Below are 115,343 nucleotides of genomic sequence, written 5' to 3'. Positions count from 1 at the left end.
GGTGCCCAAGCCATCGCCGTGCGTGCCGACGTCAGCATCGAAGACGAAGTGATCGCTCTGTTTCATCGGGTGGACACCGAACTGGGTCGGGTCACCGCGCTGGTGAACAACGCCGGCACCGTCGGGCAAAAGTCGCGGATCGACGAAATGTCGGAATTCCGCATTCTGAAAATCCTCAAGACCAACGTCCTGGCGCCGATCCTCTGCGCCAAACACGCGATTTTGCGCATGTCGCCCAAACACGGCGGGCAGGGCGGCAGCATCGTCAACGTCTCCTCGGTCGCCTCGCGTTTGGGTTCACCCAACGAGTACGTGGATTACGCCGCGTCCAAGGGGGCGCTGGACACCTTCACCATCGGCCTGTCCAAGGAAGTGGCGGGCGAGGGGATTCGCGTCAATGCGGTGCGTCCGGGTTACATCTACACCGATTTCCATGCATTGAGCGGCGATCCGGACCGGGTCAGCAAACTTGAGTCGGCGATTCCGATGGCCCGCGGTGGGCGGCCGGATGAAGTGGCGGAGGCGATTGTGTGGTTGTTGTCGGATAAGGCGTCGTATGCGACCGGGACTTTCGTCGATCTTGGTGGTGGGCGGTAAAGATCAGAAGCAAGATCAAAAGATCGCAGCCTTCGGCCGCTCCCACGCGCCTGTGGGCGCCGCGATCTTTTACTGTTAAAAGGACCTGACAATCCGCCCCAACGTCTCCATCGCCTTCTCCGAATCCTCGGTCCACGGGCTGCCATAATTCAACCGAATACAATTCCTGAACCGCTGGGTCGGTGAAAAAATCGGCCCCGGTGCAATGCTGATCCCCTGCGCCAATGCCATCTGAAACAACTTCAACGAATCCATCTGCGGTGGCAGTTCCAGCCACAGGAAGTAACCGCCGGCCGGTTGGCTGACGCGGGTCTGGGCCGGGAAGTAGCGGGCGATGGCGGCGAGCATGGCACTTTGCTGTTCTTCCAGGGCGTAACGCAGTTTGCGCAGGTGCCGGTCGTAGCCGCCGTGTTGCAGGTAATCGGCGATGGCGGCCTGGGCGGGCATTGAAGCGCACAGCGAGGTCATGAGTTTCAGCCGTTCGATTTTCTGCGCATAGCGCCCGGCGGCGACCCAGCCGATGCGGTAGCCGGGGGCCAGGCTCTTGGCGAACGAACCGCAATGCATCACCAGCCCTTCGGTGTCGAACGCCTTGGCCGGTTTCGGCGCCTGTTGGCCGTAATAGAGCTCGGCGTAGACGTCATCCTCGATCAGCGGCACCTGATGGCTGCGCAACAACTCCACCAGTTCCTGTTTCTTCGCCTCGGGCATGGTCGCGCCCATGGGGTTCTGGAAACTGGTCATGCACCAACAGGCCTTGATCGGGTGCCGTTCCAGGGTCTGGGCGAGTACGCCGAGGTCGATGCCGTCTCGCGGGTGGACGGGGATTTCCACGGCTTTGAGCTTCAGCCGTTCCAGCACTTGCAGGCTGGCGTAAAACGCCGGGGCTTCGATGGCCACCAGATCGCCAGGCTCGGTGACGGCTTGCAGGCACAGGTTCAGCGCTTCCAGCGCACCGTTGGTGATCAGCAGTTCTTCCATCGGCAGCATCAGCCCGCCGACCATGTAGCGCAGGGCGATTTGCCGACGCAGTTGCGGGTTGCCCGGCGACATGTCGGTGACCACCATGCGCGGGTCCATCTCCCGGGAAGCACTGGCCAGCGAGCGGGACAAACGCTGCAGCGGGAACAGCGTGGGGCTGGGGAAGGCCGAGCCGAAGGGCACGGTGGTGGGGTCCTTGATCGAGTCCAGCACTGAGAACACCAGTTCGCTGACGTCGACTTCGGTGGACTCGTTGACCTGGCTGCTGATCACCGGCTCCGAGAACGGGCTTGGTGCATGCGCATTGACGAAGTAGCCGGAACGCGGTCGCGCGCGGATCAGGCCGCGACGTTCGAGCAGGTAATATGCCTGGAACACCGTGGACGGGCTGACGCCGTAGGTCTGGCTGGCGTAGCGTACCGACGGCACCCGATGGCCGGGGCCAAGAACGCCGGAGCGGATCAGTTCAGCGATGTCGTCGGCGAATTTTTCGTAGCGTTTCATCGAGTGCCCGGTTTTAAGTTATTCAGTGGGTGCGCTGTTGTGGCGAGGGAGCTTGCTCCCGCTCGGCAGCGTAGCAGTCGTAGATTTTCAGGGGCGCTTCGCACCCCAGCGGGAGCAAGCTCCCTCGCCACAGGGGACCGCATCCGACAAAGGATTGCATCTTAAAGGCTCAGCGGTTCATCGGTGCAACAAAGCGGCTCTTGGCCACGCTATAGATACCCGGCTCATCGCTGTCGACAATCTTGAAACTGATCGTCTGCGAGCTGCTGCTCGGCCGTTCCGTGGTCATCGCCACCGACACCGGTACATCGACGATTTCACCGGGGGCCAGGCTCAGTTCGGTCTTGCCTTGCAACTGGAAGCCGTCGTCGTCGACCAGTGTCAGACGGTACTCCTGACGTTGCTGGGTCTTGTTGATGACCTTCAGGCTGTAGATGTTTTCGATCTGGCCTTCGCTGTTCTCGCGGAACAGGCCACGGTCCTTGCTCACGTCCAGCGACACCATCGGCCGCTCCACCAAGGCCAGAGCGAAGGCGCCGATCATCACCAGCAGCACCGCGGTGTAACCGATCAGGCGCGGGCGCAGCAGGTGGGTCTTGCCACCCTGCAATTGATGCTCCGAGGTGTAGCTGATCAGTCCTCGGGCGTAGCCCATTTTGTCCATGATCGAATCGCAGGCGTCGATGCACGCGGCGCAACCGATGCATTCCATCTGCAAGCCATCGCGGATGTCGATGCCGGTCGGGCAAACCTGGACGCACACCTGACAGTCGACGCAATCGCCCAGTCCGACCTCGGCGGGTTTCACTTCACGTTTGCGCGGGCCACGGTTTTCGCCGCGAGCCACGTCGTAGGAAATGGTCAGGGTGTCCTTGTCGAACATCACGCTCTGGAACCGTGCGTATGGACACATGTGCATGCACACGGCTTCACGTAGCCAGCCGGCGTTGATGTAAGTGGCACCGGTGAAAAACAGCACCCAGAACAGGCTGACACCGCCGATTTGCAAAGTCAGCAGCTCTTCGGCCAGGGGCCGGATCGGTGTGAAGTAGCCGACAAAGGTCAGGCCGGTGAGCAGGCTGATCGCCAGCCACAAGGTGTGTTTGGCCGAGCGACGGAGCAGTTTGTTCAGGCCCCAGGGCGCGGCTTGCAGCTTGATCCGCTGGTTGCGCTCGCCTTCGGTGATCTTCTCGCACCACATGAAGATCCAGGTCCAGGAGCTCTGCGGGCAGGTGTAACCGCACCAGACCCGGCCTGCGAACACGGTGATCGCAAACAGACCGAAGGCGGCGATGATCAGCAGCGCCGACAGCAGGATGAAGTCCTGCGGCCAGAAGGTCGCGCCGAAGATGTGGAATTTGCTTTCGGACAGATCCCAGAGCACCGCCTGGCGGCCGCCCCAGTTCAGCCACACCGTGCCGAAGAACAGTAGAAACAGAAACCCCGCGCCGCTCATGCGCAGGGTGCGGAACAGGCCGGTGAAGCTGCGGGTGTGGATCAGGTTGTCACTGGACTTGGCCTTCATCTTTGGACGCGAAGGCTCATTGTTTTTTATAAACGAGGCAGGTTCAACGGTTCGGACGGGGATTCTATCGCTCATGGTCTTTCGCTCATCAGCCTCCATCAGGCCTGAGCACTATGACCAGCGATCTGTTTGCATAACAGACTCAGCTAACGCAAAAAAAAGCGGATCAGATGGGCTGCCCACACCCGCCTGCGACAACTTGATGCACCCGCAAGGGCGGGCTGCAAGTACCTATGTCAGGCGCTGGTGGGTTGTGTTGATGCCGGTCAGTCAAATCACCGAATCACTGTTCGTGGCCTTCAAATGCCGGCGACCGTCCACGGCGCCTGCTACGGTCAATGCGTCGGCTTCTGCTTCGGTGATGTAGAAGCGCTGGCCGTCGAGTTCTACTGCCGACATGGATTTTTCCTCGTCAGTGATTATGGTGATATCAGGGCAAAGGCGAATTTCTTCGCCGTTTTCGGTGATGAAGAAGCAGGTCTGGTTGTCGATGCGCACGGTCATGGAGGAGGCCTTTTTGCGGATTCGTTAAGTGTTAGGGCGCATTTGCCGGTGATTGTTCTGTGCAACCGATAGATGGCGTGAGTCGTGCTTAAGTTGGTTGACCCGTGCCCGGGGGATTGATTCCTCGAAGGACCTGGCAAATCCCTCTGAACTTTGCCGGCGCCTGTGGCTCGGAACTTATGTGTGTTCATACCCTTGAGTTCATCTCGGGGCAGATCGCTTCGTGTGAGTGATGACCAGGCACAAGAGCGTCCTTGGGGCGTAAGGAGAGATGCTCGATGACCGCTGAAAAACCCACAGAACTGAGCTACAACCCGCATATACCGCTGTCCCAGGCGTTGCTGCTGCCGCGTATCGTGATCGAAAACACCATGCCGACCCTCGACGGCGGGCAATTTGCCGTTAAAGCCGTGGTCGATCAGGACGTGGTGGTGACCAGCAAAGTGTTTGCCGACGGTCATGACAAACTGGCCGTGCGCATCCGTTGGCGTGCCGAAGGCGACGACACCTGGCAGAGCGAGGTGATGGCCGAGTTGGGCAATAACGGCTGGCAGGGCCAGTTCCGTGTCAAGAAGCAGGGCCGCTATGCGTTCTGTATCGAAGCCTGGATCGATCAGTACGCCAGTTTTTGTTATGAGCTGAAAAAGAAGCACGGGGCCTGCATGTCGGTCAGCCTGGAATTGCAGGAAGGGCGCCTGCACGTCAAGCAGGCAGCGGAACGCAGTGAAGGCCTCCTCAGCGAGCAGCTGGCGGCGTTGCACCATGAGTTGTCCGGTCTGCTCGAAACCGAGCAGGTTGCCTTGTTTCTGCACCAACGCAGCGCGGACTTGATGGCCCAGGCCGATCATCGTCCCTTCGTGAGCCTGAGTCCTGAATTTCCGGTGGACGTGGAGCGGGAGTTGGCGCAGTTCGCCAGTTGGTATGAATTGTTCCCACGCTCGATCACGGATGATCCGGCCCGTCATGGCACCTTTAATGACGTGCATACGCGGCTGGCGATGATTCAGGACATGGGCTTCGACGTGCTGTACTTCACGCCGATCCACCCGATCGGCCGCAGCTATCGCAAAGGCCCGAACAACTCGTTGACCGCCGGCCCCGACGACCCGGGCAGTCCTTACGCCATCGGCAGCGAAGAAGGCGGGCATGAGGCGATTCACTCGGAACTGGGCAGCCGCGAAGACTTTCGCCGGCTCGTCGCGGCGGCCGCCGAACATGGGCTGGAAGTGGCCCTCGACTTTGCGATTCAGTGTTCCCAGGATCACCCTTGGCTCAAAGAGCATCCGGGCTGGTTCAACTGGCGCCCGGACGGCACGATCAAATACGCCGAGAACCCGCCGAAGAAATATCAGGACATCGTCAACGTCGATTTCTATGCCGTGGATGCGATTCCCAGCCTGTGGGTTGAATTGCGGGACATCGTGGTGGGCTGGGTCGAAGAGGGCGTGAAGCTGTTTCGCGTTGATAACCCCCACACCAAACCGTTGCCGTTCTGGCAGTGGTTGATCGCCGATGTGCGGGCGCTGTACCCCGAGGTGATTTTTCTGGCGGAAGCCTTTACCACGCCGGCGATGATGGCGCGCCTGGGTAAGGTCGGTTACTCCCAGAGCTACACCTATTTCACCTGGCGCAACACCAAGACCGAACTGGCGACCTATTTCACCGAACTCAACGAGTCGCCATGGCGTGAATGCTACCGGCCGAATTTTTTCGTCAATACGCCGGACATCAACCCGGCATTCCTGCATGACTCCGGGCGCCCGGGTTTTCTGATTCGCGCGGCGCTTGCGACCATGGGTTCCGGGTTATGGGGCATGTATTCGGGCTTCGAGCTGTGTGAAGCGGCGCCGGTGCCGGGCAAGGAGGAGTACCTCAATTCCGAGAAGTACGAGATCCGCCCGCGGGACTTCAACGCGCCGGGCAACATCATTGCCGAAATCGCCCAGCTCAACCGCATCCGCCGGCAGAACCCGGCGCTGCACACGCATCTGGGCCTGAAGGTCTACAACGCCTGGAACGACAACATTCTGTATTTCGGCAAGCGCAGTGAGGATGGCAGCAATTTCATTCTGGTGGCCGTCAGCCTCGATCCGAATAACGCCCAGGAAGCGAATTTTGAATTGCCGCTGTGGGAAATGGGCCTGCCCGACGATGCCAGCACCCAAGGCGAAGACTTGATGAACGGTCACCGCTGGACCTGGCACGGCAAGTACCAGTTCATGCGGATCGAACCGTGGCATCTGCCGTTCGGGATTTGGCGGATTACCGCTTCTTGACTGTGGCGAGGGGGCTTTTGTGGCGAGGGAGCTTGCTCCCGCTGGGTCGCGCAGCGGCCCCAGACAATATGTCAGTCACACCTCATTTGCAGGTTTTACGACTGCTTCGCAGCCGAGCGGGAGCAAGCTCCCTCGCCACAGGTCCGGCGGTTTTATTCGAATTAAACAGGAGTTACAAATGGCGAAGAAACCCAGGTCAGCCACCTTCATCAAAGACCCGCTCTGGTACAAGGATGCGGTGATCTACCAGGTTCACGTTAAGTCCTTTTTCGACTCCAACAATGACGGGATCGGCGACTTTCCCGGCCTTATCGCCAAGCTCGATTACATTGCCGATTTGGGCGTCAACACCATCTGGCTGTTGCCGTTCTACCCCTCGCCACGACGCGACGATGGCTACGACATCGCCGAGTACCGTGGCGTGCACCCCGACTACGGCACCCTGGCCGATGCCAAGCGTTTCATTGCCGAGGCCCACGAACGCGGCCTGCGGGTGATCACTGAACTGGTCATCAACCACACCTCGGACCAGCACCCGTGGTTCCAGCGCGCGCGCAAGGCCAAGCCCGGCTCGGCGGCCCGCGACTTCTATGTCTGGTCCGATAACGATCAGAAATACGACGGCACCCGCATCATCTTTCTCGACACCGAGAAGTCCAACTGGACCTGGGACCCGGTGGCCGGTCAGTACTTCTGGCACCGCTTCTATTCCCACCAGCCGGACCTGAATTTCGACAACCCGCAAGTGATGAAAGCGGTGCTGTCGGTGATGCGCTACTGGCTCGACATGGGCATCGACGGCCTGCGGCTGGACGCGATCCCGTACCTGATCGAGCGCGACGGCACCAACAACGAAAACCTCCCCGAGACCCACGACGTCCTCAAGCAGATCCGCGCCGAGATCGACGCCAATTACCCCGATCGCATGCTGCTGGCCGAGGCTAATCAGTGGCCGGAAGACACTCAGCTGTATTTTGGTAACACCGACGCCAAAGGCCAGAACGGCGACGAATGCCACATGGCGTTTCACTTCCCGCTGATGCCGCGCATGTACATGGCGCTGGCCCAGGAAGATCGTTTCCCGATTACCGACATTCTGCGCCAGACTCCGGAAATCCCTGCCAACTGCCAGTGGGCGATTTTCCTGCGCAACCACGATGAATTGACCCTGGAAATGGTCACCGACAAGGAGCGCGATTACCTGTGGAATTACTACGCGGCCGACCGTCGGGCGCGGATCAACCTGGGGATTCGCCGGCGTCTGGCGCCGTTGATGGAACGCGATCGTCGTCGCGTGGAGTTGCTCAACAGTCTGTTGCTGTCGATGCCCGGCACGCCGACCCTGTATTACGGCGATGAAATCGGCATGGGTGACAACATCTACCTCGGCGACCGCGACGGTGTGCGCACGCCGATGCAGTGGTCGATCGACCGTAACGGCGGCTTCTCCCGCGCCGACCCGGCCAGTCTGGTGTTGCCGCCGATCATGGACCCGCAGTATGGCTATCTGTCGGTCAACGTCGAAACCCAGGCCGGCGACCCTCATTCATTGTTGAACTGGACCCGGCGCATGCTCGCGATACGCAAGCAGTCCAAGGCCTTCGGTCGCGGCACGCTGAAGATGCTGTCGCCGAGCAATCGCCGGATCCTGGCTTACACCCGTGAATTCACCGGCGCGGACGGCAAGCACGAGATTATTCTGTGCGTGGCCAACGTGTCCCGCAGCGCGCAAGCGGCGGAGCTGGATCTGTCGGCTTATGTCGGCATGGTCCCGGTGGAGATGCTCGGCGGCAATGCGTTCCCGCCGATCGGCCAGTTGAATTTCCTGCTGACGCTGGCGCCTTACGGCTTCTACTGGTTCGGCCTGGCGGCGGAGAACCAGATGCCGAGCTGGCACGTGGAGCCGGCGCAAAGCCTGCCGGACTTCACCACGCTGGTGCTGAAGCAGCGCATGGAAGAGCTGCTCGAAGCGCCGTCTCGGCAGTCACTGGAGCAGGGCATTTTGCCGAGCTGGTTGCAGAATCGCCGCTGGTTCGCCGGCAAGGACGGCACCATCGACAGCGTCAACCTCGCTTACGGCGTGCGCTTCGGCGACCCGCAGCATCCGGTGCTGTTGAGTGAAATCGACGTCACCAGCGCTGGCCAGACCAGCCGCTATCAATTGCCATTCGGCTTTATTTCCGAGGAACAGGTCGGCGCCGCGTTGCCGCAGCAATTGGCGCTGGCCAGGGTCCGTCGCGGTCGCCAGGTCGGCCTGATCACCGACGCCTTCAGCCTCGACAGCTTTGTTCATGCAGTGTTGCAGGGCATGCAGGCCAGTACGGTGTTGCCCTCGGACGGTGGCGAGATCCGTTTCGAGCCTACTGATGAATTGGCCAAACTGGGGCTGAGTGCCGAGTCGCAGGTGCGTTACCTGTCTGCCGAGCAATCCAACAGTTCGGTGGTGATCGGCGCCAGCCTGGTGCTGAAGCTAATTCGCAAGGTCGCGTCAGGGGTGCACCCGGAACTGGAAATGAGCGCGTACCTGACCCATGCCGGTTTCAAAAATATTTCGCCGCTGTTGGGAGCGGTGATTCGTCGCGATGCGGCGGGCGAGGACACGCTGTTGATGATCGCCCAAGGTTACTTGAGCAATCAGGGCGACGCGTGGGAATGGACCCAGAACAACCTCGAACGGGCGCTTCGCGACGAACTCGCCGATGCCGTGTCCGAGCAGGAGCAGCACTACAACGCCCTCGGCGAGCTGAAGGATTTTGCCGGCATGCTCGGCCAGCGCCTGGGGGAGATGCATCAGGTACTGGCGACCCCGAGCGCCAACCCGGACTTTGCCCCACACATCATGAGTCAGAAAGATGCCCTGGCCTCGGCCAAGGACGTGGCGGCGCAGCTGGAGCATGCACTGAAGCTGCTCAAGCAACATCAAACCGAACTGAGCGCGGCGGACCAGACATTGGTCAGCCGCTTGCTGGACAACAAGAAAGCCATCCTCGGACATATCCAGGAGTTGGGCAAAAAGGCCACTGGCGGCTTGCGTATCCGCGTCCATGGTGACTTGCACCTGGGGCAAGTGCTGGTGATCAAGGGTGATGCTTATCTGATCGATTTTGAGGGTGAACCCGCGCGGCCGCTGCATGAGCGCCGTGGCAAACACAGCCCCTATAAAGACGTCAGCGGCGTGTTGCGCTCCTTCGATTATGCCGCGGCGATGGCGATCAACGTGCACAACGTCGATAACACGGCGGATGCTCAGGCAGCGCGTCAAAGGGTTGCCGAGCGTTATTTAAGAGAGGCGCGACAATCATTTGTCGACGCTTATCGGCTGGCGGCAGCTAGTCTTGCTCATGCATGGCAAGATCCTGAAGGCGAGGATGCTGCGCTGGCGTTGTTCGGTCTGGAGAAGGCGGCTTACGAAGTGGCCTATGAGGCTGAAAACCGCCCCACTTGGCTACCGGTGCCGTTGCACGGTTTATATGGATTATTGAGTGGGCTTAAACCCTTTTCCGATCTTGGTGGAGAGTAGTCATGAGTTTCTCGAACAAGGAACAGGGGCACGTTAAAGAGGCGCTGCTGCCCAGGGCGCGGGACATCGACGCATTGGTACGCGCCGAACATCAGGATCCCTTTGCAATTCTCGGCCCGCACGGCGATGGCGCTGGCGGGCAATTCATTCGGGCGTATCTGCCGGATGCCTTGAGTGTGCAAGTGGTGGACAAGGCCTCCGGAGAAGAACTCGGCAGCCTTGAGGCGACCCAGACGCCGGGGTTGTTCGTCGGGCACTTCGAGCGGGCACAGCCTTATCTGCTGCGAACCCGTTGGGCCGGCGGTGAGCAACTCGCCGAAGACCCTTACAGCTTTGGCCCGTTACTCGGCGAGATGGACTTGTACCTGTTCGCCGAGGGCAATCACCGGGATCTGAGCAGTTGCCTCGGTGCGCAACTGAAGACAGTCGATGGCGTGGAGGGTGTGCGCTTCGCCGTGTGGGCGCCGAACGCCAGAAGGGTCTCGGTGGTCGGCGATTTTAACGTCTGGGACGGTCGTCGGCATCCGATGCGCCTGCGCCATCCCACTGGGGTCTGGGAGTTGTTCATCCCGCGCCTGCAAGCGGGGGAGGCCTACAAATACGAAATCCTCGGCGCCCACGGCATTCTGCCGCTCAAGGCCGACCCGGTGGCCCTGGCCACAGCGCTGCCGCCAGACACCGCATCGAAAGTCGCTTCGCCGCTGCAAGTCGACTGGCAGGACCAGGACTGGATGCAGTCGCGGGGCGAGCGTCAGCGAACCAGTGCACCGCTGTCGATCTATGAGTTGCATGCCGGTTCCTGGCAATGCGAGCTGGATGACCTGGGCGAAGTCGCCCGTCAGTACACCTGGCCCGAGTTGGCCGAGCGGCTGATTCCGTACGTCAAAGAGCTGGGTTTCACCCACATCGAACTGATGCCGATCATGGAACATCCATTCGGTGGCTCCTGGGGTTATCAATTGTTGTCGCAGTTTGCCCCGAGCGCCCGTTACGGCTCGCCGGATGAGTTCGCCGCTTTCGTCAACGCGTGTCACCAGGCCGAAATCGGCGTGATCCTTGATTGGGTGCCGGCGCATTTCCCGACCGATGTCCATGGCCTGGCGCAGTTCGACGGCACCGCGCTGTACGAATACGGCAACCCGATGGAGGGCTTTCACCAGGACTGGGACACGCTGATCTACAACCTGGGTCGCACCGAGGTGCACGGCTACATGCTGGCGTCGGCGCTGCACTGGCTCAAGCATTTCCATGTCGATGGACTGCGGGTCGACGCAGTGGCGTCGATGCTGTATCGCGATTACTCGCGCAAGGCTGGCGAGTGGGTGCCCAACCGTCACGGCGGTCGGGAGAATCTGGAGGCCATCGATTTCCTGCGTCATCTCAACGACGTAGTGGCTCTGGAAGCACCGGGGGCACTGGTGATTGCCGAAGAGTCCACGGCGTGGCCGGGTGTCAGCCAGAGCACGCAACAGGGCGGGCTGGGTTTTGCCTATAAGTGGAACATGGGCTGGATGCACGATTCGCTGCATTACATTCAGCAGGATCCGGTGTACCGCGCCCATCATCACAACGAACTGAGTTTCGGCCTGGTGTATGCCTGGTCCGAGCGTTTCATCCTGCCGATTTCCCACGACGAAGTGGTACACGGCAAGCATTCGCTGATCGACAAAATGCCCGGCGACCGTTGGCAGAAGTTTGCCAACCTGCGGGCTTACCTGAGTTTCATGTGGACCCATCCGGGCAAGAAACTGTTGTTCATGGGCTGCGAGTTCGGCCAGTGGCGGGAGTGGAATCACGATCAGCAGCTGGACTGGTACTTGCTGCAATATCCGGAACACCAGGGTGTGCGCAAGCTGGTCGGCGACTTGAATCGGTTGTATCGCGAAGAGCCTGCCCTGCACGATCAGGACGATGTACCGCAGGGCTTCCAGTGGTTGATCGGCGACGACGCGATCAACAGCGTTTATGCCTGGCTACGCTGGAGCAAGGAGGGCAGGCCGGTATTGGTGGTGGCCAACTTCACCCCGGTGCCGCGTCAGTCCTACCGCGTCGGCGTGCCGTTTGCCGGGCGCTGGGTCGAGTTGATCAACAGCGACGCCGACACCTATGCCGGGTCCAATTACGGTAACGGTGGCGGGGTGTTCACCGAGGAAGAACCGAGCCATGGGCAGGCACTTTCCCTGGTGTTGAATTTGCCGCCGTTGGCGGTGTTGATTCTGCGACCGGAGGGTTGATCGAAAAGATCGCCGGCTTCGCCGGCTCCTACAGGATCGGGTCGCCCCAGGTGGGCGGGACAACGTTGAACCGTAGGAGCTGCCGAAGGCTGCGATCTTTTGATTTTTTTTACCAACGCATCCGCACCCCAAGGCTGCCAATCAACCCGTTCAAATCATTTTCAACCACATTGCTGCTGTAGTCGGCGCTGACATACAGGCTGACCGAAGGCGTCACTCTGGCCACCAACCCCAGACCCACGTCTACTGTCGATGAATTGCGACTGCTGCTGATTTTGTCGACCTGATCCAGGCTCACTGTGTTGCCCGTGTACACCGTGTGCCACAAATTGGTCCGCACATAGGGTTCGACCGGCAGGCCGTTGATATCGTAATTGCCTTTCAAGCGTGCACCGACCCGACCGCTCCAGGAGGTCAGGTCGCTGGACGAGGCGTTGCCTGACCCGGCATATGGCGTATCCAGCGTGATGCGTTGATTGATCAACTGCGCCTGGGGTTCAACCACCCAGTTGTCGCCCAGGCCAATCGGGAAACCACCTTCCACCGACACTGTCATCGCGCTGCCTTCGGTGGTTTGTCGCACGCCCTGGTCGTTGCGGCTAAAACCGCTGACCCGGCCGCCGCTGGCCGTCAAGTCGACGTGCCAGCCTTGCGCCCCGGTCAGGCTCCAGTAGGCACCCAGGCTTTGGCCTTGAAGGTTGAGCGTGTCATGGCTGGGGTCGGCGAGGGCGCGGCTGGTCAGCAGGCCGTTGTCGTTGCCCTGGAATTGAGCGGTGCCGCCGATCAGTCCGACCCGCTGGATACTACCGCTGTTGCTTTGCACGGTCAGGAGTGCCGGGCCTTTGAATTCGCTGGCTCCGGGGATCGTGCCCTGGGTCAGATAATCGGTTTGTGCCTGCCGCGACGTCGGGCCATAGGCGTGATCCCAGGCCAAGGGCGCGGCGTCTTCGATCGTCAGGCGTGAGCTGGGTAAGTCTGAGTTGACGCGTAAACGGTCAGGATATGTGGCGACGCCGAAGGGCAAGGTAATTGTCGGTAGTTGCTGGCTGTACCAGGGCGTTGTTTCGTCCTCGGCAGACGACGCTCGCACCTCCATGGATGAGCACAGCAGGAGTGAACCGGAGACGACGCAAAAAGTGAATTTTATCTCTTGTGGGGTGAATGAAGTTCTCATGGAGGTCTACCTTGCAATCGCATGCGTATCTCGCCGTGGCGTCTCTCCTACCCCGAATGAGGGGCGACCGAATGGATTGAGGCAAGGTCCGACCCGCCCGTTTTACGGGTGTCTGGAGGCTTGCCCCTGATGGATTTCCGGGGGTAGTAAGGACTAGCTAAGAAGACCGATGACGCTGCGTCAAGAAAATGGCCGATAAGTGGTACGGCTATTTCAGACTCTGTAAGTGACTGATTATTGGCGCCGATCTAAGTTGTTGTTTGTACGAAAAATCATCCTGAAAGGTGCAATCCAGACGTATTGGGTAGTGGGCTATCGGTTGCGTGACGGATGAACAGTGCAAAATCCATGAGCAAGTCCGTGACGTGATTACTGTCATTTTTTCTGCTTCAGGCTGCAGTTCTTGGCGCCTGTCGCTTGACGGTGTTACAGGCGTACCTCCACTGCCAGCGGCAAATGGTCCGACAGGTGCGTCCAGGGTTTGTAGCCGAGTATGCGCGGCTCATGACTGCTGGCATTGCGCAGGTAGATGCGGTCCAGGCGCAGCAGGGGAAACCGTGCCGGGTACGTTTTCGCCGGGCGGCCGTGGTGGCGTTCGAACGCTTCATGCAGGTAGTCGCGTCGGGCGAGGGTGGCATTGCCTTGCAACTGCCAGTCGTTGAAGTCGCCGGCAATGATGACCGGGGCGTCCTCTGGCAACGATTCGAGTAACAGGCAGAGCAACTGCAGCTGGAGTTGTCGATGGCTTTCCAACAGGCTCAGGTGCACGCAAATGGCATGCACTTCGGCATGGCCCGGCACATCCAGCACACAGTGCAGCAAGCCGCGCCGCTCGGGGCCGGTGATCGAGACATCGAGGTTGCGAAATTCGCGGATCGGGTATTTCGACAGCAGGGCATTGCCGTGATGGCCGTCGGGGTAGACCGCGTTGCGACCGTAAGCGAAATCGCTCCACATGCTGTCGGCCAGGAATTCGTACTGCGAGGTCGGTGGCCAGTCGTTGTAACGGGAAGAATGCCGGTCATGCTCACCGACCACTTCCTGCAGAAACACCAGGTCCGCCGACGTACTGCGTACCGCTTCGCGCAGTTCCGGGAGGATGAAACGTCGGTTGAGGGCGGTGAAACCCTTGTGAGTATTGACCGTCAGTACTCTGAGTCGGCGAATCGCCGGGGGCGTGCTCGATGGCACTGATTCGACGGCTTGGCGTTCGGCATCGTGGGTCACGTTCACTCCTCTGAATCAGGGCTGCTGTATGTATGCGACTGATGCGTGGGCGAGCAGTTCAAACACATTCACCACACCCGTAGCAGCTGTCGAGCACCGCGAGGCAGCGTTCGGTGTGGGCCGCATTCGGACGTAGCCGTCGTGAATCCGGCTGACGCGGTTTGCCTGATGCACCGTAAGTTCCGGTTTTACGACGGCTACGCCGCCGAACGCAGCCTCGCAGGCTCGGCAGCTGCTACGAGCGAGTCCGATCAGACAAACACAATTTCATACGGCAACCGCATGCGTTCCAGAATCACTCGTGGCAGCAGCGGGGCGATGCCGATCGCCGGTTCGCCGTCGAGCTGGCTGGCGTAGGCATAGGTTGCGTGGCTTTTGCGCGCAACAGTCCAGGTGTCGAGGCGTAGCTTGCGCGCGCGATGCCAGGGGATCAGCCCGTGCTCGCGCATCGGCCAGTGCCAGGCCCAGACCGGTATTTCGTTGAGCGTCGCCCCTACCAGGGCGGCAGCCCTGGCGCTGGCACGGCCGACAGCGTCGTGGTCGACGATGCCGTCTTCGCGCCAGGTGGTGAACACCACATCGCCGGGGCGCAGGTAGCGGACGATGAATTGGGTCAATTCAGACTCTCGCTCGGCCAGAGCGTTGTCGGTGAAGCCGCCGCGAATCCACTTCAGGCTGTGCATCGGCAAGCCGAGTCGACGCAAGGCTTCGACACTTTCCTGGGGGCGGAACACGCTCAGGCGCTTTTCCGACCACTGACGCGACCCCGGATGGCTGGCGCTGCCGTCGGTGATCGAGATCAGTTGCAGAGGATGACCAAGGGAGCACAACAGTTGCAGCAGGCCACCGCAAGTCACCACTTCATCGCCGGGATGCGGGGCGATCACCACCGCGCGAGCTCCAGCAGGGACCAGTGTTTCGGTGTTGATGACGGGGATGTTGTCCAGTTGTGGGGCGCTGTTCCAGATCTGCGCAGGCAAGCTGTTTTCGCTGATGGAAACCGGTCTCATAGGCGCTACGTCCTTGTTCTGTCTGGCCCTCAGTCGTGCGCAATGCTTACGGGAGCAAGCCTGGCAGACCCGTGAAGGCGGGTAGATAGCAATGTGCGGCGCTCCGAACCCTGGATTGCCGCGTTCAGAGTATTGCTCATGAAACGCTATTCGTCGCCTCAGCCTTTGGTCTGATGCGTTTTTTTTAACCCAGGCTGTGTCAGGCTTCGCAAAAAGTCACCGAAACCGTCCCTCGGCAGCTGCTACAGATATTATGGTGATCACTCTCACTCTTCTTCCTCATGCTGCAGTTCAAACAACAGCAGCGAACGGCCAGTAACCGAATATTGGCGACCAAATTCAAAGCGTTCCTGGCCCCGAATCGACGGTTGATTGGTATCGATCATGCAAGTCCAGAAACCACCGTCAGGCACTTCCGGCAGCAGGAAGTTGACGATGTCATGGTGCGCGTTGACCACCAGCAGCAGGGTTGCGTCGGCACCCTTGCGGCGAATGCCGGTTTCCTGGGCGCGGCCATCGAGCAGTATGCCCATGCAGCGACCGTGGCCTTCTTCCCATTGCTTATTGGACATTTCGCTGCCGTCCGGGGCCAGCCAGGTCACGTCCTTGACGCCGATGTCCTCGTTGTAATTACCCACCAGGAAGCGTCCGCGCCGAAGGATCGGATAGGCCAGGCGCAACTTGATCAGGCGTTTGACGAACTTGAGCAGCGCCTTGCCGTCTTCGCTCATGTCCCAATTGACCCAACCGATCTCGCTGTCTTGGCAATAAGCATTGTTGTTGCCTTTCTGGGTGCGGGCGAACTCGTCGCCGGCCACCAGCATCGGCGTACCCTGGGACAGCAGCAGCGTGGCGAAGAAGTTGCGCATCTGCCGCAGGCGCAGGGCATTGATCTCGGGATCGTCGGTGGGGCCTTCGACGCCGTGGTTCCACGACAGGTTGTTGTTGCTGCCGTCCTGATTGTTCTCGTCGTTGGCCTCGTTGTGCTTGTCGTTGTACGACACCAGATCGTTGAGGGTGAAGCCGTCATGGGCGGTGACGAAGTTCAGCGAAGCATACGGTCGACGGCCGCGCTGGTTGAACATCTCACCGGAGGCGGTCATGCGGCTGGCGAAGTCGGCGAGCTGGCCGTCGTCACCTTTCCAGAACGCGCGCACGGTGTCGCGGAATTTGTCGTTCCATTCGACCCAGCCCGGCGGGAAGTTCCCGACCTGATAACCGCCGGGGCCACAGTCCCAGGATTCGGAAATCAACTTCACCTGACGCAGCACCGGGTCCTGGCGACAGGCGACGAGGAAGCTGTGCCGTTCGTCGAAGCCGTCATGGTAGCGGCCGAGGATGGTTGCCAGGTCGAAACGGAAACCGTCCACGTGCATTTCCGTGGCCCAGTAACGCAGCGAGTCAGTGACCATTTGCAGCACGCACGGGTGGCTCAGGTCCAGGGTGTTGCCGGTGCCGGAATCGTTGATGTAGTAGCGTTTGTCGTCGGGCCTCAAGCGGTAGTAAGAGGCGTTGTCGATGCCGCGCATGGACAGGGTCGGGCCTTGTTCGTTGCCCTCGGCGGTGTGGTTGTAGACCACGTCGAGGATCACTTCCAGATTGGCGTCGTGCAGGTGCGCGACCATCTCCTTGAACTCGGCGATCTTGCCGCTGGCCAGGTAGCGCGGGTCCGGGGCAAAGAACGCAATGCTGTTGTAACCCCAATAATTGGTCATGCCTTTGTGCAGCAGATGCTGGTCGTTGACGAAGGCATGGATCGGCAGCAACTCCACAGTCGATACGCCGAGCTTGCGGATGTGTTCCAGCACGTCATCGACCATCAACCCGGCGAAGGTGCCGCGCAGGTTCTCGGGAACGGCGGGGTGAAGCATGCTGAAACCGCGTACGTGAGTCTCATAAATGATCGTCTTGTCCCATGGCACGCTGACCCGATGGTCATGGCCCCAGGTGTGGGCCGGGTCGATCACTTTGCACTTGGGCACGAAGGGCGCGCTGTCCCGCTCATCGAAACTGAGGTCGGCGTCGGGGTGGCCGATGGTGAAGCCGAACAACGCTTCGGACCATTTCAATTGGCCGACCAACTGTTTGGCATAGGGGTCGATCAGCAGTTTGTTCGGGTTGAAGCGATGACCGTTGGCCGGGTCGTACGGCCCGTACACGCGATAGCCGTAGATCAGCCCCGGATGGGCGTCGGGCAAGTAGCCGTGGTAGGTCTCGTCGGTGTATTCCGGCAGCTCGATGCGCTCAAGTTCCACTTCACCGGCATCGTCGAAGATGCACAGTTCGACCTTGGTCGCGTTAGCCGAAAACAGCGCGAAATTGACCCCCAGGCCATCCCAGGTCGCGCCTGGCGGGAAGGGCAAGCCTTCACGGATTCGCGAGGCCTCGTGAGGTTCGGGCGCGGTTTTCTTTGGACTGGTCATAGCTGCTCCTGCAACGGTATTTTTCGAGGGCGAATGCGCTCTCGGTGGCGAGCGGGCTCGCCACGAAGTCAATCAGGACAAGACAGTGAAGCGTCAGACCTCGGGTGGTTTACGCGCGGTGCGCGGCTTTTTCACTGTGGTTTTTTCGCCCGGCGGGATCACTGCCGAAGCGGCAGCGGGTTTGGCTTTGGGCTTGGTGCGGGGTTTGGTTTCGAGGCCCTTGGCATTGACCAGCTTGCCGTCGGGCTTGCCGGCCGCGGGCTTGCTTGCGGTTTTGCTGCCGCTCGCTTTGGCTAGTTTGCCGGGCGCCAGGGCTTCGGCCTCGGCGAGTTTGCAGGCCATCTCCCAATGGCGGGTTTCCTGGCCCTCGGGTTTTCCTTCGGATTCCCAGATTTGATAGGCAAATTCGCGAATGCGTTTTTCGTCGGTACTCATCGCAATGCTCCTGAACTGAACTCAAGTTTGGGTAAAGAGATTGACCGGGAAATCCCCCAGCGCGGCGCCGACCATCAGCTCCTTGTGTTTTGTGACTGCGACGCTGGTAAAAAGTCCCTTCAGATTTTCTTCGGTGGCCGTGAACGGCAATTTGATTCGGGTATCGCCCCACAGCGACGCGTCAATCCGGGGGGCGGCACTGTTTTCCAGCAGTCCGGCACAACGTATCGGTACGGCCACGATTGCCCGTTTTCCCTGCCATTCTCGAGCAAACGCCAGTACCCGGTGAGCCTGGCTGCCAATCACTTCAAGGGCTTGGTAAGTGCCTTTTTGAAACAGTTCGGCATGCTCGGCACGCCGGTTCAGCGCCCGGGCGATCAGGGTTTGCTTGATGCGCCCGTCACGCCAGTTCGCCAACAGAGCGGGCAGGTCCAGCGGTAGGTGCATGGCCTGCTGACGGCTGACGTAATCCACCGGCCGGCGGTTATCCGGATCGACCAGCGAGAAGTCCCAGAACTCGTTGCCCTGATAGAGATCCGGCACCCCCGGCACGGTCATTCGCAGCAAGGTTTGCGCCAATCCATTCAGTGCACCCGGGACGGCAATGCATTGAGCGGCTGCCTCGATGGCCGCGCGCAATGGCTGACCTTCGGGGCTTAGCAGCAGGCGTTCGAGAAACCCGTGGGTCGCCTGTTCATATGCCTCGTTTGACGCGCTCCAGCTGCTTTGCAACTTGGCTTCGCGCAGGGCTTTGCGTTGCCACTGCCAGAGGCGTTTGGCGTAGTCCTCGAGCGCAGGTTGATCGTCGCTACACAATTCCAGTGGCCAACTGCCGAGGATTGCTTGATAGAGAATCAGCTCGTCGCCCGCCGAGGGCGCGCCGGGGTCGCTGCGCAGTTCACCCGCGAGGGTTCGCCAGTGCTCGACCTGTTCGGCGTACCAGGCGCTGCGCTCGCTTAACACCGCCAGCCGCGCGCGGGTGTCTTCACCGCGTTTGTGGTCGTGGGTCGCGGTGGCCAGCAGGTTGTCGGGGAATTCGGCGAGGCGATTGGCGCAGGCGGCATGGAAGTCGGCAACCGGGGCGCTGAACTGCTCGGTGTTGTAGCCGACATCGTTGCGCGACAGCAGCACCGCCGAGCGATAAAGCGCGGTGTCTTCCACCGCTTTGGCCGCTGTCGGTGAGGTCAGTTGCTGGAAGCGCACGCACGCATGCTTGAGCAGTTTGCGTGGACGGCCCACCGGGCGCTTGCACCAGGGTTGGCCACCGAGCCAGCCGGCCAGGCAATCGAGCACCGGCCAGTCGGCCTCGCCAAGGGTTTGCCTGGCACCGGCCATGGCCTGCTGGAAAAACACGTCATCCTGGGCCGCACGACCCAACGGGCTGATGTAAGTGCGGTACACCGGGAAGTGCACGATCAGTTCCTGCAAGGCCCGTCGGATCGCGCCGAGGGTCAGGTCCCGGGTCATCAGGTCGTCCCGGGCCACTTGCAACAGGGCATGGGCAACACTTTCGAAATCCCCGGCGAGGGAACCGTTGAGAATCTGCTGGCGCGCCAGTTGTGCTTCCTGGCGGAAATCGGCGGGCCGTTCGCTGTGCCGGCTCCAGAGTTCACCCAAGGTCTGGGTGCCTTCGGGGTCGTGTTGCAGCAGCGACAACTGGTTCATGAATTCGTAACCGGTACTGCCATCGACGCACCAGTCGCGGTGCAGGGTTTCGCCTTCGCCGAGGATCTTTTCGACGTAGATCGGCAGGTGTCGGCCGGGTGCCAGTCGATCAACTCGACGTCGCAGTTTGCGGCAGTAGCCCCGCGGGTCGGCGAGGCCGTCGATGTGGTCGATGCGCAGTCCGTCGACCAGACCTTCGGCCACCAGCTCGAAGATTTTTGCATGGGTCGCTTCGAACACCGCCGGCCGCTCGACGCGCAGGCCGCCCAGTTCATTGATATCGAAAAAGCGCCGCCAGTTGATGTCGTCCGCCGCGGTGCGCCAATTGGCCAGGCGATAACTCTGGCGCTCCAGCAGGTTATGCAGGCGCTGGAAACCGTCGGGAGTGAGCGAGTCGTAAGTGTCGAGGGTGTGCTGGATGGCGTGCAGAATGGCCGGATCACTGGCCAGTTCCCGCAGCTCGGCTTTCAGTGGAATCGCCAGGCTGTACACGTCGGACTGATAACTCAAGGTGTCGAAGCGGTCTGCCAGGGATTTGAGCCGTTCAGCCTGCTTGGCATTCAATTGGTCATTGGCCTTGAGCAGTTCGCCGTAGTCGGTGGGGCATATCGGGAAGTGGTGTTCATAGTGCTCGACATGAAAGGCGCCGCGCCGGGCATCGAAACGCAAGGACAGGGTGCCGTCCTGCAAGGCGATGCCGTAGTCGCTGCCCAGAAAAGGCAGCAGCAACTGGCCTTCCATCAACGGGTCGGGCGAGTGCCACTGAATGTCGAAGAACTCGCCGTAAGGGCTCAGCCGTCCCCATTCCAGCAAGTCGAGCCACCAGGGATTGTCGCCACCGCCGACGGCCATGTGGTTGGAAACGATATCGAGGATCAGCCCCATGTTCTGTTCGCGCAACGCTGCGACCAAACGGCGTAACGCCGCTTCGCCGCCCAGTTCAGGGTTGACCGTGGTCGGGTCTACCACATCGTAGCCGTGCATGGAGCCGGCGCGGGCGGCGAGCAGCGGTGAGGCATAGAGATGGCTGATGCCCAGGCTGGAAAAATACGGCACCAGTGGCACCGCTTGATCCAGGGTGAAGCCTTTATGAAATTGCAGCCGCAGGGTCGCCCGCAGCGGCTGGCTGAGCGGTTGATTCATTGGTCACGCTCGGCCGCCTGAAGTCGCGCGCAGGCGAGCAGTTCCAGGCGGCGGGCGGCGTCCGGATCATCGAGCAGGCTTTCGCTGTCGCCGGGCAATCGGCGGGACCAGTTGGGGTGGGTGTCGGTGGTGCCGGGCAGGTTGGCCTGCTGTTCGATACCCAGGGCATCTTCCAGCGGCAGCAACACCAGCGGCGCGCGGGTATGCCCGAGGAAGCGGATGGCGGCGTCGAGCACCTGATCGGTTTCATGGTGCTCTTCGCGAAAGTTCTGTGGGTCCTGGCTCAGGACCCGGCGCAAGCCTTCGCGCTCGCGTTCGCGATGTTGACGCCATTCAATTTCACCCGTGGCGTCGACCAGGCCCAGGCGTGCGCTCCAGTCGATATCGCGGCCATGCCACCAGCCATTGAGCGTCGGCAGGTCGTGGGTGCTGGTGGTGGCCAGGGCGTTGTCCGGCCAGTCGAGAATCGGTTTGAAGTGTGTGTTGTCCTGTTCGAACAACAGCACGCGCATGCCGAGGATCGAGCGCGCGATGAGTTTTTCGCGCAGGCCATCAGGCACGGTGCCGAGGTCTTCGCCGAGGACGATGGCCTGATGCCGATGGGATTCGAGGGTCAGAAGGCGCAGCAGATCATCCACCGGATAATAAAGGTACGCTCCGTCGCTGGGCGGTGCGTCTTTAGGGATCACCCATAGCCGTTGCAGGCCCATGACGTGATCGATGCGCAGGCCGCCGGCATGGGCGAAATTGGCCCGCAGCATTTCGATGAACGCGCGAAAGCCGTTACGCACCAGACCTTCGGGTGAAAACGCGGAAATCCCCCAGCCCTGGCCAGTGCGGTTGAGGATGTCGGGTGGCGCACCCACGGTCAGCGAGGCGAGTAATTCGTCCTGGCGACTCCAGGCCTGGCTGCCGCCGCCGTCAGCGCCCACCGCCAGGTCGGCGATCAGGCCGATGCCCATGCCAGCACCACGGGCGGCGGTTTGTGCGCGCTCCAGGCTGCGCGCAATCAGCCATTGGCAGAATGCGTAATAGCCGATGCGGGCCGAGTTCTCTTCGGCAAATTGCGCCAGAGCGGCGCTGCGCGGGTTACGCCATTGCTCGGGCCACTCGCGCCAGTCGAGGCTTTCACCGCGCCTTGCACGGGCTTCCTGGATCGCTTCGAAGCGGCAATGATTTTCCAGCGCTTCGCCACCGGCGTGACGGAAGCTGCTGAAGTCGGCATGCAAGGGGTGTGCGCCGTGGGTGAATCCTTCGTACAAGGCTTCCAGCAAGCGATGTTTGGCCTCGGCGGCGGTGGGCCAGTCGATGAGCTGTAAGGTTTCCAGATGCTTGAGTTCGCCAGCCAGGCCCGTGGCGTCGATTGCGGTGCGCAGGGCACGCTCACCGAGAATCGCGCCGGGCGCTGCGTACAGGCTATTGAGAAACAGACGGCTGGACGGCGAGTAAGGGCTGTAGCGCTGGGTGTCGCCGCTGAACATCGCATGCAGCGGGCTGATCGCTAATGCTTCGGCGCCCCGTTCGCCGGCCACCCGGGCCAGATCTTCGAGGGCCTGGGTATCGCCGAAACCGCCATCGCCGGGGCGGCGCAGCGAATACAATTGCACGCTCAGGCCCCAGGCGCGCGGGGTTTGACTGTCAACGGCTTCGCCGACGCTGTAGCAGCGCTCGGGCGCCACCGCCAGGGTGAACGACTGATCGTCGATGCTGACGTGCTGATAACCCACCGGCACCAAACCGGGCAAAACAGCGTTGTCATCGAGCTTGAGGTTGAGCCGCGAGCCGTCTTCGAGATGGATCTCACACGGGGTTTGCGGTGCAAAGTAGTGGGCCAGATCAAGACCGACACCAACGTCGCAGGTCAGCAGCGGCGGCAGGTGCCGGGTTTGCTGTGCCTCCAGCAGTTGCAGCAGGCTGGCGTCGATTTCCTGGGCGGTGCTGGCGGGATGGCCAAGCCCGGCCAGCACTGAACGCAGCACCGCCGGCGTGACTTTTTGTGGACGGCCGTTGGCGTCGATCCAGTCGACGGCCAGGCCGGCTCGGCTGGCCAGTATTTCCAGTTGCGCATCGCTCATGGTCGCTCTCCATCCGGGGGTAGCAAAGGGGCTGCGGCTGTGAGGCTGACGAGCGCGCAATACGGGGCAAGGGTGCCCTGATCCAACAGACCGGCCGAGTGCGGCGGGTATTCGAACAGCAGTGTCGCGTCGGCCTGTGGGGAGTGGACCACGGCTGCGTCGCTGAGGTTCAGGTCAATGCGCAACTGACTGCCATCGCCCAGCCGCCAGCGTGCCGACACCGCGCCCTCGGCCAGTACCTGCGCCCCCAGCGCGTGGGCACCGGGCAGGTGCGGGATGATGTGTTGATGGCGGATTTGCAGCAGTCGACGATACAGCTCATGAATGGCCGGTTGCCGGGTGGTGGTCAGCTTCGGCCGCGACGCTTCGAAAGTCTGCATCGCGTTCGGGTCGGGAATCTGCTCGCGTTTGTGCGGGTCGGCAAAGGCGCTGAAGGCTGCGAATTCATTGCGTCGACCTTCGCGCACCAACTCCGCCAGCTCACCATGGTGGCTGGTGAAAAACAGGAACGGTTGCTCGGCGGCGAACTCATCGCCCATGAACATCAGCGGAATCATCGGCGACAACAGCAGTAACACGGTGGCGGCACAGAGGGCCTCAGGCCGGGCCAGTTGATGCAAGCGCTCACCAAAGGCGCGGTTGCCGATCTGGTCGTGGTTCTGCAAAAAAAGCACGAAGGCCGTCGGCGGCAAGTGACCGCTCGGCTCACCGCGCGGCGTACCGTGGCGGGTGATATGGCCTTGAAACACGAAGCCCTGGCTCAGGCAACGGGCCAGTTGTTCGGTGGGGTTTTGGGCATAGTCGGCGTAATAGGCATCGGTTTCACCGGTAAGCAACACGTGCAGGGCGTTATGACCGTCGTCGTTCCACTGCGCGTCGAAACCTTGCTCCAGCAGGCTGGCCTGGTTGTGCTCGTTTTCCGCCATCAGCCACACATGCCGCGCCGGATTGATATGTTGGCGAACCCGTTGCGCCAGCTCTTGAAGGAAGTCCGGGTCTTCGATGGCATGCACTGCATCCAGGCGCAGGCCGTCGAAGCGGTATTCCAGCAACCACATCAGCGCATTGTCGATAAAGAAGTCACGCACCTCGCGCCGGCGGAAGTCGATGGCTGCGCCCCACGGCGTGTGTTGGTCTTCGCGGAAAAAACCTTTGGCGTAGCGATGCAGGTAATTGCCGTCCGGGCCGAAGTGGTTGTAGACCACGTCGAGAATCACCGCCAGGCCATAGCCGTGGGCCGTATCGATCAGGTGTTTGAGTTGTTCGGGCGAACCGTAGGAGGCCTGCGGTGCGTAAGGCAGAACCCCGTCATAGCCCCAATTGCGCTCGCCGGGAAACTGCGCCAACGGCATCAGTTCGATGGCGGTAATCCCCAACTCGACCAAGCGCGCCAGATGCTGCTCGACCTCGCTGAAACCGCCGAGCGCACCAACATGCAGTTCGTAGATCACCGCTTCGTTCCATGGCCGACCTTGCCAGGCAGTGTGTTGCCAGCGATAGGCGAGGGGATCGACCACCACGCTGGGGCTGTCGATATCGCCCGCCTGGGCGCGGGAGGCCGGGTCCGGCACCTCCAGTTCGCCATCGATGTTGTAGCGGTAGCGGGTACCCGCGGGACAGCGGGTCTTGATCACAAACCAGCCGTCGGCCTGAGGCAGCAGCGGCAGGGATTGTCCGTTTTCCAGTTCAAGACTGACGTAAAACGCATCTGGCGCCCACAAGGCAAAACGCGTGTGTTCAGCGTCCAGCATGATTGCGCCGTGGGGCCAGGTTTCAAGAGTCCGTAACGGCATCGTTGAAAACCTCTTACTGTTTGCCCGATTTACCCAGCGCTTTAGCCACCAGTTGTTCGTAGAGTTCGGCGTAGGGTTCGACCGCCTTGCACCAGTTGAAAGGCGCCGCCATGGCCCGGCAACGCATGGCGTTGAGCAGGCCGGGGAAGGCGAACACCTTGAACGCGCGGCTCAGGGCTTCGCGATAGCTCTCCACGGTGGATTCGTCGAAAAGAAAACCGGTCACGCCGTTTTCAATGGTGTCGGCCAGGCCGCCGGTATTGCGCGCCACCGGCAATGAACCGAAGCGCTGGGCGTACATCTGGCTCAGGCCGCAAGGTTCGTAACGCGAAGGCATCAGCAGGAAATCACTGCCGGCAAACATCCGGCGGGCGTCGGTTTCATTGAAGCCGATGTGCACGCCGATTTGCCCGGGGAAGCGCAACGCCAGCTCACGCATGGCTTGTTCTTCTTCCGGTTCGCCGCGGCCGATAATCGCAATCTGGCCGCCATTGGCGACAATGTATTCGGCCACCGCTTCGGTCAGGTCCAGGCCTTTCTGGTAGACAAGCCGCGAGACCACGGCGAACAGCGGGCCTTCGGAATCATCCAGGCCGAATAACCGGCGAACGTGCGCCGCGTTGACCGCTTTGCCGTCCCAGTCGCCGATGCCGAACGGGTGGAACAGGTGCGGATCGGTGGCTGCGTCCCAGCTTTCATCGATGCCATTGGGAATCCCGCTGAGCAGACCTTGCTGGGTCTTGGCGGCGAGAAAACCGTCGAGGCCGCAGCCGAAGGCCGGTGTGGTGATTTCCTGGGCATAGGTGGCGCTGACGGTGGTGATGTGGCTCGAGTAGGCCATGCCGGCCTTGAGGAACGACATCTTGCCGTAAAACTCCATGCCTTCCTGCTGCAAGGCATGCACGGGAATACCGAGTTCCGGGCATGAGCCGAGGCTGGTGACGCCTTGGTACGCCAGGTTATGGATGGTGAACAGGGTCGGGGTGCGTTGGCCACGCCAGTGCATATAGGCAGGGGCCAGGCCGGCGGGCCAATCGTGTGCATGCACCAGATCCGGGCACCAGTGAATTTGTGCGAGGTTGGCGGCGATATCGGCGGCCGCAAGCCCCAGGCGGGCGAAACGAATATGGTTGTCTGGCCAGTCACGGCCGTTGTTGGCGCCGTAGGGTGAACCTTCGCGCTCGTACAGTTCAGGGCAGATCAACACGTAAATGACCAGGCCGTCAGGCATGTCCATGCGCCCGATCTTGCAGGGCGGCAACGCGGCGTGCCCGCCCAGTTCACCGATGATATGAATCGGATTTTCGCTGTTCAGCACTTGCGGGTAACCGGGGATCAACACCCGGACATCGTGCAGGTGAGCCATGGCTCGCGGCAGCGCGGCGGAAACGTCTCCCAGGCCACCGGTCTTCACCAGATCGGCAATCTCCGAGGTGACGAACAACACTTTTTTCTTGTTGGGATTCTGACGGACTACCGGTGCCAACGCCTTGGTGACCGGGACGCTGACCGATTTGGCGGTAAGGGCTCCCACGGTGCTGGCTTCGCCGACCTGTTGATGAGCACGTTCTCCCTGAACATCTAACGCCGTATTGATCATATGCATCTCCCCGTGTTGTTGATCTGATTCCAAACCTGGCACAAACGGTGTTGGCCAATTCCTGTGGCCGGGCGCAAACGCGCTACGCATCGGTGAGCAAGTGCTGCCCATGCGCTGAAGCTCAATGGGTGAAGTGGCTGTTGCAAGGAATGCACCAGTCGCTGTGCCCTACCTTTCAGCTGACCTGAAGCCAATACGAAAAGTTTCTATTTATTTCACCGAATGACCAGTCGGTTTTATTCCCCGAAAACAGTCTAGGCCAGAACCTAGAGGGGGGTGGTCAACCGGACAAATTGTTCGACAATCGGTTGGGGGAGGGTACAAAACACACGGGGTTTATGGGGGAACGCACCGACGAAGGGCAGGTTTGTTTTTTTGGGTGGGTCAAGACGGGACCGGGAAGTCACGATAGTTGGGCACGATGGAATAGGGATTGCACCATTGTGGTGCGCAGGATTTAGGAGGGTGTGGTGGATTTGAGGGACTCTTCGCGGGCAGGCCTCGCTCTCACAGGGGAATGCATTTCACATGTGGGCGCGCGGCTTGCCCGCGAAGAACGATAACGCCGTCTCAGCCCAGCAACCGAATCGGCGCCCCGGCCGCCCAAGCCTGAATGTCCTCGATCATCTGCGAAAAGAACAGCTGATAGTTCTGTCGGCTGACGTACCCGACATGGGGCGTGGCCAACACATTGTCCAGGGTTCTGAACGGATGATGGCGGGGCAACGGCTCGTGCTCGAACACGTCCAGGGCCGCGCCCGCCAGGCGTTTTTTCTGCAGGGACTTGATCAGTGCCGCTTCATCGACAATCGGCCCGCGCGCGGTATTGACCAGCCATGCCGTGGGCTTCATCCAGTCCAGCGCCTGAGCGTCCACCAGCCCTCGGCTGCGCTCGCTGAGCACCAGATGGATCGACAGCACATCGGCCTGCTCGAACAGTTCCTGCTTGCTGACATAGGTCACGCCGACTTCGGCCGCTCGTTCACTGGTGAGGTTTTCGCTCCACGCAATGACGCGCATGCCGAACACCTGGCCGAATTGGGCAACCCGTTGACCGATACTGCCCAGGCCGAGGATCGCCAGCGTCTTGCCCTGCAAGTCGCCACCCAGGCCTTGCTGCCAAAAGCCCGCGCGCAAGGCGTTGGCTTCGGCCACCAGGTTGCGGGTCGCGGCCATGATCAGTGCCCAGGTCAGTTCTGGCGCGGCATGTTTGTAGCTGTCGGTGCCGCAGACCTGGATGCCCAGCGCGGCGGCGGCCTTAAGGTCCAGGGCGGCGTTGCGCATGCCGCCGGTGACCAACAGTTTGAGGGTGGGCAAGCGGCGCAGCAGGTCTTCGTCGAACCGGGTGCGCTCGCGCATCACACAGATCACCTCGAATGCGCCCAAGCGCTCGGCCAGGGTTTCGTTATCGGCCGGGTAGTCATGGATAAAACTCACCTGGCCGATGCTGTCCAGCACTGACCAGTCCACCACGTCGCGCGCTACGTCCTGCCAGTCATCGATCACCGCAATCTGCACCGCCATCAGCCTTACCTCATCAACGAACGGGATTGGTTTTGTTCAGCCAGCCGAGCAACGCCTGATGAAACTTCGCCGGCTCCTCCATCTGCGGCGCGTGGCCCAGACCCGGGAATTCAATCAGTGTCGATTGGGGGACCAGCTTCGCCACTTGCTTGCCGAGTACATCGTAATGACCGATTTTCGCCTTGACCTCGGGCGGTGCGATGTCTTTGTTGATGGCCGTGGTGTCGGAGGTGCCGATCAACAGCAGGGTCGGCACTTTCAGGTCCTTGAACTCGTAGTACACCGGCTGGTTGAAGATCATGTCGTAAATCAGCGCCGAGTTCCACGCCACCGCTGTTTTGCCCGGTCCTTTGGCCAGGCCTGCGTACATGTTCACCCAGCGGTCAAACTCGGGCTTCCAGCGGCCGTCGTAATAGGTGGTGCGTTGGTAGTCATGAATACCTTGCGCGGTCACTTTCAGCTCGCGCTCATACCATTGATCGACCGAGCGATATGGCACGCCGAGGGCTTTCCAGTCTTCCAGGCCGATGGGGTTGACCAGCGCCAGTTGTTCGACCTGATCGGGGTATTGCAGCGCATAGCGGGTGGCGAGCATGCCGCCGGTGGAGTGGCCGAGCAGGGTCGCCTTTTGTATGCCGAGGGCTTTGAGCAGTTGCTGAGTGTTGCTCGCCAGTTGCTGGAAACTGTACTGATAGTGGTCCGGTTTACTGGAGGTGCAGAAGCCGATCTGGTCCGGGGCGATGACCCGGTAACCGGCCTCGCTCAGTGCCTTGATCGAGCTGTCCCAGGTGGCTGCGCAGAAATTCTTGCCATGCATCAACACCACGCTGCGGCCGTTGGCCTTGCCTTGGGCGGCAACGTCCATGTAGCCCATTTGCAGGGATTTGCCCTGGGATTGAAAGGCGAAATGCTTGACCGTGTAGGGGTAGTCAAAGCCCTGGAGTTCCAGGCCGTATTCTGGTGTTTCGGCCTGGGCCTGGTTCTGGGCATAAACGAGAACCGGCAGTGCCGCCGTTAGCAGCAGGCCGGGTAACCAGCGGGAAAGGATGGGCGACATGGGGAAACTCCACAGGAAATCCGCCGATGCTGGATTGGCGTGATTAGGGTGACATTAAACGCAGTCAAGCCATTCCCCTCGCGATGCACTCTTTTTGTAGCAGCTGCCGAGCCTGCGAGGCTGCGTTCGGCTGCGTAGCAGTCGTCAAACCAGAGCTTTCAGTGCATCAGGCAAACTGCGTCAGCCGGATTCACGAAGGCTTCGCCGCCGAACGCCGATACACGGGGCCTTTCGTTCAACCCATCCAGCCCAACGTGGCCATTGCCAGTACGCCATAGCGGGCACCCTTGGCGAGGGTCACGATCATCAGGAAACGCCCCAGCGGTTCGCGCATGACGCCGGCCACCAGCGTCAGCGGGTCGCCGATGATCGGTACCCAACTCAGCAGCAAGGACCAATGACCGTAGCGCAGATAATGTATTTGGGCTTGTTGAAGATGACGAGGGCTGACCGGAAACCAACGCCGCTCGCGAAACCGCTCGATGCCGCGTCCCAGCCACCAGTTCAGCAGCGACCCCAGCACGTTGCCCAGCGTTGCCACTGCCAACAGCGACCAGAGCCAATACCGGTCGCTGAGCAACAACCCCACCAGCACCGCTTCGGACTGCAAGGGCAGCAGGCTCGCGGCGCCGAACGCCGCGAGAAACAACCCGATGTAGGCACCGAACATCAATGGGCGGGGTAGTCCGCCACCACCACGTCAGTGCCATCCTTTTGCAGGCCGATCACCTGATAGGCATCGCTCATGCCGCCCATTTCCATCCCGGGCGAGCCCATCGGCATACCGGGGGCTGCAACTCCCAACAGATCGTCACGTTTGCTCAAGGCCAGCACTTGGTCGGCCGGCACATGGCCTTCGACGAACTTGCCGTTGATCAAGGCGGTGTGGCACGACGCCAGGCGAGGCGGTACGCCGTGTTGTTGCTTGAACTGGCTCATATCGGCTTCGACGTGGTCTTCGACCTTGAAGCCGTTGGCTTCCAGATGGCTGACCCATTTTTTGCAGCAGCCGCAATTGGCGTCGCGGTGCACTTCGATCGGGATCAGGTCGGCGGCCTGGGCCAGGGAGGAGATGAAGAGGGCGCTCAGGGCAGCCAGACGCAGGTGGGTTCGCATGGGAGTCTCGTCTCGGGTTACGGCCAAAAAGGTGCATTTTGACTCTTTTATCCGACTGGGCATTGCGCGAGTGTTTCTAAGTTATACAAGGTCGGCTGGCCAGATCATCGCAGGTTGATGCTGTCAGCTGAATGAGCGAGGAATGACAAAAATGTCAGGTGTGCCGTCTGAGCGTCGAAAACCGGCGCTCAGGGGGACTTACGAACTGTAAAATTTGCAAGCCTACGGCAAGGGCAACGGCTACCGGTCGAGCAACTTCATGACCTCTTCCGGATAGCGCAAGCCAGCGGTGGCATTGGCCGGGAATATCGCTTCAAGGGCCTGCAACTCTTCGCGGCTCAGTTTCACCTCCAGCGCGGCCACATTTTCCTCCAGGTATTTACGTTGTTTGGTGCCCGGAATCGGGATCAGGTAATCCCCTTGAGCCAAGACCCAGGCTAAGGCCAATTGGCCGGCTGTCACGCCTTTGTCGGCGGCCAGCGTTTGTACCTGCTGCACCAGCAACAGGTTTTTGGAAAAGTTTTCCCCTTGGAAACGCGGGCTGAAGCGACGGTAGTCGTCTGCGGCGAAGTCATCCGGGCTTTTCAGTGCCCCGGTCAAAAAGCCCCGGCCCAACGGGCTATAAGGTACAAAGGCCACGCCCAGGCGCTGGCATGCGGCCAGGCAACCGTTCTCTTCCTGATCGCGGCTCCACAGCGAATATTCACTTTGCAGGGCGCTGATCGGATGAACCTTGTGCGCTCGCTCCAGTGTATCGACCGAGGCCTCACTCAATCCCAGGTAACGCACCTTGCCGGCCCTCACCAGTTCGGCCATGGCGCCGACGGTTTCCTCGATGGCCACCTGCGGATCGATGCGGTGCTGGTAATACAAATCCAGGGATTCCACGCCCAGGCGCTTGAGGGTGCCGTCGATCGCTTCGCGAATGTATTCCGGGCGACCGTTGACGCCACGCGCGCCGGGGTTGGACGGGTCGCGGACAATGCCGAACTTGCTGGCCAGGAACACTTGGTCACGCTTGCCGACAATCGCCTTGCCGATCAGCTCTTCGTTGGTGTGTGGGCCGTACATGTCTGCCGTGTCGAGCAGGTTGATCCCCAACTCCAGCGCGCGATGCAGCGTTACCGTGGCTTCGCGGGTGTCCACGCCGGTGGTGTAGAAATCGGTCATGCCCATGCAGCCCAGACCGATGGCTGACACCTGTGGTCCGTTCTTGCCCAGTTGACGTGTTTGCATGAAATGAACTCCCTGTGGATGTAGGCGCTTAGTGTCGATCTCGACAGAACGAAGATAAACCGGCTAAAAGTGCTATCACTGTTCGTAATTTCTAAATAATCATCGAGTCCTGACCATGGATCGTTTAAACGCCATGCGTGTATTCACGCGAATCGTCGAACTGGGCGGCTTCGCCAAGGCGGCGGACAGCCTGCAATTACCGCGTGCCTCCGTGACCATTCTGATCAAGCAACTTGAGGCCCACCTGGGCGTGCAACTGCTGCAACGCACCACCCGGCAAATCAGCCTGACGCTCGATGGCGCAGCCTATTACCCGCGTTGCGTGCGGTTGCTGGCGGATCTGGAGGAAACCGAAGCCGTGTTTTCCGCTGCTCGCCACAACCCCAAAGGCCTGTTGCGAGTGGATATGCCGGCGGGAGTGGGGCGTTTGATGGTGATCCCGGCATTGCCGCAATTCACTGCACGCTATCCCTTGATCGAGCTGGAAATCGGTTTGAATGACCGGACTGTGGATCTGATCCGCGAAGGTGTCGATTGCGTGTTGCGGGGCGGCTCGGCCCTGGACGAATCACTGGTGGCGCGACCGCTGGCCACACTGGATCAGGTCACGTGTGCGAGTCCCGAATACTTGCAACGTTGCGGGACTCCGCGGTGTCTGGAGGATCTGAAGGGGCATCAGATGGTGGAGTACTTTTCCAATAGCACGGGCAAACGCTACGGACTGGAGTTTGTCGTCGATGGGCAGTTGCGGTTGATCGACCTGCCCAAGCACGTCGCGGTCAACAGCTCCGATGGCTATCTGGCGGCGTGTGAGGCGGGATATGGCTTGGTCCAGGCTCCGTATTATCACGTTGCCCGTCAATTGAAGGAGGGACGTTTGATCGAGGTCCTGAGGGATGTGCCGCCACCGGGTATGCCGCTGACGGCGCTCTATCCTCCTCACCGCCAGTTGTCCCGGCGGGTTAGGGTATTTGTCGACTGGCTGGTGGAACTTTGCGCTCAGCCGGGTAATGACTTTTACAGGCAACCCTCACGCGGCTGAGCGGGCTCCAATGGGTGCATCGGCGCAGCGCTGGCTTCTCGTGGCGCTCGCGTTCTGCTGCAAATCGTCATGCAACTGTTGCATGTATACGCAGCCCAGATCGAGGGATCGAACCTGCACGCCCCGATGAAACAGGGCGAACCAGCCATTGTCACCTGACGTAGGCATCAAGCCGGTAAAGGCGAAGCCCAGCGCCGAAAAACTGCACAAGTCCCGGGCGAAGTGCCGGGACAGTTCGAGCCGTGCCGAGATCACCCAGTGCCAGGGCAGTTGCCGGAGTTGCTCAAGTAAATCATTGTTCAAATGCTGAATGATAATGTCGACCCGATGCTGATGTTGTTCAATTTGCAAGGACGTGGCGAGGCGCGGAGTGTCCTGGTGGGTTCCGAACACCGAGCACAGGTGCTGCATAAGCGCCCGGCAGCTTTCGGGCCATTGGATATCGGGGAGTGGTCGTGTGTGTCCTTCGATCATGTGGCAACACATCACCATGGTTTCCGGAAGTGGTTCGCCAAATGGCGAGGGGACGTAGTCGGGAAGCAGTCCAGTGTTGTGGAAACCGAGTTTTTTGCGATGCGTTGCGTGTAGGGATGGTGGGTCACTTGCATGATCGAGGCGCTTTTAAGCCCCAGAGAACCTGCCTGTCTCAGCAGTTCGCGGCCCAGACGAGTGGCGATGTCCTGCCCCTGCGCGGCGGGATGTACCACGGTGAGGGCCAGTTCCGCGGTATTCGAAGGTGTGTCGCGTCGCAACGCGGCATGACCGAGGACGGCTGTGTCATCCACAGCCAGCATTGATTGCCAGTGACCCTCGGCATTGTGCTGATTGATCATGTTCGGCAGGTAAACATCCGGCTGAGCGTAATGATCGCCGTAGACTTCTTGAAACAATCGACTCACTGCGTTTGCATCGGAAGGGCGGTAGGCGCGAATTATCAACGGGGTCATCACACGAACTCCTGCAAGGGAACGTCATACACTCGCAAATCGAGCACCCGCAGTTGTTTGCCCGAGCGAGGGTGGAGTTTCAAGTCTGTGGTTGCGCAAGGCAGTACTCGAAACTCCAGCAGACCCTCGCGGCTCAGGTCGTCGATGGCGGGGTAGTGGGCGAGCAGCGCTTCACGCAATTCGCGGAGCACCGGTTCGACGGCTTGTAACTGAGGTTCGGGCACCCACTTCACGCTCAGCAGATCCTTGGGGCCGGTCTGCTCGATCAGCAATTGCCATTGTTCGCTGTGCGCTACACGCTGGACGATCTCGTGTATTTCTTCAGTGAACAGCGACAACACACCGACTCGTACTCGTTGACTGTGGGCACTGCGCCCTTTGAGCGCGAATTTACGCCTCGGGGTTGCGGCCGGCTCACGCCAACAGGCACGGTCGCCCACTGGGTAGCGCAGCAGCGGCATAAGCCGGCGTGTCAGGTTGGTCAGTACCAACAACCCGGTGCGATCGCACTCTTCAATCACTTCACCGGTGTGTTCGTCGACGATTTCCAGCAGGGTTTGTTGATCGAACACCCGATGCTCGCCCAATGCGCAGTCGCGATCGCTGGCGCCTATCAGCCCGGCGTCTACGCTGGCGTAGCCGATCGAGGCGATACGGGCATTGGGGAACATTTCCCCAAGGATTGCCAACTGCGGAGCAAACAGGCTTTCGCCGGCATATAACAGCGTCTCGACCCCGTACAACACACGCCGATGCTGCGCCAGGTAGGCGCAGAATTGCAGCAGTTGTGCCGGTACGCCGGCCAGAACGTTGATCCGATGCCGCTCTATGGCATCCGCCAATACGTCCGGCTCGACGTTTCCGGTAAACGGAAATTCGCAGATGGATCGCTCGACATAGGCCAGGGAGTCGTGGACGAACAGAAAGCTGGCGTAGAGATCCCCTGAAAAAAACAGGTTGGCAACCCGGTCGCCATTGTTCAGTTGAGCTGAGAGGCTGGCGCCGAACGTGCTAACCAAGGCTTGCCATTCCTCGTAGGAGTAAACCGCAAGTTTGCCTTGGCTGGTCGAGCCTCCGGTTTTTAATACCAGTGCATCATCGACATCTCCGGTCAGGACTGACCAATGACTCAAGTCGTTGCTACCGGACCAATAGTCGGCCACATGGGTTAATGGCAGATCTTTTAAAGTAAGCCCGTTCTCGGGCAAGTGCTCCAGATGTTTATGGTAGAAGTTGGAGTGTTGTCTTATATAAGGTACAAGTTGTTCAAGCGAATAAGTTGGCTTCACGGGATTCTCTTTTATAGTGGGCGTCTTGCGTCGACTTCTCTTATTTTCGTTGATCGATAACTAAGGGGGGTTTGCCACTGTGTTTGTTTCGGGTGAATGCTTGTTCAACGCATGTTGTCACCTCCACAATTAAAAGTTCAGCGCGCACCGCATTCGCCAAGGCTTCGTGGGTCAGCAGTTTTTCGTGTACCCACTCGGCGTCTGCATCCGCGAGAACGTACATGCGTTCGACCCCGTTGGCGGTGTGGTCCAGGACCACTTGAATGGGGGATCCCACACTGAGTTCCAGCGCCGCGGGCGAAATGAACTCCGTGCCAATGCGCACCAGTTTGTCGTGCCGCTGCAGCAGTTCGAATCGCGGCGTCTCCAGTCCGCAAGGGCAGGTTCCGGGTATCTAGCGGCCGGTGTCGCCGATGTCATATCGGCGCACGTGCTGACCCTGCCGGGCGCGTGACGTAAACAGCAGGCGGCCGATCTCATTGGCTTGTACCGGCGCATCCTGTTCGAGCTGGACGATTTCCAGATGCTGGATTTCGCTCATCAAGTGGAATACGCCGTCCGCCGTTGCCCGGCAGGCATGCCCCAGGGGGCCTGCATCGACGGAGCCATACATGGCGGAGCGAATCGTCGACACCCCACAGCTTTCCATCAGGCGCCGACTGGCTTCTCCCGGATGTTCGCCGCCAAGGAATACTTTGCCGATACCGGCATAAGCGCGAAGTCGGGCCTGCTCTTTGAGAAACAGCCGATGCAACGTGCTGGGCATGCCGATCAGCACGGTGACACGCTGCTCCACGATCAGTCGGGCGATTTCGCTGAAGTCATCGTCCTGGGGAGCCCCCATGGGCAAATGCACAACCCCCATCCGTTCAAGAATGTTGGAACAACTGAAAAAACCACCATAAAGGTTGCCGCCGTAGAACAGGTTCATCACCCGGTCCAGTGACGGATCGAGCCCGACGCAGAACATGCCGTCGGCCGAGGCGCGCATTTGTCGATGAAAGTCTTGATAGCTGAAGCCAGCCAGCGCCGGGGTCCCGCTGCTACCGCCGGAGCGGAAGTACAGCTGTGCTGCGGACCCGATCGGCTGGGCCATAAAAGTGTCCTTGTCCATGATCGGGTCATGGGATGTGTCGGGGGCGGGCGGAACTGGGTCGAGCGTTGCATGACCTGTTAAGACATGCTGGGGCAAACTCACCGAGAGGCGGCGACTCAGACGCGACAGCGCGTAGACGCCATCGTGGGGCTCGCCGGTGTATCCGTCATGGATCGATTCGCAAGGTGCAATGCGACTGACGCCGGCATTGACCAATGTTCGAACGAGCTCAGGCGTTTTTGCCGAGGGGGACATCAACGCGCAGCTTTGCAGGAAGTTGCGCCAGGGCTGCAGCGTCTCGGCGAGCAGATACTGAGGAACCGGTTTGAGCACAATCGTACGAAACAACGGTGACGGCGCGAGCTTTTGATGGTGCTCCCAGATGACGCGCCATCCGAGGCCAGTCCACACTTGGCCGGTCTGATTGGCAAAGCACTGATCGAGCCGTGCCATGGCGGTGCGGGTGGTGATTTCCGATGCTTCCTGATCTGTCGGCGTTAATGCCGGCCAGTGTGGGGCGCGACGGTTGAAGGCTTCGGCCAGTCGATCTCCGAGGTTCTGCAAGACGGCCGGATCGTTGCTGTCCACCAGCACCCATTGAGGACTGGAACACGCTTGTTGATCCAGTCGACAGACTTCATCCGCCAGGGCATCGAGCGCCGAAGGCGACGCCGCATCAGGTGACAGGTAGGCGAAGCTGATTTTGTGTCCCCAATCGATCCAGCGACAGCCGGACGGGATTTGCTGGCGGATCGATTTAAGCGCCACTTCTGCGCCCCAGGCGGATACCCCATCGGCCTTGGCGCAGAGTTGAGCGATATAGGAGGTGTCCACCGGCAGAACCGCTACGAATTCGGCCAGTCTGCCACTGGTGTCGCAACGCAAAAGGGCGGCGAGCAATTGTGCGGTCAAACCCTGATCGCTGGAGCTGGGGCGCAGCCAGTTGATGTTGCCGGCCAGCAGGCTTTCGAGAATCGCGCAGAACGCCAGCATCGGCGCATTGCCCGGGGTGATATGCACCACCAGCCCCAATGGATGCCAGCTTTCGAAGCTTGGCTGGCGGTAGTCGATACGCCGCAGTGAACGCGGTTGCGGGCCCAATTCCCGTTCAAGTTTGGTGCTCAGGTTGCTGCGCTGGCAGAAGTCGATAAGCCCCTGACATTGGTCGTCGTCCAGGGGCAGATCCAGGCTGCGAGCTTGCAACTGCGTGGCAAAGCAAGCGGCGGACTCGATCACGATATCGCTGTCGATCGGCGTAGCCAGCAGCCGGGGCAGCGGTTGCTGAAGGAGGTCGAGGGCGCTTTGGGCAGAGATGTCGTCGCGCAGTTGGCCATTGATCAGGTACATATCAAGCTCCCCCGATCAGTTCTGAAGCGGCCATGGCACAGCTACGACTGGCGCTGGTGCCGGCACGTCCATGCAGTTCGAACCAATCGGTCGTCAGGCCGCATCCGCAACTGGCGCCGGGGTGCAACGTTGCCAGATCGCCCATGACCACAGCATGAGCAGGGCTTGAGGAAATGTAGGGGGAGACGAATTCCAGCAAACCGCGCTGGCCGTAGGGCTGGACAGTGAAATCGGATGGGTTGCGCACGAAAACCTTCGAGTAAATCGGTACATGAAAATGATGGTGGGCACACTGGATATAGGGCACGGCATGCTCTACGGCGCCGTAGCCGTCCCGGCAGCGGGACAGGTCGATACCCAATTGCCGGTTGATGCGGGCATACAACTGATGCAGGGGAATCTCCTGTGCCGCCTGGGTTTTCCAGCCGCCCCCCAGCAACACCAGTGACTGGGCAGGCAACTGCAAGTCGGCCACGCCTGTGTCCTCCATGTGCTGCAGTGCATGGGAAAGGAACGCCGGAAAACCGAGAATGCGAACGGGCAATCCTTCCTCGGCAAACTCCTGCAGGGCGCGAATGACACCGAAGAGGTCGAACTCGTGGCCTTTGCCGGTCAGGCGCAAGCCGTAAGCGGCTCGGTTGACGGGGGCATAGCTACACAGAAATTGATCGGTATAGGCCGTGCCCAGGGTAATGACCGCCTCGGGTTCGTAGCTCAGAAGCAAATAATTGCAGGGGCTGTCCGGGGTGTCCCAGCCGTAGTGCCGGAAAATGTGGCTCACCATGCCTTGGGCGGCGACCGTGCTGCGATGGTCGTAGCGCATGCGACTCTTCTGACCGCTGGTGCCGGATGAGGTCATCTCCAGCGCGCCTTCGCCTGTGGGACTGATCAGCAGATGACGTTTGAAGTAATTGGCGAAAATCGGCGGCAACCTTGACCAGTCATCCAGCGTCTCGAGAGTGCGGGCATCAAGGCCATTGGCGTTCAGCCAGCGTTCATATCCGGGCGTGTGATGACAATGAAACAGGCTGATTTCACCCATTGCCTGATCGAACAGACCTTCTGGCATGGATTCCAGGCAATAGGGTTGCGTTAACGCGCAAAGCGCATCGGCGTGGGGTAGATGGATCATCAAAAGACCTATGGGGTGGTATCAGACGGCAAGCGTGATATGAGAGCGACGCAGAAACAGTCGTAAGGGCGCCAGGCATAAGAGTCCCGTGAGGCCGGCCATCAGGGCGAAGGCTTCAAGGCTGTCACCGGCACCCAGTGCGGCGATAATTGAGCCGCCGCCACCCATGACGGCAATGGAGATCATGCCGATCATGGCCGAGACCAGGCCTTTGCTGTCGTCGCTGGAGAACAGGGCGAGCCGGTACAGCGCGGCATTGCTCATGCCGAGACCGATGGCGTAAAGCGATAGGCAACTGACCAACAGCACCGTTGAAGCACCGGTGAACGTTATGGTGATCAATGCAATGAGCCCGCCGCAAAATGGCCAGAGCGCATATCGAATCAGTTGGGGCAGTTCAGTGTTGGCAATCAATCGGTTGAGTATCAGATTGCCGAGAATGACGGCCGCAAATACCGGGATTTGCCACAGGCCATACTGCAGAGGAGGAAGTCCCTGGCTCTGGATCAGCAAGATTGGCGCCAAGCCGATCCAGGCAATCAACGGCAGGCTCATTAGTCCCAGGGCGACGGTAGCGCTCAGGAATTGTGTGTTGGTGAGCAACGCGGCGTATCGGCGCACGGTGCCGTTCCATTCAAAGGGCACTGCGGCCAATTGTTGACCGTCCTGGCGCGCGGTGCCCACGGTTTCCGGCATGAACAGGTAAAGCCCGAGCCAGACCGTCGCGCCGCCGACACCCAACACTAAAAACAGCTCCCGCCAGGAAAGCCATTCCAGCGCCAGGCTGCCGAGCAGGGGGCCGAGCAGCGGGGAGAGCAGCGCAACGTTCCCCAGCAACGCCATGATTTTTACCGCGTCGGCTTCGCAGAAGACTTCTTGCAGGGCTGGATAACTGACTGCAATGACAAATCCCAATCCGATGCCCTGAATCAGGCGCAAGCCGTTGAAGGCAAGAATGCTCTGCACGTAGAACGCCACGGCACAGGCCAGGGCGAACACCGCACAACCGATGAGCAACAGCCTGCGACGACCGAAGTGATCGGACAATGGTCCGATAAGCCACTGCAGAAGAACGCCGCCAATCAAGTAAAGGTTGAAGGCATATGGAACGTGACTCGTACTGGCATCCAGTTGATGGGTGACGGTCAACATGGCCGGCATAATCATATCGCTGGCCATATAAGTCAGCAGTTCGAAAAGAGTGATTGCAAGACAAAAACCGAATAATCGAGGCGGACTTATATCTATCAAAGGTTTGCGCATGGCGTTCCCGTTGGTGCTGGAGTTGGATAAGGCAGCAGAGCAAGAGTAACCATGGCTCATGAATAATTACATGTGCTTATGTGAGGCTAAGAGTTTCAATACTTTTCGTTATGTGTCTGGCTGGAAGTTCAGGGGAAAGAGGAGTGGTGTTTTGTAAATAAAATTACAGCGAAATAAGAATAGTCCTACACAAAAATGCCCGCTATAGAGCAGGCATTTGTACGCGACTTGTAGGGTGATTTCTTCGTCTTGTGAGTGAATGGTAAGTTATTCACTGGTCAAGAAAGCAGTTTAACGTTATCGACGCTGATAGTAGCCGTGTCCGTCACGGTCGTAATGGTGGCCGCCATGCCAGCCGTTATTAGGAAAAATGATGCAGCCACTCAGGGTCAGGAGGGCGAGCAGTGGAATCAGCTTTGTGATTCGACGGAACATTTTAAAAATCCTCATGGTTATCGCCGCAATGAAGCCAAAACTCTTCATCGGCTGTAACATGAGACCCCGTTTGCAGCCCCGCATTCGCGCAGAACTGTAGGGGTTTGGTATGCAATCGGATACAAACCGGATACATTTTTTTGGTTCAGGAACCCGTAATGACCCAGTCGCAACGTTTGAAATACTCGATTCTGATTTCCCTGGTGGTACTGGGGATCATGTTCGGCCTTTCCTGGCTGCAGAACGCAGGGTTCATCAGCGAGAAGCTGTTCCAGTACATCGCCATTGGCGTGGCGGTGGTCGTGGTGGTGATCAATGGCGTGATGCGTCGCAAGGTCAAGCCTTGAGCGACGCCTGCTGGCCTGATTGCTCGCCATGAAGGACGGCGACAGCCTGTGGATGCAGGCTGTAGCTTTTGTCTGGATTGAGCGTGATAACGCCTTCACTGCACAGGCGTTTCAACACTTCGCGGACACTGAGAAAGGACAGGGGAATGTCCAGGTCCAGCAAATGACTGTGCACACCGCGCACACCCAGGCTGCGGTCGCCTTCGGCGGCGCTTAGCAAGGCGTCGATGACTTTCAGGCGAATCAGGCTGGTCCGCAGGCCAAAGCACTTGAGCAAAAACCTGATCCGTTCGTTGCCCTGGCGTTCGGTCTGTTGATTGCAAGCACCGGAGCTCATGGCGCTGCCCTTTGATGCATGGCTACCATCCGTTGGCAGTTGCGGGTTGTACATGCAAAAACTCCTTTCCAGAGCCTGATCATGAAAATGTGATGGGTGCTCTTGATCAATAAGACGAACGAGCCGGGAAATAATGAAGACCTGCATGTAGAAAATTTGTCGCCGCGACGTCAGCGCTCTGTGAGAAGGGCATTTGGGGATGCCCTCGAAGACCTAATTTTTTTGGTGTTCGCTTCGTTTTTCTGGAAGGCGCATTGCGTGTCATACGTCTTTTCGATCAGGAGCGAGCGTGATTATTTCCAGGCAGTTAACCAGGTTGAGCCTGGCGGGTGTGTTTCTGGGGCTGAGCCTTGGGGCAAACGCGCGCAGTCAGCCAGAGCAGGCGACGGCCGACATCCGTCGAACCAGTTTCGGCGTACCGCATATCCGCGCCGAAAACGAGCGCGGGCTCGGCTATGGCATTGGTTATGCCTACGCCCAAGACAACTTGTGCTTGCTGGCCAATGAGATCGTCACCGTCAATGGCGAGCGTTCGCAGTATTTTGGCCCGGAGCAGGTGACGCTCGAGGAGCGCGGTAACCTGGCCAGCGATCTGTTTTTCAACTGGCTGAACACCCCCGAGGCTGTCGCCGGTTTCTGGCAGGCGCAAACTCCGGAAGTCCGTGAGCTCATTGAAGGCTATGTGGCGGGTTACAACCGTTCGCTGACAGAGCGTCGAGCGCAGGGTTTACCGCAGCAATGCCAGGGCGAATGGGTGCGCGCAATTACCGCCCAGGACCTGGTCAAGTTGACTCGTCGATTGTTGGTCGAAGGCGGCGTGGGCCAGTTTGCCGAAGCACTGGCCGGCGCGACTCCGCCTAAAGCCGTCGCTCATGCGGCAGGCGACCCGGCGTCGTTCCAGTTGGCGACTTCACGCATGCAACGCTTCGCTCTGGATCGAGGCAGCAACGCCGTGGCGGTTGGCAGTGAGCGTTCGTTCAACGGTCGCGGAATGCTGCTGGCCAATCCGCACTTCCCTTGGGTGGGCGGGATGCGTTTTTATCAGATGCACCTGACCATTCCCGGCAAACTGGATGTGATGGGCGCCGCGTTGCCCGGTCTGCCGATGATCAACATCGGGTTCAACCAGCATCTGGCATGGACCCACACCGTGGACTCGTCCAAGCACTTCACCTTGTATCGCCTGCAACTCGATCCGAAGGAGCCGACCCGCTACCTGCTCGATGGCAAGTCTTTGCCAATGAAAAAGCAGACGCTGACAGTCAGCGTGAAGCAACCCGATGGCCAGACCCGGCAGATTTCCCATGTGGTCTATAGCTCGGCGTTCGGGCCGATTGTGCAATGGCCTGGAAAACTGGACTGGAACAATCAGTTTGCCTACAGCCTGCGTGATGCCAATCTGGATAACGACCGGGTCTTGCAGCAGTGGTACGCGATGAACCGTGCCGTCAGCCTCAAGGATTTACAGGCCTCGGTGCACAAGATTCAGGGGATCCCGTGGGTCAATACCCTGGCGGTGGACGATCAGGGCCAGACGCTTTACATGAACCTGTCAGTGGTGCCGAGCGTCAGCGCTGACAAGTTGGCCAAATGCAGCGATCCGCGTGCGGGGTTACAGATGATCCTGCTCGACGGCTCCAACAGTGCTTGTGCCTGGGACGTCGACCCGCACGCCGCGCAAAAAGGCATTTATGCCGCAGACAAATTGCCGCAACTGTTGCGCAAGGATTTTGTGCAGCATTCCAACGATTCGGCCTGGATGGCCAACCCGGCACAACCGCTCACCGGTTTCTCGCCATTGATCAGTCAGGACAGCCAGCCATTGGGGCTGCGTTCGCGCTTCGCCCTGGAGCGCCTGAGCTTTTTAAACAAGGCGGGTCCTATCGCGGCGGCGGATCTGCAACACATGGTGATGGACGATCAAGTGTATCAGGCGGCCCTGGTGATGCCAGACCTGCTGCAATTCTGTGCCGCGGACCTCGGCACCGATGCGCCGACGCTGACGCCCTTGTGTGCCAGTCTCAAGGCTTGGGATCACCGAGTGAATCTGGACAGTGGGCTGGGCTTTTTGCATTTTCAGAACGTCATGCTGGCGTTGCAGCAAACCCCTGACTTCTGGCGTGTGGCGTTCGATACGAAGGATCCGCAACACACCCCGAGTGGCCTGGCCACCGAACGGCCGGAAGTCGCCAAAGCGGTTCGGGCGGCGATGCTGGCTTCGGTAGAAAAGGTCGAGACCCTTGGCCTGAAGGCCGACAGCCGCTGGGGCGATATTCAGGTGGCCAGCAGTGGCGGGCAGCAAACGCCGATCCACGGCGGGCCGGGCACGCTGGGGGTGTATAACGCCATTCAAAGCGTGCCGAGAACCGACGGCAAACGTGAAGTCGTCAGTGGCACCAGCTATTTGCAGGTGGTGACGTTCGATGACAAGGGGCCGCAGGCTCAGGGTTTGCTGGCGTTTTCGTTGTCCAGTGACCCGGCGTCGAAGTATTCCCGGGACCAGACACAGGCCTTTTCGAAGAAACAGTTGAGTGTGTTGCCGTTCACCGAGCAGCAGATCACGGCTGATCCGCAGTACCAGGCTCAGACGATCCGCGAGCAGGATGAAAAGGTGGGGAAGGTCGCCGCGCAGTAACAGCGATAGCTTTCAAATGAAAAGGTGAAGGCCGTACCCCGCAAGGGTCGCGGCCTTCAGCTTTTTGGGGCTTGTTGAGGCATTGAGTTGAGGACCGGATTGCCGTCCTGGTTGCGGGTCAGGTAGACCGGCAGCACCTTGGGCAGCGAAGCCACCAGGTTATTGAGCTCTTTGATGTTGTAGATACCGCCGAGGCGAATCGAACCAGCGCTGTGGTCCGCGAGCATCACCGGTTTGTTCAGATAACGATTGATCAAGGGCAGGGCATCGGTCAGCGCCAGATTATCAAGCACCAGTTTGCCGCTGCGCCAGGCCAGCGACTGGTCGTTGGCATAGGTCTGGCTGATTTGTGGCGTGAAGTCGCCGTGCCTGTAACGTGCCTGCATCGCAGGTTCCAGGCGTAGACCGTCGCCGGGCAGGGCATCGTTGCTGGTCACCAGCACGGAACCCTCGATCAGGTTCACGCGTACCTGGTCTTCATACATCCAGACATTGAATTGGGTGCCGGTGACGCGAATCCTGCCGTCGCCCGCCCTGACAATGAACGGGTGCTGCAGGTCGTGGCTGACGCTGAAGAAGGCTTCGCCTTTTTTCAGCGTGACACGACGTTGATCCTTGTAATTGCTGAACGTCAGTTCACTGCCCAGGTTCAGCTCCACCTGGCTGCCGTCACCCAGCGTGACCTGACGAACATTATCGGTCGCCTCGAAATGCTGGTATGCATTGGGCAGCCACCCCAGGTTCCATCCGGTATACGCGGCCAGTGGCAGCGCCAGGGCGCAGATCGCGGCTGCGATGCCGAAAGTGCGCCAGGGTGTTGTCGGTTTGACCCGAACAACCGGCGCAGCGGATTCGGGACGAGGCAAATCCCCCGCAACATCCCAGATATCCAGCATGGCTTCGTACTCGAAGGCGTGCAGCGGATGGGCATCACGCCATTGCTCGAACGCCAGGCGTTCCTCTGCCGTGCAGTCGCTGGCGTGCAGACGCATGCACCAGTGCGCAGCGGCATCGGTGATGGCGTCGTATTGGGCTTGCGAGAGAGAGTGGTCGGTCATTGACTCATCCTGATTTCCTGCATTCTAACCTTGAGGGGAAGCCTGCGAGAACAATCGTCATGGCATTTCCCCATCAAAGTCGAAGTTATTTTCAGGGCACTGACATTGCGCCAGTGCCTGGTGACCGCGTTTCAGGGGGTGTCGACGTGAAGTTGACGTCCCAAATGAGAGATAAGCCAAGCGACAGAGTCAGCATTGGCCAGCTGGACAGCCAGTCTTGTCGTCGCATCCTTTTTGAAATGCGTGCGGGCTTCGGCCAGGTTTTTTTTTCCGGTCAAACTCAAAATCCGGTCACGTGTACGGTTGGTTTCCTCGTAGAAGGTTTGACCAAAATCTTCCCATACATTTGTATCGTCATTCAAAACGGCGAACAGTTCGGATAAGGGGGTATGGATTGAAAGTGCTTCCTTCTGAAGCTGTGCCAGCGCCTTGCTCAAATGGTTGCCACGGGGCGTAGTGGTATCAATCAGGTCGACAAACGGTCTGCTTGCATCCATATAAGCTATATCCTCCGTGTCACAAATCACATGCGACAGCTCGTGGATCAACGTCGTTGCGCGGGCGTGGGCACGGATCGGGAACGCGGCATCGGTCATGTAATTACGGTAGTGATCCATGTAAGGCATAAAATACTTCTCTGCCAGGTAGATTTTTTTCTGTTGATCGGTAGGGATCGTGAAGGCAAACATATGGTCCCGGTCACCGGGATGAGCTCTCCCGGTGACGAAGCGTTCCGACTGCTCGTTCCTGAGGGTCGGATCCAACAAGGCACCGAGGATGTCCTCTACGACCTTCTGGATCATCGTCACATGCTCGGGCGATATCTCCGACACATCAAGAAACCTCCTGACGAGCTGATGAACCGGTGTCTCTGTGTCGCCTGAATTTTTCAACAGTTGCAAGTTACGAAAACCGTTCCACGCATAGGTGGTTGCGAAGTCAAGGCCTTCGTCGATCAGCCGCGCCCGCACAGGGAAGAGCCGGCGTATTTGAGCCATTCCGTTGGCTTCGACGTTCATCCCGCCACGGACAGCGTTCCACGTTTTCAACCTCTTGATCAGGCTGTACTGACGAACCAGCTCATCCGGTTCCCGCACCCACTGCTTTGAAGCGTTTCGAGCAACATGGGGGCCGCTTCCGTCCGGACCGCTGATGCGCCAGCGCAGGCCACGTTTTTCGAGTTGATAGACCTTTCCTTCAACCGCACCGTATTTTTTCTGTGTGGTCGGGTGCGTGTAGAGCCCAAGGGCGGTGTCCCGGGTCATTGAGCCAAGGTTGACATCAACGTGCTCGTGGTTCTGCAAACCGGTGCGTGCGGGATCGGTAGTGGCGATGTCCTGCCATTTAAGGCTGGCACTGGCTGGGGAGGGGGAAGCCTCGCTGGCCGCTGCAGAGGGCTCTGCCGGGCCTTCCATTGACTGGCGCAACATCGCCAGTTGCGTGATGCCGCTGATAAAGGATGTTATCGCCGGGCCCCATTTGTGTTGTTGAAGCTCCTCCGCATACTGCTTGACCTCACGATAGCTGCGCCACACGACAATCGGGTAGGCCAGTTTGCCCATCAGGAACGTATAGGCCTGTTCCAGATCGTCACCCAGTACACGTTTTACGGTTTCCCACTCGCCCTGAGCGTCTTTGTTGGACTGGGTGCCCAACAGTCGCGCGAGGAGTTTGATATTTTCGTTGAACAGGTGCCTGAACAGATGGCCCTTGATGGGGTTGGAGGCCAGACTGATCTTGCCGGACGCTTTCGTACCCGTCACATGGGTGTCGTAATGCGTGCGGCCGGTGTCCGACAGCCTGTTGCGCACCCAACTTTGTAATGGCCCTTGTGACTTGAGCTCGGTCAGCAACAGCTTTTCGTTTTCATATTCCTTCACGCCATGCTCAGGGCTATAGGGCGCGATAAGCACCTCGGGTCCCGGGGTGTTCTGTTTGGGGCCGATCAAATACATTCCCGGGACTTTGATCGACTGGTCTTTACCGAAGAGAAGCTCAAGTGGACGGATTATCGCATTCGTACCGCTGACGGCCTCGCGGGCGATTGCATCGGGCATGTCCATGACCTGCCGAACGAGGTCGAACCCGGTTTCGCTCAGGCGTTCCTGCAGTTTTAGCGAATGCGCGTAGTGCAGCAGTTGCCAGGGCAATTGTGCGGCGAACAGCTGCCTGCAGGATTTCGCAGTGGTGCTGGTTTCGGCAAGCGCCGCCTCCACAAATTTTTTGTGGAACTGACCGACATTCAGCTTTCGTATCAGGCTCTTGATGTAAGGCTTGTCCATTTTGGCAGGGATGGCGGCTGAGGTGAGTGACTTCAACTTGAAGTCGGCACTGTCCAGTTCATCAAAGTGAGTCAATGCAAAAGCCGACAGCGTTAACGTCTTTGCCGTGGACATCAGGCGCGAGGCAACCTGCACCTGGACGTTGTCCGGATCAATGGTCAATTCATCGGCCTTGAGTAACTCTTTCAACTCGAACTGTGCCGTGCGTTCAAGAGAGCGCACACCGCTCAGGTAATCCTTATCGTCCTGGGCATTGCTCCGGTATTGCTGAAGCAGTTCTGCATGCAGTCTCTGATCCTGTATGGACGCTTTGGCCAACCATGCCGGAAGCTTTTGTTGTGTCGTCAGAGAGCGCGCGAGATCTGTTGCCCGACGCAGCCCCGTCATCGGTTTATGCAATGCCACCAGGCTCAGTAGATTCTTCAGGACCGGTTCGGTCAGGGGGGAGGCCAATGCGCGTTCGACGGACAGTTGATCCAGCCGAACAAATGGTTTTTGTACGTGATCCAGAAAATTCTCATGAATCAGCTGTAATGGCGCGAGGGTAAAGGTGCGCCCTGATGTTCGCTGGCTTCTTTCGATATTCTCCAGAATCGCTGGGCGATCGTCCTCGCTCTGCAAACGTTTATTGAACGCTGTCAGCAGCGGTGTGAGGGCGGAAAAGGCTTCGAATCCCGAGGCGGGGGTCCATAAAATCGCCTTGCCGGAGTGGGTCGGGTCCAGGCCGCCGCGTTCGGTGAGTACAAAACAACTGGCGAGATCGAGCAAGTCACTGGAGTCGCCGGCCTTCAGCGCAAGGGAAAAGACATCCGGCAGAAACCCGTTCAGCGCTGCGCGTTGCAGCCGGACCGGCGTCTCAAGCACCGTCTTGATCATCGCCAGTTCCGTCGTCCCAAGCGCGCGGATGACACCCAGCAGCTTGTGCTCGCTACGCAATGCGGTGGTCAGGGTATGCACAAACTTGGGTTGCAGTTGCTCAAGGGACGAACGGGTGAGGGTTTGTGCCGCCGCTAACGTTTTAACCGAAATGGACGGGTGTTTATCCAGCTGTTGCTCGAGTGCCTGCTTGACGGTGGAGAGACTTTCCAATTGTTCTTTTGCCGACTCTGCCCGCACGGTGGCCGGTCGGGCACTCCATCGCTGATCGGCCCGGGTGCTCCAGCGGCCGTTTGCATCGCCGGTCAATAGGCGATTGTCGATTAGGCCCCGTACATCCAGCGCATTGTCGAGCAACGCATGCACATTGAGCGTGCCCTCGCTTTCCCGGTACCGGCTCAGGGCGTAGGTCAGGTTCTGCCATTGCTTGGCCCGGACATCTTCCATGAGTCGCTCAAACACTTGGCCACTAATCGGTTCAGCAATGATCAGGCGCTCCTGTGGCTCAAGCGACAGGAAGGTGCCGCGTTCCTCGAGGGACATGAAATTAAGCAGATTGTCCTCGTGACCTTCACTTTTGAGCATGGTCAGTATCGTGTCTTTTATCGCTGCAAGATCGGTACTGGCCTGGATGCCTGAGGAGTGGGTGTACAGGTAGCCCAAGGTGTCTGAGTTACCGCACATAAAGGTGGATGCGAGCTCTACGTAATGTTTGTAGAGGGCGCTGACACGTACGGTCTCGACCCGTAACGGCAGGGCTGGCGCAGGCGCGGCGCCGCTGACGCTCATCAACTCCAGATATTCAGTGGTGTTCAAAATACCTTGCTGACGTTTTCGCAGAAGATCCACATGGTAGGCATCCCGCATGCCCTCGGCGAAAAATTCGGAACGGGACTGCCCGCTGCTCATGGGAGAATTCCAGAAGGTTTCGAGCAGACTCTGCAGATGGGGCGTGAAGCTTTGCGCGATCTCTTTTACCTCGAGTTCCCAGGCCTGGTTATCAGCGTCGCTGCTCACACCGTGGCCGGGGTTGGAGAAGGTCCTGATGTCGCCATCCGGCCATTGATTGGTCAGGTAGAAGTGCAGCAGGGCATCGCTCAAAGACAGCGAAGAAAGCTTGCGCCGGTTTTCCGGGTTGTCGGTATTGGAGGAGGGAGATGCGCTGTCGATAAAACTATCCAGTTGCGTATGGCGCTGGTCCAGTTTGGGAAAACGCTTGGCCAGGGCGATGTTGAGCAGCTCGTCCAGCATCGATTGCAGCGACGGAATTTTCACCAGTTCAGCCAGCATCGTCTGGATGTTCTGCGTCTGGTTGCGGTCGAGGATCTGCTCCTGGTCCTGAAACCCCGCCCCCTCGATTTTTTGCGGCGTCACTGTAAAACCCGTGGCAGCCAATGCAGTCGCCCGCTGTTCGATGGAGAGATAGCGCAACAGCGCCTGCTTGCCGTCGTCCTGGCTCAGCAGTTCCTCGAGTTTCTTGGTGAGGTCGGTCATGTCCGCGTATTTGACGAGACCTTTCCACGGTGTGTAGAGGATGACTTCGCCGTTGGCCTTGTGTTCGTTTTTGACATCGTCCTCGACTTTGGGGTGACTCATGCAAAACGCACCGGCCAATGGAATATCAGTCCCATCGGGCATCTTCAACATCAGCCGATCTATCTGCATCGGAGTCTTTTGGGCTGCGCGAATCTCGTGGGTGGCGAGATAGACACCACCCCTCAACCATTTCAAATCGTCGAGAGTGAGATGCAGCGCTTTCTCGCGATCACCGGGGTGTTTGGCATTGGATGCACGTTCTGCCTCGTCGAAAAAATACGGCAGTGCTGGAGCAGTCATGATTTTTCCTCGATGGGCTGCGATCGATGGCGATCGCAGGTCGTTGGCTCGAGGGAAAACAGTAGGGCCAATGGAAAGCCCGGGTGCGGTACATATTGCTTGAGCTTATCCTTTGTCGCAGGCTTGACAGGACGCCGGTAAAACAGCGCTTAATCGACGACTTTTTTCGGTTGTCCTGCAACCTCGCTTGACCTGTTGCCCATACCCAATAATAAAACCGGAGCTTCAGATGACCGCATCGCCTGAAATGGCCGTCAACTCGAACACACAGAACCTCGACTTCGACGCGCTCGTTCAATTGCTCGAACAGATTTTCCTGCGCCATGGCACCTCGGCCGATGTCGCCAGAACCCTGGCCCTCAACTGCGCCAGCGCCGAACGTGACGGGGCTCACAGTCACGGCGTTTTCCGTATTCCCGGTTATGTGTCGACGTTGCAGAGTGGCTGGGTCAATGGCCAGGCCGTGCCGGTGGTCGAGGACGTGGCCTCGGGTTTTGTCCGGGTTGACGCCGGCAATGGATTTGCCCAACCGGCCCTCGCGGCGGCGCGGCCCTTGCTGGTGGAAAAAGCCCGCAGCGCCGGCATTGCGGTGTTGGCGATCCGCAATTCCCATCACTTCGCCGCCTTGTGGCCGGACGTCGAGCCGTTTGCCGATGAAGGATTGGTAGCGCTGAGCGTGGTCAACAGCATGACCTGCGTGGTGCCGCACGGTGCCGATCGTCCGCTGTTCGGGACCAACCCGATTGCCTTCGCCGCGCCCAGGGCCGGCGGTGCGCCGATAGTCTTCGACTTGGCGACCAGCGCCATCGCCCATGGCGATGTGCAGATCGCCGCGCGTAAAGGCGAACGCTTGCCAGCGGGCATGGGTGTGGACAGCCTCGGCCAGCCGACTCAGGACCCGAAAGCCATTCTCGAAGGTGGCGCGCTGCTGCCGTTTGGCGGGCACAAGGGCTCGGCGCTGTCGATGATGGTGGAGTTGTTGGCGGCGGCGTTGACCGGTGGCAACTTTTCTTTCGAGTTCGACTGGTCGAACCATCCGGGGGCCAAAACCCCCTGGACCGGGCAACTGCTGATCGTGATCGATCCGAGCAAATCGGCGGGGCAGAATTTTGCCGAACGCAGTCAGGAACTGGTCCGGCAGATGCATGGTGTGGGGCTCAAGCGTTTACCGGGGGATCGGCGTCACCTGCAACGCGCCAAAGCCAATGTTGAAGGCATTGCGCTCGATCCACAAACGCTGGCGAATCTGCGGGAACTGGCCGGGTCCTGAGCCCGTTCTCACAGATCAATGGTTCAACGCCGACCCAACAACAGACCAACCACCAGGCCGAAACCCGCAGAGATGGCCACGGTTTGCCATGGATGGCCGCCAATGTAGGTTTCGGTGGCGTCGACCGCGGGTTGGGTCCGGTCACGAACACTGGATAATGAGCTTCGGGCCTGCTGGAGTTTCTGGGCGATTTGCCCGCGAAGGGTGTCCGCTTCTTCTCCGACCAGTGAGGCACTGCTTTTCAGCAGTTTTTCCGACTCTTCGATCAGGGCCTGAAGTTCGCTGAAGACCTGATCCTTGATTTGATCATCGGCGACTTGATCGACGGTTTTGCGAGCCATTTGGTGTACTCCTTACAGTGAATGGACAGTGAGCAATGGAGTCTGCCGCCGCGGCAAAAGTTGCAGCCATTTTGCGCGGTGACTCACCCCTGACGAAAAATCCAGCGCAGGACATTTCTTCCTACAGTGTAAGATGTCGCCTATTTTACGCAGCAGGTAATTCCCCATGAGCTTCAATCTGGCCGACAAACCCCTCGCCGAGCGCGCGGCGCTTGAAGATGAAAAATCCCGTCTGTTCGAACTCTGGCAAAACAACCTGGGCAAAGCCAAGGGCGAAGCCGCGCGGTTGTTCGGTGAGCGCGCCAAGCGCAAAGGCAAATGGGCGGAATGGGTACGCTCCGAACTCGACGGCATGTCGCCGCCGGAATTCGCGAACATGGTGCGCAGTGAAGTCAATCGCTTGATGGCCGCTAAATAAACGCCCCGGAAAAAATCGCGGCAATCGCTTCACGCACTTTCAACACCACCGGATCGAGCTGCGCACTGGTGCGCCAGCCCAGTTCGATCGGGTAACGCGGCAGCGCCAGAGGGCAGGGCAGCAACGCCAGTCCACTGAGGGCGGCGATACTTTGCGCCGCATGGGCCGGAATGGTCGCCACCGCCTGACTGCCCTTGAGCAGATACGGCAACGCGGCAAAGTGGGTGGTCGACGCGCATACCCGCCGACTCAATCCCAACGCGGCGAGGCCTTCATCGGTAATCCCGATAAAACCGCCCGAGGACACCAGAATGTGCTCGCGGGCGACGAACTCATCAAGGCTGAGACTCTGTTGTCCTTCGGCCAGGCTGAGGGGATCCACCAGACACAGGTAACCCCCTTCACCCAGCACTTGGCGGCTCAGCAGTCGCTCGGCAAACCCGCCTGCGGTGATCGCCAGATCGATGCTGCGTTCCATCAAGGCCCGGGCGACGATCTGGCTATGGGTCTGGCGAAAGATCAGCCGCAGCTTCGGCGCACGGTGAGCGATTTCCTCGATCAATCGTCGCCCGTAGGCGATTTCGAAATCATCCGATAAACCCACGGTTACCGAGCGTCCGTCGTATTGATGGGCCGCCGGGTCAACCATCGCCAGGCTCTGGCGGCATTTGTTCAGTGCATCACTGACAACCGGTTTCAACTGGTCGGCCTTGAGCGTCGGCGCAAGACCTCGGCCAGTGCGCACGAACAATTGATCGCCATACACCTCGCGCAGCCGGCGCAATGCCGCGCTGACCGCCGACTGCGTCACGCCAAGACGCAGCGCGGCACGGCTGGCGCTGGACTCCTCATGCAGCGCTTCGAAGACTTTGAGCAAGTTGAGATCGACGGTGGCGATATTCATTTGGTTCATATCATTCAGCAGTGAGTCGGGCTTTATTCATGATCCTGTGGCGCCGGAGAATGAGCAACACCTCATTCCTGACGGAGCCACCGTAATGCCCAAGTCAATCGTTGCTGCCCTGCAAATCGGCGCCTTGCCCGGCGGCAAGGCCGACACCCTCGATCAAATCCTCTCCTGGGAAACCGCCATTATCGAATCCGGCGCGGCGTTGGTGGTCATGCCTGAGGCGTTGCTCGGTGGCTACCCCAAAGGCGAGAGCTTCGGCACGCAACTCGGCTATCGACTGCCGGAAGGTCGTGAAGCGTTTGCCCGGTATTTCGCCAATGCCATCGACGTGCCTGGTACCGAGACCGACGCCTTGGCCGGGTTGTCGGCCCGCACCGGGGCCAACCTGGTGATCGGTGTGATCGAACGTGCCGGCAGCACCTTGTACTGCACCGCGCTGTATTTCGACCCGCAGGCAGGGCTGGTTGCCAAGCACCGCAAATTGATGCCCACCGGCACCGAGCGACTGATCTGGGGCAAGGGCGATGGCTCGACCTTGCCGGTGATCGACAGCCAGGTCGGGCGGATCGGCGCGGTGGTGTGCTGGGAAAACATGATGCCGTTGCTGCGCACCGCGATGTACGCCAAGGGCGTGGAGGTCTGGTGCGCGCCGACTGTGGACGAGCGCGAGATGTGGCAGGTCAGCATGCGTCACATCGCCCATGAAGGACGCTGCTTTGTGGTCAGTGCCTGTCAGGTTCAGGACTCGCCACAAGCCTTGGGCGTGGACATCGCCAACTGGCCGGCGGAGCGCCCGTTGATTGCCGGCGGCAGCGTGATTGTCGGGCCGATGGGCGACATTCTCGCCGGGCCGCTGCGTGGCGAGGCGGGATTGCTGACCGCCGAAATCGACACCGATGACCTGATCCGCGCCCGGTACGACTACGACGTGGTCGGGCACTATGCGCGCCCGGACGTGTTTGAGTTGACGGTGGATGAGCGAGCCAAACCGGGCGTGCGGTTCAACACATAATCCGTCGGGGGGTGTGATTGTCGTCTAGTCTCCAGGCGTTCACACCCCCGTCAACGGATGGACTCGCCATGAGTTTGTTACTAGGCCCGATTCTGCAGTTTCGTGGCATCAATAATAATGTCTACAACGTGTCTGCCCTGGTGGTTTCACCCTTGGGCGAGCCACCTCCCACGGTAAAAGTGCCCAAGGATGTGACTGCCGACACACCCTTGGCCATCGCCGATATCCCGCTGCTCAACCCTAATTCCCGGGTCTGGCGCATCGATTTCAAAGCGGCGCAGGATCAGGCCGTTGCCACCAGTTACACGGTTTCCGTAGACGGTGCGCAGGCCAACTTCGTCGTTCCGGCCAAGGGCCAGTCGCCGCGCATTGCGTATGTGTCGTGCAACGGTTTCTCCGACCCCAAGGAGATGGAGAAGGTAGACCGGAACAACGAGCGTTGGGAGCACATGTGGGGTGCTCACCAGGGCGAGCCCTATCATCTGCTGTTGATGGGCGGCGATCAGGTTTACAGCGACGACATGCGCAGCCGTGTGCCGTCGATGAAAGCATGGTTCGCCAAACCCTTCGCCGATCGGCAAAAGGCCGCTTACACCAAGGTGATCGAAGCCGATCTGGACAAGTTTTTCACCAGGCTCTACCTGGAATGCTGGAAACAGCCCGAGATGGCCAAGGTGTTCGGCGCCATTCCGACGGTGATGATGTGGGATGACCATGACATCATCGATGGCTGGGGCTCCTACGATGAGATATTGCATTCAAGCCCGGTGTTCCAGGGGCTGTTTGCCACAGCCAAACGCTATTTCAGGATTTTCCAGCAGCAACTGATCCAGACGCATCCTCACCTCAAGCCGTCCGCTGATACCCATCCCTGCGCGATTCCAGGCACTGCTGATGGCTTTCACCTGGGGTTCACCGGCCTGGGCGAGTTGGCCTTGCTGGTTCCCGATCTACGCAGCGAACGCGCGCCGGACTTGACCACCCCGCAGGCCCAACAAACCCGGGTTATTTCGCCTCTCAGTTGGGATGCGATTTATGCCTGGCTGGACAAGGTCCCTGCGCACAAGCACCTGTTGCTGATGTCGAGTATTCCGGTGGGCTACCTTGATTTACAGGCGGCCGAAAAGGCGCTGGACGTGATGGTGGGGCAACAGGAGCTCGAGGACGATTTACGCGACCACTGGCGAAGCCTGCCGCACCGCAGTGAACGCAAGCGGTTGATCATGCGGCTGCTGGATTTCGCCAAAGCCCAATCATGCAAGGTCACGCTGGTGTCTGGCGACGTTCATGTGGCCGGGGCCTGTGTGATCGAATCGAAGTTGCCCCGGCATGGCAGCGATGGCGCGGGGAAAATCTACCAATTGATTTCCACCGGCGTCGTGCATCCTGCGCCGCCAGTGTTGGCGGTGCACTTTCTGGAGTCCATCGGTGCGAACCAGGAACAGATCGACTACGGCATCACCGGAACCATGTTGCCTGTTGGCGCGAGGGGTCGTTACCTGATCGCCGCTCGAAACTGGTTGGCGATCGAGCCGGATGAAGGCGGCAACGGCAAGACCCGACTATGGGCCAACTGGCACGTAGAAGGTCTGAAGCATAGTGTGACGCAGGTGATCGACCCCGTTACATAGCGGGGGCGTTACCAGGTGCCAGAGATCGAGCCCGGCAGGCTGAGCTTGCCGCTATCGACAAAACGCATGGTGCCGAACGCCCCTCCGGCCAGTTTGCCGTGCAGTACGTAAGGCAGATTGTCCAGTGTCTGCGTCTGACTCAGTCCGAGGGTCTGACGCAGCACCGAGAAGGCCGAAACGCTCACCGGCACCACGATCACTGCTTCGGAGAATCGTGGGATCGAGCCCGACTGATCGCTGACGCCGGAAGCTAGCGGCTGGCCATTAACTTCCAGGTCCAGCGCCACGCCGTTATAGGCGATCGCGGTTTCATTGGGGTTTTGCACGCGCAGTTTTACTGCGAAGCGCACTTCCAGCTCCTGGCTTTGCAGCGGCTCGATACCGACCACATTGATGTGCAGCGGGTCGCGACTGGGGAACAGGGCGCAGGCGCTCAGTGAGAGCAATAGAAGGGATAGGGACAGGGCCAGCAATCTGCGCATGAACATATTCTCGTAAAGGAAAAGGCCGAACCGCTCAAAGCTCGGCCTTCGAGCATTACGGACGGTTCAACTGTGCGACAGCCACAGGTGACGCGGGTTCACCCTTGGCCGCAACATCCGGGTTCTGCATCACCTGAAGCACCGAGGCTTCCGGGTCGAACTCGTCTTCTTCCAGCTCGATGAACTCTTCGGGCAGGAAGATATTCAGCACGATAGCGCACAACGCACCGACAGTGATCGGCGATTCGAAGATGTTGTGCAGCGCCTTCGGCAGCTCGCGCAATACTTCAGGCACCGCCGCGACACCCAGGCCCATGCCGAGGGAAAACGCCACGATCAGCATGTTGCACCGATGCAGGCCGGCCTCGGCGAGGATCTTGACGCCGGCCACCGCCACGGTGCTGAACATCACCAGTTCGGCGCCACCGAGCACTGGTTTTGGCATCAGTTGCAGCACCGCGCCGATCATCGGGAACAAGCCCAGCAGCACCAACAGGCCGGCAATGAAAAACGCCACATAACGGCTGGCCACGCCAGTGAGTTGGATCACCGATTTTGGGGCCGCTTCGCCGCTCAGCGGGAGCAAGCTCCCTCGCCACAGAGTGGGAAATTTTTCAAAATCGGCTATAGCTCCTGTCACTTTCTGACAGCAGCCTCTGCTAAGCTCCGGCGACTTCCAGCAAGGAGCCTGCCGACCGTGTCGCGTACCACTCGTTTACTGACCTTGTTACAAGTGCTACGCGGCAAAAGTCGTCCGGTGACTGCCGCGACATTGGCCAGCGAGCTGGAGATTTCCGAACGCACGCTGTACCGCGACATTGCTGAACTCACCGCACTCGGCGCGCCGATCTTTGGCGAGGCGGGGATCGGCTATGTATTGCGCAGCGGTCTGTTTCTGCCGCCCTTGATGCTCAATGCCGATGAGACCGAAGCCATCGTGCTCGGTTTGCGCTACGTGGATCAGCGGGGCGATGAGGTGTTGAGCAAAGCGGCGGCCGATGCCCTGGCGAAAATCGCCGCGGTGCTCGACCCGACGGCCCAGGACGCCTTGCGCAACCCGACGGTGTTGCCGGGGCCGCCGGGTTATGGCTATCCGCAAAACGCCGTGCCGTTGAATGTGTTTCGCCAGGCCATCCGCGATCAGGCCAAGTTGCATATCGATTACGCAGACGCCAACCAGGTGCCCAGCCAACGGTTGATCTGGCCATTGGCCCTGGGGTTTCTCAATGAGGTGCGGATCATCGTCGCCTGGTGTGAGTTGCGCAGTGCTTATCGCACGTTTCGCACCGACCGGATCTCGGCCGCCAGTGAACAGGGCGAACGCTATCCGGGGCGGCGCAGCGACCTGTTGCGCACCTGGCGCAAGCAGATGCAACTGGACGAAGCAGGGCGTTTCACTCCTGACAAGAACTGACACTGGCTTGTTTTAGCATGGCTCCAGAAACAACTCACAAGGAGCCGTAAACATGTCCAATCCAGCCTCTTCACTGGCCCCCGCCATTGCCGCCTACATTGCTGCCGCCAATGCTCGCGACACCTCGAGGGTCGCCAGTTTTTTCGCTGAGGATGCCAACGTGTTCGATGAGGGGCAGCATCAGGTCGGCACGCAAGCCATCGCCCAATGGATGCAAGACACTGCGCAACGTTATCAGCCGCGGGTCGAGGTGCTTGACGTTCAACAGCGCACTGGCAAAGTGCTGGTGCACAACCTGATCTCCGGCACTTTTCCCGGCAGCCCGCTGGAACTGCGCTATATGTTCCGCCTCAATGAACAGGGCAAGATCGCCCGGCTGGACATCTCGCTGTAACCACCGGCCTATGTAGCAGCTGTCGAGCACCGCGACGCAGCTGCTACGGCCCGGGCTTGGCGAGCCGCTATAGAGACGTATACTGCCGCGCATGAATGTCGACTCTCCCTTAAGCGCCTGGCAACACGCCATCGAACAGAAGGGCTTCGTCCAGGACGAAGCCCAGGAACATGCCGTGTGGGCGCTGCAAAAATGCCACGAAGCCTTGCAGGAAGGCCGCGCGCCCATCACCGGCGTGTACCTCTGGGGCCCGGTCGGGCGGGGCAAGACCTGGTTGATGGATCAGTTCTATCAAAACCTGCGCGTCCCGGCCCGGCGGCAGCACTTTCACCACTTTATGGGTTGGGTGCATCAGCGCTCCTTCCAGTTGACCGGTATCGCCGACCCGCTGAAGGCCCTGGCCCGCGAGCTGAGCCAGGAAGTGCGGGTGCTGTGTTTCGATGAACTGTTCGTCAACGACATCGGTGACGCGATCATTCTCGGGCGTTTGTTTCAGGTGATGTTCGAGCAAGGCGTGGTGGTGGTCTGCACCTCCAACCAACCGCCGGATCAGCTGTACGCCGATGGCTTCAACCGCGACCGCTTTGTGCCGGCGATTAGCGCGATCAAGCAACACATGCAGGTGATTGCGGTGGACGGTGGAGAAGATCATCGTCTGCACCCCGGCGCCGGCCTGCAGCGTTACTGGGTGAACGTTCCGGGTCAGCCCGGTGCCCTTGGCGACGTGTTCAAGGCCCTGACCGTCGGCCAGACGCTGTCCAGCGATCCGGTGCAGATCGGCTACCGTTCGGTCAATGTCATGCAGGCCAGTCGAACCGTGCTCTGGTGCCGTTACGCCGAGGTCTGCGAGCAGCCTTTTGCCGCCATGGACTTCATGGCCCTGTGCGACACCTTCAGCGCTATTCTGTTGAGTGACGTGCCCAATCTCAGCGCGCAAAAACGCGAAGGACGCATCGCCCGCGGCACTGAAGACGGTGTCGAGCGGGTGGCGGCGGGGGATCGCGAGTTGCCGCAATTGTCGGTGCATGACGACGGTGTGCGGCGGTTCATTGCCCTGGTGGACGAGTGCTACGACCGCAAGGTGCCGCTGTACCTCGAAGCGCAGGTACCGATGGAGGCGTTGTACACCGAGGGTTATCTGGAATTCCCGTTTCGCCGCACCCTCAGCCGTTTGCAGGAGATGCAGCTAAAACGTTTTGCCGAGGCTTGATGTCCGGGAGAAGGTGCAACGGGGCGAGAGGATCCAGTTGTCGGCACCCCGGCGCTCGCGATAAGGTCGCAGGACCTTTCAGTGCGCAAGAAGCGAACTGGGGCAACTTCATGTGTGATCGAGGGTGGAAATGGAATCCGCAGAAATTCTTGTGCTTCAGGCCAGTTACAGCAACCCGACACATGCCGAGGCGATTTGTCTTGTATTGAACCATTACGCCGAAGACCCGATGGGTGGCGGTAAGTCGTTGCCCACCCATGTGTTGCAACAACTGCCGGGGGAGCTGGCCAAGCGGCCCCATGCCTTCAGTGTATTGGCGTTTGTCGGTGGCGAGCCGGCAGGGCTGGTCAATTGCTTCGAAGGCTTTTCGACCTTTGCCTGTCGGCCATTGGTCAACGTGCACGATGTGGTCGTGGTGTCGAAGTTTCGCGGGTTGGGACTGAGCCAGAAAATGCTGCACAAAGTCGAGGACATCGCACGTCAGCGCGGCTGCTGCAAAATCACCCTGGAAGTGCTGGAGGGCAATCCAGTGGCCCAGGCGTCTTATGGCAAATTCGGTTTTTCACCCGGCATGTTCGACCCGGCGCACGGCCGGATGCTGTTCTGGACCAAAGCGCTTTAGTCCTCCGAGCCATAAAAAAGGGCGTCGATCAGGACGCCCTTAAGTCATTTGTCGGCCCCTCAAAACTACTGCTGAACGACCGCCGGGGCGACAGGCGCGACCTTGGGTTTTATCAGGCTGAAGTCGATCAACGGCCGCTGCTCACGCTCGTAAGGGTTGCCGATCATCAATGGCCGAGGCTTGAAGCTGTCGCTGACCAGGCTTTTGCTGCGGTCCAGTTCATCGAAACTCAGGCCGGCCAGATCCGCCCAGGTGTGAATCAGCTGGGAGCTGCTGTACGGCCGACCCAGATCAGCGGCAAAACTCCAGTCATGGGTTTCGCGCCATTTCGGCGAGGCCCAGGCCACGAATGGAATGGTGTACATCGGCGCGGTCGGCTTGTTCTCGTTGCGGCCCAGGGTGTTGTGGCCAGCGGAGTCGAACACGTCTTCGCCGTGGTCGGAGAGGTACAGCAGAAAGCCGTTTGGATCGGTCTTGGCGTAGTCCTTGATCAGGCTCGAGACCACGAAGTCGTTGTACAACACCGCGTTGTCATAGCTGTTGTACGTCGGCACCTGATCGTCACGCACGCCGTCCGGCACGCCTTTGCGGTCGGTGAACTTGTTGAACGTCGGCGGGTAACGGTACTGGTAGCTCATGTGCGTGCCGAGCAAATGCACGACGATCAGCTTGCGTGGCGCCGCATCGGCCAGCGCCTTGTTGAACGGCTCGATCACATCGCCATCGTACTGGGCGGCGTTCTGGTTGCGGTTGTTGTTCAGGTACGCCTGCTCGTCGGCCTGTTCAGAGAAGGTCGTGAGCATGGTGTTGCGCTTGGTCATGGTCTGCTGGTTGGTGATCCAGAAGGTTTTGTAACCCGCCTGTTTCATCATGCTGACCAATGACGGCGTCGTCAGGTAGAGGTCCGGGTTTTCTTCGTCGGCGAACGTCAGCACCTGCTGCAGCGCTTCGATGGTGTAGGGGCGTGGGGTAATGACGTTATTGAAAACCGCCAGTTGGTCCTTGAGCTTATCCAGTTCCGGGGTGGTTTCCCGCGGGTAGCCGTACAGGCTCATGCGCTGACGGTTGGTGGACTCGCCGATCACCAGCACCAGAGTCGCCGGCTGATTGGCCATCGAGTCGGTGAAGTTCTTCAGCGGCGGGATCTTGCTGGCGCTGTCGAGCATGCCTTGCATGCTGCCCAGGGTACCGAGGTAACGGTGATAGGCCACGGCCATCTGCCATGGCACCGCGGGCTCGATGCGGGTTTCGAATTTCTCGAAGCCTTCCGCCAGGCTGCCGGTGTGCGCGGTCTGCTTGATCAGCGGGTAACCGATCACGGCCAGCACGATCGCCGTCGCTGCGATCAGCGCCTGGACGCGTGGCAGGTACACCGGACGCACGCGGGTCCAAAGGAAGTACGCGAATGCAGTGTGGGCGAGGAACGCCAGCACCATCCACCAGGCAAAATACTGCGTCAGGTATTCGCCGGCTTCAGACACGTTCGATTCGAACATGATGAAGATGACGCTCTGGGAAAATTCCTGCTGATAGATGAAGAAATAACCCAGGCTGGCCATCGAACAGGCCCACAGCACCACACCGATCAGCGCGGACATCACACGGGTTTGTCTGGGGAACAACAGCATCGGCGCGAGCCAAATGGCGCTCATCACAAAAGCCTGGCGGAACCCGCTAAAACCGGAGGTGCCCGTCAGTTGAATCAGTAGTTGGGTGATACCGGAGAAATACCAGAAGAACAGAAATAACCAGAGTAATCCTGCCCAATCAAAACCATTCGCAGACGTTTTGCTGCGTTTAAGCAAAGCCATTCAACACTCCAGCCTGATGATCGGCCGTCGGCACTCTCCTTGTCGCAGACGAACGGATGCCGCTCGCAAAGCAAGCAGCCACAAAGGGCCGGAGTATCGCCAAGCAAGTGTGAAAACTTTGTGAGTTGTCGCAGCGGACAGGATTGCAGCGAGTCAGAAACAGCGCTGGGCCGCTTCCGACTCAAGCGAGGAGATCAGGCGTGAGGAGCACGTTGGGTGACGGGCAAGGGCTGAGCCTGATTGCCTTGGGTCAGCAGGCGCAATTGCGCAACTTCCCGCTTCAACTGATCGCGCTCCTCTTTCAACTGGCGCAGTTCATCGCGACGGATCGTGACGTAAAGGGTTTGTGCTGGCAGTGCTGTGTGTACGGTGCCCATTGCTCACCTCGCAAATGGCGGTATCAACTGTAAGTCGACTCCCGAAATCGGGTGCTCACTTACTATCGGCGCCAATTTTGATTTCTTTTGCCCCTGAAGGGAACTTTTTTATTTTTCATGGTCGTTGTGTCTTCGGCACGATTCCCGACGTTATCAGTCTGGATCGGGCACAATGCCCGGAAACTTCATCCCGCCGCTCTGGACTAACCTTCACTAGTCGCGTTGGGCTATAACCTTAGACACACTTTATTTGTAGTAGGGAGCATCAGTACATGCAACTCGGGATTATTGGACTGGGCCGCATGGGCGGTAATATTGCGCGGCGCCTGATGCTCAACGGGCACACCACCGTTGTTTACGACCGCAATACCGCTTTTGTCGATACCCTGGCCGAAGAGGGCGCCACCGGCGTCGCCGACTTGCCAGCCCTGGTCGCTGGCCTGGCCAAGCCGCGCGCGGTGTGGGTCATGCTGCCCGCCGGCGCACCGACCGAAGACACCATTGACACCCTGAGCACCTTGCTTGAAGCGGGCGATACCATCATTGATGGCGGCAACACCTTCTATAAGGACGATATCCGTCGGGCCAAAACCCTGTCGGAAAAAGGTCTGCATTACATCGACGTCGGCACCTCCGGCGGCGTCTGGGGCCTGGAACGTGGCTACTGCATGATGATCGGCGGCGATGCCGAGACGGTTAAGCGTCTTGACCCGTTGTTCGAGTCCCTGGCCCCGGGTATGGGCGACATTCCGCGCACCAAGGATCGCAAGTCCGATGACGATCGCGCCGAGCGCGGTTACATCCACGCAGGCCCCGCCGGCGCCGGCCACTTCGTCAAGATGATCCATAACGGCATCGAATACGGAATGATGCAGGCCTTCGCCGAAGGCTTCGACATCCTCAAGACCAAAGCCAGCACCAACCTGCCGGAAGATCAGCGTTTCGACCTGAACGTGGCCGACATCGCCGAAGTCTGGCGTCGTGGCAGCGTGGTCTCGTCCTGGCTGCTTGACCTGACCGCCGATGCGCTGGCGTCCGATCCGAAGCTCGACGGCTACTCGGGTGAAGTGGCGGACAGCGGTGAAGGGCGCTGGACCATCGAAGCTGCCATGGAACAAGCGGTGCCGGTACCGGTGCTGTCGAACTCGCTGTTCTCTCGCTACCGTTCGCGCGGGCAAGGCAACTTTGGCGACAAGATTCTCTCGGCCCAGCGCTTCGGCTTCGGCGGCCATGTGGAGACTGCGAAAAAATGACCCACGTGATCCGCAGGAAATCCAAGGCAGAACCCGCACCGCCCACCACGCTGTTTCTGTTCGGTGCCCATGGTGATCTGGTCAAGCGCCTGCTGATGCCGGCGCTGTACAACTTGAGTCGCGATGGTTTGCTGGGGAATGGACTGCGGATCGTCGGCGTTGATCACAACGCCATCAGTGACGAAGCCTTTGCCAAAAAACTCGAAGATTTCATTCGGGCGGAAGTGGCAGCCAAGGTCGGCAAGGGCGATCACGCCCTTGATCCGGCGTTGTGGGCCAAATTGGCCAAACACATCAGCTACGTCCAGGGCGATTTCCTGGATGAGCGCACTTATGACGCGCTGGCGGCGAAAATCGACGCCAGCGGCACCGGCAACGCCGTTTTCTACCTGGCCACCGCTCCGCGCTTTTTCAGTGAAGTGGTGCGACGTCTCGGGGCTGCCGGATTGTTGCAAGAAGCCCCCGAAGCGTTCAGAAGGGTGGTGATCGAAAAGCCTTTCGGCTCGGATCTGTACACCGCCGAAGCCTTGAACGCGTGCTTGCTCAAAGTGATGACGGAAAAGCAGATCTACCGGATCGATCACTATCTGGGCAAGGAAACCGTGCAGAACATTCTGGTCAGCCGGTTCTCCAACAGCCTGTTCGAAGCCTTCTGGAACAACCATTACATCGACCACGTACAAATCACCGCCGCCGAAACAGTCGGCGTGGAAACCCGTGGCAGTTTTTATGAGGTCACCGGCGCCCTGCGGGACATGGTGCCTAATCACCTGTTCCAATTATTGGCGATGGTCGCCATGGAACCACCGGCGGCGTTTGGCGCCGATGCGGTACGTGGCGAGAAGGCCAAAGTCATCGGCGCGATTCGCCCCTGGTCGATCGAGGAAGCGCGAGCCAACTCAGTGCGCGGCCAATACACCGCCGGCGAGATCGATGGCAGTCGGTTGCCCGGTTATCGTCAGGAAACCAACGTCGCGCCCGACAGCACCACTGAAACCTATGTCGCGCTCAAAGTGATGATCGACAACTGGCGCTGGGTCGGTGTGCCGTTCTACCTGCGTACCGGCAAGCGCATGAGCGTGCGCGACACCGAGATCGTCATTTGCTTCAAACCGGCGCCGTATGCGCAGTTCCGTGACACCGAGGTCGAAGAATTGCAGCCTACCTACCTGCGGATCCAGATCCAGCCCAACGAAGGCATGTGGTTCGACCTGCTGGCCAAACGGCCGGGACCGGCGTTGAACATGGCCAATATCGAGCTGGGCTTTGCCTACAAGGATTTCTTTGAAATGCAGCCTTCCACCGGCTACGAAACCTTGATCTACGATTGCCTCACCGGCGATCAGACGCTGTTCCAGCGTGCCGACAATATCGAGAACGGCTGGCGCGTCGTGCAGCCGTTCCTCGACGCCTGGCAGCAGGATGCAACCGTGGAGAGCTATGCGGCCGGCGAAGACGGACCCAAGACCGCTGATGAACTGCTGACCCGCGACGGTCGCGTCTGGCACAGCCTCGGATGAGGGACGTCACGCAACAACCCATCCGTTTTCTGCTCAGTGACATGGACGGCACGTTGTTGTTGCCCGATCACAGCCTCAGCCAGCGCACCGTCGAGGCCGTCCGCGCCTTGCGTGACGCCGGCGTGCTGTTCAGCCTGGCCACCGGGCGTCCACCCAAAGCCATGTTGCAGCAGATCGAAGCCCTGGGCGTTGATCTGCCGACGGCGGCGTTCAATGGCGGCACGATCGTCAACCCGGACGGCAGTTTGCTGGTGGCGCATTATCTGCCGGCAACGGCGGCGCTGACAGCGTTGGCGCTGTTTGCCGATCAGCCGGACATTGAAGTCTGGGTGTTCAGCGGTGGTGACTGGCTGTTGAAGGATCCGTACGGCCCGATGGTCCCGCGAGAGCAACATGGCCTGGGTTATCCGCCGGTGGTGGTCGAGAGTTTCGAGCCTTGCCTGGCACGCATCGACAAGATCGTCGCTGCCAGCAACAACACCGAACTGTTGATCGAGCTGGAGGCGCGGTTGCTGCCCAAGGTCGAAGGGCAGGCGCAGGTGTCGCGTTCGCAACCGGTCTATCTGGATGTGACGGCGGTGCAGGCCAACAAGGGCGCGGCACTGGCGACGCTGGCCGAGTTTCTCGGGGTGTCGCTGGAACAGACCGCCGCCATGGGCGACGGCGGCAATGACCCGGCGATGTTTCATCGTGCCGGGCTGTCGATTGCGATGGGGCAGGCGGAAGAGGCGGTGAAGCGTCAGGCCGACGTGGTGACCGGGGCCAATACCGAAGACGGCGCGGCCCAGGCGATCGAGCGATACATCCTGAGTTCAGTCTGAACCGCGTTATCGTTCTTCGCGGGCAAGCCTCGCTCCTACAGGTTTTACACATTCCGTAGGAGCGAGGCTTGCCCGCGAAGGCGTCAGACCTGCCACCTCAAAGCCAATAGCTTACGGCGTACCAGCCAAGAACTCCCATCACCACGGTGTATGGCAGCGCCATCCACACCATCCGGCCGTACGACAGACGAATCAGCGGTGCAATCGCCGAGGTCAGCAGGAACAGGAACGCCGCCTGACCATTAGGCGTCGCCACGCTCGGCAGGTTGGTCCCGGTATTGATCGCAATCGCCAGGGTTTCAAAGTGCTCGCGGCTCATGTGGCCGGAGATGAATGCCTGTTTTACTTCGGTGATGTAAATGGTCGCGACGAACACGTTGTCGCTGATGGCCGACAGCAAGCCGTTGGCAATAAACAGCATGCCCGGCTGTTGATCCGCCGGCAGCGTTAGTACCCACTGGATCAGCGGCGCGAACAGCTGCTGATCGTGAATCACCGCCACCACGGCGAAAAATACCACCAGCAGCGAGGTGAACGGCATGGCGTCCTTGAAGGCGGTGCCGAGGCGGTGTTCGTCAGTGATACCGGTAAACGCGGTGATCAGCACGATCACCATCAAGCCGATCAGGCCGACTTCGGCGATGTGAAACGCCAGCCCGGCAATCAGAATCAGTGCCGCCGCCCCTTGAACCAGCAGCGCAGCGCGCTGACGCGAAGTACGCTCGGCGTTATCTTCGGCGGCGTAGTTGGCCAGCACCGCACGCACGTTGTCCGGCAGCAGCGTGCCATAACCGAACCAGCGCAGTTTCTCCAGCAGTACGCAGGTCACCAGGCCCGCTGCCAGCACCGGCAACGACACCGGGGCGATCTTCAGAAAGAATTCGGCAAAGTGCCAGCCCATCTCATGGCCGATCAGCAGGTTTTGCGGCTCGCCAACCAGCGTGCAAACGCCACCCAACGCTGTGCCGACCGCGCCGTGCATCAGCAGGCTGCGCAGGAAGGCGCGGAATTGTTCGAGGTCGGCATGGTGCAATGTCGGCAACTGCCGGTCATCGCCGAACTCAATGTCCTGACGCGGATCGTTGCCCGAGGCGACGCGGTGATACACCGAGTAAAACCCCACGGCCGCGCTGATGATGACCGCGGTCACGGTCAATGCATCGAGAAACGCCGAGAGAAACGCTGACAGGAAACAGAACATCAACGCCAGCAGCGCCTTGGAGCGAACTCCCAGCAGCAGGCGCGAGAACAGAAACAGCAGCAGGTCCTTCATGAAGTAGATGCCCGCCACCATGAACATCAGCAGCAGGATCACCGGGAAGTTGTGCACCAGTTCGTCATAGAGCGCCTGGGGCGTGGTCATTTTCAGCAGCAGAGCTTCGATCAGCAGCAACCCGCCGGGCATCAGCGGGTAACACTTGAGCGCCATGGCCAGGGTGAAGATGAACTCCAGCACCAACAACCAGCCGGCCGCCACCGGACCGATCGTCCACAACACCAGGGCGTTGAGAATCAGGAATCCGATAATGCTGGCTTTGTACCAGCGGGGTGAATGCCCAAGAAAATTGTGTGCGAAGGCCTGGGCCATTGAGCCGGACATCGGCTACTCCTTGTATTAAGAAGCGCGCAACTTGCCGTAAGCGGAAGGGAAGATCAAGTGCAGGGAACTAGGGTTGATAGCGGGCGACGACGGCGCGGTAGTTGCCATCCAGTGAATAGCCGCCGACGACGATGCAACCATCGGCCTGCACGGCCAATGAAGTGGCGGTGTCCGGGCCTCGACTCAGGCGTGTGCGGACCCAGCCCATGCCATTGGCGAAGCTGCGATCCAGCGCCCCATTGGGTAAGTAGCGAGCGAGAATGAAATCGCCTTCGAGCCCGCCGCCCGTCGCTCCGACCGTCAGTACACAGTCGTCCGGTTGTATCTGGGCGGCGGTCCACTGGCAGCCGCTGTGGCTGATTTCCAACAGTTGTGGTTGGCCGCTATTGCAATGCATGTCAGGTCGGCCATTGCTGTGAACGTTCAGGGCGAGGCAGTGCATCGGGTCGCGACTGCTGCCAAAACAATGCAAATCACCATTTTCGTGCTGGACGATCTGGCAGACCTGGGCACTCTGACCCCAGGCCTTGAAGCTCATGAAGCCATCCACGGCGAAGCCGTCATCCAGCTGGCCATCGGTGTGATAACGCGCCAGCAAACCTTCCTCGGGGAAGTTGATCGATCCGCCCACCAGGATTCGGCCGTCATGTTGCACCATCAGACTGTTCAGCCAGGTGTTCATCAATAAGTGCCGGACCATGACAAAGCCACGACCGTTGAAGGTGCTGTCCAGCGAGCCGTCGGCATTGAGTCGAATCAGCATGCCGACGTGATCGGTCAATTCAAAGTGATGATTGGCCAGCAGCAGGATTCGACCATCGTCCTGCACGCAGATATCACAGGCCTCGGTACCCGGTACGCCGGGTGGTAACCAGGCGTCGCGAGCGCCTTCGGAAAGCTTCCCCGGCAGGCGCACCACGCAGCGGCCGTGCTCACCAAAACCCTGTATCGGGCAGCCTCGTTGATCAAACATCGCCACGGCGGGCAACGTACGATGAGCATTTTCGTAGTGCAGGCCGGCCACCAGAATGTTCCCGTCGGCCAGCACCCGCACTGTGCCCGCCATGGCCTCGTAGCCGTGGGCGAATTGCCCGATGACGCTGCCTTGTTTGCCGAAGGCCAGATCCGCCGAACCATCCTCACGCAGGCGGGCCAGGCCAAAGCGGCTGCCACCTGGCGTGCCGACCTTGGCTGCCACCAATATTCGGCCGGTGTGGTCAATCGCCACGCCATTGACCCTGCTGGAGGTACTGCCGGCGAAATACACTTGAGTCTTGCCGCTGCCGGCGAAATGGCTATCGAGTTGCCCGGCGTCTTTCACCGCTGCCGGTATGGCAAAAGCAGTCTGGAGTGACATGCACGCATCTCCTTGCCAGTCGTCCTTGTCCGGGTGCCCGGAGGTTGACTGCATGAGAAGAACATTCAATCCCTGAATGCGATGATGCGCAACTGCCATTACGCTCGGGAGGAGCGGCGTTTTGTGCCAGAACAGTGTCTTCTCGAACCACTGACAAGCCTGCCAAGTAATCTGGTGGCTAGAAGTTGGAAAACGAAAATGGCGTTATGCAGCTGACCGTAGAAACCGTCAACTAAGGAGAAGAAGGGACGCGGATTACCGGGCGGTAATCCGCGAAAAAAATTAATGCGGCATGGACCACGATTGCAGTGTGTAACCTTCCTCGCTCAGCTCGGCGCGGGCTTGTTCCAGCAAGTGTGCAAGTTGCTGCGGATCGGAATAGGCACTGCTGGGGATTTGTTTGCGGCTGATGCGAGTGTTAGTGCGATCAATGATGGCCAGGCTGAGTTCGCCATTACCGTCTTGTGGAGCCCAAGCCACGCATTGAAAGGGTTGGAATGCGCGGTCGGCAATCAAAAGAGCTTCGTTGATACGGAGCGGGGCGTTCATGGGGTCTTCTCTCTGTGTGCCCAATCAAGTGATGTGCCGTCGGTTGGGCTTACCGTTCGGCTGGTTACTTGTACTGATGTCCGCAACCGGGGGTTGGGTCACACACAATCAAAAGAAATTTCAACTTTCTTTGATTCGCCGGCGATTCAGGCAGTTGCTGAAAGCTGAATGAAAGGTTCAATTCGTTAGGCAACTCATTAAGTGATTTTTTATAACTAATAAGCCGACGTCCCTATAAGCAATCGATACAAGCCCGCGTCAATATTTTGCTAGTGTTACACCGAAGCCCGCCAAATGACTGTTTTTAATAATATTTCCTAAAATTTGGCGCCAAGGAACAGTCATGATCGAAGCGCCTGCTTTACGACGTCTTTTAGTAGTGGATCCTTGCGACGACTGCCACCGTTTGCTGCCGGGTTTACGCGCTGTGGGTTGGGATGTCGACAGCTGTACCCTGGAAAACGCCGCGGAACGAACCTGCGACGTCGGCCTGTTGCGCTTGCAGCCATTTCATCTGGAGCGTCCGGAAGCCGTCAAGGAACTGATCACCCGTAGCGGTACCGAGTGGATCGCCGTGCTCGATCAGGATGTCCTGCGAATGCAGAATGTCGGGGATTTCGTCTGCGAATGGTTTTTTGACTTCCATACCTTGCCGTTCGATGTTTCAAGGGTTCAGGTCACTCTGGGCCGAGCGTTCGGCATGGCGCGCCTGCGCGGGCAGGGCACGGTTCATATCGATCAGCCTGAGCACGAACTGCTCGGCGACAGCAAACCGATTCGCGAGCTGCGCAAATTGCTGAGCAAACTGGCGCCCACCGAATCGCCGGTGCTGATCCGCGGCGAAAGCGGCACCGGTAAGGAATTGGTCGCCCGTACCCTGCATCAACAATCCCAGCGTCACAGCAAGCCATTCGTGGCGATCAACTGTGGCGCGATTCCCGAACACTTGATCCAGTCCGAATTGTTCGGTCACGAGAAGGGGGCCTTTACCGGCGCCCATCAGCGCAAGGTCGGGCGGATAGAAGCCGCCAACGGCGGCACCCTGTTTCTCGATGAAATAGGCGATCTGCCCCTGGAGCTGCAAGCCAATCTGTTGCGCTTCCTGCAGGAAAAACACATCGAGCGGGTTGGCGGCCATCAACCTATTCCGGTGGATGTGCGGGTATTGGCGGCGACGCACGTCGACCTTGAAGAGGCCATCGAGAACAAACGCTTTCGCGAAGATTTGTACTACCGTTTGAACGTCCTGCAAGTAGTCACCGTGCCGCTGCGTGAGCGCCATGGTGATCTATTGATGCTGGCCAACCACTTTTCCCATTTCTACAGCAGTGAAACCGGCCGTCGTCCGCGCAGCTTCAGCGAGGATGCGTTGGTCGCCATGGGCAAGCACGACTGGCCGGGCAATGTCCGCGAGCTGGCCAATCGGGTACGTCGTGGGCTGGTATTGGCCGAAGGACGACAGATCGAGGCGCGAGACCTGGGGCTGCTCAGTCAACACGCCTTCGCCACGCCGATGGGCACCCTTGAAGACTACAAGACCCGCGCCGAACGCCAGGCGCTGTGCGATGTGTTGAACCGGCACAGCGACAACCTGAGTGTTGCCGCCCGAGTCCTGGGCGTGTCGCGGCCGACTTTTTACCGATTGCTGCACAAGCACCAGATCCGCTAGGGCGGTGCAACAAAAAAGGCCCGCTACGAACAACTATCGTAGTGGGCCTTTTCTATTGCGGGGTGCGGTTTAGAAGTAGTACGGGAATTTCAGGCTGAAGGAAAAGTCCGGCGCATCGTCGGTCATACCGATGGACAAGTTGGGAACGATCGTCAGGTTGTCGGAGGCCGCGATGGTCATGCCGACGTTGAAGTAACCGGCGTTGGCGTCGCTGGACACCACCGACTCCCAATCCCCGCCATCCTGCTTGAGCTTGCTTTTGCGCTGCACCAGGTCAGACACCGAGAACGACATACTCATTTTTTCGTTCAGCGCGAACGCGATGCCCGCGCCAATCTGGAAGCTGTCGCCGATCCGCACCTTGCCCGGGACTTTCTGATTGACGGTGGCACTGATGTCGTCGAAGGAACCTTCGAAGTTGTGGGTGTAGGACAGGCTACCGAACAGAACCGCTGGATCGTAGGTCTTGACCAGCGAGATACCGGGGCTGATCGACCAGACGCCGTTGCCGGTTGGCAAGGTGTCAGGCACGAACAGGTTAGTATTGGCGTCGCTCTGGCGCAGTTTGATGCCGAACGGGTCCTTGCCGGTCGGCGCCTTGACGCGCAAGGTGACTACTGCATCCGGGGTGTTGACCGATTCGTCCAAGAATTTGTAGGCAATACCGAAGTTGACATCGCCCAGTGTCGGATCGCGTGTGACGCTTTCTTCGCTGGTCACTCCCGCCGCACCGTTGTTGGCGCCGCCGGATTGATACGTCGATTCGCGGTACACCACTGGTACGTTCAGGTCGAATTGCCAGCGATTGTCGAAGTTGTAGCGCCCGGTGAGGTCCAGCGTCCAGGTGTCGGCCTTGATCCGGTCCAGGTTGATGTTGCCCAGGAAGATCGAGTCCAGTGCGAGGAAGCCGTTGAGGATCAGCTGGCGGGTGTCGTAACGCGAATAGGTCAGCCCGGTTTCGAGGCTGAACTTGCCGCCGCCGAAGAATCCGCTGGCCTCGTCATACAGGTTGGAAACACTCTGTGCCGGTTGAGAGTCATCGGCCAGTGATTGTCCATAGGAACTGCCGCTGCCTGCGGCGCCTCCTGAAGCCGCGGCCGCTCCCGTCCTTGTGGCCACTTGCGGATTGCCTTTCATGTCGGCTGGCGACTTGGCCAGGCGTTTAGGCGGTGCCGCCGCCGGTTGATCCTCCACTTGGCGGACTCGTTGTTCGAGTACTGCCAAGGCCTTTTGTTGTACTTCGTATCGTTGCTTGAGCTCCATGAGTTGTTGCTTCAAAGCTTCCACGTCCGCATCGGACGCTGCTTGCAGCAGCGCCGACGGGAACAAAGTGCTCAGACAAACGATCGCGCGCAGTGGTACTGACCGATACATGATAAGCCGTCCCCCATGAAGCCCAATGATCGAACATCAGCGTAGTTCAATATCCCAGGCTGCGTAGTGCGTTGAGTTGACTCAGATTGCAGTTGACTGCTCCGGCATTTCGGCCGTTGTTGTTAAGCACTACATTAAGTTGCGTCAGGTTATTGACCCTGTTGCTGTTGCCCAGAAGCCGGGTGTTCTGCACCAGCCCCCCCTGAGCCGCTTTTTGCATGGCCGTACCTTGATTGTTGCTGGCCTGGATGGCCATTTGCACGCCACCACCGGTGTTCGACACCGCGACGCTACCGGCGGCATTGCTGTCGGTAATGGTTTGCCCGCTTGTCAGCACCTGCCCTTGGACGGGACTCGGCGCCGGCGCCTGGTTGGCCTCTTTGACGTTGATGGCGACATTGTTGTAGGCGGTATTGCCGTCACCAGCGGCGCGAACAGTTTGGGTGACTCCCTGGGTAGTGGTCAGTCCTGCGCCACCGATCACATTTCCGGTGCCCGATGGCGGCGTACTGCCGTTACCGGTTTCTTTAATGGTCGACACGTAAAGTTGCGGCTTTACGGTAGAGGCCTGGATCTGCATGGCCGTCGCCACCCCGATCTGGTCTCCGCTGGCATTGCGCCAGGTGCTGCTCATGATGATGCCAAAGCTGATGATCCGCCCTGGCATGACATAACGACCGCGTAGCTCGGCGAGCTCATGGTCCTTGAGTTCGATGGGTTTGAATCCTGCATTGGCATAACCCGATGCGCTTGCTGCCAGGCAAGCGGCGGCCAGCCAGTATGAGGTTTTCATCTGCTGCTCCCGGGGCATCCGGCCCTCTCTATCATCAGTGGGCGATTAGAAGAAGTCGCTCTGAATGAAGCCAAAGTCCATCAACTCGGCATCTTTGACCGGGTTGAAAGTGTCCAGCTTGTTCTTGGCCGTCAGCGGTTCCGGAGGGCTACGCAGTGCATTGGTTTTATCGTAACCAGGACCCACGATAGCGAAGACAATGCCGTTCCAGCCTTTGACAAAGTCATCATGGGAATAGCGTTTGTGCCCAAGCACCGGGTCGCCGATATAGACCCAGTTCTTGTCCGCCCGCTGCATCACCACGAAATGCTTGTAGCCGCGAATTTCCATCAGCACCACCACCGGAATGGTCACCGCTTCGAGTTTCTCGGGCGGTATCCGGTAGCCACGCGCGCGCATGCCGATTGCTTCGATGTAGCGCTTCATGTCCAGCATGGAGAAACCTTGAGTACGGACAAGGTTCTGATCAGCATTGATCAGCATGCCTTTGATGATGTGTTCCTCATCGACATCGAGCCAGTAAGCCTGGCGTAGCACCGTGGCCAGTGCGGCAGCGCCGCAGCTGAAGTCGGTTTTTTGTTCGACGATGTCGCTGAACTTGCGCTCACGCACGCTTTGCACCTGCTTGTAAACCAGCATGCCGCCAGGTAAGGCGGCGACTGGCATCTGTGCCGCCTGAGTCAGGCCACACAGGCACAGCAGGGCGAAAAAGGCTGTCGTACGCATGATCGATACGCCCTCGAGGAGCCATGGAAAGAAAGCCCCGTTGCCGGGGCTTTCATTTCGATCGCGATTACATGCAGGCTCTGCAGCCGGCAGCAATGGACAGAGAGTTGCTTTGTTGGTTGCCCACACCCGCCGACACGTTGGCACCGCCGTTGCCGGAGAAGCTGTTCATCGAGTTGGTCATGGAGGCGTTGTTCACAACCGGGTTTTTCCAGCCGTCTGGAGTCAGCACTTGATGGGTGGTGACGCCAGCCAGATCGAAGGTGCCCACGGCGCTGAATTTGAACTTGTCATCGCCTCTGTGACCCCAGCCACTGTCGTCGATCGTCCCGGTGCCTTTGGCCTTGAAGGTGCCCGAGGACGTGGTGGTATCGGTGAGGGTGGTGGTGACGTGGGTCCGGTCAGCCTTGTTGTCGACATCCAGGCCGGTGGTGGATTGGTAAGCGTCAGCCGAGGCTGTTGCTACCCGGCCGCCAGACACGGCAATCGCCAGGTTGTTTTTCTGTTGGTTGAAGTTGCCGGCAGTCACGTTGATGCCAATGTTGCCGGAGCCGTTGTTGCCAGCATTGTTGAGCGTGGCGTTATTTTGGGTAGAGCGGTTTTTGACGTAGTTGTCGGTGTTGTACTGATAGGCGTTGGACGTTGCAGTGGCAGAACCGAAGATGAAACTTTCATCGGCGGTCGCCAGCGCGGCGGCGTTGTCTTGTTGGTTGCCGTCACCGCCAGCCACGTTGGCGCCCATGTTGCCATTGGAACCGTTGAGTGAGTTGTCGGCATTGGCAGTGTTTTTGGTGCCCTGGTTAAGTACCGAGTTGCCGCTGCTGTCCTGTGTGTCCCCTACATAGGCGTTGGCGGCTGAGTCGATTGACAGCTGTTGTTCCCAGGTGGGGCCTTTGGGGCCGTGATGATGGTGGTGACCACGATCGTTGTCGCTGGCCTGTGCAGCCATCGCCATGACGGATGCCAAGGCGAAGACCAGAGGCTTGAGAGCCATTGTGGGTTTCATGGTGATTCTCCGTGCTTATTAGTTGGTTAAGTGTTGGTTACTTTCTAATCGCACTGCGTTCGGGTCAGTCAGCGACCCGTATGCTCAGGGTGTTAGCCATTCGGTTCCCCACCCCGGCACTCTGGTTCACCTGAGTCACTCCTCGGCTGCCGGTGAAGGCCTGGTCGCTTGTCACGACCTGGCGACTGCCTTTTGAAGCGTCAGTTGCCCCTGAGCTTGGTAACAACGCCACGTTCTGTTGAGAAAGGGCGCTATCGTCGACGCTTTGCGGCGCAGCACTGATGCTGATGCGCATTGCGTTGGCCATCTGGTTGTTGGCCCCGGCGCCCTGGTTGACACCCAGTGCACCGTTGCCTTGGCTGAAAGAGTTGCCGCCGATGGTGGCCGTCGCGTTCATCGACGGGTTGGCGGGCGTGTCGAGTTTCTGGATGACGCGGGTGGTCGCCGAGGCATCAGTGGTGCCGATGGCGATGGCGCGGGTATTGGCCTGTTGCTGTTGATCGCCGGAGGCCTGGTTGACGTTGAAGTTGCCGTTGTACCGGGCGCCGGAATCCAGGATGTTGGCGGTGTTGACCACCGGAACGCTGGAGTCGGCCATGGCGCCTGGGCTCACACTGGCACCGATGACCAGGGCGAGAAGGATCAGGGAGCGGCTCATGTCATTGACCTCCCGCCAATCTGCCCAACGGCGCGAGGCCGGAACTCATGGCATGGTTGATCGTTCCCGAAATCGCGCCACCGCTACCGCCGCCGTGACCGGCACTCATGCCGGGCATCCCATTGGGATTGGTCACGACATTGAGGCTGCCGGGTACGCTCCCGTTCTGATTGATGTTGTTGCTGATGGACGAACCGCTGGCCACGCTGGCGAACTCACCATCGCTCAGTTCGGTGCTGTTGAGTGTCGAGGTGACACGATCCGAAGGGTTGGCGTTGACAGTGGTCGGGTAGGGGTCTTTTTGGAACGGCGGCCTGCCGACGGTGTGGGGCTGTACATCACGAGTGAGTACGATCACGCCATTGCCTTCAGCCTGAACATCAAGACTGAGTACCGAGACGGCGGCACATCCGAGCAGCATCAAGCGCGTAAAGCCTTTACGAAAAGTCCCCACGACTGCGATTCCTTCTGTTGTGCGCTGGCCCTAATCAGCGTTGTGAAGGAGAGAGCGAAAGTCGTGCCGCTTTTTGATTGTTGTTTTGATTCAAGGGGTTATCGATCAGGCTAAATGGATCCTTGATTGAGCTGTTTCAGGCCTGAGACAAAAGCGGGGGCTATAACGGGGAAAAGTAGGCGCAACGCTCTGGATCCATAGCTTGCGTGGTGATGTATCAGCGCTTTAACACAGATCATGACGCAATGATGAATAGCGCTGAAACGGGCTGTTCGAGTGCAAAGGTATGTTTCACAAACGGACGCATTTGAAAAATTATCGCAACAAATGCTGGGGGGCTGGGGGGCTGTAGCAGCTGCTACAGCCGAATTCAGCAACCTAGCAGCAGAGTGACGGCCTGCAACGCTTGGGCTCGGCGTTCTGCCCAGTCACCCTGGATCACTTGAACAGGTTGGCGATGCCGTTCCAGCCACGCTTGAGTCGCGTTGAAAAAAGCCCGGCGTTGATCCAGCTGCGGCTGACAGCGCTGGCCATCGTCGGTCCAGTCGACGAGTTCAGGCGACAACAGCAAGTGCAAGTCGTAATGCCGGGCCAGCAGCGCTTGTTCGAGCCAGGCCGGGCAATCGCTGAACAGGGTCTGGCTCCAAAGCATGTTGCTCAGCAAGTGCGTGTCGAGAATCAGCAACGGTGGCGCAAGGGCGCGGGCATCATCTTCCCATTGCAACTGGCCGCGGGCGATCTCGGGGATATCCGCGAGGCAGGTGTCCCGTGCCTCCTGTTCAATGAACCAACGCACGTATTCACCCACCAGAACGCCGCCGAATTGCTGTTGCAGCTCGGTGGCGAGCCAGCTCTTGCCGCTCGATTCGGGGCCCGTGAGCACCAGCACTTTCATGTGCGCAACGCCGGGTCGGCGCGCCACGTCCGCCAGCCTTGCACCGCCAGCAGGGCGAAAACCCCATAGAGGGCGGCGGTCAGGTACAGCTCTTTGTAGATGAACAGGCCAACGAAGATGACGTCCAGCGCGACCCACAGCGGCCAGCATTGCAGGCGTTTTTGCGCCATCCATAACTGTGCTACCAGGCTGAAACCGGTCAAGGCAGCGTCGAGCCAGGGCTGGGCGGCGTCGGTCCAGTGAGCCATCGCAGCCCCCAGCAGCAGGCTGCCGACCGCGCCCACGGCCAGACCGAGCGCGACGGATTGGCCATCGAGCAGGCTGACGTGCCGCCCGTCATGCGTCACGCCCGCGCGAGTCCACTGCCTCCAGCCGTAAAGCTGCAACGCGGCGTAGATCACTTGCAGCAACATGTCCGAATACAGCTTCACCTCGAAAAAGATCCAGCTGTACAGCAGCACCATGACCAGACCGACCGGCCAGCACCAGGGGTTCTGTTTGACCGTCAGCCAGACGGCAATCACACCGAGGGCGGCGGCAAACAGTTCAAGCCCGGACATGGAGGATCCTTGGGGAAGACGAAAAGGGGGGAGGATTGTAGCGGCAGGCGCGGCCAAGTAGAACCGGCTTGCGCAGTCCGGTGTAGCAGCTGCCGAGCCTGCGAGGCTGCGTTCGGTGTGGGCCGCATTCGGACGAAGCCGTCGTAAATTCTGCGCACACGGTCTATCTGGAACCGGCGTCGCCTGATTTCACGACTGCTGCGCAGCCGAACGCAGGCTGCGCCAGCTGCTACAAGTGATCAGACGCGAAACTGCTTGAGCAACCCGTTCAACTGTTCGCTCAATGCCTTGAGATGAACACTGGCCACGCTCGACTGCTCGGCCGCCAATGCCGTGCTGTGGGACAACCCGGCGGCCTGGGTGACGTTCTGATTGATGTCTTCCACCACATGCGCCTGCTGCAAGGTTGCACTGGCAATCGAGGCATTCAAGCCGTTGAGGTTGCGCAAGGCCTGGCCGATGGCATTCAGGCTGGCACCGGCCAGGCCGGCCTGCTCGATGGTCAGTTGCGAGGCGCGGCTGCTGTCGCCAATGACCTTGACTGCCGCTTCGGAATGGCTTTGCAGGCGTTCGATCATCGACTGGATTTCTGCCGTCGACTTCTGGGTACGCTGGGCGAGCAGGCGCACTTCATCGGCGACCACCGCGAACCCTCGACCTTGCTCACCGGCCCGGGCGGCTTCGATGGCAGCGTTGAGGGCCAGCAGGTTGGTTTGCTCGGCGATAGAGCGAATCACTTCCAGGACACTGCCGATTTGCGTGCTTTCGTCGGCCAGCGTACGAATCACTTCCACCGCTTGATCGATGGTCGAAGACAGCTTGTCGATCTGCTGCAGGCTGCCATCGATATTGATCTGCCCCTGCTGCGCCTGAGATTCGGCATCGCGCATTTCACTGGCCGCGTGCTCGGCGTTTTTCGCCACATCCTGCACGCCGTAGGTCACTTCGTTGATCGCGGTCGCCACCAGTTCCATTTGCTGGGACTGCTGCTGGCTGCGTTGCTGGGCTTGTGCGGCGTCGTTGCCCAGTTCGCTGGAAGACTGGCCCAGCGCGCCGGCGGACACTTGCAACTGATTGATCACCAGGCGCAGCTTGGCGGTAAAGGCGTTGAAGTGTCGGGCCAGTTGCGTGACTTCGTCCTGGCCGTGGGTATCAAGGCTGCGGGTCAGGTCGCTTTCACCGCTGGCGATATTGGCCATGGCATTCACGGTTTCCTGCAGCGGGCGCACGATGCTGCGGGCAATCATGATCACCAGCAGCGCCATGATCAGGGCAATCACCAGGCCGACGAAAGACGCCTTCCAGACCTGCGCATTAAACTCGGCCTGCATGTCGTCGATGTACACGCCCGAGCCGATCACCCAACCCCAGGGCTCGAACAGTTTGACGTAGGAGGTTTTTTCCACCGGCGCACTGGCACCCGGTTTCGGCCAGCGATAGTTGACCATGCCTGCGCCCTTGGCCTTGGCGATGGCGGCCATTTCGTTGAACAGTGCAAAGCCATCCGGGTCGCGGATCGTCGAGAGGTTCTGGCCTTCAAGTTTTGGATTGGTCGGGTGCATGACCATGACCGGCGTCAGGTCGTTGATCCAGAAATAGTCATTCTGGTCGTAGCGCAAACCCCGCACGGCGGTCAGTGCCTGCTGTTGCGCGGCGGCGCGGGTGAGGGTGCCGGCGGTTTCCAGGCCGTGGTAGTAGGTCAGAATGCCACTGGCGGTCTGCACCACGTGCTGGGTTTTCTGGGCCTTGGCCTGATAGAGGTCGTCGTGGATCTGCTTGAGCATCAACGCACCCAACGTCAACAGCATCACCACGGCCACGATCAAGATAAGCCACAAGCGTCGACTGATCGACACACTGCGCAAGCTGTTCATAACGCTGTTACTCCGTTTTCTTGTTCTTGTCATAAACGATCGCCAGCATCCAACCACACGTTGCCGATCGGGGCCTATCCGACTCAGGTCTTATTACGCGGCAGCGTAAATGAGGCTTGTCTGATAGGATTTCGGCCCCGCGCGGAAAAACCTGAGTCCGAGTCGATTTTTCACGGAATTTTTACGGTTTTGTGTGGATCTTGTGCGCGCGGGGTTTCAGCGCACGCTGATCGCGAATAACGCTCTACAAATTATTAACGGGGCATGCCTGGGGGCATGGCTTCTTGGGGGAATGATGGATCTTTGGACAGCCTTTCAGGCATTGATTTTAGGCGTTATAGAAGGGCTGACCGAGTTCTTGCCCATTTCCAGTACCGGGCACCAGATCATTGTGGCGGACCTGCTCGACTTCGGCGGCGAGCGGGCGATGGCCTTCAACATCATCATTCAGCTCGGCGCGATTCTGGCGGTGGTCTGGGAGTTCCGTCGCAAGATCCTCGACGTGATCATCGGTTTACCGACGCAGCCCAGCGCTCGACGCTTTACCGCGAACCTGTTGATCGCCTTCATGCCGGCCGTGGTATTGGGGGTGATTTTCGCCGACCTGATCCACAAGTACCTGTTCAACCCGATCACTGTGGCCAGCGCATTGGTCGTGGGCGGGATTATCATGTTGTGGGCTGAACGCCGGCAGCATGTCGTGCATGCCGAAAGCGTCGATGACATCACCTGGAAAGAGGCCCTGAAAGTCGGTTTCGCCCAGTGCCTGGCGATGATCCCGGGGACCTCGCGTTCCGGTTCGACGATCATCGGCGGTTTGCTGTTCGGGTTGTCGCGCAAGACGGCCACCGAATTCTCGTTCTTCCTTGCCATGCCAACCATGGTCGGCGCAGCGGTTTACTCGGGCTACAAATACCGCCACCTGTTTGTTCCGGCTGATTTCCCGGTGTTCGCCATCGGCTTTGTCACCGCGTTTATCTTTGCAATGATCGCCGTCCGGGGCCTGCTCAAGTTCATCGCCAGCCACAGCTACGCGGCGTTCGCCTGGTACCGCATCGTGTTCGGCCTGGTGATCCTGGCGACCTGGCAGTTCGGTTGGGTCGACTGGACCGCGGCCAAGCCATGAGCGACGCCACCGCACGCAACAACCCCGGGCGCAAGTCCGGGGGAGCGATTCAAAACCTGCGGTTGAAATTGCTGGTGTTCGTTTTGCTGTGCGCAGTGCCGTTGTTTGGCTCGGTGTCGCTGTGGCTGCGCGGGGTGTCGGTGATTCCCCTGGCCGCCTATGGCATCGTCAGCGTGCTGGCGTTTTTCCTGTACTGGGGCGACAAGCACAAGGCCCGCGCCGACAGCTGGCGCACGCCGGAGAACGTCTTGCACGCGGTGGAACTGGCGGGCGGTTGGCCGGGTGCCTTGCTGGCCCAGCAAGTGTTTCGGCACAAAACCCGCAAGGTTTCGTTTCAACTGGTGTTCTGGCTCATCGTGCTGATGCATCAGGTGTTCTGGATCGACCAGTTGTTTTTGGGTGCTCAGCTGTTCGCGCTGTTCTAAAGCTGTTTAAAGCAGCAAGCCGATCTGCGTGCGCTTGGGCAACTTGCTCACCACCAGTTGGTGGGAACGTTGCAGCAAGCCTTGCAGCTCTTCGGTGCCCAGCGGGTAGGGCGTGTCCATGATGATCCACTGCGCCCGGACCAGATACGGCGCCGGGTGAATGCCCGGTCGGTCGCAATGGCCCAGGAACAGGTCCTTGTCGACCTTGAAGGCCAGGGACTGGCCCCGCAGGTTCTGCAAGGCGAACATCTTGCTCCCGGCAATCGAAAACACCCTCACGCCCCCCCACTTGTAATCCTCCCGCGCGCCGGGCAGCGCCAGGCAGAATTGCGCGACATCCTCTTCGCTCATTGGTCTTGCCTTCATAACAGTCGGTCCCCACAGGCATTGAATGATTCGATCAAATGGTCGATCCAGGCGCGTACTGCCGGCATTACGCCGCGCCGATGAGGGTAGACCGCTTGCAGCCAACCGCCCGGCAATGACCAGTCAGGTAGCAGCTGCACCAGTGAGCCGTTTTCCAGTTCCTGCTCGCAATACATCATCGGCAACACGGTGAAACCCAGCCCGGACAGGGTACACGCCTTGCGCACGAGAAAATCGTCGATGCCCAATCGGGCTTCGAATGTCATTTCACAGGCCTTGCCCTGCTGGTCGAGCATCCGCAGATGCACCAGCCGATCGGCTTCCAGTGCGCCCAATATCGGTACGTTTTTCAAGTCGTCCGGGGTCTTGATCTGCCGCTCGCGAAGAAACGCCGGGCTGGCGACCATGACAGTCTGCGCCTGACGTAAGCGGCGGGTGACCAGCAGTGGGTCTTCATCTCCCAGTTCCCGCACTCTCAAGGCGACATCGACGCCTTCGGTCACCAGGTCAACCCGGCGATTGAGCAGCAGCATCTCCAGCTGAACCTGCGGGAATTTCTCCAGGAACTTGCTGATCACCGACGGGAACATGTCGTGGGCCAACCCCACCGGGCAGGAAACCCGCAGCCGCCCCCGGGGTTCGCTGGACATGCTGGCCACCGCTTCGTCGGCCATCTCGGCCTCCAGCAGCATCGCCTGACAGTGCCGCAAGTAGCGCTCGCCCACGGCGGTCAGGTTGAGTTGGCGGGTGGTGCGTTGCAGCAGGCGCGCGCCCAGGCGTTCTTCCAGTTCGGCGATGCGTCGTGACAACCGAGACTTGGGAATCCCGAGCAAACGCCCGGCCGCCGCGAAGCCGCCGGCCTCGACCACCTTGGCGAAGTAGTAGAGGTCGTTGAGATCTTGCATGATTTAAATCCAGCTGTTCTATCAGTGGGACGAACTATCGCATTATTGCCAGCTAATCAGCTATTGGTTTCGTTGGTAGGATTGTTTCCATCAGATCGCCGGGTGGCGATCCTCACCTTGGAGATCCCACATGAAATTACTGCATATCGATTCGAGCATTCTGGGTGACAACTCGGCTTCCCGTCAGTTGAGCGGTGAAGTCGTCAAAGCCTGGCAAGCCGCCGAGCCTGGCGTTGTGGTGACTTACCGCGACCTGGCCGCCGATGCCATCAGCCATTTTTCCGCCGCCACGCTGGTCGCCGCTGGCACCGCCGCTGAGCTGCGCAACGCCGCGCAACAGCATGAAGCCGATTTGGGTGCGCAGGCCCTGGCCGAATTCCTCGCCTCCGATGCCGTCGTGATTGCAGCGCCGATGTACAACTTCACTATCCCGACCCAACTCAAGGCCTGGATCGACCGCATCGCCGTAGCCGGCCAGACTTTCCGCTACACCGAATCCGGCCCTGAAGGCCTGTGCGGCGGCAAGAAAGTGGTGATCGTTTCGACGGCTGGCGGTTTGCACGCTGGCCAACCGACCGGCACTGCTCATGAAGAGTACTTGAAGGTGATGTTCGGCTTCCTCGGTATCACCGACATCGAGTTCGTCCGCGCCCATGGCCTGGCCTACGGTGATGAAGTACGCAGCAAAGCCATGAGCGACGCTCAGGCGCAAATCAGCGAACAACTGTTCGCCGCCGCGTAAGGCTTGCGTAAAGTCGTAAACAGCTCGGGCAATACCCCTGAAACTCTGTATTCTGGTCATCGTGATGGCCAGGTACAGAGTTTTTTGTTTCTGGCGGCGATCAGTTTCTGGCCCAGGTTATGCAGTCGAGGGTTAATATCTGCGGTCAGGTAATAAGGTGGGGCATCCCATGGTGCGTCTTTGTGCAACATTACTGATTTGCCTGTTCGGCAGCCTGAATTCAGTGCACGCCGCGCCTGTGCTGTTTCCTCACTGGAGCGTCGGTTTCCATGAGATGACGTTCCTCGATCCGCTGGACTTGCAGCCGATGCGCGCCATCGCCTTTTATCCGTCCAGTGAGAGGGAACATTCCAGCAAGCTCGAGGGTTACACGGTCGAAGCCGGTGAAGACACCAAAGTCGCCATCGGACGCTTCCCGATGTTGATGCTGTCCCATGGCAACACCGGAACCCCGCTGGCCCTGCACGATCTGGCCACCTCGCTGGCACGCAAGGGGTTTGTGGTGGTGGCGGTGATCCATCCCGGCGACAACTCCAAAGACCACAGCCGCCTCGGCACCTTGAGCAATCTTTACGGGCGGCCGATCCAGATTTCCGAAGCCATTACCGCGACCTTGGGCGACCGTATGCTGGCGCCCTTCGTCAATGCCGATCAGGTCGGGGTGATCGGCTATTCGGCGGGCGGTGAGACCGCGTTGATCCTGTCCGGCGCCACGCCGGACCTGGACCGTCTGCGCCGTTATTGCCATGAGCGCCCGGACGATCATGATGCCTGCAACACACAAGGTGAATTGATCGTCGACCGCGATGACTTGCAGCCTGTGCCAGACCCACGAGTGCATGCCTTGTTGTTGATGGCACCGCTGAGTCTGAAATTCGGCCGCCAGACCCTGGCCGACGTGCATGTGCCGGTGCTGCTATACAGCGGCGATGGCGACAAACTGGTGGCGTTCGACAAAAACGCCGCAGCGCTGGCGCGCAAACTGCCGACTGCACCGGATTTCAAATTGCTGGCCGGGGCAGGGCATTTTGTGTTCCTGGCACCGTGCAACGAAGAACAGATCGCCGCCATGCCGGCGCTGTGCACCGATGCCGACGGCGTCGACCGCAAGGACATTCACCGCAACCTGATCTCCGAAGCCGGACGTTTCTTCTCCCATGCCCTGGGCAAACCGAGTCGGGCCGGCATGCAAACTGCCGATCAATAAACTCCCGCAAGAGATTTACAGCAGGCTTTAGACCATCGCCCGGTGTTTCAGTAACAGGGTCAAACCGAGCCCGGTCACGGACAACAACGCCGCACTGAAGAAAATCCACGCATACCCCAGGTTCAACGCCACCGCGCCCATCAACGGCCCGGCAATCGCCAGCGCCAGATCGAAAAACACCGCATAAGCACTCAAACCCGCGCCGCGACTGGAATTGGGCACCTGCTTGATCGCTTCCACGCCCAGCGCCGGATAGACCAGCGACAGGCCGAAGCCGGTCAGGCCTGCGCCAATCAAGGCGTAAACGGTCGAGGGCGCCAGCCACAACAGGATCAGCCCCAAGGTTTCAATGCTCATGCAGGCAATGGCCGAGGTGAAGCCGCCGAAACGGCTGATGCTGGAAATGAACAACAGCCGCGACAGAATAAAACACACCCCAAACACCGTCAGGCAGTAAGCCGCTCCCGTCCAGCTACGACTGGCGTAATACAGGGTAATAAAAGTGGTGAGCGTGCCGTAGCCGATAGACGCCAGGCTCAGGCTCGCGCCGAAAGGGGCAATGCGCCCGAATACCGCCCAAAACGGCAGCCGCTCGCCGCGAATCACTGGCACCGAGGGTTTGTTGCGGATCAACAGCAGTGCCAACAGGGCCAGTAACGACAGCACGATCCCGAGGCTGGCGAAGCCCAATTCAGCGACCATCACCACGCCCAACGGTGCGCCAATGGCAATGGCGCCGTATGAGGCAATCCCGTTCCAGGAAATCGAACGTGCCGTGTGCTCGACACCGACCTGGCCCATGCACCAACTGATGGTGCCGACTCCGATCAACCCTTGGGCGATCCCCAGCAACAACCGGCCAGCGATCAGGATGATCAGGCTCAACAGCGGCAAACTTTGCAGCAGGGTCGACAGCAGCGTCAGCACGCCGCTCAACACAATCCCCGACAACCCGTAAACAATTGCCCGTTTGGTGCCGACGCTGTCCGACAAGCGCCCGGCCATCGGACGGCTGAGCAGGGTGGCCAGGTATTGCGAACCGATGGTCAGCCCCGCAACGATGGCGCTGAACCCCAACTGTTCATGCACATACCCCGGCAACACGGCAATCGGCAGGCCGATGCAGAGGAAGGCAATAAAGCTATAGAAAACGATGGAAACGATCTGCAGGGTGATCGCCATGGAGCTTTGCGGGGGCAGTTGCTGCACAGACATGAGAGCTCGATCGCGGGCGGCGGTAGGAGAACTGCATCATGGCGCGGGCGTGAAATAAAAGAAAGCAGGCTAACGATGTGGATGACAGATCGGCTGTAAGTGGATCAACCTGAAATGCAAAAAGCCCCGTCACCAGGACGGGGCTTTCCATTTGCAGCCAGAAGCCGCCTTACATCAACACACCCTGACTACGCAGGTAGTCGTCATAGGTGCCGCTGAAGTCGATCACGCCATCGGCGCTCAACTCGATGATGCGGGTGGCCAGGGACGATACGAACTCACGGTCGTGGCTGACGAAAATCAGCGTGCCCGGGTAGTTCTCCAGCGCCAGGTTCAGCGCCTCGATGGATTCCATGTCCAAGTGGTTGGTCGGTTCGTCCATTACCAGCACGTTCGGCTTTTGCAGGATCAGCTTGCCGAACAGCATGCGACCTTGCTCACCACCGGAGATGACCTTGACCGACTTGAGGATCTCGTCGTTGGAGAACAGCATACGCCCGAGGGTGCCGCGAACCAGTTGCTCGCCGCCCTGGGTCCATTGGCCCATCCAGTCGAACAGGTTGCAGTCGTCTTCGAAGTCGTGCGCGTGGTCCTGGGCGTAGTAGCCCAGCTCGGCGGCGTCGGTCCATTTCACGGTGCCGGCGTCCGGGGTCAGTTCGTTGACCAGGGTGCGCAGCAGGGTGGTTTTACCGATACCGTTCGGGCCGATGATCGCCACTCGCTCGCCGGCTTCAACGGTGAAGCTGAAGTCCTTGAACAGGGTCTTGCCGTCGAAGCCTTTGGCCATGCGCTCGACGATGACCGCCTGACGGTGCAGCTTTTTGGTCTGCTCGAAACGAATGAACGGGCTGACACGGCTCGAAGGTTTGACTTCGGCCAGCTGGATCTTGTCGATCTGCTTGGCGCGGGAAGTTGCCTGCTTGGCTTTCGAGGCGTTGGCCGAGAAGCGACTGACGAACGATTGCAGTTCCGAGATCTGCGCTTTCTTCTTGGCGTTGTCCGACAGCAGTTGCTCGCGGGACTGGGTCGCCACGGTCATGTACTCGTCGTAGTTGCCTGGGAACAGGCGCAGCTCGCCGTAATCCAGGTCAGCCATGTGGGTGCACACGCTGTTCAGGAAGTGACGGTCGTGGGAGATGATGATCATCAGGCTGGAGCGTTGGGTCAGTACGTTTTCCAGCCAGCGGATGGTGTTGATGTCCAGGTGGTTGGTCGGTTCGTCGAGCAACAGCACTTCAGGATCGGAGAACAGCGCCTGCGCCAGCAACACGCGCAGTTTCCAGCCCGGCGACACTTCGCTCATCGGGCCGAAGTGCTGCTCGATGCCGATACCCAGGCCCAGCAACAGCTCGCCGGCACGGGACTCGGCGGTGTAGCCGTCCATTTCGGCGAATTCGGTTTCCAGCTCGGCCACGGCCATGCCGTCTTCTTCGGTCATTTCCGGCAGCGAGTAGATGCGATCGCGCTCGGCCTTGACCTTCCACAGCTCTTCGTGACCCATGATCACGGTATCGATCACGGTGAATTCTTCGTAGGCGAACTGGTCTTGACGCAATTTACCCAGACGCACGTTCGGCTCAAGCATGACCTGGCCACCGGACGGCTCGAGATCGCCACCGAGGATTTTCATGAAAGTCGACTTGCCGCAACCGTTGGCGCCGATCAGGCCGTAGCGGTTGCCCGCGCCGAATTTGACCGAAACGTTTTCGAATAGCGGCTTGGCGCCGAACTGCATCGTGATGTTAGCTGTGGAGATCAATTACTTTACCTATCAATGGGTTGCGAGCTGCGCATTTTGGCGCTTGGGCCATACCTGGGGCGTTTTGGAGTTTCTCCATCTCTCCCCAGTCACCGCTAGACTTCAACCGGCGCGCATAAGTCGAGAGCAGCATCTGGACGCTTGTCCAAGCTGTTGGGCAATAAAGGCGGGATTCATGCCAGACATTCTGCATATTGTCGCATAAGTGTGACGGCAGTTGTACGGCGCGCGATAACGTGTCGCGAGCTTCTTCAGGTTGGCCCCGCTGCTTGGGTCTGCCCGAGGGGATGGTTCATCCTGGTGGGTGGCGAAACGCTGCGCAAATCCTTGATTACACGCCAATGTTATTTTTGTTCAGCGTTGTGTTAGGGACACTGGGCGCTGCTCTGGGTAAAGTCGGCAGCGCTTGCCCGGCCAGGTGTCTTTCAGAAGGATTGCTGAATGGCCAGCACTTGGTCAGGGTGGGCACCTATTCGGATTTATCTCTCCATGCCGCATGAGGCGGCAGTCTCTCTCCAGGGCATCGAGGCTTTGGTTGCTCTTGCCAGATGATTCGTTCTAAGCGACTAGAATATAAACGGCCTCTAGTCACGGATGAATCAAATGAAACTGATTTTGGTCGTGTTAATCATTGGTTTGTTGGCCTGGAAGCTTTCCCCCGAGTTACAACCTTGGGTTGAAGCCAAGCTACCGCCCCCGAAAGTAACCCCTACAGTCGCGACTGCGCCGAAACCTGTTTCTGCGCCATTCAAATGTGACGGACGCCAATATTGCTCGCAGATGACCTCGTGTGCAGAGGCCAAAAAATTTCTGCAAAATTGTCCGGGAATGAAAATGGATGGCGACAACGATGGCGTGCCCTGTGAGTCGCAGTGGTGCCAATGACTTTTGCCGCGGGACAAGGGGAATAAACGGGCCTGACGGCTACAAAACTTGTAATAAGTTGTCCGTGATTGTTCCCGAAAAAATAGTCTTTACCGGCCCGATGAGAAAGACCGGGCCCACGCCATCCCATTGAACCGTTACGGTGCCGCCATCACATTCAACCTCAACGGAATGGTCTAATAAACCACGACGAATTCCGCTGACAGCGGCGCCACAAGAGCAAGAGCCTGAACCAAGCGGAATACCACCCCAGCGCTCCCAAATGCGCAACCGTATGTGTTGTCGGTTAATGATCTGGACGAAATGCACGTTCGTCCTGAGAGGAAACAGTGGGTCGGTTTCAATGGTCGGTCCGATGGTCGCTATATCAATGGCTGTCAGATCATCCACAAAATAGGTGCAGTGAGGATTGCCCATGCTGCAAGCTGCCGGGCCACCAGCCAGTGGCAAGACAGCAGTGTCCAGTTCCTGAGCCAGGGGAATATCCGACCAGCCGAAAAGCGGCTCGCCCATGTTGACCGAAATTGCGCCGGCTGAAGTTCGTTCGCAAGTGAGTAGGCCACGGTTGGTTCGCAGCGCTATCGAAGTCATATTGGATTCGCGCATCAGCATGTCCGCGGCACCCCGCGTTGCGCTGCCACAAGCATCCAGCGTGGAGCCATCTGCATTCCAAAACATCAAGCGGGCATCGGCATCATCGCAATCAAGCACTGCTGCGAGTTGATTGAATCCGACGCCTCGGTTCCGATCACCCATTCGCCGAGCCAAACTACTTGTCACTGGATTGGCCGAGTTTCGCGAGTCCACAATGACGAAGTCATCGCCATTGGCGTGCATTTTATGAAAACTCAGCGGCATAAATAGATCCTGGGCGAACTGGCGTTTGAGAACGATCTAGCCCCAATCACATAACCTTTGCAAGCCGTGAGCGGGTAAAGAAAAACACCGGCCCTCGAAACCGATAACGATTGATCGACTCTTGAATTAGTATTCCATCCCCCACCCAAGGAACATGGAAGTGAGAAACAAATTCGCAGCAGGTATGTTCTGTTTCCTGACGATTGTGACGGCTCAATACGCTGACTCCAGCGCTACGGATGAGTCCGCCGAAAACGCCTCATTGCTCTGCAAAATCCTCGATGGCAATGATGCCTTGACCCAGGCCTCCGAATTCTCGGCCGAGGATCGTACGGTCAATATCTCTGTAGACCGTTCTCCAGAGGAAGCCAAAAAGCTTTGCCCGGAAATCAGCGCCATCGTCGAGTATCACGAGATGACTTTTACGCAAGGCTGGACTGTGCAGATCACTTCTCCAGACAGTGGTTATGACGTTGTTGCTATCTGCCCGCTGTAATGATGGTGGTTGTCCTGTACGCCAGTGATCAGGTGCAGTGGAATGTGCTGTTGCTCATCAATGCATGTGATTTCGAAACTGCCCACTATTTGAGGGGGGCGCTCACTCAGCCCGGTCGACTCTTCTTCCTTTGCCTTAGCCATTCTCGCGTGGTTCGCTGCGATTTCGTTGAGAGTTGACACGTTACATCTCCCGGTGACTGACCAAGCGTATCGCTGGAGTCCTTAAACGTTAATGTGAATGCCGCCGCGTCAGAATTACGTCGTTCTGGGGCCGCTATCGCCGGCATGTGCAAACCCTAAGCCAGACATTGACGCGTATTCCGCGCCACGCTTTCCATGCGACGAATGGTGTCGCGCGATGTTCAGATAGGTTCGATCAGTCCAGGGCCATCGTTGTGCACATTGCCCACGGCTTGATCAACCTTGAACCACTCGAATGTCTCGGCCGGCTCGCCCTGCGACAGTACTATCTGCTCGGCTCGCTCTTTCGGCGTGGCCGGGTCCAGCCATTCCCGGGCCAGTTCGGCATTCAGCGTCACCGGCTGCCGATCATGAACATCCACCATGCCGCCCTTGCTGTCGGCGGTGATGATCACGAAGCCGTCATGTTCGTCCGGCTGATGTTCGTACCTTGGGTATTGACCGATCGCCGCGCACAGGATCGGTGCGCGATCCTTGCGGCGGATGAGGTAGGGCTGCTTCTTCGGGCCGCCCTCGTAAACCCATTCAAACCAGTTATCGATGGCAACGATCGCCCGGTGCGGCCATATGGCTTTGAAGAATGGGCCGTGACTGACTTTCTCGACCCTGGCATTGATCGGCATAGGGTGTTCTTCGGACCAATGCGGCCGCCAGCCCCAGCGAACCCTGTCGGCGTGCAGCACGTCGCCTTCCTGGTGGAAGAGGGCGAGCTGAGTCGTCGGTGCGGCGTTGTAGAGCTCGAATGGCTGATCGCCGGCATTGTTGACCAAGGCGTTGGGCATGCTCAGCGCCTTGACGAAGTCGTGAATGCCTCGGTACTGCGAAAGTCGTCCGCACATGGCTGAGCCCTCATGCTTACATCTGAGCTTAGACGATCCTTTGAACTAATAGGGCGTTAAAGCCGCGTGGCATTTTGGCGGGCATGAGTAGACACATTTTCACAGTTGAAGGTTAACTATTGGTTACAAAGTATGGCTAAAATGACATCTTTCGCCCCCATGTCGATTGTCGGCATGGCTCAAGAACGCGCCATCGGGACGCACTTTGTTCATTTCAGACGTGTGACGATTTCCGTGAAACTCATTATTGCCGCTATCTATGTCATCTCCATCGCGTATGTCCACTTGCGCGGTAAGGTGCGCCACAAACCAGGCCGCCAACTAAGCGACCACTCGACGTTTCTGGCGCCGATCAATTGCTTCCTTTATATGTTCTCGAAAATCCCCAATCGGCCTTATCTCAATCCGGCGGACTTTCCTGACTTGAGCCCTTTGCAGGCTCATTGGGAAGAGATTCGCGCCGAAGGCCAGAACCTGCTCAAGGCCGGGGAGATCAAGCGCTCGAATCAGTACGACGACGTTGGTTTCAACTCGTTTTTCAAAAGTGGCTGGAAGCGTTTCTATCTCAAGTGGTATGGCGACAGTCACCCATCGGCCGCGAAGCTCTGCCCGCGTACTACTGAACTGGTGCAAAGCATTGGCTCGATCAAGGCAGCGATGTTTGCCGAACTGCCACCGGGTTCCAAACTGGTCCGCCACCGCGATCCGTATGCCGGCTCGTACCGTTATCACTTGGGGCTGGAAACGCCGAACGATGCCGGTTGCTATATCAACGTCGACGGTGAGAGTTACCATTGGCGTGACGGCGAAGCGGTGATGTTCGATGAAACGTTCATTCATTACGCTGAAAACAGCACCCAGCAGAACCGCATCATCCTGTTCTGCGACGTCGAACGGCCGATGAAGTATCGCTGGGCGGCGGCGTTCAACCGCTGGTTCAGCCGCACAGTGATGGCGGCGGCGGGGGCACCGAACGATGCGGGTGACAAGACCGGTGCTATCAACCGATTGTTTGCCAAAATCTACACGGTTCGCCTGCGCGGCAAAGCACTCAAAAAGCGTAACCGCGCTCGCTATTACCTGGAGAAGTGGGCGATTTTTGGCGGGTTGCTGGCGATTTTTGTGCTGATCTGAGTTTTGCTTTGCGGCGCATTTAGTCATTGCAAGCAGGCCAGGATTTTCACCGCATAACGTATAGGCACTCCACTAACCGATCAGCCACGAGAACGCTTCGTGGCTTTTTTATCTGTGCTCGCTTTGGCTTTTTCTGCCGTTTTACCGGCACTCCTGGCACCGAGGCTGCGCTTGAGCAGTTCAGTCAGATCGATCACATCCGCGGTCCTGCGTTCGTCCTCGCCCGTAGCGGTTTCGACGATTTCGATCTTGCCTTCATTCGCCTTCTGCTCAACCAGCGCCATGATCTTGTCTTCAAAGCTGTCGCGGTACTCCTCGGGTGTCCAGTCGGCGCTCATGTCCTCCACCAGCCGTTTGGCCATCTCCAGCTCGCCCTTGGCCAGGTCCGGCCTGGTCACTTCACTGCCCAACTCCAATTGATCCAGGCTGCGCACTTCGGCCGGCCAGCGCAGCATCACCAGAACCAGGGCCGATTCCAGCGGCATGACGGCCGCCAGGTGCTGGCGGGTATGCAACACCACACGGGCGAGGGCGACCTTGCCGGTTTTGCTGAGGGTTTCGCGTAACAGCGCATAGACCTTGCCACCGCGTTTGTCCGGCGCCAGGTAATAGGGTGTGTCGATGTTTTGCAGGGGGATCTGCTTGCTGTCGACAAAGGCAAAAATGTCGATGGTTTGGGTCGACAGTGGATGGGCCGAGCGAATGTCCTCTTCGCTGAGCACCACGTAACGACCCTTTTCGTACTCGACCCCTTTGACGATGTGCGCCTGGGTGACCTCCTTGCCAGTGACCTTATTGACGCGTTTATAGCCCACCGGCTCCATGCTGCGACTGTCGAGCCAGTTGAAATCGATCCCGTGGGAAGACGTCGCCGAGACCAGCGCCACGGGGATGTGCACCAGACCGAAACTGATTGCGCCTTTCCAGATTGCCCGTGCCATCGTCGTGTTCTCGTCAGCCCATTGATGTTCAGGTGACCTGTTGCCCGGGGGAAAGTTTCAGTCGGCTGCGACCCGCTTTTGCGGGCTGATCGACGGTGCAGTCAACTGGTGTTACATCTTCTGAAGGAGGTTTTAGTTAACAAATCCGAACCCCGGGCGTAGCGTGGCTCTATTCATCCATGAAGCGTTGCACGCGCTTTTAGAGAGGTTTCCATGAACCGATGTGTGTTCGGCGTCATCGCACTGGCGTTGAGTGGCGTGCTAAGCAGCCTGGCCCTGGCCGATGCCGCCGCGCCGCCATCCTCGCCCTTGCTGCTGGCCCAGAACCTGCCGGGCAGCACCAATAACAATCCTTACAACAACCCGATCCGCCGGGCCAATCCCAACAGCATGCAAGGCACGCGACCCGGCATCCCGGTGATCCGCGGGCCGAGTACGGCGCCTGCGCCGCGACCACCGACCCTGGAGAACGGCGGTATCGGCAACCGTTATCCGCAGGATCGCCAGGCTCCCGCCAGCCCACCGACATTCATACCCAATCCACCTCATCGGGACGCAGACACCAGCAACCGTTGAACGGCAGGACAGAGGTCTTGCCAGCCATTTTGACCACAAAAGGAATCGTGCATGTTGCGTAAGACCCTCCTGACCACACTATTTGCCGGCGTACTGATCATCAGTGCGCCCGTGTTTGCTGCGCCTGCCCAGGAATTGAAAAGTGATGAGGGCACCCTTGAGGTCACGCCGATCGTTAAAGGTCTGGAGCATCCCTGGGCGCTGGCGTTCCTCCCCGGTCGCCAAGGGATGCTGGTGACCGAACGGCCGGGCAACCTGCGGGTGGTCAGTGTCGATGGCAAACTTTCGAGTCCGCTCAGCGGTGTGCCTCAGGTCTGGGCCAACGGGCAGGGCGGGTTGCTCGATGTGGTGTTGTCGCCCGACTTCAAGCAAGACCGCATGGTCTATCTGTCTTATGCCGAAGGTGGCGGTGAGGGCGGCAAGGCGGGTACGGCGGTCGGTCGCGGACGGTTGTCGGAAGACCTGACGGCCCTCAAGGATTTCAATGTGATCTTCCGCCAGGAGCCCAAGCTTTCGGTTGGCAATCACTTCGGCTCCCGTCTGGTGTTCGACCGCGACGGTTATCTGTTCATCACCCTGGGCGAGAACAACGATCGACCCACGGCGCAGGACCTCGACAAGCTGCAAGGCAAGGTGGTGCGGATCTATCCGGACGGCAAGGTGCCGAAGGACAACCCCTTCGTCGGGCAAAAAGGCGTACGCCCGGAAATCTGGTCCTACGGCCATCGCAACCCGCAAGGCGCGGCGCTCAATCCCTGGAGCGGAACGCTCTGGGAAAATGAGCACGGCCCCCGGGGCGGTGACGAAGTCAACATCATCGAGCGTGGCAAGAACTATGGCTGGCCGATAGCAACCCACGGCATCAACTATTCCGGCCTGCCGATCCCGGAAGCCAAGGGCAAAATCGTCGAAGGCACCGTAGGTCCACAGCATGTCTGGGAAAAATCCCCCGGCCTCAGCGGCATGGCGTTCTACGATGGCGATCGCTTCAAGGCCTGGCAGCACAACGTGTTTATCGGCGCGCTGGTGGGCCAGGAGCTGATCCGCCTGCAGTTCGACGGCGACAAGGTTGTTCACGAAGAGCGGCTGTTGGGTGAGCTGAACAAACGGATTCGCGATGTGCGGCAGGGGCCGGATGGTTATCTGTATGTACTGACCGATGAAGACGATGGTGCGTTGTACAAGGTTGGGTTGAAGTAAACAGACTCGCACAACCTTTGTAGCTGCTGGCGTAGCCTGTGTTCGGCAGCTGCTACAGAACGTGTTTCTCCAGTCGCATCGCGTCGGCATGGTCCTGGTAATAGTCATGAATCAGCCCGAATCGCCGATAACCGTTGCGCTCGTACAGAGCGATTGCCATCGGGTTGTCGATGCGAACTTCAAGTCGCAGGCAGGCGCAATCGTGCTCAAGGGCGCAGGCTTCGGCGCGTTCGAGCAATTGCTTGCCCAGCCCACTGCCGCGAGCATCAACGGCGATCGCAATCGAGTACAGACGTGCCCGTGAAGTACCCCGGTGAAACAACACCAGCGCATACCCCACCAATCGCTCGCCACGTTGGGCCACCAGCAGTTGCCCGTGAGCCCGGCTGATCATCCATCGAAAACTGCGCCGGCTGAGCCGGTCGGTGGTGAAGCATTGCTGTTCGAGTGCCAGCAGTGCTGGAAGGTCTTCAATGACCGCCAGGCGAAAAACAGGATTCATATGACCGCCGTAAAAGTTGCGTAACGAAACGGGACTTTCGAAAAAGTTCGTGCTTAATAGGAAAGGTCTTGTTCTCCAACGGATCAATCACTATGTCAGCGGTACAAGGTCATTGGCGCGAAGTATCCGAACAAACGTTGCCGACGGCAATAACTTCTGCAAACTATTTAAATGCCTCGATCAGAACTTCCAGCCCGTTGATGATAATCGTCGAACGCAAGGAAGACTGGGCCTCATACTTTCCCAGTGAAGACATCGTCACCGCCCAGGAATACCTCGAACAGACCCGTAACAACGAGCAGGGCAAACGGGTTCAGGTGATCAACCTGTGCCGCAGTTACAAGTACCTCGGGCACGGTTATTACTGCTCGCTGTTGGCCGAAGCGCGGGGGCACAAGGTGATTCCGTCGGTGCGGACCATCAGCGAGCTGACCCGAAAGTCCCTGTATGGCCTGGCCTTGGACGATCTGGATAAAACCCTGGAAAAAGCCTTAAGTCATCATGTCTACAGTGATACCGAAGGTTTCACCTTGACCCTGTACTTCGGCCAGACCTCAATCGAGCCATTACAGGAATTGGCTCGACAGTTATTCGAGGTTTTTCCTTGTCCGATATTGTTAGTTGAATTTCGTCGAACTAACGGTTGGCACATCGAAGGTGTAAAGTTCGGCACCCTGCATAAGTCGCGTGAAGATCAGGAAGATCAGTTTGCAAACGCGCTGGATAGTTTCAGTCGCAAGATCTGGTGCCTGCCACGCTCTCGGCGCTTGGCCCGTTATGACTTGGCCATTCTGCACGACCCGCAAGAAGTATTGCCGCCCTCCAACCCCAAGGCTCTGGACAACTTTGTCAGGGTCGGCAAGATGCTGGGCATCGACGTTGAGCTGATCGAACGCAAAGACTACGCCCGAATCGCCGAATACGACGGGCTGCTGATACGCGAGACGACAAGCGTCGACAACCACACCTATCGTTTCGCGAAAAAAGCCGAGAGTGAAGGCCTGGTGGTGATGGACGATCCGGCGTCGATCCTGCGCTGTACCAACAAGGTTTACCTGACTGACTTGCTCAAGAGCCATCAACTGGGCATGCCGGCCACTGAAATCCTCTACAAGGAGCGACCGGAAGACTTTGAGCGGGTAGGCGAGCGTCTGGGGTTTCCTTTGGTGTTGAAAATCCCCGACGGCTGTTTCTCAAGGGGCGTCATCAAGGTCGAAAGCCAGCAAGCCTTGCTCAAGGCCACCGCCGAACTGTTCGAACACTCGGTGTTGCTGCTGGCTCAGGAATTCTTCTACACCGAGTACGACTGGCGCATTGGTGTGCTCAACCGCAAACCAATTTTTGCCTGCCAGTACTTTATGTCCAAGGGCCACTGGCAGATCTACAACCATAAGGCCAAAGGCCAGGACATCAACGGCGAATGCCGCACCCTGGCGGTTCACGAAGCGCCGCGAGCAGTGGTTGAACTGGCGGTGAAAACCGCGAATCTCATTGGCGACGGACTCTATGGCGTCGACCTCAAACAGTCCGGCGACAAAGTGGTGGTGATCGAAGTCAACGACAACCCGAACATCGACGCCGGCATCGAAGACGCGTACCTGCAGGACGATCTGTACACGCTGGTGCTGGAAGAGTTCGTCCGGCGGCTGGAGCTCAAACGCCGTGGTCAGGCTTGGTGAGTGGCCTCAACCTACCGAGCTTGTTGAAATTTGGCCATTGACTTGCCATCAGCGTCCGGCTAATTTCCAGCCATGACTTCCACCGTATTGCGCTGCCAGCCAAGCATTATTACCGCCATTCCTTATTTGGCGGGCTAGCTCACGACTGCAGCACCCAACCCGCCCTAGAGGCGGGTTTTTAGTTTCTGTCTCTTGGGCTCCGATCAACGTCAGGAGACGACCATGAACAGCACCCCCGCCCAGCAGAGTTTGCTTGAGCATTACGTGAAAAAGATCCTCGCCGCGCCGGTCTACGAACTCGCCGTGCGCACGCCGCTGCAAGCGGCACCGGCCTTGTCCGAGGCGTTGGGTAATCAGATCCTGCTCAAGCGCGAAGACTTGCAACCGACTTTTTCCTTCAAGATCCGTGGTGCTTACAACAAGCTGGTGAACCTGAGCGATGAACAGAAGGCTCGGGGCGTGATCACCGCATCGGCAGGCAATCATGCCCAAGGCGTAGCGTTGGCGGCTCGCGAGTTGGGGATTGCCGCCACTATCGTCATGCCCTGCACAACGCCGGAATTAAAGGTGCTGGGTGTGCGCAGCCGGGGCGCCGATGCGGTGCTGCACGGCGAAAGTTTTCCGTTTGCCCTGGCCTATGCGCTGGATCTGGCACAGCAAACCGGCCGCACCTTTGTCTCGCCCTTCGACGACCCGGACGTGATCGCCGGGCAGGGCACCGTCGGCATGGAGATCCTTCGTCAGCACCAAGGGCCGCTGGATGTGATCTTTGTGCCGGTGGGCGGCGGTGGCTTGATCGCCGGTATCGCCGCGTACGTCAAATACCTGCGCCCGGAAGTGCGGATCATCGGTGTCGAATCGGAACATTCCGCCTGTTTGCAGGCGGCCTTACAGGCCGGCGAACGGGTTGTGCTGCCGACCGTTGGCACCTTCGCCGATGGTGTGGCCGTCGCTCAGATCGGCGCGCATGGTTTCGAGGTCTGCCGGTTTTGCGTCGATGAAGTGCTGACCGTCAGCAACGACGAACTCTGCGCCGCGATCAAGAATATTTACGACGATACCCGCTCGATCACCGAACCTTCCGGCGCCCTGGCCGTGGCGGGCATCAAGCAGTACGTGGCGAAAACCGGCACCCGAGGGCAGACCCTGGTGGCCATCGACTCCGGTGCGAATATCAACTTCGACAGCTTGCGTCATGTGGCCGAGCGCGCCGCATTGAGCGGCGCCCCGGCGTGAGGGATGGACCAGTTATTCCTGAACGGCGTTCTCGACGCGGCTCGACGCCGACCAGATCCGGTAGCGCACTTCGATATCACTGGGCACGTAGAGCACGATCGGCAGTTTGCTGTTGTAGCGCAGCTTGAAACCGTCACCGACCACCGGCACGAAGTCCTGTTTGTGCTTGCCGTCAGGACAGGCCATCAGGGTGCTCATCGGGCCGGTGACTTTTTCCAGCCGGTAAAACGGGTAGCCCCAGCCTTCGAGGTTCTTTTCCTCAAGCATGCCGCCTAGACGCTGACGGTTGCAGTCGACGGTCAGGGTCTTGCCGGCCAGAATTTCGACCTGGTAGGCGTCTTCCTGTTTTTGCGGGGCGAGATGAATGACCTGGCGGGTAAAGCCGCTCTCTGGTTTGGGATACGGCGCGACGTCTTCGAGTGTCGCGGCCTGGGCAACGGACGACAGAACGGTAACTATCAGCCCGACGGTCGTATTAAAGGGCAAAGCACCCATAATGCCTCCTTGCGTGTGCGTGGGGTCAGCGGATACTGAACAGATGGCCGCATTCTCACTGCCGTCCTCGGTCAATGCAAACCCGCCATCAGAGATGGGTTGCAAAATGCAGGTGTCGAAAACAGTCCTTTCTTGCATTTTGCATGACGTGATGTATTGCCTTCTTTGTTAAACCCTTGATTGGCCGACGAGCCGCAGGGCGAAATTCCGGGCATGTTTTATGCTGAAGCTGTCTTGAGCTGACCACGGTCCCGTTGAGTCAGCGCTGAAACAAAAAAAACGGTCGGACGTTGGAACGATGAAACCCGCAAGGAAGAAAAGAACGGGTGATCTGAGCTCCGACCGACAATTGATTTTCGATTGGCAATCTCACAATACCGAGAGGGTGGCCATGTTTCTTTCTGCCTTGGAACTACGCAATATCGTTGAAAGCAGTTTTCTTCCGAAACGCTGCCAATGCACGCTATCTCCGGATCTGTCGATGACCGTCAAGGTGTATTCGGACAACGAGACTGACCATCTCGACCTGTGCGTCACCGGCATAGACGCCCATCGCCTCAACGGATGTCGGGAGATTAATCATCTGATCGCCGAGTTACGCACCGACCTTGAGCACAAGACCCATAGCCATTTGCCCAGCACTAAGTCGAAAGCTCATTAGCCGACTGTTTCACCCAATTCGAGCGACACGCGCCGGGTCTGGATAAACCCCAGACCCAGTGCCAATTCCACCAGGATCGCCAGTAAGATACCCGGCCCGGCATGACCATTGAGCCATTCGCCGAAGCCCAGCGCTGCCAAGCCGAAACAGCCAACCATAAAGCCGCTGCATATCGCACTTCTCGCCGCCGAGGGCGGTGCCTGCCGCACGAGATAAAACATCACCCCAAGCGCACCGAACAGCACCGCACTGCGCCTGGCCACAAACCCCGCTGCGGGCGAATACTCGATACTCCAGATCGCCAGCAACCATTGCGGCATCAAACCCCACACCAGCGCCAGCAGAAAGCAAAGCGCGGCGGTGAACGTTGAAAGCGTGCGAAACGAGAACGGCATGGCGAATCCTTTCGGCAGTAGAGGGGGACGCCGAAGCATAGCCTCAGAATCCCCGCAGGCCTACCGCCAAGTGCCGAATCAGAATCGTCTGTCAGCTCTGATAACTGCACGCGTCAGAAAGTTTTCGATAGGTAATTTCCGCAGGCTTGCCCGAGGTGCTATCGATGTACTTCATGTCCGCCGTGACCACTTCGCAGTCCAGCGTCGACGGTTCGGTCATGGAAATGACCTTGCCCACATTCAGCGGCATGCCGTAGTGATAAGGCACGGCCTGAGAGGACGACGTGTCGTTGGCCTGAGCGAAACCGGCGAAAGCGGTGCAGGCGAGGGCGGTGGTCATCAGCAGTGTTCGCATGTTCATGATGGGTCTCCAGTGCAGAGGGGAAGCCAGTTCGATGCAAGAGCGTCGAACCTGCCGCACTGGGCGTCAGAGGGTGCTGAGGGAGTGCGGTCCAGTAAAGTTTTGGACCGCAGGATTAATCGAAGGTTAAGTAGCGGGCTAATGGTTGTTGCGAGCCGGTTGTATGGTTATCTATTCGAGGCGCACAACCTTGAATCCACGTCGATCTGGAGGCGTCTCTATACCAGCGGGTCCTTCCAACTGCCCCCTTCCAGCAACATAGTCATAGACCAGAAACTTCGCCGACACTTCATACCCGATATTAGGAATGACCAGTCGGATCTGCTCTCGTCCGAGGTACAGCCAACGTGGTAGCGCCTTCTCGGCAAAATCGATTCGCTCGACGGTGTGAGTGACAGGGTTCTTGCGTAAAACGACGCCTTTTAGATACGGCGAGCCGTATGCGAAGGCGAATATCAGGCTGGAAGAAACACACTTTGCCAGGAAGACTTCGCCGAAAAAGTCGAAATCCGGGATGTCGGTAAAGGCCGGTTGGATTTTGCTGTCGAGTTTCACAAACAGGCGCTGGCCTTGCGCATTCGTTTCCGCCAGCAAGGACACCTGAGTTCTATCGGCCAAAGGGCAGGTGAGGATTGTCTGGAGTGGTTGCGCGTAGGCCGGGGCGGCTAGCAGTGCCGCGATGATGTACTTCCATGGTGTTTGCATTCGGGGAAATCCCTTCGGTTGTCGGGTCCTACGTTACTGCCCTTGAGTCGTGATAAATCCTAAGAAAGCTTCGTCCCGTTCCTACAGGCTCGGGCGTGTTGTCGTCTTTCGCCGGCCGGCTGCCAGCGTTTACTGTTTGGCGTCGCTGCAAAATCAGCGAACAGGTTTGGTCACCTGTTAACGTCGCACATATTTGTGCCCTCATTCGCACTGCGGACTTCTACGTCTCGTATTGCGTTGTAATGGCGGCTGTGTGCGGGACGCCTTCGGGCGAGCCGATTTGGCGTTATCGGTTGACCAAGCCTGTGCACAGCCGCCACCCATCGTTTGGTCACGGTGCTGGCGATTACTAAATTAATGCCGAGTAATTACTATGCCAACGATAAACCCATTCCCCGAGCGCTACCGTTCAATTAAAAGTGGCCTTACCGACTCAAATCCCTTGGTGATCGACACTGAAGCCAATCCCCAAGACATCCTCGAATCTGCCCTACAGCGCATCCGAGCCTCCAGCCAGCTACTTGAAACACTCCACTGCCTATGCTTCAAGCACGGTGATGTTCAGGACATCCCGCACATTACCCATGCGCTTTATTTACTGACTCAGGATGGTTACGACCTGCTGCAGGTTGCGCAGCAGCGGATGATGGGGTGGAAAGCGCCGGTCTGACGCCACAGCATGACAAACAAGCCAGCCCCTTATGGTCGCTGGCTTGTTTGCGGGATACACCGAGTCATTGCCCTTCTGAAAACTAAGCCGTCCTCAGTTCACTGCTGCTTGCCTGAGGAATCATCGCGAGCTGGACCTCAACAGTGTTTTCTTTTTTCGCCATCCAGCGATCGACGTTGTTTTTATGTTCCGGCGCCTGAGTGGCAGAGCCGTAAATGTCTTCGGGCGTCAGTTTAAGGAAGCTCAAGGCGTGCAGCCGTTGCCGGGCGGTATTCAACCGACCTATTTCCGCTCTCAGTAGACTCGCTTCTCGCTGGTTTGCCTGACGATCGTATTGGAAGGAGTTGTTCAGTTCAGCTTCCTTCGTCTTCAAACGGTCCTGCATTTCTTGCAGTTGGTAGTAGACCTGATCGTACTCAGTCTTGGTCACCACCGTGGTTCCGCTTTCCTGGGTTTGCTGCCAGCGGCGCAATGTTGCCCAGGCGTACGGAATGTAGGAGGGCACCATGAAGTGATCGCTCATGTGGAACAGTTGCTTCACAAAAGCGGCACGGTCGGGCAAGTCATCGAACTTTTTCAATGCCTTGGTGCAGGCGGCCTCTTCGATGGAGTCGCAACCTGGATCCCAGAGAACGGCGGATTGCTCACGTCCTTTAAAGTGGACGGGCATGAAGTGGTGCAAATTACCATGGTGCTCATATGGCGAACCGCCGGTTCGCGACAGGCCTATGGCGAAAATAAGTGCGCCTAAAGGGGCGGTGACAAAACTGATGATTACGCCGGGCACCCAGATACTTTTGCGAGTGTTCATCCAGGGCGCGGGAACACTTGGGATCGGGTCGTTGTTGTTAACCATGCGGTGATGGGCCAACTCTGCCGCGCCGTTGACGAAGTCAGCGTCGCCGGCTCTTGGGGAGCCGTAGGTGTAGAGAAGGACGTCGTATTTTTTACTCTTACGTCTCAGCGCTTCTGCGAGCAAAGTTGCAATGGCTCCACCAAGGCTGTGACCACAAATAATGACCTTCTGATCTACGTAGAATTGATCGAGGTAGGTCAGAACAAACTTACTCATTGCCTGATAGGCTTCGTAAAAGCCTTGGTGTGCTTTACCAACGCCGTCCTCGAATGGGACTTGCTCTGCATCGGTGTCTCGCAAGAAATCCGCACTTTCCAAGGTTCCTCGGACGGCGATCAGTATGACTTCGTCGTGGTGAGTGATGAACGCTTGGGTATCACTGCCGCCCTTGACTTTGCCATCATCGAAGAAGTGTAGTTTGGCGGGGTGCTCTTGTTTATCGCCTAAATCAGCTTTGTTTTGGTCATACAGTGTCGAGTCGAATGGCAGGATCTCGAAACGCTTCGAATAAGGTACATCTTCATAAAGCGGATAATAAGCAGTTGTTTGGTCTTTATTGACTTTCCAAGTTTCTCTGAAGCTGGCAAGGCTGTTGCCAAACATGTATCCGACGCTCGGTTCCAATGGGAACGATACAGTGTCGAAAGGCTTTTCGGCTGGTTCTTGACCAAAGTTGCTGTAACTCAAGCTGGCAAGTAAAGACAGTTGATACAAGTTCAAGGCGCTGAACGTTTTGTCTTTCGATAGCATGGGGCGGAAAGCCCGTAGCGGACGCACTTCAAGAACAGTGTGTTTGTCTGGAAGAAGAACAACGCCCCGTAATTCTGGTTTCTCCGGACCAAATCCGAGGTCACCCATTACGTTAAGGAGGTTGTAGTTTGGCGGATGCGCGCTTTTTGAAAGGGGAGGAAGATGAGCGGATTTCTCAACCAGATCTCTCACTTCGACATGAAAGAACTGGTCTGCTTTTGCTTTTGCAGGGTTGTTTTCAACTCGCAGACCGTCCTTGCGCAGGAAGCGGGTTTTTTCGGCCCGCACCTGTAATTCGGTAATTTTTAGCGGATAGCTTAGTCGTGTCATTAACCATTTATAGTCCTTTTCGTCTCCTTTATAGGCACTATCAACGGTGAGGACTACGGGCCCTTCGTAAGTGTCACAAACTTTGGCAGAGCCTTCAGAATCTAAAATTCCTTCATGAGATTGTTCGGTACTGTCCACAAGTTTGTAAGCTAAACCCGCATAAGGTTTACCATTCCCTGACTCATCCACCAGTTGAAAACTAACCCAAGTGCCCCTGAGTGGGCAGGCTTGTTTAGTGTCAGTCAGTAGTGGTTGCACTGGTTTTTTTGTCGGCATGTGTGAATTTCCTTATTCGGTACAAGCCGGATAGACGGTGCAGTCGCGCCCATCTGGCATTTTGAAAGATTTAAAGTTTGTTTTATTGTCTCCGCAGAATGCGTAGGGATCTTCAAGACTGTCACCCATGCAGCGTTTCCAGCCAGCTGGAAACTTCACCCAGTTATCACCTACGGCCGGTTTCTCCTCGCTTGAAATAGCGAAAACTACTTTTAGCGTCTTTCCAGCCAACTGAGCACGTTGCAAGGGACCTTTTGCCACTGAACCGTTTGCCTGTTCGGGAGTTGCCACCGATTTACACTTCAGAATTTTAACGATGAAACGGTCAGGCCCAACCGTGCGAAAAAACCATTCGCACTGCTTCTGTAATACCATGGGGGAGGGAGAGGTATGACTGTCTACGGTTCCATCCTGGAAGGCAATACCCGTATGATCCCTGCCTAGATCGAGGCGGGCAGCTCCATACTTTGCGTCTACCTCATAGTCAAAACTATCCAGTACCAAAGGGCAACCACCTTCCTTGCTGCTCAGTGGGACTTCGAAATGCGCCGTTTGTGCACTGTTACTTAGCTCCTGTTCAAAGAACTTTAAGCCTGGATAATTTCTGCCTTTTCGGGGAGGCACTGTGCAACTCTCTCCCGTACGAGGTACATAGGATGCTTCGCCTTTAATGCTGAAACCAGGTGGCAATTCGGTTACCAGCGTGAAGCTATCCTGTTGTGCGACTGAACATCCTGTAGCCCCGAGCGTCCCCAAGCCGATGGCCGCAGCTCGAACAAGCCCAGTGAAAAAGTCTCGAGAAAACATTTTATTGTCCTTGTTCAGTGCAGTTTGGGTAGATGGTGCAATCACGCCCATCCGGCATTTTAAAGGGCTTGAAGTCGGTAGTGTTACCGCGACAAAACGCATAAGCGTCTGCAAGGTTTTTCCCCATGCACCGCTTCCAGCCTTCGGGGAATTTAACCCATGTATCTCCCATATATGGGGTTTCTTCCTTCGCAATTGAAAAGACGACTTTTATCGTTTTTCTCGCAAACTGAGCACGTTGCATAGGACCTTTTACATCTGAGTCACTTGCCTGATCCAGCGATTCCACAGATTTACATTTCAGAATCTTAACAATGTAACGATCAGGCCCTGCAGTGCGAAACAACCATTCGCACCTCTTTTGTAATACCAAGACAGGGGGAGGGCTTGGGGCTTCTGCAGATCCATCCCGAAAGGAAATCCCCGTGAACGCCCTGCCTAAATCGAGCCGATCAGCACCGTACTTCGCGTCAACCTGATATCCGAAGTTATAAAGTACCAAGGGCAGCCACCTTCGTTACTGTACAGTGGGACTTCAAAGTATGCTGTTTGCGCTTCGTTACTAAGCTCTTGTTTAAAATTTTTTTTTCCTGGATAGTTTCTTCCTTCCCGAACCGGGACTGTACAGCTTTCCCCCGTGCGAGGAACGTAGGAGGCTTCACCTTTAAATTTGAACCCCGGCGGCAATTCCGTCACCAGCGTAAAACTGTCAGCAGATCTAACCGAACAACCAGAAACCGCCATGACACCCGCAACAGCGAACAACCAAAGCAAACGTCCCGAAAAGGTTGCGTCAGACACCTCCACCTCACCCACGCTCTGACTGACCCAGCTGCGCATCAAACACCCGCTGACACCGCGCAAAATGTTGCTCTGGCGTCTCATCCGGCAGCGGCTGCCAGGCCACATCGTCCGCGCACTTGGGATCAAGCCTCAGGCTGAGCATGAACTCGCGCTGTTCCGGCGTGTTCCATTGCCAGGCCTCAAGCAGGTCCATCTGTTCTTCCAGCCATTCGCGGACATTGCGGGTTTCGGAGAGTTTGGCGGCGGCCTCGATGTGGTACACCAGCAACCAGCGCTTAAGGTTTTCGCGCAAGATACTGCGCGTACGTTCCGGCGAGTTTGGAATTCGCATCCACGGCGCGGGGTTTGGCACCGGGTACGTGCCGGGCCTGGCGTTATCCGCGCTTTTCCACTGCTCCTTGTCCCAATACAGCACGCTGCTGATCGGGCCCAGCAGCAAGGGGCGTTCGGCCTCGCTCAGGTTGGCGAGGCAGCGAGCAATCACGCGGTTGTCCTGAAAACGGAACAACGAGCGTTCGCCGTCTTCCTCAATCACCATTCGCGCTTGCCAGTGTTGGGTCAAGCCGTCGAGGTCGGCCTTGTCCATGCTGCCGATCCAGCCCCAGTTGCGCTGTGGGTCGTCCAGCAGTTGGCGAAAGGCATCGGCGCCGGGGTTGTGCAGTTCGGTCAGCCACGGGCTGATGGCGGCGAACTCGGCGTATTGGGTGCGTCGATAGAGTTGCACCGAGCGCTGCATCAGGCCTGCGCTGTAGAGCGAGGTGACGGGGTTCGGTTCGGCGAGGCTGTCGAGGGCCAGGATCAGGACGCGATTGAGTTTTGCTTGTTCGCCAAGCCAGTTGTTCAGTGCGTCGCTCATGCTGTTGCCCCCAAATCACATTTGCCTTCACGGCAGGCTTCGCAAATCGGGCAGCGGATGTCGCCGGCAGCTCGGGCGGCTTTGGCCATGGCCATTTGCACGGCGGCCGGGACGAGCAGGGCACCGGCCTTGTCTTTGGCGGCGGCCCAGGGGATGACGGGGTCGAGAATCTGAATCCCCGTGCCCGCGCCGGGAGCGCCACCGGAATTCACCTTCACCTCAGCCCCACTGATCGTCACACCCCCCGCATCAATCTTCACAAAACTCCCGCCAGCCTTGGCCGTGAGCTCCATGCCACCCTCAACCACTACCTTCTCGCCAGCGTTGTAATGAATCTCCTGACCGGCCTCGACAAACTGCGCGGTGCCCACCTTCACATGCTGGGTCACGCCCACGGTCAGGTGATCATCCGCCCGCGCTTCAGTCTTGCGATCCAGATGGGTGAGGCGATGCTCTTCCACCTTGAACTCGCTGAACACGTTGGCTTCGACCGTGTCATGCCGTTCATTGCCGACGCGGATCTTCTGGTCGTGTTCGATGTTTTCATCCCAGTCGCGCTGTGCGTGCAGGTAGATCTGTTCCGCGCCTTTCTTGTCTTCGATGCGAAACTCGTTGTAGCCCTTGCCGCCCGGCGAGCTGAGGGTTTTGAAGGTGCTGCGGGTCTTGTTCGCCGGCAGGTCGTAGGGGACGACGTTTTCCTTGTGGTACAGGCAGCCGGTGATCAGCGGTTGGTCGGGGTCGCCCTCGAGGAAGGTGACGAGCACTTCCATGCCGACTCGCGGGATGGCGATGCCGCCGTAGGCATTGCCGGCCCAGCCGCTGGCGACGCGCAGCCAGCAGCTGGTTTTGTCGTCGGCCTGGCCGTCGCGGTCCCAGTGGAATTGCACCTTGACCCTGCCGTATTCATCGCAGTGGATTTCTTCCCCCGGCGGGCCGGTGACGATGGCGGTCTGGCTGCCCAGCACTTGCGGTTTCGGGTGTTCCAGGGCTGGGCGGTAATGGGCGTCCCACGGGGTGGCGAGGAAGCGGTTGCGGTAGCCCTGGTGGAAGTCGTCCTTGTTGTCGGTGACGTCGCTGGTGGTGTTCTCGCCGAGCACTTGCGGCTGTTTGCCCTCGTGGACGATTTCCAGCAGCAGCCACAGGTCGTTCCATTCGGCGCGCGGGTGTTCGCTGAGGGCCAGGAAGTGGCCGCTGACCAGGGTCGGCTCGTCACCTTTACCTTCGGCCAGTTGGTAGTCGCTGCGATGACGTTCCAGGGCGCGGGTCGCCAGTTGCTTGCCACGCGCGCGGTCGGTGAAACGGCCAGGGTAGTCGTAGTCTTCGAGGTCAGGGGCGAACGCGCTTTTGGCTGCGCTTTCCGGCAGCAGCCGGGGTTTTTCGAAGTCGTAGTCGCGGCGGCTGACGCGGGTGGTGCGGGTTTCCAGGCGCAGGTTGAAGCGCTTGATCACCGTCTTCTCGGCGGCCATGCCGGAGTCCTGCTGGTAGCTCACCGGCGCCAGTTTGCGGAACACCGTCTGGTCATCGCCGAACACCAGTTTGTGGCCGCTGGCCGAGTGCTGGAAGTGGAAATGGATGCCTTCCTCTTCGCACAGGCGCTGGATGAAATGCAGGTCGGATTCGTCGTACTGCACGCAGTACACGCGCTCCGGGTAGATCGCGCCGAGCTGGAAGCTGTAGGCGTCGGCCAGAATGCCGCGGGCTTCGAGGACCTGGGCGATGATCTTCGGTACGCTGAGTTGCTGGAAAATCTGTTGGTCGTGGTTGTGGCGCAAGTAAGCCAGTTGCGGCACCAGGCTGATGCTGTAGCGGGTCAGGCTCTTGCCGGAATCGCCTTGCTCGATGCGGTACACCAGACCATGGATTTTGCCCTGGCCGGTGGCGCCGAAGGTCAGACAACCGGGCTTGTGCAGCAGCTCTTCGAGTTTCAGGTCGGGGCGGGTGCTGACCAGTTCGATGTCGAAACAGAACGGCTGGTTGAGGGCCTCGCGGCCGATGAAGCTGAGCACCTGAAGGTCGACGGAAACGCCTTCGAGGGTGAGGGAGATATGGATTGCGTTTGCGTCCAGCATGCCTTGAATTCCGTCCTTTGAAAAAGCAGGGGGCGGATGGTGCAGTATTAAATGGCCATGTTCAAGGCGAAAATGCCCTAGGTCAGGGGCCTGACGCTTGTAGGGCTTTCCCCTATAGCTGAGGTTTTGCACGATGAATACAGGCACTTTTCGAGGCAATTGACCGCTACGCCATATAAAAAAGAAGGCCCCACAGATGGGGCCTTCGTTTATGACTCAGCCAATAAATTCAAAGCGATTGCAGGGAAATGGTCGCGCTCTGAGAGTTTTGCTGGCTGTCAGCATCCATCCAGACCCACTGCGTACCGTCGCCTTGCAGATTATTGGAAATACTCTGAATCTGCGAGTAACTGATCTTGACGGCCCCAACTTCACTTGCAGTAGGCCCGATCGTGGTGACCTGGCCGGAGAGCAGGCCGTTCGACGTCTCATTGACGACGAACACGGTCGCTTGCGCCTCACGGAACTGGCAAGAGAGGAACTGTGTAATGGTGCTGGTGATCGTCAGGTTCATCCATTTCGATGGAGGGACCGCATAGTAGCGGGTGTACTTGTTGAACGGATGCTGCTCACCATCGGCCGGCAGCGGATAGTTGCTGAGCCCCGATGTGTTGGTCGGCATGCTGACACTTCCCAGCCAGATTTCGACCTGTGATTTACCGGCGTTGCTGGACAGTGAGACCGAAACGGTTTGAGTATCGGTGCCCGAGACAAAACCCAACGATGCCAGGCCTGCATTGGCTGTGGTGCCAGGTACCGTGATCGGTACGGGCGGCTGGCTGTTGCTCCAGTTCACGGAGACAGTCGAGTTGTTGTCATTTTGCGCGGAGTTGTAGATAAAGATCCCATACAGCTGGCCTGGGCTAAGCGCGGTACAGGTGGCTGTATCACCTGCGGTGAGCGTAATGCGTTGTCCGCCGTTCCAGTTAATTTGGGCAGCTGAGATAGCGACACTTTCCATGTTGGAGTTCCTTTTCCTGTTGTGGTTGTATAAGGATTCGCACAGCAATTGTCCTTACCTGCGCCGTGCGTGGAAAAGATACTAGTTGAAGGCATGTAGCGGTCAAGTAACTAACTGGTTGTAGTTGGCTGCATATGATTATTTTTTGGAATAGTTGCAAGTATAAATCGCTATAAATTTTCTCGGGTATAAAAAATATAAAGCTGTCAGTGACCGCTTATCTTTTGTACGGGTTTTATTTTTTAAATTGCAATAAGACTATATCTAAAAAATATAATGGGAGAAAAGATGTAGCGCTCAATGAAGAAAGATATGCAAGCTGTCTTTTATTCAAGTCCACCGGCAGGCCCTGAAATCAGGACCTGCCATAGTAGAGAGGTATGGGGGGCGTGTATTTCAGCTCAACTGCCGCCGATACGGCAAATCCGGCCCGGTCTTGCTGCAGGTCAACGCGGCGGCACTCACCGCAAACCTGAGCATCCCGTCAATCTGCTCACGGCTCAGCCGCTGCACACCCGCAACCGAATCCAGCTGCTGCTCGGTCAGCCAGGTAATCAGCGCCGCCTGGAAGGTATCGCCAGCCCCAACGGTGTCGGCAATCTTCACCGAACAGGCCGGCACCGACCATGTGCCATGAGCCCGGCTGAACACCGTCGCCCCCTGACCGCCACGGGTCAGGAACACCAACTGACAACGATGCTCCAGCCAGCCTTCGATCACGCGCTGGGGATCCTGCTCGGGATGCAACAGGCTCAAATCTTCGTCGCTGACCTTGATCAGGTCGGCAAGCTCCACCAGGGTGGCGATCCGTGAACGCCACAACTCGATGTTCGGCTCGGGATTCAGGCGCACGTTCGGGTCGAGGCTGATCAGGCGTTTGCCACTTTCGCGCTGCACCAGCGCCAGCAAGGTATCGGCAACCGGTTGCACCACCAGCGAGAACGAGCCGATGTGCAAGCCGCGCACTTCAGGCCTCAGTTCTGGCAGGTGCTCCAGTTTCAATTGCCGGTCAGCGCAGCCTTCGCCGCGAAAGCTGTAGTGGGGCGAGCCATTGGCACCGACCGCCACCATCGCCAGCGTGGTCGGCGCGGCAAAGTCCACGAGGTAATCCGGGCGCACGCCTTCATCCTGCAGCACTTGCTGCAACCGTCGGCCAAGGTAGTCGGTCGACAGCCCGGCAAACAGTGCGGCATCCACGCCCAAGCGGCGCAAACCTACCGCGACGTTGAACGGCGAGCCGCCGGCAATTGCCTTGAAATTCACTTTGGACGCCAAGCCGCTGGCATCGTCTTCGCTGAAGAAATCGAATAGCGCTTCACCACACACCAGATACATAGTTGCTCGCTCTTTAAAGGGTTGCGACATGCTGTTGATAGCGTTCGTAGGCCTGCTGACAGGCCTGTACATTTTCTGCAATCGGCAGGGTTTCACTGGCCAGGTCGAGCTTCACGCAGCGCTCGCACAAGTCCGCCAGGCTATCTTCGTGGCCGTTTGCCCAAGACTTGCACCACGCCGCCTGAATCGCTGCGCCAAGCGCCGCGGCCTCGCTCTGTTCGGTACAAATCACTGGCGTATTCATGATGTCGGCGACGATTTGCCGCCACACCGGGCTTTTGGAGCCGCCGCCGGTCAGGCAGATGCTGCGGCTTTGTAAGCCATTGTGGCGCAGCAGGTCCAGCCCGTAACGCAAACCGAAGGTGGTGCCTTCCACCACGGCGCGGCACAGATTGGCCCGGGTCAGGTTGGTCATGGTCAACCCCAGCAAGCTGCCGCTGGCATGGGGCAGGGCGGGAACGCGTTCGCCATTGAGGAACGGCAGCATGCACACACCTTCAGCACCAATCGGCGCGTGTTCGACCAGGGTGTTGAACTGCTCGATATCCAGTTCGAACAACTCGCGAATCGCGCCGGTGGCATTGGTCAGGTTCATGGTGCAAATCAGCGGCAGCCAGCCGCCGCTGGAGGAACAGAACGTCGCCACCGAGGCGTCCGGACTGACGTGCGCTTGCTCGGCATAGGCGTAGACCGTCCCCGAAGAGCCGAGGCTCATGGTGATCGCGCCGGGCTTGATGTTGCCGGTGCCGATCGCGCCCATCATGTTGTCGCCACCGCCGCTGGAGACCAGGGCCTTGGGGTTGATGCCCAGATGCTCGGCGATGCCCGGCAGGATCGTACCGACCGGCTGGTGGGCATCGATCAGCTCCGGGAGCGCGGCTTGCAGGCGCCCGCTGGGGTCGATGTCGCGCAGCAGTTGCAAGTCCCACTGGCGCGTACGTACGTTGAAATAGCCGGTGCCCGACGCATCGCCGTACTCGCTGCAACTGCGGCCGGTGAGCCAATAGTTGAGGTAGTCATGGGGCAGTAGGATACGGGCGATGCGGGCGAAAATTTCCGGGTGTTGTTCTTTGGTCCAGAGCAGCTTGGACACGGTGTAGCCCGGCGCGATAACGATGCCGAGGCGCTCCAGGGAGCCTTTTTCACCGCCCAGATGAGCCAGTAGACGATCATTCTCCGGGGTGGATTCGGTATCGCACCAGAGCTTGGCCGGGCGCAGTACCTGGCCGTGATCGTCGAGCAGCACCAGACCATGCTGCTGGCCGGAAACGCCGATGCCGAGGATGGCCTGACCATCGACATCCGCGGCGAGCAACGCGCGACGGGTGGCCTGGGTAAAGGCTTCCAGCCACTGGGCAGTGTCTTGCTCGCGACGGCCATTGGGGCCGCTGATGAGGCTGTGGACAGCAGCGCCCTGACCGAGGACCTGACCGCTGTGTGCGTCGAGGATCACGGCTTTGGTGCCTTGGGTGCCGCAGTCGATGCCCAGGAATAGTTGTTGGTTTGCCATGGAAACACCCTACCGAAGATTGTTCCCACGTTCTGCGTGGGAATGCATCAATGGACGCTCTGCGTCCGCTTCTGGATGGGACGCGGAGCGTCCCGGGCTGCATTCCCACGCAGAGCGTGGGAATAATCAGACGGCCAGCACTCGTTCGAGCGTCTGCGTCACGCCAACTTCCCGCAAGCTGTTACAGCACCACTCGAACGCCGCGACGAACTCTGGCGAACGCGGAATCGCCGTGCCGAAAATCTCCTCAACCTCCAGCAGCCGCTGGGTGATCAATGCATCATCGGCCACCAGCGCCTGACAGAACGCCGCCCGCGGATCCGGAATTGCATAGGTCTGACCGTTCTCATCCACGCCTTTGAGGTACAGCGCCCAGGCCGCCACCACCAGCGCCGCACGTTTGGTCTCGCGGCCGTCGGCGATCAAGCGGTTGAGGGTCGGCACGGTGAATTTCGGAAACTTAGATGAGCCGTCCGAACACACCCGCTCCAGTTGATCGGCAATCGCCTGATTGGAGAAGCGCGCCACCAGGGTGTTTTTGTACTCGGTCAAATCGATGCCCGGCACCGGCGCCAGTTGCGGCGTCACGTCCAGGTCCATGTAGGCGCGCATGTAGCGCACGAACAGCGGGTCGTTCATGGTTTCGTGAACGAAGCGGTAACCCTTCAAAAAACCCAGATAAGTCAGGGCCAGGTGACTGCCGTTGAGCAGTTTGATCTTCATCTCTTCGTAAGGCGTGACGTCGTCGGTGAACTGCACGCCGACTTTTTCCCAGGCCGGGCGACCGTTGACGAATTTATCTTCCAGCACCCACTGCACAAACGGTTCGCAGACCACTGGCCAGGCGTCGTCAATGCTGTGTTTGTCGTGCAATTGCAGGCGATGCTGGATGCTGGTCATCGGCGTGATGCGGTCGACCATGGCGTTGGGGAAGCTGACGTTGCGCTCGATCCAGTCGCGCAGATCGGCATCGCGCAGGGCGGCGAATGCGAGCAAGGCTTTACGGGTCACCGCGCCGTTGTGCGGCAGGTTATCGCAAGACATCAGTGTAAACGCGGGCGTGCCGGCTGCACGCCGTTTGGCCAGCGCGGCGCAGAGGAAGCCGAACACGGTTTTCGGCGTGTTCGGATTGGTCAGGTCGTGCTGGATCTGTGGCAGATGCGCCATGAACTCGCCGTTGCTGTCGTCGATGCAGTAGCCGCCCTCGGTGATGGTCAGCGAGACGATGCGGATCTCGGGGCTGGCCAGTTTATCGATCAGCGCCTCGGCGCCGTCTTCGGCCAGCAGCATGTCGCGGATCGCGCCGATGACTCGCACTTCGGTGTCGTCGGTATCGCCGAGTTCAAACAAGGTGAACAGGTAGTCCTGTTCTTTGAGATCGTCTCGGGCACGACGGTCTTCGGTGCGCAGGCCAACTCCGCAGATGGCCCAGTCCAGTGCTTCGCCGGTGTTCATCAAGGCGTCGGTGTAGTACGCCTGATGTGCGCGGTGGAAACCGCCGACGCCAATGTGCGCGATGCCCTGGCGGGTGTCACTCAGGGTGTAGGCGGGCAGGGCCACCTCGGGGGCGAGGCGGTTGAGGTTGGACTTGTTCAGTTTCATCGCATGTTCTCTGATATCAGGCTGCGGCGCGCAGTGGACGAGTCAGCGCCACGCCGTCGGCATCGAATAAATGGCAGTGTTCGGCGTCCAGGTGCAGGCTCAGGGTTTCGCCATAACGGCTGGCCAGATCGCCGCGAACGCGCATGGTCAACGCTTCGCCGGACGACGTCAGCACATGGCAGAAGGTGTCGCTGCCCAAACGTTCGCTGACATCGGCGGTGACTTGCAACGTGCAGTCGCCAGGTTGCGCCAACTCCAGGTGTTCCGGGCGAATGCCCAGGGTCACCGCGCCGCCGACGCTCAGGTTGGCCGCGCTCAGCGGCAGAGTGATGCGGGTGCCGGCGTCCAGCAGCACTTCGCAGCCCCGGCTTTCAATACGGGTGACTTTGCCTTTGAGGAAGCCCATTTTCGGTGTGCCGAGAAAACCTGCGACAAACAGGTTGGCCGGCTGGTGATACAGGTCCAGTGGCGAACCGACTTGCTCGATCTTACCGCCATTGAGCACGACGACTTTGTCGGCCATGGTCATGGCTTCGACCTGATCGTGGGTCACGTAGATCATGGTGGCTTGCAGTTCTTTGTGCAGGCGCAACAGTTCCAGGCGCATTTGCACCCGCAGGGCGGCGTCGAGGTTGGACAGCGGTTCGTCGAACAGGAAAATTTTCGGGTTACGCACGATGGCCCGGCCGATCGCTACGCGCTGACGCTGACCGCCGGACAGCTGTTTCGGTTTACGTTCGAGCATCGGCCCGAGTTCCAGAATGCGCGCTGCTTCGCCGACCTTCTTCTCGACTTCGGCTTTCGCTACACCGGCCAGGTCGAGGGCGAACGACATGTTTTTACGCACGCTCATGTGCGGGTACAGGGCGTAGGTCTGGAACACCATCGCCAGGTCGCGTTTGGCCGGGCTGACTTCGGTGATGTCGCGGCCATCGAGCTCGATGGTGCCGCCGCTGACTTCTTCAAGGCCGGCGATCAGCCGCAGCAGGGTGGACTTGCCGCAACCCGACGGGCCGACGAACACCACGAATTCCTTGTCGTTCACTTCCAGGTCGATGCCTTTGATGATGGAAAAACCTTCGAAGCCTTTTTGCAGATTTTTGATTTTCAGGTTGGCCATGATGGCGCTCCTTTATGTTTATTCTTTGAGGGCTATTTCACGGCGCCAAACGACAGGCCGCGGACCAGCTGTTTCTGGCTGATCCAGCCGAAGATCAGGATCGGCGCGCAAGCCAGGGTCGACACCGCCGACAACTTGGCCCAGAACAAACCTTCGGGGCTTGAGTAAGAGGCGATCAGTGCGGTCAGTGGCGCGGCTTTGGACGAGGTCAGGTTCAGCGACCAGAACGCCTCGTTCCAGCACAGGATCAGCGACAGCAACACCGTGGAAGCCAAGCCACCCTTGGCGATCGGCAGCAGCACCCGGACCATTTCCTGCCACAGGGTGGCGCCGTCCAGGCGTGCGGCTTCGAGGATGTCCTTGGGGATGTCTTTGAAGTAGGTGTAAACCATCCAGACCACGATCGGCAGGTTGATCAGCGTGTAGATCACGATCAGCGCGATTCGCGTATCCAGCAGGCCAAAGCTCTTGGCCAACAAGTAGATCGGCATCAGCACGCCCACTGGCGGCAGCATCTTGGTGGAGAGCATCCACAGCAACGTGCCTTTGGTGCGCTGGGTTTCGTAGAACGCCATGGAATAGGCGGCCGGCACCGCGATCAGCAGGCACAATGCCGTGGCGCTAAAGGAAATCACCACCGAGTTCCAGGCGAAGCTGAAGTAATCGCTACGCTCGTTGATGTGCAGGTAGTTCGAAAGCGTCGGCGTGAAGATGAACTGCGGTGGCGTGGCGAAGGCGTCGATTTCGGTCTTGAAACTGGTCAGCACCATCCAGAAGATCGGGAAGAAAATCACGATCGCGATGGCCCAGGCCAGGGTGCCGAGCAGCAGGCTTTGCAGACGACGGGATTGTTGAAGAGTCATGGCGCGGGCCTCAGGCTTTGTCTGTCAGGTTTTTGCCGATCATGCGCACCAGCACGATGGCCGCGATGTTGGCAATCACCACCGCGATCAAGCCACCGGCGGAGGCCATGCCGACGTCGAACTGCACCAGCGCCTGGTTGTAGATCAGGTAGGCGAGGTTGGTCGAGGCGTAACCGGGGCCACCGTTGGTGGTGGTGAAGATTTCGGCGAACACCGACAACAGGAAGATGGTTTCGATCATCACCACCACCGCAATCGGCCGCGCCAGGTGCGGCAAGGTCAGGTGCCAGAAGATGGCGATCGGGCCGGCACCGTCCAGGCGTGCGGCTTCTTTCTGTTCCTGGTCGAGGGACTGCATGGCGGTCATCAGGATCAGGATCGCGAAGGGCAACCATTGCCAGGACACAATGATGATGATCGACAGCAGCGGGTAGTGCGCCAGCCAGTCCACCGGCTGCGCGCCGAACAGCTTCCAGATGTAGGCGAGAATCCCCGAGACCGGGTGAAAGATCAGGTTCTTCCAGATCAGCGCACCGACGGTGGGCATGATGAAGAACGGCGAGATCAACATCACCCGCACGATGCCGCGACCGAGAAACTCACTGGCCTCCAGCAACGCGCTGATCAACACGCCGAACACCACGCTGATCAGCAACACACTGCCCACCAGCAACAGGGTATTGGTGGCGCCGGGCAGGAAACCCGAATCGCTCAGGAAGTAGCTGAAGTTCTCCAGCCCCACGAATTCGTTTTCGCCGGGGTAGAGCAGGTTGTAGCGGATCATCGAAAAGTAAATGGTCATGCCCAACGGCACGATCATCCACAGCAGCAGCAACGCCACCGAGGGGCTGACCAGAAACCAGCCGGGGTTGGTCAACCGGCTTTTACGTACTGGTTGCGGGATGTCCATGTGAGCTTTGACAGTGGTTGAAGTATTCATGGCGATCAGAACCGATTGGGAACAGACAAATGAAGATCAACTGTAGGGGCGAGGCTTGTGTGGTGAGGGAGCTTGCTCCCGCTGGGTCGCGAAGCGGCCCCAAAAGCTTTGCGACTGCTGCGCAGTCGAACGGGAGCAAGC

Annotated in this window: 96 protein-coding genes and 6 pseudogenes (1 of these 102 running past the window's edge); 33 read left to right on the top strand and 69 right to left on the bottom strand. The window is 58.9% G+C overall.

Annotated elements, in window-relative coordinates; all coding sequences use genetic code 11:
* Window positions 1-597 carry the 3' portion of an SDR family oxidoreductase gene (locus tag AC07V0_RS13820; RefSeq protein ID WP_018926135.1) on the top strand. Its footprint begins 150 nt before the window's first position, so only the last 597 of its 747 coding nucleotides appear in the window; its start codon lies beyond the left edge, outside the window; its stop codon occupies window positions 595-597.
* Window positions 598-672: 75 nt separating this feature from the next.
* Here the strand turns inward: AC07V0_RS13820 and mapR are convergent, their stop codons facing one another.
* The 3 genes from mapR to AC07V0_RS13805 all read right to left on the bottom strand — a co-directional run bounded on the left by mapR (window position 673) and on the right by AC07V0_RS13805 (window position 4,111).
* A complete protein-coding gene (gene mapR / locus AC07V0_RS13815; protein ID WP_018926134.1) occupies window positions 673-2,082 on the bottom strand; it encodes a GntR family transcriptional regulator MpaR in 1,410 nt (469 codons plus the stop codon).
* Window positions 2,083-2,251: 169 nt separating this feature from the next.
* Entirely contained in the window at window positions 2,252-3,682 is a 1,431-nt protein-coding gene (ccoG, locus tag AC07V0_RS13810; RefSeq protein WP_495019643.1) for a cytochrome c oxidase accessory protein CcoG, read from the bottom strand.
* A gap of 195 nt (window positions 3,683-3,877) precedes the next feature.
* Window positions 3,878-4,111 carry a DUF3203 family protein gene (locus tag AC07V0_RS13805; RefSeq protein ID WP_018926132.1) on the bottom strand — a complete coding sequence of 78 codons (234 nt, stop codon included), beginning with the start codon at window positions 4,109-4,111 and terminating at the stop codon, window positions 3,878-3,880.
* Window positions 4,112-4,389: 278 nt separating this feature from the next.
* On the opposite strand from AC07V0_RS13805, the gene AC07V0_RS13800 reads away from it, so the two are divergent.
* The 3 genes from AC07V0_RS13800 (at window position 4,390) to glgB (ending at window position 12,141) form a co-directional block, all read left to right on the top strand.
* Window positions 4,390-6,387, top strand: a complete 1,998-nt coding sequence (locus AC07V0_RS13800) for an alpha-1,4-glucan--maltose-1-phosphate maltosyltransferase (RefSeq protein WP_064618169.1) — start codon at window positions 4,390-4,392, stop codon at window positions 6,385-6,387.
* 178 nt (window positions 6,388-6,565) lie between these two features.
* A complete protein-coding gene (gene treS / locus AC07V0_RS13795) occupies window positions 6,566-9,907 on the top strand; it encodes a maltose alpha-D-glucosyltransferase (RefSeq protein WP_495019642.1) in 3,342 nt (1,113 codons plus the stop codon).
* A gap of 2 nt (window positions 9,908-9,909) precedes the next feature.
* Window positions 9,910-12,141 carry a 1,4-alpha-glucan branching protein GlgB gene (glgB, locus tag AC07V0_RS13790; protein WP_495019641.1) on the top strand — a complete coding sequence of 744 codons (2,232 nt, stop codon included), beginning with the start codon at window positions 9,910-9,912 and terminating at the stop codon, window positions 12,139-12,141.
* Between the two features lie 109 nt (window positions 12,142-12,250).
* Here glgB and AC07V0_RS13785 read toward each other — a convergent pair whose 3' ends face one another.
* The 14 genes from AC07V0_RS13785 to AC07V0_RS13720 all read right to left on the bottom strand — a co-directional run bounded on the left by AC07V0_RS13785 (window position 12,251) and on the right by AC07V0_RS13720 (window position 31,619).
* Window positions 12,251-13,315: an autotransporter domain-containing protein gene (locus AC07V0_RS13785; RefSeq protein ID WP_086946121.1), complete on the bottom strand. Its 1,065-nt coding sequence runs from the start codon at window positions 13,313-13,315 to the stop codon at window positions 12,251-12,253.
* Window positions 13,316-13,741: 426 nt separating this feature from the next.
* The gene (locus AC07V0_RS13780) at window positions 13,742-14,542 is read right to left on the bottom strand and encodes an endonuclease/exonuclease/phosphatase family protein (RefSeq protein ID WP_495019640.1); all 801 of its coding nucleotides are present in this window, start codon (window positions 14,540-14,542) and stop codon (window positions 13,742-13,744) included.
* Between the two features lie 251 nt (window positions 14,543-14,793).
* Entirely contained in the window at window positions 14,794-15,552 is a 759-nt protein-coding gene (locus tag AC07V0_RS13775; protein WP_018926126.1) for a PIG-L deacetylase family protein, read from the bottom strand.
* 266 nt (window positions 15,553-15,818) lie between these two features.
* Window positions 15,819-17,975, bottom strand: coding sequence for a glycogen debranching protein GlgX (glgX, locus tag AC07V0_RS13770; protein ID WP_495019639.1), 2,157 nt, complete (start codon window positions 17,973-17,975; stop codon window positions 15,819-15,821).
* 93 nt (window positions 17,976-18,068) lie between these two features.
* Window positions 18,069-18,410, bottom strand: coding sequence for a DUF2934 domain-containing protein (locus AC07V0_RS13765; RefSeq protein WP_495019638.1), 342 nt, complete (start codon window positions 18,408-18,410; stop codon window positions 18,069-18,071).
* A 21-nt stretch (window positions 18,411-18,431) separates the two neighbouring features.
* Window positions 18,432-21,218: a malto-oligosyltrehalose synthase gene (locus tag AC07V0_RS13760; protein WP_495019637.1), complete on the bottom strand. Its 2,787-nt coding sequence runs from the start codon at window positions 21,216-21,218 to the stop codon at window positions 18,432-18,434.
* Entirely contained in the window at window positions 21,215-23,293 is a 2,079-nt protein-coding gene (gene malQ / locus AC07V0_RS13755) for a 4-alpha-glucanotransferase (protein WP_086946118.1), read from the bottom strand. The genes AC07V0_RS13760 and malQ overlap by 4 nt, the downstream gene beginning before the upstream one ends.
* Entirely contained in the window at window positions 23,290-25,086 is a 1,797-nt protein-coding gene (treZ, locus tag AC07V0_RS13750; protein WP_495019636.1) for a malto-oligosyltrehalose trehalohydrolase, read from the bottom strand. The genes malQ and treZ overlap by 4 nt, the downstream gene beginning before the upstream one ends.
* Before the next feature lie 13 nt (window positions 25,087-25,099).
* Complete coding sequence (glgA, locus tag AC07V0_RS13745) at window positions 25,100-26,686, bottom strand: glycogen synthase GlgA (RefSeq protein ID WP_018926120.1); 1,587 nt, start codon at window positions 26,684-26,686, stop codon at window positions 25,100-25,102.
* A 570-nt stretch (window positions 26,687-27,256) separates the two neighbouring features.
* Window positions 27,257-28,210: a D-2-hydroxyacid dehydrogenase family protein gene (locus tag AC07V0_RS13740; protein ID WP_495019635.1), complete on the bottom strand. Its 954-nt coding sequence runs from the start codon at window positions 28,208-28,210 to the stop codon at window positions 27,257-27,259.
* Between the two features lie 13 nt (window positions 28,211-28,223).
* Entirely contained in the window at window positions 28,224-29,267 is a 1,044-nt protein-coding gene (locus AC07V0_RS13735) for an alpha/beta fold hydrolase (protein WP_018926118.1), read from the bottom strand.
* 235 nt (window positions 29,268-29,502) lie between these two features.
* Window positions 29,503-29,937: a YqaA family protein gene (locus AC07V0_RS13730; protein ID WP_138867644.1), complete on the bottom strand. Its 435-nt coding sequence runs from the start codon at window positions 29,935-29,937 to the stop codon at window positions 29,503-29,505.
* Window positions 29,937-30,383: a DUF411 domain-containing protein gene (locus AC07V0_RS13725; RefSeq protein WP_495019634.1), complete on the bottom strand. Its 447-nt coding sequence runs from the start codon at window positions 30,381-30,383 to the stop codon at window positions 29,937-29,939. The genes AC07V0_RS13730 and AC07V0_RS13725 overlap by 1 nt, the downstream gene beginning before the upstream one ends.
* Window positions 30,384-30,623: 240 nt before the next feature.
* Window positions 30,624-31,619, bottom strand: coding sequence for an aldo/keto reductase (locus AC07V0_RS13720; protein WP_495019633.1), 996 nt, complete (start codon window positions 31,617-31,619; stop codon window positions 30,624-30,626).
* 115 nt (window positions 31,620-31,734) lie between these two features.
* On the opposite strand from AC07V0_RS13720, the gene AC07V0_RS13715 reads away from it, so the two are divergent.
* The gene (locus AC07V0_RS13715; protein WP_495019632.1) at window positions 31,735-32,661 is read left to right on the top strand and encodes a LysR family transcriptional regulator; all 927 of its coding nucleotides are present in this window, start codon (window positions 31,735-31,737) and stop codon (window positions 32,659-32,661) included.
* Here AC07V0_RS13715 and AC07V0_RS13710 read toward each other — a convergent pair.
* The 5 genes and pseudogenes from AC07V0_RS13710 to AC07V0_RS13690 form a co-directional block, all read right to left on the bottom strand.
* Window positions 32,650-33,608 (bottom strand): annotated as a pseudogene (locus AC07V0_RS13710) (GNAT family N-acetyltransferase). The gene AC07V0_RS13715 and the pseudogene AC07V0_RS13710 overlap by 12 nt on opposite strands.
* On the bottom strand, window positions 33,608-34,897 hold the full coding sequence (locus tag AC07V0_RS13705) for a phenylacetate--CoA ligase family protein (protein WP_167331179.1): 1,290 nt from the start codon (window positions 34,895-34,897) through the stop codon (window positions 33,608-33,610). The pseudogene AC07V0_RS13710 and the gene AC07V0_RS13705 overlap by 1 nt, the downstream one beginning before the upstream one ends.
* Window positions 34,898-34,937: 40 nt before the next feature.
* Window positions 34,938-37,340, bottom strand: a pseudogene (locus tag AC07V0_RS13700) (aldehyde dehydrogenase family protein).
* 1 nt (window position 37,341) lies between these two features.
* Entirely contained in the window at window positions 37,342-38,472 is a 1,131-nt protein-coding gene (locus AC07V0_RS13695; protein WP_495019631.1) for a LuxE/PaaK family acyltransferase, read from the bottom strand.
* A gap of 21 nt (window positions 38,473-38,493) precedes the next feature.
* Window positions 38,494-39,735, bottom strand: coding sequence for an MFS transporter (locus tag AC07V0_RS13690; RefSeq protein WP_495019630.1), 1,242 nt, complete (start codon window positions 39,733-39,735; stop codon window positions 38,494-38,496).
* A 348-nt stretch (window positions 39,736-40,083) separates the two neighbouring features.
* On the opposite strand from AC07V0_RS13690, the gene AC07V0_RS13685 reads away from it, so the two are divergent.
* On the top strand, window positions 40,084-40,227 hold the full coding sequence (locus AC07V0_RS13685; RefSeq protein WP_495019690.1) for a hypothetical protein: 144 nt from the start codon (window positions 40,084-40,086) through the stop codon (window positions 40,225-40,227).
* A gap of 101 nt (window positions 40,228-40,328) precedes the next feature.
* A complete protein-coding gene (locus AC07V0_RS13680) occupies window positions 40,329-40,517 on the top strand; it encodes a hypothetical protein (protein ID WP_018926107.1) in 189 nt (62 codons plus the stop codon).
* On the opposite strand, the gene AC07V0_RS13675 is transcribed toward AC07V0_RS13680, so the two are convergent.
* A complete protein-coding gene (locus AC07V0_RS13675) occupies window positions 40,507-40,908 on the bottom strand; it encodes a hypothetical protein (protein WP_018926106.1) in 402 nt (133 codons plus the stop codon). The genes AC07V0_RS13680 and AC07V0_RS13675 overlap by 11 nt on opposite strands.
* Before the next feature lie 235 nt (window positions 40,909-41,143).
* On the opposite strand from AC07V0_RS13675, the gene pvdQ reads away from it, so the two are divergent.
* The gene (pvdQ, locus tag AC07V0_RS13670; protein WP_495019629.1) at window positions 41,144-43,489 is read left to right on the top strand and encodes a bifunctional acylase PvdQ; all 2,346 of its coding nucleotides are present in this window, start codon (window positions 41,144-41,146) and stop codon (window positions 43,487-43,489) included.
* Window positions 43,490-43,545: 56 nt separating this feature from the next.
* On the opposite strand, the gene AC07V0_RS13665 is transcribed toward pvdQ, so the two are convergent.
* Both AC07V0_RS13665 and AC07V0_RS13660 read right to left on the bottom strand, forming a co-directional pair.
* Window positions 43,546-44,547 carry a FecR family protein gene (locus AC07V0_RS13665; RefSeq protein WP_495019628.1) on the bottom strand — a complete coding sequence of 334 codons (1,002 nt, stop codon included), beginning with the start codon at window positions 44,545-44,547 and terminating at the stop codon, window positions 43,546-43,548.
* 131 nt (window positions 44,548-44,678) lie between these two features.
* Window positions 44,679-49,541 carry a dermonecrotic toxin domain-containing protein gene (locus AC07V0_RS13660; RefSeq protein ID WP_495019627.1) on the bottom strand — a complete coding sequence of 1,621 codons (4,863 nt, stop codon included), beginning with the start codon at window positions 49,539-49,541 and terminating at the stop codon, window positions 44,679-44,681.
* Window positions 49,542-49,770: 229 nt separating this feature from the next.
* Here AC07V0_RS13660 and AC07V0_RS13655 point away from each other — a divergent pair, with 229 nt between their 5' ends.
* Window positions 49,771-50,811, top strand: a complete 1,041-nt coding sequence (locus tag AC07V0_RS13655; protein WP_018926102.1) for an Ldh family oxidoreductase — start codon at window positions 49,771-49,773, stop codon at window positions 50,809-50,811.
* A gap of 23 nt (window positions 50,812-50,834) precedes the next feature.
* On the opposite strand, the gene AC07V0_RS13650 is transcribed toward AC07V0_RS13655, so the two are convergent.
* On the bottom strand, window positions 50,835-51,152 hold the full coding sequence (locus AC07V0_RS13650) for an ElaB/YgaM/YqjD family protein (protein WP_018926101.1): 318 nt from the start codon (window positions 51,150-51,152) through the stop codon (window positions 50,835-50,837).
* Window positions 51,153-51,318: 166 nt separating this feature from the next.
* Between AC07V0_RS13650 and AC07V0_RS13645 the strand changes: the two genes are divergently transcribed.
* Window positions 51,319-51,570: a hypothetical protein gene (locus tag AC07V0_RS13645; protein WP_007937833.1), complete on the top strand. Its 252-nt coding sequence runs from the start codon at window positions 51,319-51,321 to the stop codon at window positions 51,568-51,570.
* Here the strand turns inward: AC07V0_RS13645 and AC07V0_RS13640 are convergent.
* Entirely contained in the window at window positions 51,563-52,483 is a 921-nt protein-coding gene (locus AC07V0_RS13640; RefSeq protein ID WP_495019626.1) for a LysR family transcriptional regulator, read from the bottom strand. The genes AC07V0_RS13645 and AC07V0_RS13640 overlap by 8 nt on opposite strands.
* Before the next feature lie 85 nt (window positions 52,484-52,568).
* Here AC07V0_RS13640 and AC07V0_RS13635 point away from each other — a divergent pair, with 85 nt between their 5' ends.
* Both AC07V0_RS13635 and AC07V0_RS13630 read left to right on the top strand, forming a co-directional pair.
* Window positions 52,569-53,492: a carbon-nitrogen hydrolase family protein gene (locus AC07V0_RS13635; protein ID WP_086946109.1), complete on the top strand. Its 924-nt coding sequence runs from the start codon at window positions 52,569-52,571 to the stop codon at window positions 53,490-53,492.
* Between the two features lie 68 nt (window positions 53,493-53,560).
* Window positions 53,561-55,123, top strand: a complete 1,563-nt coding sequence (locus AC07V0_RS13630) for an alkaline phosphatase D family protein (RefSeq protein WP_495019625.1) — start codon at window positions 53,561-53,563, stop codon at window positions 55,121-55,123.
* A gap of 8 nt (window positions 55,124-55,131) precedes the next feature.
* Here AC07V0_RS13630 and AC07V0_RS13625 read toward each other — a convergent pair whose 3' ends face one another.
* Together AC07V0_RS13625 and AC07V0_RS13620 are read right to left on the bottom strand one after the other, a co-directional pair.
* On the bottom strand, window positions 55,132-55,605 hold the full coding sequence (locus tag AC07V0_RS13625; RefSeq protein ID WP_064621286.1) for an LEA/WHy family protein: 474 nt from the start codon (window positions 55,603-55,605) through the stop codon (window positions 55,132-55,134).
* Between the two features lie 55 nt (window positions 55,606-55,660).
* A pseudogene (locus tag AC07V0_RS13620) lies at window positions 55,661-56,161 on the bottom strand (solute carrier family 23 protein); the annotation flags it as partial.
* A gap of 141 nt (window positions 56,162-56,302) precedes the next feature.
* Here AC07V0_RS13620 and AC07V0_RS13615 point away from each other — a divergent pair.
* The 4 genes from AC07V0_RS13615 (at window position 56,303) to AC07V0_RS13600 (ending at window position 59,245) form a co-directional block, all read left to right on the top strand.
* Complete coding sequence (locus tag AC07V0_RS13615) at window positions 56,303-57,019, top strand: helix-turn-helix transcriptional regulator (RefSeq protein WP_019579228.1); 717 nt, start codon at window positions 56,303-56,305, stop codon at window positions 57,017-57,019.
* A 52-nt stretch (window positions 57,020-57,071) separates the two neighbouring features.
* Complete coding sequence (locus AC07V0_RS13610) at window positions 57,072-57,413, top strand: nuclear transport factor 2 family protein (protein ID WP_008010768.1); 342 nt, start codon at window positions 57,072-57,074, stop codon at window positions 57,411-57,413.
* Window positions 57,414-57,504: 91 nt separating this feature from the next.
* Window positions 57,505-58,623, top strand: coding sequence for a cell division protein ZapE (zapE, locus tag AC07V0_RS13605; RefSeq protein WP_495019624.1), 1,119 nt, complete (start codon window positions 57,505-57,507; stop codon window positions 58,621-58,623).
* A gap of 130 nt (window positions 58,624-58,753) precedes the next feature.
* Window positions 58,754-59,245, top strand: coding sequence for a GNAT family N-acetyltransferase (locus tag AC07V0_RS13600; protein WP_018926090.1), 492 nt, complete (start codon window positions 58,754-58,756; stop codon window positions 59,243-59,245).
* A gap of 65 nt (window positions 59,246-59,310) precedes the next feature.
* Here the strand turns inward: AC07V0_RS13600 and AC07V0_RS13595 are convergent, their stop codons facing one another.
* Both AC07V0_RS13595 and AC07V0_RS13590 read right to left on the bottom strand, forming a co-directional pair.
* Window positions 59,311-61,056: a phosphoethanolamine transferase CptA gene (locus tag AC07V0_RS13595; RefSeq protein ID WP_138867634.1), complete on the bottom strand. Its 1,746-nt coding sequence runs from the start codon at window positions 61,054-61,056 to the stop codon at window positions 59,311-59,313.
* A gap of 194 nt (window positions 61,057-61,250) precedes the next feature.
* Entirely contained in the window at window positions 61,251-61,433 is a 183-nt protein-coding gene (locus AC07V0_RS13590; protein WP_018926088.1) for a DUF6026 family protein, read from the bottom strand.
* Between the two features lie 272 nt (window positions 61,434-61,705).
* Here AC07V0_RS13590 and gnd point away from each other — a divergent pair, with 272 nt between their 5' ends.
* The 3 genes from gnd to AC07V0_RS13575 are packed head-to-tail and all read left to right on the top strand — an operon-like array spanning window position 61,706 to window position 65,027.
* Window positions 61,706-62,686: a phosphogluconate dehydrogenase (NAD(+)-dependent, decarboxylating) gene (gnd, locus tag AC07V0_RS13585; RefSeq protein WP_018926087.1), complete on the top strand. Its 981-nt coding sequence runs from the start codon at window positions 61,706-61,708 to the stop codon at window positions 62,684-62,686.
* A complete protein-coding gene (gene zwf / locus AC07V0_RS13580) occupies window positions 62,683-64,206 on the top strand; it encodes a glucose-6-phosphate dehydrogenase (protein ID WP_495019623.1) in 1,524 nt (507 codons plus the stop codon). Before gnd ends, zwf begins: the two co-directional genes overlap by 4 nt.
* Complete coding sequence (locus tag AC07V0_RS13575) at window positions 64,203-65,027, top strand: Cof-type HAD-IIB family hydrolase (RefSeq protein ID WP_495019622.1); 825 nt, start codon at window positions 64,203-64,205, stop codon at window positions 65,025-65,027. Before zwf ends, AC07V0_RS13575 begins: the two co-directional genes overlap by 4 nt.
* Window positions 65,028-65,124: 97 nt before the next feature.
* Here AC07V0_RS13575 and nhaB read toward each other — a convergent pair whose 3' ends face one another.
* The 3 genes from nhaB to AC07V0_RS13560 form a co-directional block, all read right to left on the bottom strand.
* Window positions 65,125-66,627, bottom strand: a complete 1,503-nt coding sequence (gene nhaB, locus AC07V0_RS13570; RefSeq protein ID WP_086946105.1) for a sodium/proton antiporter NhaB — start codon at window positions 66,625-66,627, stop codon at window positions 65,125-65,127.
* Window positions 66,628-66,694: 67 nt separating this feature from the next.
* Window positions 66,695-67,984: a hypothetical protein gene (locus AC07V0_RS13565; protein WP_495019621.1), complete on the bottom strand. Its 1,290-nt coding sequence runs from the start codon at window positions 67,982-67,984 to the stop codon at window positions 66,695-66,697.
* A gap of 282 nt (window positions 67,985-68,266) precedes the next feature.
* Window positions 68,267-68,533, bottom strand: a complete 267-nt coding sequence (locus AC07V0_RS13560; RefSeq protein WP_064618110.1) for a hypothetical protein — start codon at window positions 68,531-68,533, stop codon at window positions 68,267-68,269.
* Window positions 68,534-68,876: 343 nt separating this feature from the next.
* Here AC07V0_RS13560 and AC07V0_RS13555 point away from each other — a divergent pair, with 343 nt between their 5' ends.
* On the top strand, window positions 68,877-70,202 hold the full coding sequence (locus AC07V0_RS13555) for a sigma-54 dependent transcriptional regulator (protein ID WP_007937802.1): 1,326 nt from the start codon (window positions 68,877-68,879) through the stop codon (window positions 70,200-70,202).
* A gap of 69 nt (window positions 70,203-70,271) precedes the next feature.
* On the opposite strand, the gene fapF is transcribed toward AC07V0_RS13555, so the two are convergent.
* From fapF to AC07V0_RS13510, 9 genes are all read right to left on the bottom strand, one after another.
* Entirely contained in the window at window positions 70,272-71,576 is a 1,305-nt protein-coding gene (fapF, locus tag AC07V0_RS13550; RefSeq protein ID WP_495019620.1) for a fibril amyloid transporter FapF, read from the bottom strand.
* A 46-nt stretch (window positions 71,577-71,622) separates the two neighbouring features.
* The gene (fapE, locus tag AC07V0_RS13545; protein ID WP_495019619.1) at window positions 71,623-72,369 is read right to left on the bottom strand and encodes a fibril amyloid subunit FapE; all 747 of its coding nucleotides are present in this window, start codon (window positions 72,367-72,369) and stop codon (window positions 71,623-71,625) included.
* Between the two features lie 45 nt (window positions 72,370-72,414).
* Window positions 72,415-73,095, bottom strand: coding sequence for a fibril amyloid maturation endopeptidase FapD (gene fapD / locus AC07V0_RS13540; protein WP_018926079.1), 681 nt, complete (start codon window positions 73,093-73,095; stop codon window positions 72,415-72,417).
* A 67-nt stretch (window positions 73,096-73,162) separates the two neighbouring features.
* Window positions 73,163-74,101 (bottom strand): amyloid-like fimbrin subunit FapC, encoded by a 939-nt coding sequence (gene fapC, locus AC07V0_RS13535; protein WP_086946101.1) that lies wholly within the window; start codon window positions 74,099-74,101, stop codon window positions 73,163-73,165.
* A gap of 64 nt (window positions 74,102-74,165) precedes the next feature.
* A complete protein-coding gene (gene fapB, locus AC07V0_RS13530) occupies window positions 74,166-74,759 on the bottom strand; it encodes a fibril amyloid subunit FapB (RefSeq protein WP_495019618.1) in 594 nt (197 codons plus the stop codon).
* 1 nt (window position 74,760) lies between these two features.
* Window positions 74,761-75,213, bottom strand: coding sequence for a functional amyloid chaperone FapA (gene fapA, locus AC07V0_RS13525; protein ID WP_064618101.1), 453 nt, complete (start codon window positions 75,211-75,213; stop codon window positions 74,761-74,763).
* Window positions 75,214-75,583: 370 nt separating this feature from the next.
* On the bottom strand, window positions 75,584-76,108 hold the full coding sequence (locus tag AC07V0_RS13520) for an AAA family ATPase (protein WP_495019617.1): 525 nt from the start codon (window positions 76,106-76,108) through the stop codon (window positions 75,584-75,586).
* Window positions 76,105-76,668, bottom strand: coding sequence for a nicotinamide riboside transporter PnuC (pnuC, locus tag AC07V0_RS13515; protein ID WP_064618096.1), 564 nt, complete (start codon window positions 76,666-76,668; stop codon window positions 76,105-76,107). The genes AC07V0_RS13520 and pnuC overlap by 4 nt, the downstream gene beginning before the upstream one ends.
* A 239-nt stretch (window positions 76,669-76,907) precedes the next feature.
* The gene (locus AC07V0_RS13510; protein ID WP_495019616.1) at window positions 76,908-78,542 is read right to left on the bottom strand and encodes a methyl-accepting chemotaxis protein; all 1,635 of its coding nucleotides are present in this window, start codon (window positions 78,540-78,542) and stop codon (window positions 76,908-76,910) included.
* Window positions 78,543-78,837: 295 nt separating this feature from the next.
* Here AC07V0_RS13510 and AC07V0_RS13505 point away from each other — a divergent pair, with 295 nt between their 5' ends.
* Both AC07V0_RS13505 and AC07V0_RS13500 read left to right on the top strand, forming a co-directional pair.
* Window positions 78,838-79,668: an undecaprenyl-diphosphate phosphatase gene (locus AC07V0_RS13505; protein ID WP_192350611.1), complete on the top strand. Its 831-nt coding sequence runs from the start codon at window positions 78,838-78,840 to the stop codon at window positions 79,666-79,668.
* Window positions 79,665-80,093, top strand: coding sequence for a DUF1294 domain-containing protein (locus tag AC07V0_RS13500; protein WP_018926071.1), 429 nt, complete (start codon window positions 79,665-79,667; stop codon window positions 80,091-80,093). The genes AC07V0_RS13505 and AC07V0_RS13500 overlap by 4 nt, the downstream gene beginning before the upstream one ends.
* 6 nt (window positions 80,094-80,099) lie before the next feature.
* Here AC07V0_RS13500 and AC07V0_RS13495 read toward each other — a convergent pair whose 3' ends face one another.
* A complete protein-coding gene (locus AC07V0_RS13495; RefSeq protein WP_495019615.1) occupies window positions 80,100-80,459 on the bottom strand; it encodes an MmcQ/YjbR family DNA-binding protein in 360 nt (119 codons plus the stop codon).
* Entirely contained in the window at window positions 80,456-81,364 is a 909-nt protein-coding gene (locus AC07V0_RS13490; protein ID WP_018926069.1) for a LysR substrate-binding domain-containing protein, read from the bottom strand. The genes AC07V0_RS13495 and AC07V0_RS13490 overlap by 4 nt, the downstream gene beginning before the upstream one ends.
* A gap of 130 nt (window positions 81,365-81,494) precedes the next feature.
* On the opposite strand from AC07V0_RS13490, the gene AC07V0_RS13485 reads away from it, so the two are divergent.
* Together AC07V0_RS13485 and AC07V0_RS13480 are read left to right on the top strand one after the other, a co-directional pair.
* Window positions 81,495-82,106, top strand: coding sequence for an FMN-dependent NADH-azoreductase (locus AC07V0_RS13485; RefSeq protein WP_495019614.1), 612 nt, complete (start codon window positions 81,495-81,497; stop codon window positions 82,104-82,106).
* Between the two features lie 169 nt (window positions 82,107-82,275).
* On the top strand, window positions 82,276-83,313 hold the full coding sequence (locus AC07V0_RS13480) for an alpha/beta hydrolase family protein (RefSeq protein ID WP_018926067.1): 1,038 nt from the start codon (window positions 82,276-82,278) through the stop codon (window positions 83,311-83,313).
* Window positions 83,314-83,340: 27 nt separating this feature from the next.
* Here AC07V0_RS13480 and AC07V0_RS13475 read toward each other — a convergent pair whose 3' ends face one another.
* The 3 genes and pseudogenes from AC07V0_RS13475 to AC07V0_RS13465 form a co-directional block, all read right to left on the bottom strand.
* Window positions 83,341-84,528, bottom strand: a complete 1,188-nt coding sequence (locus tag AC07V0_RS13475) for an MFS transporter (RefSeq protein WP_495019613.1) — start codon at window positions 84,526-84,528, stop codon at window positions 83,341-83,343.
* A 169-nt stretch (window positions 84,529-84,697) separates the two neighbouring features.
* Window positions 84,698-86,287 carry an ABC-F family ATPase gene (locus tag AC07V0_RS13470; protein WP_026286413.1) on the bottom strand — a complete coding sequence of 530 codons (1,590 nt, stop codon included), beginning with the start codon at window positions 86,285-86,287 and terminating at the stop codon, window positions 84,698-84,700.
* Window positions 86,271-86,542, bottom strand: a pseudogene (locus tag AC07V0_RS13465) (hypothetical protein); the annotation flags it as partial. The gene AC07V0_RS13470 and the pseudogene AC07V0_RS13465, both read right to left, overlap by 17 nt.
* Before the next feature lie 348 nt (window positions 86,543-86,890).
* Between AC07V0_RS13465 and AC07V0_RS13460 the strand changes: the two are divergent.
* On the top strand, window positions 86,891-87,172 hold the full coding sequence (locus AC07V0_RS13460) for an excalibur calcium-binding domain-containing protein (RefSeq protein ID WP_081626508.1): 282 nt from the start codon (window positions 86,891-86,893) through the stop codon (window positions 87,170-87,172).
* Between the two features lie 39 nt (window positions 87,173-87,211).
* Here AC07V0_RS13460 and dapF read toward each other — a convergent pair whose 3' ends face one another.
* Window positions 87,212-88,030 (bottom strand): diaminopimelate epimerase, encoded by an 819-nt coding sequence (gene dapF / locus AC07V0_RS13455; RefSeq protein ID WP_064618087.1) that lies wholly within the window; start codon window positions 88,028-88,030, stop codon window positions 87,212-87,214.
* 154 nt (window positions 88,031-88,184) lie between these two features.
* On the opposite strand from dapF, the gene AC07V0_RS13450 reads away from it, so the two are divergent.
* Window positions 88,185-88,526 (top strand): hypothetical protein, encoded by a 342-nt coding sequence (locus AC07V0_RS13450; RefSeq protein WP_495019612.1) that lies wholly within the window; start codon window positions 88,185-88,187, stop codon window positions 88,524-88,526.
* On the opposite strand, the gene AC07V0_RS13445 is transcribed toward AC07V0_RS13450, so the two are convergent.
* Together AC07V0_RS13445 and AC07V0_RS13440 are read right to left on the bottom strand one after the other, a co-directional pair.
* A complete protein-coding gene (locus AC07V0_RS13445) occupies window positions 88,496-88,708 on the bottom strand; it encodes a hypothetical protein (RefSeq protein ID WP_111453605.1) in 213 nt (70 codons plus the stop codon). The genes AC07V0_RS13450 and AC07V0_RS13445 overlap by 31 nt on opposite strands.
* Before the next feature lie 182 nt (window positions 88,709-88,890).
* Window positions 88,891-89,568 (bottom strand): SOS response-associated peptidase family protein, encoded by a 678-nt coding sequence (locus AC07V0_RS13440; RefSeq protein ID WP_028940522.1) that lies wholly within the window; start codon window positions 89,566-89,568, stop codon window positions 88,891-88,893.
* Between the two features lie 234 nt (window positions 89,569-89,802).
* On the opposite strand from AC07V0_RS13440, the gene lpxO reads away from it, so the two are divergent.
* On the top strand, window positions 89,803-90,702 hold the full coding sequence (gene lpxO / locus AC07V0_RS13435; RefSeq protein WP_026286412.1) for a lipid A hydroxylase LpxO: 900 nt from the start codon (window positions 89,803-89,805) through the stop codon (window positions 90,700-90,702).
* An 80-nt stretch (window positions 90,703-90,782) separates the two neighbouring features.
* Here the strand turns inward: lpxO and ku are convergent, their stop codons facing one another.
* Window positions 90,783-91,643 carry a non-homologous end joining protein Ku gene (gene ku, locus AC07V0_RS13430; protein ID WP_086944223.1) on the bottom strand — a complete coding sequence of 287 codons (861 nt, stop codon included), beginning with the start codon at window positions 91,641-91,643 and terminating at the stop codon, window positions 90,783-90,785.
* 213 nt (window positions 91,644-91,856) lie between these two features.
* On the opposite strand from ku, the gene AC07V0_RS13425 reads away from it, so the two are divergent.
* Window positions 91,857-92,219, top strand: coding sequence for a hypothetical protein (locus AC07V0_RS13425; RefSeq protein WP_138867625.1), 363 nt, complete (start codon window positions 91,857-91,859; stop codon window positions 92,217-92,219).
* A 51-nt stretch (window positions 92,220-92,270) separates the two neighbouring features.
* Window positions 92,271-93,419 carry a PQQ-dependent sugar dehydrogenase gene (locus AC07V0_RS13420; RefSeq protein WP_495019611.1) on the top strand — a complete coding sequence of 383 codons (1,149 nt, stop codon included), beginning with the start codon at window positions 92,271-92,273 and terminating at the stop codon, window positions 93,417-93,419.
* Between the two features lie 55 nt (window positions 93,420-93,474).
* On the opposite strand, the pseudogene rimI reads toward AC07V0_RS13420, so the two are convergent.
* Window positions 93,475-93,921, bottom strand: a pseudogene (gene rimI / locus AC07V0_RS13415) (ribosomal protein S18-alanine N-acetyltransferase); the annotation flags it as partial.
* 200 nt (window positions 93,922-94,121) lie between these two features.
* On the opposite strand from rimI, the gene AC07V0_RS13410 reads away from it, so the two are divergent.
* Both AC07V0_RS13410 and ilvA read left to right on the top strand, forming a co-directional pair.
* Window positions 94,122-95,600 carry a RimK family ATP-grasp domain-containing protein gene (locus tag AC07V0_RS13410; protein ID WP_495019610.1) on the top strand — a complete coding sequence of 493 codons (1,479 nt, stop codon included), beginning with the start codon at window positions 94,122-94,124 and terminating at the stop codon, window positions 95,598-95,600.
* A gap of 222 nt (window positions 95,601-95,822) precedes the next feature.
* Window positions 95,823-96,818: pseudogene (gene ilvA / locus AC07V0_RS13405) on the top strand (threonine ammonia-lyase, biosynthetic); the annotation flags it as partial.
* A 30-nt stretch (window positions 96,819-96,848) separates the two neighbouring features.
* On the opposite strand, the gene eco reads toward ilvA, so the two are convergent.
* Complete coding sequence (gene eco, locus AC07V0_RS13400) at window positions 96,849-97,331, bottom strand: serine protease inhibitor ecotin (RefSeq protein ID WP_477743036.1); 483 nt, start codon at window positions 97,329-97,331, stop codon at window positions 96,849-96,851.
* 391 nt (window positions 97,332-97,722) lie between these two features.
* Here eco and AC07V0_RS13395 point away from each other — a divergent pair, with 391 nt between their 5' ends.
* On the top strand, window positions 97,723-97,992 hold the full coding sequence (locus AC07V0_RS13395; protein WP_026286409.1) for a DUF1652 domain-containing protein: 270 nt from the start codon (window positions 97,723-97,725) through the stop codon (window positions 97,990-97,992).
* Here AC07V0_RS13395 and AC07V0_RS13390 read toward each other — a convergent pair.
* The 3 genes from AC07V0_RS13390 to AC07V0_RS13380 form a co-directional block, all read right to left on the bottom strand.
* A complete protein-coding gene (locus tag AC07V0_RS13390) occupies window positions 97,989-98,387 on the bottom strand; it encodes a hypothetical protein (protein WP_018926052.1) in 399 nt (132 codons plus the stop codon). The two genes, AC07V0_RS13395 and AC07V0_RS13390, sit on opposite strands and share 4 nt — an antisense overlap.
* Window positions 98,388-98,478: 91 nt before the next feature.
* Complete coding sequence (locus AC07V0_RS13385) at window positions 98,479-98,748, bottom strand: DUF2790 domain-containing protein (protein WP_018926051.1); 270 nt, start codon at window positions 98,746-98,748, stop codon at window positions 98,479-98,481.
* Between the two features lie 171 nt (window positions 98,749-98,919).
* Complete coding sequence (locus AC07V0_RS13380; RefSeq protein ID WP_495019609.1) at window positions 98,920-99,453, bottom strand: hypothetical protein; 534 nt, start codon at window positions 99,451-99,453, stop codon at window positions 98,920-98,922.
* Between the two features lie 373 nt (window positions 99,454-99,826).
* On the opposite strand from AC07V0_RS13380, the gene AC07V0_RS13375 reads away from it, so the two are divergent.
* On the top strand, window positions 99,827-100,123 hold the full coding sequence (locus AC07V0_RS13375; RefSeq protein ID WP_111453612.1) for a hypothetical protein: 297 nt from the start codon (window positions 99,827-99,829) through the stop codon (window positions 100,121-100,123).
* Between the two features lie 82 nt (window positions 100,124-100,205).
* Here AC07V0_RS13375 and AC07V0_RS13370 read toward each other — a convergent pair whose 3' ends face one another.
* From AC07V0_RS13370 to AC07V0_RS13315, 12 genes are all read right to left on the bottom strand, one after another.
* A complete protein-coding gene (locus AC07V0_RS13370; RefSeq protein ID WP_477743038.1) occupies window positions 100,206-102,335 on the bottom strand; it encodes a lipase family protein in 2,130 nt (709 codons plus the stop codon).
* A gap of 12 nt (window positions 102,336-102,347) precedes the next feature.
* The gene (locus tag AC07V0_RS13365) at window positions 102,348-103,142 is read right to left on the bottom strand and encodes a hypothetical protein (protein WP_477743039.1); all 795 of its coding nucleotides are present in this window, start codon (window positions 103,140-103,142) and stop codon (window positions 102,348-102,350) included.
* 1 nt (window position 103,143) lies between these two features.
* Complete coding sequence (locus tag AC07V0_RS13360; RefSeq protein ID WP_495019608.1) at window positions 103,144-103,644, bottom strand: hypothetical protein; 501 nt, start codon at window positions 103,642-103,644, stop codon at window positions 103,144-103,146.
* 306 nt (window positions 103,645-103,950) lie between these two features.
* On the bottom strand, window positions 103,951-104,802 hold the full coding sequence (locus tag AC07V0_RS13355; protein ID WP_495019607.1) for a DUF4123 domain-containing protein: 852 nt from the start codon (window positions 104,800-104,802) through the stop codon (window positions 103,951-103,953).
* Window positions 104,799-106,871: a type VI secretion system Vgr family protein gene (locus tag AC07V0_RS13350; protein WP_495019606.1), complete on the bottom strand. Its 2,073-nt coding sequence runs from the start codon at window positions 106,869-106,871 to the stop codon at window positions 104,799-104,801. Before AC07V0_RS13350 ends, AC07V0_RS13355 begins: the two co-directional genes overlap by 4 nt.
* Window positions 106,872-107,100: 229 nt before the next feature.
* Window positions 107,101-107,832: a hypothetical protein gene (locus AC07V0_RS13345; protein ID WP_018926045.1), complete on the bottom strand. Its 732-nt coding sequence runs from the start codon at window positions 107,830-107,832 to the stop codon at window positions 107,101-107,103.
* A gap of 396 nt (window positions 107,833-108,228) precedes the next feature.
* Window positions 108,229-109,167 carry a carbohydrate kinase family protein gene (locus AC07V0_RS13340; RefSeq protein WP_495019605.1) on the bottom strand — a complete coding sequence of 313 codons (939 nt, stop codon included), beginning with the start codon at window positions 109,165-109,167 and terminating at the stop codon, window positions 108,229-108,231.
* A gap of 13 nt (window positions 109,168-109,180) precedes the next feature.
* Window positions 109,181-110,677: a xylulokinase gene (gene xylB, locus AC07V0_RS13335; protein ID WP_495019604.1), complete on the bottom strand. Its 1,497-nt coding sequence runs from the start codon at window positions 110,675-110,677 to the stop codon at window positions 109,181-109,183.
* 126 nt (window positions 110,678-110,803) lie between these two features.
* The gene (locus AC07V0_RS13330; RefSeq protein ID WP_495019603.1) at window positions 110,804-112,279 is read right to left on the bottom strand and encodes a mannitol dehydrogenase family protein; all 1,476 of its coding nucleotides are present in this window, start codon (window positions 112,277-112,279) and stop codon (window positions 110,804-110,806) included.
* Window positions 112,280-112,295: 16 nt separating this feature from the next.
* Complete coding sequence (locus tag AC07V0_RS13325) at window positions 112,296-113,399, bottom strand: ABC transporter ATP-binding protein (protein WP_138867613.1); 1,104 nt, start codon at window positions 113,397-113,399, stop codon at window positions 112,296-112,298.
* A gap of 32 nt (window positions 113,400-113,431) precedes the next feature.
* Complete coding sequence (locus tag AC07V0_RS13320; RefSeq protein ID WP_064618055.1) at window positions 113,432-114,262, bottom strand: carbohydrate ABC transporter permease; 831 nt, start codon at window positions 114,260-114,262, stop codon at window positions 113,432-113,434.
* Between the two features lie 10 nt (window positions 114,263-114,272).
* Entirely contained in the window at window positions 114,273-115,202 is a 930-nt protein-coding gene (locus AC07V0_RS13315) for a carbohydrate ABC transporter permease (RefSeq protein WP_064618053.1), read from the bottom strand.
* Window positions 115,203-115,343 lie beyond the last annotated feature (141 nt).

It is taken from the genome of Pseudomonas sp. GW821-FHT01E10 (genome assembly GCF_059422365.1).
The sequence above is the reverse complement of the archived record's forward strand: the minus strand, read 5'-3'. Positions and strand labels throughout refer to the sequence as shown.

Bases quoted from the DNA above. Each gene is read 5' to 3' on its own strand.
- AC07V0_RS13345 (WP_018926045.1), bottom strand. From the start codon at position 107,832: ATGGAAAGTGTCGCTATCTCAGCTGCCCAAATTAACTGGAACGGCGGA.
- zapE (WP_495019624.1), top strand. From the start codon at position 57,505: ATGAATGTCGACTCTCCCTTAAGCGCCTGGCAACACGCCATCGAACAG.
- fapC (WP_086946101.1), bottom strand. From the start codon at position 74,101: ATGAAACCCACAATGGCTCTCAAGCCTCTGGTCTTCGCCTTGGCATCC.
- AC07V0_RS13520 (WP_495019617.1), bottom strand. From the start codon at position 76,108: ATGAAAGTGCTGGTGCTCACGGGCCCCGAATCGAGCGGCAAGAGCTGG.
- treS (WP_495019642.1), top strand. From the start codon at position 6,566: ATGGCGAAGAAACCCAGGTCAGCCACCTTCATCAAAGACCCGCTCTGG.
- AC07V0_RS13375 (WP_111453612.1), top strand. From the start codon at position 99,827: ATGCCAACGATAAACCCATTCCCCGAGCGCTACCGTTCAATTAAAAGT.
- AC07V0_RS13775 (WP_018926126.1), bottom strand. From the start codon at position 15,552: ATGAGACCGGTTTCCATCAGCGAAAACAGCTTGCCTGCGCAGATCTGG.
- AC07V0_RS13625 (WP_064621286.1), bottom strand. From the start codon at position 55,605: ATGCGCAGATTGCTGGCCCTGTCCCTATCCCTTCTATTGCTCTCACTG.
- AC07V0_RS13720 (WP_495019633.1), bottom strand. From the start codon at position 31,619: ATGCAAACACGTCAACTGGGCAAGAACGGACCACAGGTGTCAGCCATC.
- AC07V0_RS13315 (WP_064618053.1), bottom strand. From the start codon at position 115,202: ATGAATACTTCAACCACTGTCAAAGCTCACATGGACATCCCGCAACCA.
- AC07V0_RS13410 (WP_495019610.1), top strand. From the start codon at position 94,122: ATGATAATCGTCGAACGCAAGGAAGACTGGGCCTCATACTTTCCCAGT.
- dapF (WP_064618087.1), bottom strand. From the start codon at position 88,030: ATGCCGCTGAGTTTTCATAAAATGCACGCCAATGGCGATGACTTCGTC.
- AC07V0_RS13660 (WP_495019627.1), bottom strand. From the start codon at position 49,541: ATGACTGCTCCAGCACTGCCGTATTTTTTCGACGAGGCAGAACGTGCA.
- AC07V0_RS13590 (WP_018926088.1), bottom strand. From the start codon at position 61,433: ATGGGCACCGTACACACAGCACTGCCAGCACAAACCCTTTACGTCACG.
- AC07V0_RS13740 (WP_495019635.1), bottom strand. From the start codon at position 28,210: ATGGCGGTGCAGATTGCGGTGATCGATGACTGGCAGGACGTAGCGCGC.
- AC07V0_RS13460 (WP_081626508.1), top strand. From the start codon at position 86,891: ATGAAACTGATTTTGGTCGTGTTAATCATTGGTTTGTTGGCCTGGAAG.
- AC07V0_RS13800 (WP_064618169.1), top strand. From the start codon at position 4,390: ATGACCGCTGAAAAACCCACAGAACTGAGCTACAACCCGCATATACCG.
- AC07V0_RS13610 (WP_008010768.1), top strand. From the start codon at position 57,072: ATGTCCAATCCAGCCTCTTCACTGGCCCCCGCCATTGCCGCCTACATT.
- AC07V0_RS13340 (WP_495019605.1), bottom strand. From the start codon at position 109,167: ATGTATCTGGTGTGTGGTGAAGCGCTATTCGATTTCTTCAGCGAAGAC.
- AC07V0_RS13695 (WP_495019631.1), bottom strand. From the start codon at position 38,472: ATGATCCATCTACCCCACGCCGATGCGCTTTGCGCGTTAACGCAACCC.
- AC07V0_RS13475 (WP_495019613.1), bottom strand. From the start codon at position 84,528: ATGTCTGTGCAGCAACTGCCCCCGCAAAGCTCCATGGCGATCACCCTG.
- AC07V0_RS13730 (WP_138867644.1), bottom strand. From the start codon at position 29,937: ATGTTCGGTGCCTACATCGGGTTGTTTCTCGCGGCGTTCGGCGCCGCG.
- AC07V0_RS13350 (WP_495019606.1), bottom strand. From the start codon at position 106,871: ATGCTGGACGCAAACGCAATCCATATCTCCCTCACCCTCGAAGGCGTT.
- AC07V0_RS13560 (WP_064618110.1), bottom strand. From the start codon at position 68,533: ATGAACGCCCCGCTCCGTATCAACGAAGCTCTTTTGATTGCCGACCGC.
- AC07V0_RS13565 (WP_495019621.1), bottom strand. From the start codon at position 67,984: ATGTCACTCCAGACTGCTTTTGCCATACCGGCAGCGGTGAAAGACGCC.
- AC07V0_RS13690 (WP_495019630.1), bottom strand. From the start codon at position 39,735: ATGCGCAAACCTTTGATAGATATAAGTCCGCCTCGATTATTCGGTTTT.
- AC07V0_RS13595 (WP_138867634.1), bottom strand. From the start codon at position 61,056: ATGGCTTTGCTTAAACGCAGCAAAACGTCTGCGAATGGTTTTGATTGG.
- xylB (WP_495019604.1), bottom strand. From the start codon at position 110,677: ATGGCAAACCAACAACTATTCCTGGGCATCGACTGCGGCACCCAAGGC.
- AC07V0_RS13650 (WP_018926101.1), bottom strand. From the start codon at position 51,152: ATGGCTCGCAAAACCGTCGATCAAGTCGCCGATGATCAAATCAAGGAT.
- AC07V0_RS13485 (WP_495019614.1), top strand. From the start codon at position 81,495: ATGAAATTACTGCATATCGATTCGAGCATTCTGGGTGACAACTCGGCT.
- AC07V0_RS13505 (WP_192350611.1), top strand. From the start codon at position 78,838: ATGGATCTTTGGACAGCCTTTCAGGCATTGATTTTAGGCGTTATAGAA.
- AC07V0_RS13805 (WP_018926132.1), bottom strand. From the start codon at position 4,111: ATGACCGTGCGCATCGACAACCAGACCTGCTTCTTCATCACCGAAAAC.
- AC07V0_RS13640 (WP_495019626.1), bottom strand. From the start codon at position 52,483: ATGAACCAAATGAATATCGCCACCGTCGATCTCAACTTGCTCAAAGTC.
- glgB (WP_495019641.1), top strand. From the start codon at position 9,910: ATGAGTTTCTCGAACAAGGAACAGGGGCACGTTAAAGAGGCGCTGCTG.
- AC07V0_RS13760 (WP_495019637.1), bottom strand. From the start codon at position 21,218: ATGAATCAACCGCTCAGCCAGCCGCTGCGGGCGACCCTGCGGCTGCAA.
- glgA (WP_018926120.1), bottom strand. From the start codon at position 26,686: ATGATCAATACGGCGTTAGATGTTCAGGGAGAACGTGCTCATCAACAG.
- AC07V0_RS13575 (WP_495019622.1), top strand. From the start codon at position 64,203: ATGAGGGACGTCACGCAACAACCCATCCGTTTTCTGCTCAGTGACATG.
- AC07V0_RS13355 (WP_495019607.1), bottom strand. From the start codon at position 104,802: ATGAGCGACGCACTGAACAACTGGCTTGGCGAACAAGCAAAACTCAAT.
- AC07V0_RS13665 (WP_495019628.1), bottom strand. From the start codon at position 44,547: ATGACCGACCACTCTCTCTCGCAAGCCCAATACGACGCCATCACCGAT.
- AC07V0_RS13715 (WP_495019632.1), top strand. From the start codon at position 31,735: ATGGATCGTTTAAACGCCATGCGTGTATTCACGCGAATCGTCGAACTG.
- AC07V0_RS13655 (WP_018926102.1), top strand. From the start codon at position 49,771: ATGACCGCATCGCCTGAAATGGCCGTCAACTCGAACACACAGAACCTC.
- fapB (WP_495019618.1), bottom strand. From the start codon at position 74,759: ATGAGCCGCTCCCTGATCCTTCTCGCCCTGGTCATCGGTGCCAGTGTG.
- AC07V0_RS13645 (WP_007937833.1), top strand. From the start codon at position 51,319: ATGAGCTTCAATCTGGCCGACAAACCCCTCGCCGAGCGCGCGGCGCTT.
- AC07V0_RS13785 (WP_086946121.1), bottom strand. From the start codon at position 13,315: ATGAGAACTTCATTCACCCCACAAGAGATAAAATTCACTTTTTGCGTC.
- ku (WP_086944223.1), bottom strand. From the start codon at position 91,643: ATGGCACGGGCAATCTGGAAAGGCGCAATCAGTTTCGGTCTGGTGCAC.
- AC07V0_RS13635 (WP_086946109.1), top strand. From the start codon at position 52,569: ATGCCCAAGTCAATCGTTGCTGCCCTGCAAATCGGCGCCTTGCCCGGC.
- nhaB (WP_086946105.1), bottom strand. From the start codon at position 66,627: ATGTCCGGCTCAATGGCCCAGGCCTTCGCACACAATTTTCTTGGGCAT.
- AC07V0_RS13440 (WP_028940522.1), bottom strand. From the start codon at position 89,568: ATGTGCGGACGACTTTCGCAGTACCGAGGCATTCACGACTTCGTCAAG.
- AC07V0_RS13370 (WP_477743038.1), bottom strand. From the start codon at position 102,335: ATGCCGACAAAAAAACCAGTGCAACCACTACTGACTGACACTAAACAA.
- AC07V0_RS13380 (WP_495019609.1), bottom strand. From the start codon at position 99,453: ATGCAAACACCATGGAAGTACATCATCGCGGCACTGCTAGCCGCCCCG.
- AC07V0_RS13725 (WP_495019634.1), bottom strand. From the start codon at position 30,383: ATGCGAACCCACCTGCGTCTGGCTGCCCTGAGCGCCCTCTTCATCTCC.
- AC07V0_RS13510 (WP_495019616.1), bottom strand. From the start codon at position 78,542: ATGAACAGCTTGCGCAGTGTGTCGATCAGTCGACGCTTGTGGCTTATC.
- AC07V0_RS13495 (WP_495019615.1), bottom strand. From the start codon at position 80,459: ATGAAGGCAAGACCAATGAGCGAAGAGGATGTCGCGCAATTCTGCCTG.
- AC07V0_RS13480 (WP_018926067.1), top strand. From the start codon at position 82,276: ATGGTGCGTCTTTGTGCAACATTACTGATTTGCCTGTTCGGCAGCCTG.
- gnd (WP_018926087.1), top strand. From the start codon at position 61,706: ATGCAACTCGGGATTATTGGACTGGGCCGCATGGGCGGTAATATTGCG.
- malQ (WP_086946118.1), bottom strand. From the start codon at position 23,293: ATGAGCGATGCGCAACTGGAAATACTGGCCAGCCGAGCCGGCCTGGCC.
- AC07V0_RS13420 (WP_495019611.1), top strand. From the start codon at position 92,271: ATGTTGCGTAAGACCCTCCTGACCACACTATTTGCCGGCGTACTGATC.
- glgX (WP_495019639.1), bottom strand. From the start codon at position 17,975: ATGACCAGTCCAAAGAAAACCGCGCCCGAACCTCACGAGGCCTCGCGA.
- pnuC (WP_064618096.1), bottom strand. From the start codon at position 76,668: ATGTCCGGGCTTGAACTGTTTGCCGCCGCCCTCGGTGTGATTGCCGTC.
- treZ (WP_495019636.1), bottom strand. From the start codon at position 25,086: ATGCCGTTACGGACTCTTGAAACCTGGCCCCACGGCGCAATCATGCTG.
- AC07V0_RS13490 (WP_018926069.1), bottom strand. From the start codon at position 81,364: ATGCAAGATCTCAACGACCTCTACTACTTCGCCAAGGTGGTCGAGGCC.
- zwf (WP_495019623.1), top strand. From the start codon at position 62,683: ATGACCCACGTGATCCGCAGGAAATCCAAGGCAGAACCCGCACCGCCC.
- mapR (WP_018926134.1), bottom strand. From the start codon at position 2,082: ATGAAACGCTACGAAAAATTCGCCGACGACATCGCTGAACTGATCCGC.
- AC07V0_RS13765 (WP_495019638.1), bottom strand. From the start codon at position 18,410: ATGAGTACCGACGAAAAACGCATTCGCGAATTTGCCTATCAAATCTGG.
- AC07V0_RS13385 (WP_018926051.1), bottom strand. From the start codon at position 98,748: ATGAACATGCGAACACTGCTGATGACCACCGCCCTCGCCTGCACCGCT.
- AC07V0_RS13630 (WP_495019625.1), top strand. From the start codon at position 53,561: ATGAGTTTGTTACTAGGCCCGATTCTGCAGTTTCGTGGCATCAATAAT.
- AC07V0_RS13675 (WP_018926106.1), bottom strand. From the start codon at position 40,908: ATGTACAACCCGCAACTGCCAACGGATGGTAGCCATGCATCAAAGGGC.
- AC07V0_RS13735 (WP_018926118.1), bottom strand. From the start codon at position 29,267: ATGTCGCCCATCCTTTCCCGCTGGTTACCCGGCCTGCTGCTAACGGCG.
- AC07V0_RS13365 (WP_477743039.1), bottom strand. From the start codon at position 103,142: ATGTTTTCTCGAGACTTTTTCACTGGGCTTGTTCGAGCTGCGGCCATC.
- AC07V0_RS13395 (WP_026286409.1), top strand. From the start codon at position 97,723: ATGTTTCTTTCTGCCTTGGAACTACGCAATATCGTTGAAAGCAGTTTT.
- ccoG (WP_495019643.1), bottom strand. From the start codon at position 3,682: ATGAGCGATAGAATCCCCGTCCGAACCGTTGAACCTGCCTCGTTTATA.
- fapD (WP_018926079.1), bottom strand. From the start codon at position 73,095: ATGCGTACGACAGCCTTTTTCGCCCTGCTGTGCCTGTGTGGCCTGACT.
- AC07V0_RS13600 (WP_018926090.1), top strand. From the start codon at position 58,754: ATGGAATCCGCAGAAATTCTTGTGCTTCAGGCCAGTTACAGCAACCCG.
- fapE (WP_495019619.1), bottom strand. From the start codon at position 72,369: ATGAAAACCTCATACTGGCTGGCCGCCGCTTGCCTGGCAGCAAGCGCA.
- AC07V0_RS13450 (WP_495019612.1), top strand. From the start codon at position 88,185: ATGGAAGTGAGAAACAAATTCGCAGCAGGTATGTTCTGTTTCCTGACG.
- AC07V0_RS13555 (WP_007937802.1), top strand. From the start codon at position 68,877: ATGATCGAAGCGCCTGCTTTACGACGTCTTTTAGTAGTGGATCCTTGC.
- AC07V0_RS13320 (WP_064618055.1), bottom strand. From the start codon at position 114,262: ATGACTCTTCAACAATCCCGTCGTCTGCAAAGCCTGCTGCTCGGCACC.
- AC07V0_RS13330 (WP_495019603.1), bottom strand. From the start codon at position 112,279: ATGAAACTGAACAAGTCCAACCTCAACCGCCTCGCCCCCGAGGTGGCC.
- AC07V0_RS13425 (WP_138867625.1), top strand. From the start codon at position 91,857: ATGAACCGATGTGTGTTCGGCGTCATCGCACTGGCGTTGAGTGGCGTG.
- AC07V0_RS13685 (WP_495019690.1), top strand. From the start codon at position 40,084: ATGCCAGCCGTTATTAGGAAAAATGATGCAGCCACTCAGGGTCAGGAG.
- AC07V0_RS13390 (WP_018926052.1), bottom strand. From the start codon at position 98,387: ATGCCGTTCTCGTTTCGCACGCTTTCAACGTTCACCGCCGCGCTTTGC.
- fapF (WP_495019620.1), bottom strand. From the start codon at position 71,576: ATGTATCGGTCAGTACCACTGCGCGCGATCGTTTGTCTGAGCACTTTG.
- AC07V0_RS13680 (WP_018926107.1), top strand. From the start codon at position 40,329: ATGACCCAGTCGCAACGTTTGAAATACTCGATTCTGATTTCCCTGGTG.
- AC07V0_RS13325 (WP_138867613.1), bottom strand. From the start codon at position 113,399: ATGGCCAACCTGAAAATCAAAAATCTGCAAAAAGGCTTCGAAGGTTTT.
- eco (WP_477743036.1), bottom strand. From the start codon at position 97,331: ATGGGTGCTTTGCCCTTTAATACGACCGTCGGGCTGATAGTTACCGTT.
- AC07V0_RS13500 (WP_018926071.1), top strand. From the start codon at position 79,665: ATGAGCGACGCCACCGCACGCAACAACCCCGGGCGCAAGTCCGGGGGA.